This is a genomic window from Pseudomonas morbosilactucae (assembly GCF_023241665.1).
Taxonomy (GTDB): Bacteria; Pseudomonadota; Gammaproteobacteria; order Pseudomonadales; family Pseudomonadaceae; genus Aquipseudomonas; species Aquipseudomonas morbosilactucae.
Genome location: NZ_JALQCX010000063.1, coordinates 1 through 102,317 on the forward strand (window position 1 = coordinate 1; position 102,317 = coordinate 102,317).

Genomic DNA, 102,317 nt, shown 5'->3' on the forward strand with positions numbered 1-102,317 from the left:
TTTTCCATGTTAAGCCAACGCTTACTTTTTCGTAAGTTTTGGGTTTGATTATTCACTTGAGATTGTCGATTTATACTGCGTTAATTTATAACTTGTTGATTTATAAGTTATTTAAATTATGTGTTGCCCTGGAAGACGATTTTTCGGGCAATCGTTCGATTGCTCTCGCCGGGGAACTCTTTAATATCAACCCTGTGTCGACGGATAGACACAGCCATCAAGGATGATGGTCAGGACATCGCAGGAAGCGATTCATCAGGACGATGAAAAGGAACACAGGGACTAGGGAAAAAATGTGGGCGGGTCATACCGCCCCTTTTTTCGTCTGTAGAAAAGTCCCGGTTCCGGAAAAGCAAAAAGGCCCGCAAGGGGCCTTTTAGGGAACGCGGCGGTAATCAGCGTTCGAGATCTTTGATCTTGCCTTTAACACCATCCCACTCTTCGGCATCCGGCAGAGATTCTTTCTTTTCAGTGATGTTGGGCCAGATTTCTGCCAGCTCTACGTTCAACTGAATGAACTCCTGCATCTCTTCCGGGACTTCGTCCTCGGAGAAGATAGCCACAGCGGGGCATTCAGGCTCGCACAGCGCGCAGTCAATGCACTCATCCGGGTGAATCACCAGGAAGTTCGGGCCTTCGTAAAAGCAGTCCACCGGACAGACTTCTACGCAGTCGGTGTACTTGCACTTGATGCAGTTGTCGGTGACGACGAAGGTCATTTCTAATTCTCTCCTCAGACGGCGGCAGCGGAGCCCCTTCAGGATGGGGTCGCCAGGTTTGGGAGCGATAGTCTGCGAACCAGGCTAATAGTTCGCAGCATCCCAAACCGCGCGAGATTCTAACAGCTTGCAAGCGTCTGCGTTAGATGCGTGTCTTTAATGTGTAGAGCATTTCCAGTGCACGACGTGGCGTCATGTCATCCAGATCAAGCTTGGCCAGGTCATCGAGCACTGGGTGAGGCAAGCTGGCGAACATATCGCTTTGCTGTGGAACCGAGGGTTTGCCTGCTGCTGGAGGTGGCGCTTCGTGGGGCAGGCTGGTGGTTTCCAGACGGCTCAGGTGCTCCCGGGCACGCAGGATCACCTGGCTGGGAACCCCGGCCAACTGGGCCACAGCCAGGCCGTAGCTTTGGCTGGCAGGCCCAGGCAGTACGTGGTGCAGGAAAACAATGCGTTCGTTGTGCTCGGTGGCGTTGAGGTGAACGTTGGCCACCAGCGGTTCGTTCTCCGGCAGCACCGTCAGTTCGAAGTAGTGGGTGGCAAACAATGTATAGGCACGCAAATGGGCGAGACGTTCTGCCGCAGCCCAGGCCAGGGACAGGCCATCGAAAGTACTCGTTCCGCGACCCACTTCGTCCATCAGCACCAGGCTACGGTCGGTGGCGTTGTGCAGGATATTGGCGGTTTCGCTCATTTCCACCATAAAGGTCGAACGGCCGCCGGCCAGGTCATCACTGGAACCAATCCGGGTAAAGATACGGTCGACCAGGGATAGTTCGCAGCTGGCCGCCGGTACAAAGCTGCCGATATGGGCCAGCAGGACGATCAACGCTGTTTGCCGCATGTAGGTCGATTTACCGCCCATGTTCGGGCCGGTGATTACCAGCATGCGGGTGTTGTCATCCAGGCTCAGGTCGTTGGCGACGAAGGGCGTGGTCAAGACTTGCTCGACCACTGGGTGACGACCCTGGGTAATGCGCATGCAGGGTTCGCTGACAAACCGTGGGCAGTTCAGGTCCAGGTTCAGCGCGCGTTCTGCCAGGTTGCTGAGTACGTCCAGCTCGGCGAGGGCGCTGGCGGTGTCTTGCAGCGGCGCCAAGTGGCTGATCATCTCCTCCAGCAGGGCGTCGTACAGCATCTTCTCCCGCGCCAGGGCCCGGCTCTTGGCGGACAGGGCCTTGTCTTCAAAGGCCTTCAGCTCTGGAGTGATAAAACGCTCGGCCCCTTTGAGGGTCTGGCGCCGAATGTAGTCCGCTGGTGCCTGCTCGGCCTGTTTGCTGGGCAGCTCGATAAAGTAGCCGTGGATACGGTTGTAGCCGACCTTGAGGTTGGCCAGGCCGGTGCGGGCCTTCTCCCGGGCTTCGAGATCAATGAGGAACTGCCCGGCGTTTTCGCTCAGGGATTGCAGCTCATCCAACTCGGCGTCGTAACCGGTCTTTAGTACACCACCGTCGCGGATCACCGCCGGAGGGTTGTCGATCACCGCCTTGGCCAACAACGCGGCCAGTTCCGGGTAGGTGCTGGTGGTCACGGCCAGTTGGGTGAGGTGCGTGGCTTCCAGTTCGGTCATGGCCACTTGCAGTTCCGGCAGGGCGGCCAAGGCATCCCGCAGGCGGGCCAAGTCCCGAGGACGGGCGTTGCGCAAGCCGATACGGGCGAGAATCCGCTCGATATCACCGATTTCCTTGAGCTGGGGCTGCAGCTTTTCGAAGCGATAGCCATCCAGCATGCAGGTGATCGAGGTTTGCCGTGCCTGAAGGACCGCCAAATCCCGCAGCGGGCGGTTCAGCCAGCGAGTCAGCAAACGGCTGCCCATGGCGGTCTGGCAGCGATCGACCACCGATTGCAACGTGTTGTCGCGGCCACCCGCCAGGTTGGTGTCCAGCTCCAGGTTGCGGCGGCTGGCACCGTCGAGAACCACGGTGTCGTCCAGGCGTTCGTGACGCAGGCTGCGCAAGTGGGGCAGGGCGGTGCGCTGGGTTTCCTTGGCGTAGCTCAACAGGCAACCGGCGGCGCCGATGGCCAGGGTCAGGTTTTCGCAGCCAAAACCCTTGAGGTCCTGGGTCGAAAACTGCTGGCACAGACTCTTGTGTGCCGAGTCTCGTTCAAAATCCCAGGGCGCACGACGGCGCACACCGCGGCGTTTCTCCGCCGGCAGGCCTTGTGGCCAGTCGTCCGGGATCAGCAGTTCCACCGGGTTGATACGCTCCAGCTCGGCCAGCAGGTTTTCCCAGCCCTTGATTTCCAGGACGCTGAAATTGCCGCTGGTGATGTCCAGTACCGCCAGGCCAAACAGTCGTTCGTCACCCAGCACTGCTGCGATCAGGTTGTCGCGGCGCTCGTCGAGCAGGGCTTCGTCACTCACTGTGCCCGGGGTGATGATGCGCACCACTTGGCGCTCCACTGGCCCTTTGCTGGTGGCCGGATCGCCCACTTGCTCACAGATCACCACCGATTCGCCAAGCTTCACCAGCTTGGCCAGGTAGCCTTCGGCCGCGTGGTAAGGAATCCCGCACATGGGAATCGCCTGGCCAGCCGACTGTCCGCGCGCCGTCAGGGTGATGTCCAGCAATTTGGCGGCCTTCTTCGCGTCTTCATAGAAGATCTCGTAGAAGTCGCCCATGCGGTAGAACATCAACTGATCAGGGTGCTGGTTCTTGAGGCGCCAGTACTGCTGCATCATCGGCGTGTGTGAGGACAGATCGGAGGTATTTTTACTCATTAGGTATTTAGGCGGATTCGTTGAAAGTGGTGAGGCGTAAGGGGCTCAAGGCCCGGCTTTTGCGATGGCGGCAAGGTTACCACGGGGGCGGCGGCCTTCGCAGGCACCGCGAAGTGGGTGGGTATTCAGGTTATGCATTATATATGCAATTCAGCATTTGTATTCAGGCAAAATAACCCGCAATATGCGCATTATGCAAAAACGCAACGTTTCTACCGTCTTAAGAGAGCTGCTGGATCGTCACGGGATCTCCCCCACGGAGCTTCACCGTCGTACCGGTGTGCCTCAATCCACCCTCTCGCGGATTCTCAGCGGCAAGATCGTCGATCCGTCGGACAAACACGTCTCGCGGATCGCCGAATACTTCCAGGTGAGCACCGATCAACTGCGTGGGCGCGCCGATGTAGCGCCGGCCCGCGCCGTGGACCGCGATGAGGTTCATTCCGAACTCAAGGACATAAGCCTGTGGGATGACGACACCCCCGTCGACGACGACGAGGTCTCGGTTCCCTTTCTTCGCGAGGTTGAATTGGCTGCTGGATCAGGAAGATTCGTCATCGAGGAGAGCGAGCGCGCCAGCCTGCGGTTCGGCAAGCGCAGCCTGCGCCATAACGGTGTGCAGTTCGATCAGGCCAAGTGCGTCACCGTGCGCGGCAACAGTATGTTGCCGGTGCTGCGTGATGGCGCCACGGTCGGGGTCAATGCGGGCAAGTGCGCGATTGGCGACATCATCGATGGCGACCTCTACGCCATTAACCACAACGGCCAGTTGCGGGTGAAGCAGCTCTATCGCCTGCCCACGGGCATTCGCCTGCGCAGCTTCAACCGTGATGAGCATCCGGATGAAGACTACAGCTTCCAGGACATCCAGGAAGAGCAGATCAGCATCCTCGGCCACGTCTTCTGGTGGGGCATGTACGCCCGCTGATTCTTCCCTTTCCTTCAAAACCCGCCACTGAGCGGGTTTTTTTTCGCCCTGACGAAATCCCCTCAAGCCTTGATTTGCGCGGCCTCCATGCGTTTGTGCATTTTCAGTGCATAAATAAATGCATTTATGCATTGACTGTATATGCATCCATGCATATTCTTTGTCCCAAGCCGCTCAACAACGGCGAGCAACACCGCTCTTTAGTGGCAAAGCAAAGGCAGCGATGAACCGGCCTCAACGGTTCAGAGGGTTGGCAACTGACCCGGGTGTGCAGCGTAAAGCACCAGAAGCAGTTATCCGGCGGACAGGGTCGCGGTCGGAGGAACAATTTGAATGGATCCGTACCGCGCCAGTAGCGCCGAAAGATCAGAGGACCGCATTACTGAAAAGCCCGGGCGACCGGGCTTTTTGGAATGCCTACCGAAGCCGCGGGGGCTTGCCCCGCCAGGCGCTCTGCAGCGCAGGTTACACACATCTATTGTCCGGCCTGTTCGCAGGCCTTTTTTCAGCCCGGGAGACATGAATGACGAACGAGCAACAAGCGTTGCTGGATATGCCGATCTGGCTGGTCATCTTGCTGGCGCTGGTCGGCGGGGTGTCCGGCGAAATGTGGCGCGCCGACAAGGAGGGCGCTCGCGGCTGGTCGCTGATCCGGCGCCTGGCCTTGCGCTCCGGAGCCTGCGTGGTCTGCGGCGTCTCGGCCATCATGCTGCTGTACGCCGCCGGGGTCTCGATCTGGGCCGCCTGCGCCTTTGGTTGCCTGACCGCCATGGCCGGCGCCGATGTGGCGATCGGCCTTTACGAACGCTGGGCCGCCAAGCGCATCGGCGTGTGCGAACCCCCTTCACGGGACTCGCACTCGGATCGGCCCTGAGCCCCCGATCAACCGCCGCCGCCCGCCAGGCTGGTCGGCCCAAGCCCCCTGTACGTCGCAGTGTCGACACGATTCTGGAACCGGACAATGAGCGAACTGACGAACTTGCATGACGCCATTCTCTCGACCATCAAGGCGGCGATGCCGCACGTCCAAACGGTCGAGGAATTCCCCGCGTCACTGGATAGCCCTTTTGCCCCCACCATTTATTGTGCAATCAGCGCCATGGACCTGGGAACCGACCCGGGTGACGGGCGTAGCGGCATCCGGGCCACTGTTGAGGCCCGGGTGCTGGTGGACGCCAGCCTGCCGCAGGCACCGTTGCAGGCGGCCACGCTGGCTGCGCAACTGATCAACCTGCTGCGTTGCCAGTACTGGAATCTCGACTTTGTCGACGCCGCCACAGCGGTTCGGGCGTTGCCGGTGAGTTCGGCAACTGAGCCGCTACAGAGCGCGGTGTGGACGGTGCAGTGGCAGCAGGTGATTTACCTCGGGGAAGAACAGTGGCTGTGGCCCGATCAACCCCCGGGAACACTGATGTTGTCCATCAGCCCCGATGCCAGCCCGGGTCACGAGGCGGGTTACCAGTCACCGGAGCAAATGGAATGAGCTTCGTGTCTGCGACCCATGACCGGATGATCGCCGGGCTGATCATTCCTTGCAGCGTGGTCGGCGTGGATCTGGCGGCAGGCACTGTGCGTGTTTCCGATGGCGCCGGCTGGACCAGCGCCTGGGTTCGCTGGCACAGCCAGGCCGCGGGCAAGGCTCGCCACTGGCGAGCGCCGAGCCTCGGCGAGCAGGGCGCCTTGATCAGCCCCAGCGGTGAACCAGCCCAAGGTACGTTTGTGCCCGGGTTGTACGGCAATGCCGGCCCCCAGCCGGACAACCGCGACCATGTCGAGGTCTGGCGTTTCGATGATGGCGGCTCGCTGGTCTACGACTGGCAGGCCAAGAGTTACAGCATCAGCCTGCCCAGCGGCACGGTGACCGTTCAGGTCGGCGGCAGCTCATGGGTGGTGACGCCCAGTTCGATCACTGGCCAGGCCAGCACCCTTAGCCTGACCGGGGACATCACCTTGAATGGTGATGTGCTCATCAACGGTTCGAGCTTGAAGCACAACGGGGTGAACGTCGGTTCGACCCACACCCATTCCGCTGTGATGCCGGGGCCCGGCTCAACCGCAGCCCCTCAGTGACGCGTTGCGAATCATCGCCGACGCCACAGCCATCACCTCTCACATCAACCCATAAACCCGCCGCGTGCGGTTTTTTTGTACCCGGAGAACAGCATGGCCACCCCTAGAAAAAGTGTCGTCCGCTCGGCAGATAAAGGCGCTGCGGTGTTTCGCGACACCCGCTTCACCTCCCGCGTTCTGATCTTGCCGGACGGCCGTCCGTTGCCGGTGGTTCAGGGGCGAGTGTCGGCGCCGGCCGGCGACAGCGTCGCCCGTGACTACCTGAACAAACACCCGGATCTGCAGCTACAGGAGTAACACGATGATTGGAATGGATCGCCGTACCGGCTTGCCGCTGTCCGGCATCGAGCATTTGCGGCAGTCCATCGAGGACATCCTGACCACCCCCCTTGGCAGTCGGCGGATGCGACCGGAGTACGGCAGCAACTTGCGCCGTTATGTCGACTTGCCGGTGACCGGCGGGTGGAAAAGCGCGGTGCAGGCTGATGTGGCCCGGGCGCTATTGCGCTGGGAACCACGGCTGAAACTGGAGCGGGTGCAGGTGGTCGCGGTGGTGGAGGGCCAGATCAGCTTTCAGCTAACGGGTCAGTACCTGGGCAATAACGCGGTTTTGGAGGTGACGGCATGAGCATGCTGGATTTGTCGGCATTGCCGGCGCCGCAGGTGCTGGAAAGCCTCGATTTCGAGGCGCTGTATCAAGGCAAACTGACGACCTTTCGTCAGCACATGGGCGACAACTGGACCGCCAACCTGGAGAGCGACCCGGTCACCAAACAGCTGGAGCTGGCCGCCTACGGGGACATGCTGCTCCGGGCCCGGGTCAACGACGCGGCCAAGGCGCTGCTGTTGGCCCATGCCCAGGGCTCCGACCTGGATCACTTGGCGGCCAACGTCAATCTGCAGCGTTTGGTGATCCAGGTCGAGGACCTGCAGGCGGTGCCACCTGTTGCTGAGGTCAAGGAATCGGACGACGCTCTGCGTGAACGCATCCAACTGGCCTACGAAGGGCTGACCACGGCAGGGCCGCGCAACAGTTACATCCTGCATGCACGCAACGCCTCTGCCCTGGTTGCCGATGCCGAGGCGCAAAGTCCGTCGCCAGCCCGGGTGACCGTCACGGTGCTGAGCCTGGAGGGCGATGGCACGGCGAGCCCCGAGCTGCTGGCGAATGTCGCGGCGGCCCTTAACGACGAAGATGTGCGGCCGCTGGGGGATCGGGTCACGGTACAGAGTGCCCAGGTACTGCCCTATCGCATCGATGCGGTGCTGCACATGAAGGGGCCTGGGCCGGAAAGTGACGCGGCCCAGGCCGAAGCCGAACGCAAGCTGGCGGCCTGGATCAACCCGCGACGACGGCTCGGCATCGAGGTGGCGCGATCGGCCATCGACGCCCAGTTGCACGTCGCCGGTGTGGCCCGGGTTGAGCTGACGGATTGGCAGGACCTCGCTCCCACACCGGCCCAGGCGGCTTACTGCATCGGCTACAGCGTCACGTTGGGGGGCTGATATGACCAGCCTACTGCCGATCAACAGCACGCCGCTGGAGCGCGCCCTTGAGGCCGCGAACACCGGCGACACCAGCATCCTGCTGCGCACCCTCTACAACCCCACGACCTGCCCGGTGCACCTGTTGCCCCAGCTGGCCTGGGCCTGGTCGGTGGACCGTTGGGACCCGCGCTGGTCCGAGTCGGTCAAGCGCAACGCCATCCGCGCCTCGTTCTTCATCCATGAGCGCAAGGGCACCATCGGTGCCTTGCGCCGGGCAGTCGAGCCCCTGGGCTACCTGATCGACGTGGTCGAGTGGTGGCAGACGGTGCCCGAAGGCGATCCTGCCACCTTCGCTCTCAAGGTCGGGGTACTGGACACCGGCATCAGCGAGGAAATGTACCAGGAGCTGACCCGGCTGATCGACGACGCCAAGCCGCTCAGTCGGCAAATGAGCGGCCTGGCGATCAGCCTGGAAACCACCGGCGTGATCGGCTTTGGCGCCTATGTGGGAGAGGGGGAAGTGATCGACGTTTACCCGCCCAGCTCCCGCGATATCGAAGTGACCGGCCGCTATGGCCAGGTCATGTGCATTGATGAAATTGACACCCTGGACGTGTACTTATGATTGATTCAAACAGTCAGTTCTTTGCCATTCTCACGGCCGTGGGCGAGGCGAAACAGGCCAATGCCACGGCCTTGGGCCTTCCCTGGACCTTTACGGAAATGGCGGTCGGCGATGCCAATGGCACCGATCCGATTCCGCTGCGCAGCCAAACCAGGCTCATCAACGAATGGCGCCGCGCACCGGTCAACCAGGTGCGTACCGACCCGGCCAACCCGAACGTGGTGGTCACCGAGCAAGTGATTCCGGCCGATGCCGGTGGTCGCTGGATCCGTGAAATCGCGCTCTACGATGCCGACGGCGACATGGTGGCGGTGGCCAACTGCGCACCGAGCTTCAAGCCCTTGCTGGCCCAGGGCACGGGCAAGACCCAAGTGATCCGCATGAACTTCATCGTGTCCAACACGGCGCAGATCGTGCTGAAAATCGATCCGGCGGTGGTGCTGGCGACCCGGGATTACGTCGATAACGCGGTGATCGAAGCCCTGGCCAAACTGGACTTCAAACACTCGGCGCTGGTGGCCACCACGGCCAATATCGCCTTGAGCGGCTTGTTGACCGTCGACGGTGTGCTGCTGCCGGTCGATGCCCGGGTGCTGGTGAAAAACCAGACCCAAGCCAAGGACAACGGGCTGTATGTGGCGTCGGCCGGTGCCTGGAAGCGCGCGACGGACGCCGACAGCAGCCTGGAAGTGACCCCCGGGCTGTTTGTCAGCATCGAGAAGGGCACGGTCAACGGCGACAGCGTCTGGCAGTTGGTCACCGATGGGCCAATTGTCCTCGGCACCACGGCCCTGGCTTTTGAAATGGCCGTGGGCCGGACGGGCATCAGCGCCGGTTCCTATGCCAATGTCACCGTCGACAAGTACGGCCGGGTGATCGCCGGGACCAACCCCACAACGCTCGCCGGGCATGGCATCAACGACACCTACACCAAGGCCGAGATCGAGGCGCTGGTGGCTCAGTCCTCGTCATTGCCAGTGGGTTCGATGGTGGCGTTTCCCAAGGGGCCCGTTCCTGTGGGCTTCTTTGAGGCCAATGGCGGTTTGCTGAGCATTGCAGCCTATCCCGATCTTGCCGCGTACCTGGGTACTACCTTCAACACGGGCACTGAGGGTGCCGGCAACTTCCGCTTGCCGGATTCGCGGGGCGAGTTCCTGCGTGGCTGGGACAATGGGCGTGGGGTCGATGCGGGGCGGGCGCTTGGAAGCTCCCAGGCAGATGCACTCAAGGAGCACAGGCACTTGGGCGGGGTTGGCTCTGTTTGGGGTGGCAGTGTTGATCCCTTTGTCTACGGTCGTACCGATGTCGATACACCGGGCCAGGCCAATAGCTTTGTGACTGAAACCGCATCGACTGGGGTCAACTCTCAGGGCTATACATCGAAAGTTGGTGAGTCCGAGACTCGCCCTCGCAACCTGGCTGTGATGTGGTGCATCAAAGCCTGGAACGCTCCAATCAATCAGGGCCAAATCGACGTGGCGGCGCTGGCCAATGAAGTGGCTGCGCTGAAGTCAGCCACACCGGTGGGCGCCATTATTCCGTTCCCAATGGGCGCCGTTCCCGCTGGGTACCTTGAGTTGGATGGACGGGTGCTGAGCATCGCCACCTATCCTGATCTGGCGTCCTATCTAGGCAGCACGTTCAACACGGGCAGCGAAGGTGCTGGCAACTTCCGCTTGCCGGATTCGCGTGGCGAGTTTCTGCGGGGCTGGGACCATGGACGCGGTGTGGATGCTGGGCGGTCGATTGGCAGCAATCAGTTGGGATCTGTTGAAAGCCATACGCACGAGTTTTGGAACGACAACGGAAATGCCACCACGCCTTTGGATGGGCACCTTATTTACGCTGAGTCGGGTAGTTCCCGGCCTGATACCGACAAGGTCAAGACGCTGCCGTATGGGGGTAGCGAAACCCGTCCCCGCAACCTGGCCGTCATGTGGTGCATCAAGGCCTGGAGTGCGCCGATCAATCAGGGAAACATCGACGTTGCTACATTGGCGACGCTGTCTGCCCAGGCCACTGAAATCAATCAGGGCACAGCAAAAATCGCGACTCAATCCGCGGTGGATGCCGGCACTGACGATAGTGGCTTTGTAACGCCGATGAAGCTGCGCCATGGTTTCTCAGCCGAGTTTGCTAGCACCGGTTACATCGCGCTGCCGAGTTGGCTGGGCGGTTGGATTCTGCAGTGGGTCAGCACCGGAGCGATAACCAATCTCGCGTCAGGGGGCACAGCCACTCGGCCGGTTGTCTGGCCGCTGATATTCCCAACTGAGGTTCTTGCCCAGTGGGGGATCGCTGTAGGGGCAACCGTGGGTGATGTGGGGATGGTCCCCACTGCCAGCATTCCTACAAAAGTGGGTATGACGCTAGGCATCTACAACGCGGCAGTCGCCGCTAAAAACATGTCGAATACCATCGGCTTTGGCCTTGGCCGCTAAAGGGGGAACATCCATTGATTTACTACAACCCTGCCTCGGGCGGTTTTCTTGACACCGTGATTCACGGGAAAAATCTGCCCAGCGGCCTTATTGAAGTCAGCAATGAGCGGCGGACCGAGATTATTGCAGCTCGTGCGAATCATCAGGTCGTGGTCTGTGAGGGGGCGTTATCTCGTTCCAAGATCCGCCGCCCCCAACCTTGGCTGAACTCGCGGACCAGGAGCGGACATGGCGTAACGCCGAGTTGGCGCTGGGTATGCGACTGCGTGATCGCCACCGCGACCAGTTGGAGATCGAGGTACAGCCCGCGCTCAGCGGCGATCAGTTCAAAGAGCTGTTGCTGCACATGCAGGCCTTGCGCGACTGGCCTCAGTCCTCGGCATTTCCCAATCCCGAGCAAAGGCCGCCTTCGCCGACCTGGCTCGCCAACTCAACTGAATAAACGCCCCGCACCGACGGGGCGTTTTCTTTTCCCCTTCACCCACACCCTCACAGCCCCCTTTACCCGGGGCTTTTTCATGTCTGGAGTTTATCCATGAGTGGTTTTTTCCACGGCGTTACCGTTACCAACGTGGACACCGGCGCACGCACCATTTCGCTGCCGACGTCTTCGATCATTGGCCTGGTGGATACCTTCACCGAAGGCCCGACCTTCAGTGCCAAGTTCAACGACCTGCTGCTGATCACCAACGAGCGTGAGGCGATTGCCGCCTGGGGCCCGGATGCGGCGATCACCAAGGCCTGCCAGGCCATCTATCAACGTGCCAAGGCGGTGATCGTCGCCTGTGGCGTGGAGAAGGTCGAGGACGCGGCCCAGCAGACCTCGGCGATCATCGGCGGCGTGCTGGCCGACGGCAAGCGCACCGGTCTGCAGGCGCTGCTGGACGGCAAGAGCCGCTTCAATGCGCAGCCACGTCTGCTGGTCACCCCCAAGCACAGTTCGACCCTGGCGGTCGGCACCGCGCTGGTGGCATTGGCCGACAAGCTGCGCGGCCTGGCGATTCTCGATGGCCCCAACACTACCGATGAAGCAGCCATGGCGTACGCCAAGAACTTCGGCGCCAAGCGCGCGTTCATGGTGGACCCGGGTGTTCAGTACTGGGACGCCGGTGACAGCGCCACCGTCGATGCGCCGGCCTCGGCCTGGGTCGCGGGCCTGTTTGCCTGGACCGACAACGAGTACGGCTTCTGGGCCTCGCCGTCGAACAAAGAGTTTGTCGGCATCACCGGCACCACTCGTTCCATCGAGTTCCTGGACGGTGATGAAACCTGCCGCGCCAACCTGCTGAACAACGCCAACATCACCACCATCATTCGTGATGCGGGCTTCCGCCTGTGGGGCAACCGCACGCTGTCGAGCGATCCGAAGTGGGCGTTTGTCACCCGCGTGCGGACCCTGGACATCGTGATGGACGCGATCCTCTACGGCCACAAATGGGCGGTCGACCGCTCCATCACCGCGACCTACGTCAAGGACGTGACCGAAGGCCTGCAGGCGTTTATGCGCGACCTGAAGAACCAGGGCGCGATCATCAATTTCGAGGTCTACGCCGACACCGAGTTGAACACCGCCAGCCAGCTGGAGCAGGGCAAGGTGTACTGGAACATTCGTTTCACCGACGTACCGCCTGCCGAAAACCCGAACTTCCGCGTCGAGGTCACCAACCAGTGGCTGACCGAAGTCATCGAACAAACCGCTTAAGGAGCAGTAGCAATGGCAATGATTCCCGAAACCCTGGCGAACATGAACCTGTTCGTCGATGGCATCAGCTTTCAAGGCGACGTGCCGAGCCTGACCCTGCCCAAGTTGACCCTCAAGACCGAGGAGCATCGTGTCGGCGGCATGGACGTGGCGGTGGAACTGGACATGGGCATGGAGAAACAAGAGGCCGCGTTCAGCACCACCGGTGTGCGCCGTGAGTCGCTGAAACTCTTCGGCCTGGCAGACAGCACCGGCTTCAACGGCGTGTTCCGTGGCGCCTTCAAGGGGCTCAAGGGCAAGGTCACCCCGGTGATCGTGACCCTGCGCGGGCTGCTCAAGGAGGTCGACATGGGCGACTGGAAATCCGGCGACAAGGCCGAGATCAAGCACAACGTGGCCCTGACGTACTACAAGCTCGAAGTGGACGGTCGCCTGATCTATGAGATCGATGCACTGGGTATGAAGCGCGTGATCAACGGCGTCGACCAACTCGCCACTCAACGCTCGGCCCTGGGCCTGTAAGGAAAACTTCCGATGTCTCAAGCACTGAAAAAAGTCCCGGACTGGATGATCCTCGGCAGCGACAGCGTCGCTGTCAGCCTCAGCAAACCGGTGGAGATGAATGGCGTGGTCTGCGACAAGGTCACGCTGCGAGCCCCGACCGTGCGCGATGTGCGTGCGGCCAATGCGGCGGCCGCTGGCGACGATGAGCAGCGCGAGCTGATCCTGTTTGCCAGCCTGGCCGAGATCAGCGCCAAGGACCTGGAGGGCATGGCCCTCAAGGACTACCAGCGCCTGCAGGCCGGTTATTTTCGCCTGGTGCAAGACGACGAGCTTTGACCCGGCGGTGATGAAGATGGCGGCGAAGCGGCTCGCCAGCGAGCTGCATTTTTCCGCCGAGGAGATCATGACCATGCGCTTTAGCGACATGGTCTGGTGGCTCACGGATTGAGCCCTTCACCGCAGGATCAGGAGTAGCAGATGGCGAGCAAACTGGTATCAGGGCTGGTGGTGATTGGTGCTGCCGTCAGTTCGACGTTGGACGCCGCCTTCAAGACGGTGGAAGACCGGATCAAAAAACTGGAAGCGCAAGGCAACAATGCCAGGGTGTTGGAAAAAACCATTGGTGAAACCTTGCGTCTGCAGGACGCATGGCAAAAGGCTCACGATCGTGGCGCTGCTTCCGCCGCCGGGTTGTGGCGCAGTCTGGAAAACAACCGGAATGGGCTGCGCAAGCAGGGTGTCCTGGTCCATCAACTGCGTGAGGAGTATCAGGCCCTGGGCGCAGTGGCTCGTGGTTCAGAGCTTAAGGCCCGTGGGCAGCAGCAGATCGATCAGGGCAAGACCGACCTCAAGGCGGCTTATGGTTGGGCCAAGATCGGTGTCGACACACTGAAAGCTCCGGTCAAGGTCAGTGCCGATTATCAGGCGCTTATCCGTGACATGGCGATCAAGGCCAATGTTGCCAACACGCCCCGGGAAGCGCAGTTGAGTCAATCCGTCATGCAGGCGGCGAAAGACACGGGAATGGGCCGCAACGAGGTGGCCGGGCTGGTGAGCAAGATGCTCGTCAATGGTATGTCGCTGGACAAGGCCCAGGGCTATGCCCCGCTGGCGGCGAAGTTTGCGGTGGGCCAGGGCGCAAGTGCCGAAAACACCGCGAATCTGATGCGGGCCCTGGAGTTGCAAGCCAAGATCGACGACCCCAAGGTCATGGAGAGCGCCCTGGAGGCCATCGCCCTGCAGGGGCAGGAGGGCAACTTCGAGGCGGCCGATATGGCCCGTCTGCTGCCGGCGCTGCTCAAGAGCGCGAGCGCGGGAGGGCTTACCGGCATGCAGGCGGTGAGCCAGTTGGGGTCGATGCTGCAAGTGCAGATGAGTACGGGTGGTAGTCCCGATGAGGCCGCCAGCCAGTTGAATAACTGGATAGAAAAACTCGGCACTGGCGATGCGCTCAAGGCCGCTGCTCTGACTGACTCGCAGAGCCGGGAGCGTTATGAGGCGTTGAGCAAGCGTTCGTTGAGTGCTTCGGGCGCTCTCGACGAGAACCTCGCCCAGCGCCGGCAACTCTCCAAGCAGTTGTGGGCTGAAACCGAGCAAGCGGTCGACAACGGCATGCTGGCCATTGGAGAGGCCTTGCGCCCCGCCACGGATCAGGTGGCCAAAGGCATCACCCTGGTGGTCGGCAAACTGACTGAACTGGCGGGGGCGGCTCCTCCGTTAGTGCTAGGGCTGGCGGCCGTGGGTGTTGGCTTTGTCGCGATAAAAAACCTGATGGCCGCGTACACCCTTGGCAAGGGCCTGCTCAATGTCCTCCGGGGGTCTTTGAAGATCGACCCCGAGGTGGCAAAGCGGGTGTCAGCGAGCAAGGCGGGGGGGCTGGGCTGTGTTCAGTCAACGGTTGGTTGCTGTGCAGACAACAAGCGCCGTAGGAGCCGTGGGGGGCGCAGAAGTCCCCGAGGTGGCGCTCGTGGCCAGTCTGGCAACTCTGGCAACAGCCGTTCGAAGGGGGCAGGTGGATTGAAGAACCCTCTGACGCCCAGTGGCTTGGAGAAACTGCCCAAGGGTGCCACTGCGCCCGGAGTGCCGGGCACTGCGCTGAAAGACGCCGCATCCGTGGCGAAGGGATTCAGGGGGGGCTCGCTGCTCTCGGTGATCAGCGCCGGTTTCCAGGTGGCGGATGTTTACCAGAACGCCAAGACCCAGGATGAAAAAGCTGAGGGCTATGGCGAGGCGGCAGGCAATCTCGCCGGGACCCTGGCCGGTGCCGCTGCGGGTGCCGCCATTGGCTCCGCGGTGCCGGTGATTGGAACAGTGATTGGTGGTTTGATCGGGGGGGCGTTCGGTGCCTGGGGCGGTTCTGCCTTGGGCGGTGCCTTGGGTAAAAAGATGTTCGGCTCTGATGAGTCGCTCAAGAGGCTGCCCGCAGCCGGCCCGCTGATGATGGCCAATGCTGGGCAGACTATCCCGCCGGTCATGGGCGACATCGCCAAATCGTTCAAGCCACGCGAGACACCCTTGATGATGGGGCAGGTGGTGCGTTCGATGGAGAGTCCGTCGCCCTCTGCATCGACACTGGCCACGATCAACCCGCCGCAGTCGTTCGCGTCACAGGCATCGCCGGTGCTTGAGCAGCAATTCAGCTTCGCGCCCTACCTGTCGATCTCGGTCCAGGAGGATGTCAAAGACCCCGCCCAACTGGCCCGTGAGCTGGAGCCCTATTTGCGCTTTCAGTTCGACGAATACAGCCGGCAGGCGACCGCCCGCCAGTTGTTCGACCCCCCACACGTTTAAGGAGGTGGCATGGCCTATATGGAACAGTTGCACTCGGGGCTTGAGTCCCTGGTGGCGGCGGCAGAAGCGGGGCGGCGCAGTGCAGATGAGATGCTGGGGCCGATGAATGGCGCCATCAGCGACATCGCTGGCGCTGCCTCGGAGCTGGAGAACATGCCCTTCGTCGGGCCTGTGTTGGGCGCCAAGTTGCAGCGCACGATGCGCAGCATCAGCGCCGCACAGTCCGTGGTCGGTGAGGTGGCGGCCAAGTACAGCCAGGTCGTGACCGCCGCCGCACAGATCCAGCAGCGCCTTGGTGCCCTGCAGGAGCAGACCGCCAAGGCGGGCGCAGCGATCAACCGGATCGGCGGGCAGATCAGCCCGGCCCTGGGCAATATTTTCCCGAGTGAGGCGTTTGCCGAGCCGAGCACTCCGGCGGCCGAGGCGGTGAAGCCCTTTCCACACTTGCTGATCTTGCAGCCGCTGGGGGGCGTTTCTCAGCCTTACTACTTCAACGTCGACACCGCGGCCTTTGACGAGCTGCACCGCCAGACCGGGTTTCGCTGGTCTGGCCAGGAGCGTCTGAGCCGCAGTGTCGCCCAGCAGGCGGTGGGCCAGGGCACTGAGAGCATCACCCTCAAGGGCGCGATCTTTCCGGGGTTCAAGGGCGGGCTCGGGCAGTTGCAGGCGCTGCGTAGCATTGGGAGTCGCTTGCTGCCGTTGAGCCTGACCACTGGCTACGGTGAAGTGCTGGGCACCTGGTGCCTGACCCGCATTGACGAAGATCAGAGCCACCTGCTGGCCGGTGGTATTCCCCGTAAACAAGGCTTTTCACTGGAGTTTGTAAGTTATGGCGACGACCTGCAGAACGTCTGACGGGGACCTGCTCGATACGCTGTGCCAGCAGTACTACGGGCACCTCAATGGCAGTGTCGAGGCGGTGTTGGATGCCAACCAGGGCTTGGCCGACGAAGCACAGCCGTTTCGGGCAGGGGTATTGATCGTGCTGCCCGTCTTGCCGATCCAGGCACAGGCCCTGGTTCAACTGTGGGACTGATTGCCAGCCCCACCCACAGACCCCACCGCGTGTGGGGTTTTCTTTTTCTGGAGCGTGGGCCATGACCCCAGAGTTTCGAATCGTTGCCGACGGCCGGGACATCACCGCCCTGATCAACGACCGGCTGCTGACGCTGCGCACGACGGACAAGCCCGGGATGGAGTCGGATGAATTCGAGCTGCGTATCGATGACCGCGACGGCGCCGTGGCGTTGCCTAAGCGTGGCGCCATCATTGAGGTGTTCATGGGCTACGCCGGCCTGCCGCTGACCCGCCTCGGGCGCTACACGGTGGATGAGGTGGTGGTGACGGGGCCGCCGGACTCTATCGAGATCCGCGGCAAGGCCAGCGACATGCGCGGCAGTGGCAAGACCACCCGCAGTGGCAGTTGGGAAAACGTCCCGTTGCAGCAGATTGTCCATGACCTGGCGGTTCGCAACGGCTGGACGCCCTTGTGCCCGGTCGCCACCAAGGTGCCGCGGGTCGATCAACTCAATGAGTCCGACTTCAACTTCATCACCCGCCTGGCCCGGCAATACGACTGCACCGCCAAGGTGGCTGAAGGCAAGTTGCTGGTGTTGCCCCGCCAGGCCGGGTTGAGTGCCAGCGGCAAGGTGTTGGGGGTGGTTACAGTCACCCGCCGCGACGTGAACCGCTATCAATTCCGCCTGAGCGACGGCAGCACGCAAAAGGCGGTGCAGACCAAGCACCAGGACAAAAAGACCGGAGAACTCAAGGTCGTCGACCTGCGTAACAGCCAGTCGCCCGCCGGTGTGCCGTCCGTGCATACCGATCGGCACCTCTACCCGAACAAGGCCGCCGCCGAGCAGGCGGCCAGTGCGCGCCTGGCGGCTTTCAACCGCAGCACCGCCAGCCTGCGCCTGGACATGCCCGGGCGTACCGACCTGTTTGCGGAACGCATGATCAACGCCCTGGGCTTCAAGGGCGGGCTCGATGGCCAGTACCTGCTGGACTCGGTCGAGCAGTTGTTCAACCCGTCCGGGTGGAGCACCACGGTCGAGTGCAACGCCGGCAAGCAAGGCAAGGCCAAGGCCGCGGGCAAGAAAAAACCCGCCAGCAAGCCGCTCAAAGTGGTGCCGCGGTAAGCCTGCTCGTCGGGCGCTTATTCGGCTTGGCCTAGAGCCCGCGCGTTATTCCCCCTTGTGATGCGGCCAACCCGCAGGAGTCTCTCGATGAAACTCAGCGCTGTTTTCGATCAGCTGCAAAATCACTGCCCCAGCCTCGCTGGGCGCATCCTGGCCGGCGTCGACCTCGACAGCCTGACCAGTCACACCACGCAACCGGTACCGGCGGCGTACATCGCCCCGAGCAACGACCTGGCCACTGCCAACAGTGCCCAAAACGCCCATCGGCAGAGCATCCGCGACCGCTTCGAAGTGCTCCTGCTGCTGGACGCCGGCAACCCGCAGCAGGCCCTGGACCAGCTCCACGACCTGCGCGCCGAACTCTGGCTGGCCCTGGTCGGTTTCAAACCGGGTGCCGAGTACAACCCCATCCAATACGACGGCGGTGAGCGGGTGTCCCTCAACGCCACCCGCTTGCTGTATCGCCTGGTTTTTTTCGCCGAGTTCCAACTGGGACGCAACCTGTCCAGCCAACCGGCGGAAACCTGGCACGAGCGCGAACTGGACGGCTTGCCGTCTTTTACCGGGGTCACGGTGCGGGTCGATGCCATCGACCCGGCCGACCCCAACTTGAAACGTCCAGGGCCTGACGGGCGCCTGGAACTGAGTTTTTCAGGAGAGCTAACGCAATGAGCAAACGCATCACTGTGCTGCCGGTCGCCGGCCGTGCCGTACCGGACCCGGAGGCCGGCGACCTGCTGCCGGCCTCGGGCCGTGAAGTGTCGGACAGCGCCTGGTGGCGCCGACGTCTGGCCGATGGCGATATCACCACCAAAGCCGTGAAGACGGCGAAATCTCAAGGAGCCAAATAATGGCGATCGGTTTCAGCAATATCCCGGCGGACATCCGTGTACCGCTGTTCTACGCCGAGATGGACAACTCGGCAGCCAATAGCGCCTCGTCGGCCATGCGCCGCTTGCTGGTCGCCCAGGTCAATGACAATCAAGCCGGTGACGACCTCGGCAAGCTGGTGCTGGTGTCCAGCGTGGCGCTGGCCAAGAGCATCGGTGGGCAGGGTTCGATGCTTGCCTCGATGTACGAAACCTGGCGCAAGACCGACCCGGTGGGCGAGATCTGGTGCCTGCCGCTGCACAGCACTGAAGGCAGCGTGGCCAAGGCCGAGGTGAAGATCACCGGCGCCGCCAGCGAAAGCGGCCTGCTCAATCTGTACGTCGGTGGCGTGCGGGTGCAGGCGTCCATCGTCAGTGGCGCCACCGCCGCCCAGGCCGCCAGCGCCCTGGCCCTGAAAATCAATGCGGCCGTGGATCTACCGGTGACCGCGGCTGTCGTGGACGCCACCGTGACCCTGAGCGCCAAATGGACCGGCGACAGCGGTAACGACATCAGCCTGCAGTTCAATCGCCTGGGCAAGAGCAATGGCGAAGAGACGCCCGCCGGCCTGACCCTGGTGGTCGGCAAGATGGCCGGTGGCACCGGCGTGCCGGATCAGGTCGCGGCCCTGGCGGCCCTGGGTGACGAGCCCTTCGAGTTCATCTGCATGCCCTGGACCGACACCGCCAGCCTGAACGCCTGGCAAGGTGCGATGGACGACAGCACCGGCCGCTGGTCCTGGGCCAAGCAACTGTTCGGCCACGTCTACAGCGCCAAGCGCGGCACCGTCGGCACCCTGGTGACTGCTGGCCAGGCACGCAACGACCAGCACGTCACCCTCCAGGCCCTGGAAATCGGCGTTCCGCAACCGGTGTGGGTCCAGGCGGCAGCCTTGGCGGCGCGCACCGCGGTGTTTATTTCCGCAGACGCCAGCCGTCCGACCCAAAGCGGCAGCCTGCCCGGTGTCGATCCGGCCCCCGCCAGCGAGCGTTTCACCCTGACCGAGCGCCAGTCGCTGCTCAACTACGGCATCGCTACGGCCTATTACGAAGGCGGTTACGTGCGCATCCAGCGTTCGATCACCACCTACCAGAAGAACGCCTACGGCCAGGCCGACAACTCCTACCTGGACAGCGAAACCATGCACCAGTCGGCGTTTATCGTGCGCCGCCTGCAAAGCGTGATCACCAGCAAGTACGGGCGCCACAAGTTGGCTGCCGACGGCACCCGTTTCGGCGCCGGCCAGCCCATCGTCACCCCGAGCACCATTCGCGGTGAACTGATCGCCCAGTACGCCAAGCTGGAACTGGAAGGCCACGTGGAGAACGCCGAGCTGTTCGCCGAGCACCTGATCGTCGAGCGCGACGTGCAGGACCCGAGCCGAGTCAACGTGCTGTTCCCGCCGGACTACATCAATGGCCTGCGGGTCTTCGCGCTGCTCAACCAGTTCCGTCTGCAGTACGACGCTGCGGCCTGAACCGCCGACCGCACTGCGTCTTTTCAGCCCGCCTTGAGCGGGCTTATTTTTTGGGAGAAACATCATGGGTCAACTGATTGCGGGCACCTGCTACGTCAAAGTGGACGGCGCTCAACTGACCATCAACGGCGGCTGCGAGGCTCCGCTGATGGCCGTCAAACGGGAAACCGTGGTTCCGGGTTTCTACAAGGAAACCGACCTCACCCCGTCCTTCAAGGTCACGGCGTTGCACACCCCGGACTTTCCACTCAAACAGCTGATCGCCGGTTCCGACATGACCGTCACCTGCGAATTCGCCAACGGCAAAGTCTATGTGCTGGCCGGCGCCTACCTGGTGGACGAGCCGGTGGCCAAGGGCGATGACGCCACCATCGAACTGAATTTCGAAGGGCAGAAGGGGACCTGGCAATGAGCAACATCGTGAAGCTGCACGTGCCCATCGACGCCCACGGCGAGCCCTTGAGCGAACTCGCCCTGCGCCGCCCTACGGTGCAGGAAGTGCGCGCGATCAAGGCGCTGCCGTACAAGATCGACAAGAGCGAAGAAGTCAGCCTGGACATGGACATCGCCGCCAAATACATCGCGGTGTGCGCCGGCATTCCACCGTCTTCGGTCAACCAACTGGACCTGGCCGACCTCAACGCCCTGAGCTGGGCGGTGGCGAGTTTTTTCATGAGTGCGGCATCGCAGCCATCGCCGACCTGATCGCTGTCGCCTATGACCTGGCCTGGTTCTGGAAGGTTGACCCCGAACAGATGATGGCCAGGCCACTGGATGTGCTCCGGGAATCCCTGGAGCACGCGCAACGGATCAATGCGATGCAGCAGGTGCAGTGATGGCGAACAAATCAAAGAAAACGAGTGGGAGTAAAACCAGTCAACCGGTGGCCGCCATCGCGGCCGCTGCGGCGGCTGACGCCAAGACGCTGGATTACGAACTGACCGGGGTACGTCTACAGGTCAGCAAGTTCAGGGAACACATGGACGATAACGGACTAGGCGACCTGAATTTTTCGTCGCTGGTTTCGGGTACAGGGTTGATTGCGCCCTTTGTAACGGGCGTGCAGGCGGCGATCAAGGCCGAGAATGAGCTGGCCGTGGCCCATGCCAAGTCTTTGGGGCAGAAAAACTCCAAGGGTGCGCTCGGGGATACGGCGAAGAACCTTAAACAGTTCGATGAGGCCGTCGAGGGCATCTCCAAGAATATCGGTAGCGCCTTGTTGCCAGCCATTAACAACATGGTGACGGGCCTGCAGCCGATGCTGACCAGCATCGGCGAATTTGTAGCGAACAACCCGTCACTGGTTGAAGGCTTGGCTGCCGCCGCCGTGGCGTTTGTGGTGGTGACTGCCGCTGCAATGGGAGCTGCTACGGTGTTTGGTGTGCTGGCGTCTCCCTTGGGGATCGCTGCGGCGGTGGTAGCGGTTGTGGCAGGGCTGATAGTCGCGAATTGGGACCGGATCAAAAGCGCGCTCGAGTGGAGCCCGGTTGAAACGCTGGTCAGCGGGTGGGCTTCTGTGACGGAGTTTTTTTCCGGTCTATGGGCGTCTATTGGCGCTGCAGTGGATAAGGGCTGGGCTGAATTCAAGGCCCTGTTTAATTGGTCGCCGAAAGCGGTGCTTGCAGGGCTTTGGGGCGACCTCAGTGGTTTTCTGATCGGCATCCTGAAGCGGATTCCTGCCGCTGCCGTGCAGGTCAAGGAAACGCTTAAGGAGTTTTTCAGCTGGACGCCGACGATGTTGCTGATCAACAACTGGGCAACGGTTACGGGCTTTTTCAGTGAGACGTGGCAGCAGATCAAGACCCAGGCGTTGGGTCTCTTCGATGAGTTGAAGACAAGGTTCTCCTGGAATCCGATGGTCCTGATCACGGACATCTGGGACTCGCTGGGTGCTTACTTTACCGGGCTCTGGGAGTCCCTGAAGGGAATGGCCTCAGCGTTCATGGACACCTTCAAGTCGGTGTTCGACTGGTCACCTGTGGAAATGGTGAGCCCCTATTGGGACGCGCTGATCGCATGGTTTGTCGGTTGGGGAGAGCAGCTCGAGGTGGTGCTGGCGCCTATCAGGGAGGCCATCAGCGGCATAGGCGGCTTGATGGAGAAGGCCGGCAGCAGTGTACGAGGCTTCTTTGGTTCCCAGGGTTCCGATGCCGAAGGCGGTGCTCAAGTGCCTGGTTTTTTCCGCAAGGATGCCGATCAGGCCTCCAGCGGTTTGGCCCTGTCCAGTTCGTTGCCACAAAGCTCCAGCTCGTTGCTGCAACAGCTGGCGGTGAATAACCGTGCGCAGTTGGAGGGCGGGTTGACCCTGCGCTTTGAAAACGCACCGGCAGGCCTGCGCGCCGAACAGGCCAAGACCAATCAACCCGGCCTGAGCGTGGCCTCGACCATTGGTTATCGCTCACTTTCCCTGGGAGGTTCCTATGCCTGATAACTGGCGTGATCGTTTGTTGCCGGCGTCCTTTCGCGGTGTGGCCTTTTGGGTCGACACGGCGAAAACCCCGGTGGGCCGCAAAGGCCAGTTGCACGAGTATCCCCAGCGCGACCAGGCGTTTTTCGAAGGCTTGGGCCAGCAGACAAAAATCCACGACCTGACGGCCTTTGTTGTCGGCGCCAATTGCCTGGAGCAGCGTGACCAGTTGCTCCAGGCGCTGGAGCAGGGCAGTGGTGAGCTGGTTCACCCCTGGTTGGGGCGGATGCAGGTCAAGGTCGGTGAATGCGAAATGACCCAGACCCGCCAGGACGGCGGGCTGGTGACCTTCAGCCTGAAGTTCTACCCCGCACCGCCGCTGCCGTTCCCGGTGGCGGCGGTCAACACCCAGCAGCAGTTGCTGGTGGCCAGCGACCGCCTGTTGGGCGCGGCGGTGCTGCGCTTTGAGCAGGCGATGGCCTTGATCAAACTGGCGCGGGTCGGGATCGAGGAACTGCGCAAGGGCCTGACCCAGGTCTTCGAAGTGATCCAGAAGGAGTTCAAGCCGCTGATCGAGTTGTATGGGGACGTCACGGCCCTGGTCAAGGCGGTCAAGGCGTTGCCCAAGGAGTTGAGCACGGCGTTCAACGGGCTGCTGGAAGACGTCCGCGGGCTTGAGGATTTTGCCCGCGATGGCTACCGCAAAATGCTCGCCGACCTGTCCCAGCAAGTGGAGTCGGCCAAGCAGGTCGACGTGCCGAAACTGACCACCGGCAAGGACAGCACCGCCACCGCCCAGGCCGTGGCCAACCTGGTCCAGGACGTGCTGCTGGTGCAGATGGCTCGGTTGGCGGCAGCGATGCCGGTGGCCACGCCGGTGGTGAAACTGACCACCACGCCGTCTGTGGCGCAGCAGGCGGCCCAGCCGGTGCAGCGTTTGCAAGTGCCGGTGGCCGACGATGTACTGGCCCTGCGCGAGCGGGTCAACGAGGTGATCTGGCAAGCCGCGCTCAAGGCCGACGCGGTGCATTACCAAGTGCTCAACACCCTGCGCCAGCAATTGCAGTCGCACCTCAATGCCGTGGCTTCGTCGGGGGTGCGGCTGATCAGCCTCAGCCCCAAGCAGAGCATGCCGGCCCTGGTCCTGGCCTATCAGCGCTTTGCCGATGCCACCCGGGTGGGTGAAGTAGTACAGCGCAATCGGGTGGCCCATCCGGGCTTTCTGCCACCGGCTGACGTGCAAGTGGCGCGGGAGTAAGTCATGGATGAATTGGCAAATATCGTCACCCTGACCGTGGACGGCCTGGAGTACAGCGGCTGGAAAAGTGTCGAGATCAGCGCCGACCTGGAGCGGCAATTTCGCACCTTCAGCCTGACCATCACCTGGCAGTGGCCGGGGCAGGACCAGCCGGTGCGGATCCTGCCCGGGGCGCGTTGCCAGGTGCGCATTGGTTGCGACCTGGTGCTCAACGGCTATGTGTTCAAGGCGCCCATCAGCTATGACGACAAGCAGATCAGCCTGAGCATCCAGGGCAGTTCGCTGACCCAGGACCTGGTGGACTGCGCGGCGCTCAACCAGCCCGGGCAGTGGCGCCAGCAAGACCTGCTGAGCATCGTGCGGGCCCTGGCCGGCACTTACGGGGTGGGCGTGCGCAGCGAAATTGCGCCCACTAGCAAGTTGCACACCCACAGCATTGTCCCGGGGGAGACGGTGTTCGCGTCCATCGATCGCTTGCTGACCCTGTACCGGGTGTTCTCCACCGACGATGCCGAAGGCAATTTGCTGCTGGCGGCGCCGGGCAGTGGCGGGCGCGCCAGCGACGTGCTGGAGCTGGGCAAGAACATTCTCTCGGCCCAGGCAGCGATGGATTTCAGCAGCCAGTTCTCCGAGTACCGGGTGATTGGCCAGCACAAGGGCAGCGACCAGAAAAGCGGCGCGGCGGTCAGCGAGGTGTTTGGCCAGGCCAAGGACCCCAAGGTCTTGCGCAAACGCATCACGGTGATCAGCGAAGCCGCCCAGTTGAGCCCGGAACTGGCCCAGCAACGGGCCAACTGGGAAAGCGTGAGCCGCGCCGGCAAGGCCCTGAGCACGGTCTACCGGGTCCAGGGTTGGCGCCAGGCCAACGGTGATTTGTGGCGGCACAACACCCTGGTGCGAGTGATCGACCCGGTGCTGGGTTTCGATCAGGACCTGCTGATTTCCAAGGTCACCTACACGCTGTCCGAGCAGGGGTCGGTCACCACCTTGGCGGTGGCGCCACCCCATACCTTTGACGCCAACCCCACCCCGGCGAAAACCCAGAAGCCGGCTTCTGCGTAACCTCGCGGGCCTGAAGGAATTCAACATGAGCTTACTGACACGCCTGTTGGCGCGCGGCACCGTCGTGCTCGTCAATTCGGCCAATAAACTGCAATCGCTACAGATGCGCCTGACCGCCGGGGAAGTGAACGACGACATGGAGCATTTCGAGCCCTATGGCTTCACCAGCAACCCGCTGGCGGGCGCCGAGGGCATTGCCACCTTTCTCGGGGGCGACCGTTCCCATGCTGTGGTGCTGGTGGTCGCTGACCGCCGCTACCGCCTCAAGGCCCTGGCGCCGGGGGAAGTGGCGATCTACACCGACGAGGGCGACAAGGTTCACTTCAAGCGTGGGCGGGTCATCGAGATTGAAACCGACACCTTGAACATCCGCGCGCCACGGCGGTGAACATCGATACGCCGACCCTGACCCAGAGCGGCCGAATCGTTTCCCAGGGCGACCAGGTCGCCGCCGGCATCAGCCAGATCAACCACCTGCACTCGGGCGTTCAGCCGGGCCCGGGCCAGACCGGCGCGCGGTGGGAGGTTGAAGATGTTTGCCAGTGACAACCTGAAACAGGCCCTGACCCGTTCGGTGCTGATCAGCCTCTATACCTGGCGCCGCGCCGCCGATGACGATGCCCTCGACGATGAGGAGCGTTTCGGCTGGTGGGGCGACAGTTTTCCCAGTGTTGCCGACGACCGCATCGGCTCGCGCCTGTGGCTGCTGCGCCGGGTCAAGCTGACCCGGCAAACCCAGCTCGACGCCGAGTTCTATGCCCGTGAAGCCCTGCAATGGCTGGTTGAAGACGGCCATTGCAGCGCGGTCGAAATCCTCAGCGAGCGCCTCGACGCCCAGCGTTTGAATCTGCGCACGGTGCTGGTGCTGGCGGATGGCGAGCGCCTGGACATCAACCCCAATCACAGTTGGCAGGTGACCTATGCCGTTTGAAACCCCTTCGCTGCCGGTGCTGATCAAGCGCACCCAAAGCGACCTGGCCAGCGATGCGCTGCGCCAGTCCGATGCGCAAGTGCTGGCGCGCACCCTCAGTGGTGCCGCCTTTGGCCTGTACGGTTATCTGGATTGGATCGCCGAGCAGATCCTGCCGGACACCGCCGATGAGCCGACCCTGGAGCGCATGGCGATCCTGCGCCTCAACCAACCGCGCAAAGCCGCCCAGGGCGCCACCGGCAGTGTCAGCTTTACGGCCGCTGCCGGTGCGGTGCTGGATGTCGACACCTTGCTGCAGAGCAGCGACGGTCGCAGCTACAAAGTGACCGCCGCGGTCACCACCCGTGCCGGTCTTAACAGTGCCTCGATCGCTGCGGTGGACGCCGGTGTTTTGGGCAACGCCGACGCCGGGCTGGAGCTGATTCCGGTGCAGCCGGTGCAGGGGGTGGGCAACCTGTTCACGGTGCTGGCGCCGGGCCTGACCGGCGGGCTGGCCGAGGAAAGCCTCGAGTCCCTGCGGGCCCGGGTGATTCGTTCCTACCGAATCATTCCCCACGGCGGCTCGGCGGATGACTACGAAACCTGGGCTCTGGAATGCGCGGGGATTACCCGTGCCTGGTGTCGCCCGCGTTACCTGGCGCCAGACGATAAAACCGGCCCGGTGGCGGTCACGGTCTTTGTCATGCGTGATGACGATCCGCAACCGGTTCCCAATGACCAGCAACTGGCACTGGTCAAGGCCTACATCGACGGCCTGCGCCCGGTGACGGCCGAGGTGGATGTGCAGCGCCCCGACATCACGCCGGTGCACTACAACCTGCGTTTGAGCCCCGACACCAGTGCGGTGCGTGCTGCCGTCGAGGCCCAGCTGCGGGACCTGCATGAGCGTGAAGGTGGCCTTGGGGAAACCCTGCTGCTGACCCATATCGCCGAAGCCATCAGCAGCGCCGCCGGTGAGCACGACCACCGTTTGTTGGCACCCACGGCGGATGTGCTGGCGGGCGGCAACAAGTTGCTGGTGTTTGGAGAATGCCAATGGCAGGACTAAGAAACGCCGCCCAGTACCTGAGCCAACTGCGCAGCTTGCTGCCCAGCGGCCCGGCCTGGGAGCCCGAGCACGTCCCGCAGTTGCAGCAGGTGCTGCAAGGCATTGCCCAGGAACTGGCGCGCATCGACGCGCGGGCCGTCGACCTGCAAAACGAGATGGACCCGGCCAGCGTCAGCGAGTTGGTGGCGGATTGGGAACAGGTCATGAACTTGCCCGACCCCTGCCTGGGGGCAACGCCGCTGTTCGATGATCGTCGCCTGGCGGTGCGCCGACGCTTGCTTGCCGTGGGCAGCCAGCGCGCCGCCTACTTCGTCGAAATCGCCCGCAGCCAGGGTTACCCCAATGCCAGCGTCACCGAACTGCGCACCCCGCGCATGGGGCGCTCGCGTTTCGGTGATGCGCATTTCGGCACCTGGCAGGCGCAATTCATGTGGACCCTCAACACCGGTGGCCGCCTGCAACTGGGGCGGCGATTTGGCGCCAGCTATTGGGGGGAACGTTTTGGCATGAGTCCGGGGAGTGCCCTGGAATGCATGATTCATCGCAGTGCACCGGCGCATACCCGGGTGCACATCAATTATGACTAGGGGATAGAAGCGTGGATTATCCAAAGAGTGTGCCCAGTGTTGGGCTGAAGGACGGCAAGTTCATCGACGAAAACCCGGTGACCGGGCAGGTCGGTTCGCTGATTTCCTCCGAGTGGGGCAATGCGGTCACCGACGAGTTGCTGAACGTGATTCGGGCCGGTGGCGAGGAGCCTGCCGAGGCCGAGCACGACCAGTTGCTGGCGGCGATCAAGGTCATTGTCAAAGACAACATTCCACCGGAACAAGTCAGGACCACCCTGGCCCAATACGGCATCACCGATGCGTACACCAAGTCGGTGACCTACACCAAGGCCGAGATCGAGGCCTTGCTGAAGAACATGTCGGCATTGCCGGTGGGCGCCATGGTGCCGTTCCCCACAGGCACGGTGCCGGCGGGGTTCCTGGAAGTGAATGGCAGCGTGCAGAGTGCCGCGGAATATCCGGATCTGGCGGCGTACCTGGGGACCACCTTCAATACCGGTGGGGAAGCGGCGGGCGTCTTCCGTTTGCCTGAGTCGCGGGGGGAGTTCCTGCGGGGTTGGGATCATGGGCGAGGGGTGGATGCGGGTCGGGCGATTGGTAGCTTGCAAGCTGCAGAAATGGCTGCCCACTCGCACTACAACAGTCTGCGGGCATCAGCTGAAGGTAACATTTTGGCGCTGACGGTCTTTGGGGCGCCTTCGTCTGTTGGGAGTAGTCGAGTATTTCAAACGAGCACGGGCAACTACGCGGATGCGGGCAACTATCCGGTCTCAACCACCGGCGGCGCTGAAACCCGTCCCCGCAACCTGGCGGTGATGTGGTGCATCAAGGCTTGGAATGCGCCGATCAATCAGGGAAATATCGATATTGCGGCGTTGGCGGCGCTGTTGGTTTCTGCAACAGCTACACGGAGTGGTCTTGTCAGGCTTGCCACTTCGGTGGAGCTTGTAGCAGGCACGGACATGGAGCGGGTTGTTACGCCTGCAGTGCTCGAGTCTGCTCGTCCGAAAAAAGGAGACTGTACCGGTTGGGTCAATTTCAACGGAACAGGCACCGTTTCAATTCGTGACTCTTATAACTGCCTTTCCATTACGGACAACGGAACTGGCGATTTCACATGTAACTGGATTAACCAGGCCGTTGCTAGTTATTCCTTTTCGTCCGGAGCTTCGCTCGCTCAAAACTCGGGCGCTGTGTCGTTGCGAGTGCCTGAGTCCGGGGCAATCTACAGCGCTACGCAGTTGCGATTGTTATGCTCTGCCGGCGCTGGTTCTGTTTTCGATCCTATCTATGGCTCGGTTCAAATTTTCGGGGGTAAGTCATGAGTCACGTGATTATTTTCCAGCCTGTGGATATGCCGGTTGCAATTATGAGGGCTGCCCCTGAGGCGGCAGTCTTTCCACTTGAACGTGTTGGCCAGCATGGCGTGCCCGACGGCCTGCCGTTTTGGATCGTTGCCGAGTCCAGTATCCCTGTAGATGGGCCTCTGCGTAATGCTTGGGAAATTGACGTGACCACTATGGGGGATCCGTTTGGCGTTGGAGACATAGTTGCTTTTAACGCCTGGTGGAGCGAAGAAACTCAGCGTGCGGCAGCCATTGAAGGGGGTGAGGCATGATTGTTGTAAATCGAGAAAAGGCTGAGGTATTGACGTTTGATCGTTTGCGTCTGGAGCGTGAGCCTTTGTGGGCTGACTTGGATTTACAGGTTATGCGGGCCCTTGAGGATGGCCAGGATACGGCCGAGATCGTAGCGAAGAAAAAGGCTCTACGCGATGTAACGGAAATCGATCTTTCCGTGTTGAGCATCGAGCAATTGGCGGTTCTTACCGTTGCGCAGGCCATCGCACTTTACCCCGTGGTGCCACCCCGTATCGCCGAACACATCGAATAAACGCCCCGCACCGTCGGGGCGTTTTCTTTCCTGGCTTCCGAGTCCCAACCTATGCAGATCACTGAGCAACACCTGCAACAGATCATGCCCAACGCCCGCCGCCAAGCGGGCGTTTTTGTTTCCGTGCTGAATGCGGCCATGGCTCATCGACAGATCACCACGCCAAAACGCCAGGCGGCGTTTCTGGCGCAGATCGGTCATGAGTCCGGTCAGTTGCAATACGTACGCGAATTGGGCAGTGAACAGTATCTGAGCAAATACGACACCGGCACCTTGGCCGCACGCCTGGGCAATACTCCGGAGGCCGATGGCGATGGCCAGCGCTTCCGCGGCCGCGGCCTGATCCAGATCACCGGGCGCAGCAATTACCGCCAATGCAGCCTCGGGCTGTTTGGCGATGAGCGCCTGCTGGAACTGCCGGAGCTGTTGGAGCAAGCACAATGGGCCGCCGAGTCGGCGGCCTGGTTCTGGGAGCGCGGCGGGCTCAATGCCCTGGCCGATCGCGATGAGTTCAACAGCATTACCCGTCGGATCAATGGCGGGTTGAACGGGTTGCAGGATCGCCTGCAGCTCTGGGCCAGGGCGAGGGCGGTGCTATGCCAGCCTTCGGCCTGATCCCGGGTTCCTGGCGAGTGGTTGCGGTCGTGGTGTTGCTGGCCTTGGTGGCGGGCGGCGCTTCGACCCTGACCTGGCAGATTCTCGATGGGCGCTACGCTCGCCGGCTGTCAGAGCAGGCCTGGTTGCACAGTGAAGCCTTGAACCAAGCCACCCTGGCGGCCGCTGCCCAGCAGCGTGCCGAGCAGGCCAAACACCTGGCGCTGGAGCAACAGCTTCAAGCCAATGACCATGCTTATTACCGAGCCTTGAGCGATGCACAACGTGATCAAGGTCGCCTGCGCGACCGCCTTGCCACTGCTGATCTGCGCTTGTCAGTCCTCCTCGATAGCACCGATGCCGCCGTCGCTGGTCCAGTGCCTGCCGCCTCCGCCGGCACCGGCCTGGTTCATGGAGGCGCACGAGCCCGACTTGACCCGGCGCATGCTCAACGAATTGTCGCCATCACCGACGCCGGTGACCGCGGATTGATTGCGTTGCAGGCATGCCAGGCGTATGTCAGGGCCATCACGCGTTAATCTTTTGACCCGATCGCTGCCTTGCAAGCCTCGGCTGCTCGTGTACGGTAAGCCTCACGCCCGTCCCATCAGGAGAGCACCGTGAAAGAAATTACCCAGCTTGCCGCTGAACTTGGCCGGCGTTTGCAGGTTCTGAATGCCCACGTCACCACGGCGGAGTCCTGCACCGGAGGCGGTATTGCCGAGGCGATCACCCGGATTCCGGGAAGCTCGGCCTGGTTTGAGGCTGGCTACGTTACCTATTCCAACCGCCAGAAAACCCAGCAGTTGAATGTACCGAGCGAGTTCTTCACGTCAGTGGGGGCGGTCAGTCGTGAGGTGGTGGAGGCGATGGTGCGCGGCGCCCAGGAGAAAAGCCTGGCGCATTTCGCCGTGGCGGTCAGTGGCGTGGCCGGGCCGGACGGTGGTTCACCACAGAAACCGGTGGGTACGGTGTGGCTCGCCTGGGGCGCTGGCGAGACGCTGGTCAGTGAGTGCCGGTTCTTCCCGGGGAATCGGGATGAAGTCCGCCGACAAACGGTGAAGGCCGCCCTAGAGGGCTTGCTGCAACATGCAGCGGCAGAAATCGCAAATCAGGGGTAGGCGATCTTCGAGCGCTGTGGAATAATACTGGCTACTTATACAGGTGTTGGCCGTCAGGCCTTATTGATTACGTGAGGACTTTAATGGACGACAACAAGAAGAAAGCCTTGGCTGCGGCCCTGGGTCAGATCGAACGTCAATTCGGCAAGGGTGCCGTAATGCGTATGGGCGATCAGGACCGTCAGGCGATCCCGGCTATTTCCACTGGCTCTCTGGGTCTGGACATCGCGCTCGGCATTGGCGGTCTGCCAAAAGGCCGTATCGTTGAAATCTACGGTCCTGAATCTTCCGGTAAAACCACCCTGACCTTGTCGGTCATTGCCCAGGCACAAAAAGCCGGCGCTACCTGCGCCTTCGTTGACGCCGAGCACGCACTGGACCCGGAATACGCCGGCAAGCTGGGGGTCAACGTTGATGACCTGCTGGTTTCGCAGCCAGACACTGGCGAACAAGCCCTGGAAATCACCGACATGCTGGTGCGCTCCAACGCGGTCGACGTGATCATCGTCGACTCCGTGGCAGCCCTGGTGCCAAAGGCCGAGATCGAAGGCGAGATGGGCGACATGCACGTGGGCCTGCAAGCCCGTCTGATGTCCCAGGCGCTGCGTAAAATCACCGGTAACATCAAGAACGCCAATTGCCTGGTGATCTTCATCAACCAGATCCGGATGAAGATCGGCGTGATGTTCGGCAGCCCGGAAACCACCACCGGTGGTAACGCGCTGAAGTTCTACGCTTCGGTCCGCCTGGACATCCGTCGTACTGGTGCGGTGAAAGATGGCGATGAAGTCGTAGGCAGTGAAACCCGCGTCAAGGTTGTGAAGAACAAAGTAGCTTCGCCGTTCCGTCAGGCCGAGTTCCAGATTCTTTACGGCAAGGGCATCTACCTCAATGGCGAAATGATCGACTTGGGCGTGTTGCACGGTTTCGTCGAGAAGTCCGGTGCCTGGTATGCCTACAACGGCAACAAGATCGGTCAGGGCAAGGCCAACTCGGCCAAGTTCCTGCAAGACAATCCGGACATCGCAGCGGCTCTTGAGAAGCAGATCCGCGACAAGCTGCTGACTCCGACTCCGGATGTCAAAGCTTCGCTGGCCAAAGAAAGCGTTGATGACCTGGCCGACGCTGATATCTGATTGATCCGATGACCGCCGTACTCGATACCCTCGTCGCTGTGCGGCGAACCGCAATGGACCTGCTCGCGCGACGCGAGCATGGTCGAGTCGAGCTGACGCGTAAACTGCGTCAGCGCGGCGCCCCTCCTGAAATGATCGAAACAGCGCTCGACCGCTTGACGGAAGACGGGCTGTTGTCCGAATCGCGTTACCTCGAAAGCTTTGTTTCCTACCGTGCCCGATCCGGCTACGGCCCTATGCGCATTCGTGAAGAGCTGAGTCAGCGTGGCTTGCAGCGTGGCGATATTGACCTCGCCCTGCGTGAGTGCGGTATTGACTGGCAGGAGCAATTGCAGGATGTCTGGCAGCGCAAGTTCGCCGGGCACTTGCCGATCGACGCTCGTGAGCGTGCCAAGCAAGGTCGCTTCCTGAGTTATCGGGGTTATTCCATGGACATGATCGGCCGCTTGTTGAGCGGCCGAAGTGTGGACGATTGATGGGCTGACAGGCCCGCAGTCTGAATGGCGGGCCGGTGTCTGTTGATCAAGTGGCCTTGATCGGTTCTCGTGCCGGTTGTTGGGCCCGGGTCTGAGTTTTAGCCCAGTTTTCCGGCAGGTTGATGAAGTCGATCAGTTCACGCAGACGGCCGTTGTTGCGGGCGTTGAAGGTGAACGACAGTCGTGGCAGGTGACTGAACTGCACGTCGTCCTGTTCCTCGCCACTGTAGGCATGTTGATGAAAGTGATCGCTCAGGCATAGGTCGGCGAAGGCCGCTTGCATGTGTTGCAGCGCCTGCTCGCTCAACGTGTGATTCATGCGAATCACGAACTGATGCTTCAGCCAGCGGCTGGAGTGGAAGTTGCTGTAGAACTGGTTGATTTCTGCCACGGCCTCTTCGGTGCTGTGCACCAGGCGCACCAGTTTCATGTCGGCCGGCAGGATGTAGTGGTTGGCTTCCAGTTGGTTCTGGATAAAGTCCAGGGCGCCTTGCCAGAACTGGCCGCCCGGGGCGTCCAGTAGCACCACCGGCACCAAAGGGCTCTTGCCCGTCTGAATCAACGTCAGTACTTCCAGCGCTTCGTCCAGGGTGCCAAAGCCACCGGGGCAGAGCACCAGAGCGTCGGCTTCTTTGACGAAGAACAGCTTGCGGGTAAAAAAGAAGTGGAACGACAGCAAATTGTCCGTGCCGTCTACCGTGGAGTTCGCGTGCTGCTCAAAGGGTAGGGTGATGTTGAACCCCAGGCTATGCCCAAGACCGGCACCTTCATGGGCTGCGGCCATGATGCCGCCACCGGCGCCAGTGATCACCATCAGGTCGGAGCGAGCCAGGGCGGCCCCCAGTTCCCGTGCCATGCCATAGAGCGGGTGTTCAATCGGTGTGCGCGCCGAGCCGAAGACCGTCACTTTGCGTCGGCCCTTGAATTGCTCAAGCACGCGAAAGGCGTGTTCCAGCTCGCGCAGGGCCTGCAGGGTGATTTTTGCGTTCCAGCGGTTGAGGTCATCCTGGGCCATGCGCAGGACGGTGAGGATCATGTCGCGATAAAGAGGAATATTAGGGCTGTTAGGAGCAATCAGGTTGAGTTGCTCTTCGACCTTGTTTGTCAGGTCGCCACCGTTGTTCTGAAAATGATGACTGAGGAGGTCATTCGGTTGGTAAGGCATTCAGCTTCTCCTTCTGCATAGAACCCCAGGCCCGGCCGAGAAATTCGGCCGCTCCACGACACGGCTTGTGTCGCTGCCAGCTCAGGCGTGAGCCCGGCTGGTTCACCTGACTCGATGGGGCCATGAAACATCGGCGCCGCTGATCGAGTCACTCATACAGGTCCTATTTTTCCTTGATGTTAGAAGATATTCGCATCGCAAGACTCGGATGGGCGATCCCTCCTGATCGGCCTGGAGCGTTAGTGTGATGACTGGGAAACCCGAGCAGTGATGCCCCTGCACTGAGTCGATCATGTGCCCATAAAGTCTTGCCTGGCAACCGCTTGTTGCTGATTTGCCAGGGGCTTTTGCCGCTGGTCAGAAGGCACTCTAACCGCTCACGGCTCTGATTTACTAAGGTACAACGCCAACAAGACATCTCGGCGTCAGGAGCAGGCGCAAGGGGGCTGATGATGCTGATCGGCGTGCACGAGCGAGGGCAAGGAGGCGGAGAATGAATCGGATCATTCTGGAAATCGATACGCAGCTGTATCAGCTATTGCAAGCGGCGGCGGCCAACAATCACTTGAGTTTCGAGGATGAATGCCGGCGCCGGCTGGAAGGGGAGGAGCGTCGCTCGCGATACTTGCAAGCCTTGTTGGCCGAGCTGCGGGCCGAGGACCTGCAGCGGCGCGCAGCCCAGGAGTGATTACTTCTTCTTGGTGCTGCTCGGGGCCGGGCAATCGGACTCCTTGAAGCTTGCCGAGGCCACCGGGCGATTGGTGCGGTTCTCGGTGAATTCGTAACGCATGATCGCGCCCTTGGCCATCAGCTTGCGGTAGTTCGGGTTACGGCAAACGCTGGCGCCCAATTGCAGGTAAACGGCCTTGGGGTTGGCGCGCATTTTCTCGGCATGTTCGGCCTGGACGCTGAGGTGGTTGATCAGCTCTTTACCTTCAACGGTGTAACCCTGGTCAAGGATGTTTTCGTTGACCTCTCGGGGTGTACCGACGTTACTTTCCGCCGCGACCTTTTCCAGCATTTTGCTGAGTTCGAAATCTTGCAAAGACGCAGCCTGGGCGCTGAAGGGCAACGCCAGCAGAAGGGCGACGGTAGGAACGATAAAGCGCAGCATGAAACTCTCCTGGTGCAGTGACTGATGCTTCGACCAGCCACTCCTCTGTGCGTTCAGTGGCGGCGAATTATAGGGGAGTGGGAGTCCGGCGGTACAGGTTTGCTCAGATAGCTCTGATAAACTTGCGCGACTTTTTACCCTGCTGAGTGCCCTTCGTGTCGAATTCCCTCCTTTGTCGGTGCCGCGTGCGATGAGCCACGCTGTTTCCCGTTTGCGCGCCCAGCGCCTGGCCCGCGCCGTCAAACCCTTTGTGGCTCGTGGTTCGCGGGCAGAACGTTGCCCGGGGTGCCGGGTCATTCCCAGCCATTGCATGTGCGCCTGGCGGCCCCAAGTCGCGGCCCGATCCGCGATGTGCCTGGTGATGCATGATGTCGAGCCGTTGAAACCCAGTAATACGGGCTGGCTGATTGCCGATGTGATCAGCGACACCAGCGCTTTTCCCTGGTCGCGGACGGAGGTCGATCCAGCGCTTTTGGCCTTGATTGCCGATCCGCAGTGGCAGCCTTACATCGTCTTTCCGGGGGAGTTCGTGGCACCGGAGCGGGTAGTCACCGAGGTGCGTCTGGAGGAGGGCAAACGTCCGCTGTTTATCCTGCTGGACGCCACCTGGAGTGAAGCCCGCAAGATGTTTCGCAAGAGCCCTTATCTGGAGCACTTGCCGGTGTTGAGCCTGGAGCCTGAGCAGTTATCGCGCTACAAACTGCGTCGTTCCAAGCGTGACGATCATTTCTGCACCGCCGAGGTGGCGGCGCTGTGCCTGGAGCTGGCGGACGATCAGCCGGCCAGCCAAGTGCTGGATGCGTACCTGGATGTCTTTAGTACCCATTACCTGTCGGCCAAGTTCCAACGCTCGATTGACCCGGATGACGAGGCCCACGAGCGCCTCAAGCCCTTTCTGTAGCCGGCGCGGAATACGGCTCTGGTTTTCTTGGCCAGAGCTGGGCCACCAGCATGCTGCTTAGCATCAGCGCGCAGCCAATGTAACCGCGCATTTGCAGTGACTCACCCAGAAGCCAGGCGCCGGCGATTGCGGCGAACACGGCCTCCAAGGACAGAATGATTGCTGCGTGAGAGGCGATCGCATGTTTTTGCGCGACGACTTGCAAGGTGTAGCCGATGCCGACGGCGACGATGCCACCGTAGAGAATGGCCGGACCTGCGGCGATGATTGCGGACCATTGGATCGGCTCCAGGCACAGTGCCAACAGCAGGCTGATCACCGAACAGGTGATGAATTGCAGGAACGCCAGGCGAATCGCATCGTGACGGCTGGCGAAAATCCCCACCAGCACCACATGCCCGCCCCAGACGAAGGCGCCAATCAGTTGCAGCCAATCACCGGAAGCCACGTGGAAGCTGTCGCTGACGCTGAGCAGGAACATACCGACCACGGCCAGCACGGCGCCGAACCAAGTGCCCAGGCCGGTCTTTTGCCCGATCAGCAGTCCCAGCAGGGGCACTACAATGACGTAGAGCCCGGTGATGAATCCGGCATTGGTGACGCTGGTGAACATCAGTCCGACTTGTTGCAGGTTGATCCCCAGGGCCAGCGCGAGCCCCATGAGGCCGCCGCCCAACAGCAAGCCCCGGGTCATGAAGGGTTCTGCGGCCGCTCCCGAATCATGGCGTCGTAGCACCAAGGGCAACAGGCACAGCGAGCCGAGCGCAAAGCGCAAGCCGGAGTAAAGGAAGGGGCCGATATGGTCCATGCCGGAGGCTTGTGCCACAAACCCTGAGCCCCAGATCATGGCGGTGATCAGCATCAGAACATCGGCACGCAGGGCTTGGCTTCGCATGATGGCACTCTTATTAGTTAGCCGGCTAAGATGCCGCAAAGCATCGAACTTGACCACCCCGGCTACGCTGGGCATGCTTGGCGCCGGTTAGGGCGCGACCGAAGTTTGAAACGCCGCTGTACCGGACTCTTTGGCGTTGATCGTGCTCTTTAAGGTGCCGCACATTGCCGGTTACCTGTGTTGCTTGGGTGAGGACTGAATGCATCGGTCCCGCCATAAAAACAGGATCATTTGAAAAATGGCCACATACGAAATCCTGATTGCCGATGACCACCCTCTGTTTCGCAGTGCATTGCATCAGGCTGTCACGTTGGGCCTGGGGCCGGATGTACGTCTGGTGGAAGTGGCGAGCATCGCCGAGTTGGAAACCCGTCTCGATGAGAAAGCCGACTGGGACCTGGTGCTGCTGGATCTGAACATGCCAGGTGCTTACGGTTTTTCCGGGTTGGTGCTGCTACGGGGTCAATACCCGCAGATCCCGGTGGTGATGGTCTCGGCTCAGGAAGAAGCGTCGGTCATGGTGCGTTCCCGTGAGTTCGGTGCCAGTGGCTTCATCCCCAAGTCCAGCTCCCTGGAAGTCATTCAGAAAGCAGTGCGCAGTGTGTTGGATGGCGATGTCTGGTGGCCGCCGCAAGCCTTCGAGCAGGTCAGTGTGTCCGCCGAAGCCAAGGCCGCCAGTGAAGGCCTCGCCAGCCTGACGCCCCAGCAGTTCAGGGTGCTGACCATGGTTTGTGAGGGCTTGCTCAATAAGCAGATCGCTTACGAATTGAGTGTCTCGGAAGCGACCATCAAGGCTCATGTGACGGCCATCTTTCGCAAACTCGGGGTGCGTACCCGCACGCAGGCGGCATTGTTGCTGCAACAACTTGAGTCAATTTCCAGCCATTAACGGGCTGTTTCTTCACGCTTTTTTGACTTTAGTTGAACTAGTTTTCTTACCTCTTTTTTCAGTTGCCTACTTATTATGTCGCCTTTCAAGGGTCAAACCGGTCTTAAACGTATCCTCAATGCTTCGGGCTACTCGTTCGATGGTTTGCGCGCCGCCTTCACGGGCGAGGCGGCTTTCCGTCAATTGGTGCTGCTCAACGTGATCCTGATTCCGGTGGCGTTCTGGCTCAATGTCAGCCGCGTCGAGCGGGCCCTACTGATTGCCGTGTGCCTGCTGGCGCTGATCGTCGAGTTGTTGAACTCGGCGGTGGAAGCGGCCATCGACCGGATTTCCCTGGATCGCCACCCGCTGTCCAAGAACGCCAAGGACATGGGCAGCGCCGCGCAGTTCGTGGCCTTGAGCATGATCGCCCTGGTCTGGGCGGTGATTCTGATCTAGGGAATGCTCGGCAGGACGATCTCGTCACTGCGTTGCACCCCGGCGGTGAATGACCGGCAGAGTTCGAGAAACTCGCGCATCGCTGATGTCTGGTACTTCTGTTTGTGCCAGATGAAGTAGAACTGCCGGGCCAGGTCCAGGTCCGGGGTTTCCACCGCCACCAGGCTGCCGCGACGGAACGCGTCGCGCAGCGCCAGTCTTGAAATACAGCCAATCCCCAATCCCGACTCCACCGCGCGCTTGATGGCCTCGGTGTGTTCCAGTTCCAGGCGAATATTCAGCGCGCTGCGGTGATGACGCATGGCCTGGTCGAAGGTCAGGCGGGTGCCCGAGCCTTGCTCGCGCAGGATCCAGGCTTCGTGGGTCAACTCTTCCATGCTGGCCTGGCCGCGTTGGGCCAGGGGATGCTGGGGCGCGCAGAACACCACCAGTTCATCCTCGACCCAGGTCTGCACTTCGATGTCCGGGTGGCTGCAGTCGCCTTCGATCAGACCCAGATCAATTTCGTAATGGGCTACCTGCTGCACGATGTGCGCGGTGTTTTGCACATGGAGCTTCACCTGGCTTTCCGGATGGCGCTGCATGAAGCTGCCGATCAGCAAGGTGGCCAGGTAGTTGCCGATGGTCAGGGTGGCACCGACCGACAGCGAACCAAAACCGGATTTGCCGTTGAGCAGGTCTTCGATTTCCTTGGCCTGGTCCAGCAGCGCCACCGCCTGGGGCAACAACTGTTTGCCCAGGGCGTTGAGGCTCAGGCGTTTGCCGGCACGATCGAACAATTGGCAACTGGATTGCCGTTCGAGTTCGGTGATCGAGGTGCTCGCCGCCGATTGGGAAAGGGCCAGCAGGCCGGCAGCACGAGAGACACTCTCTTGCTGGGCGACGGCGACGAAGACTTGCAGTTGACGGAGAGTAAATCGCATATCGATATAACCGATAACCCTTATCTTAATAATCCAGTTAACAGATATTGTCGCCGCCATTAGAATGCTGTGCAATTGCGCTCATGGTCAGCGCAGGCAATTTCTAGGAGCCCCCGTACATGAGCAACATGAACCACGAGCGTGTCCTCAGTGTTCATCACTGGAACGACACTCTGTTCAGCTTCAAGTGCACCCGCGATCCGGGTCTGCGCTTCGAGAACGGTCAGTTCGTGATGATCGGCCTGCAACAGCCTAACGGCCGCCCGCTTATGCGCGCTTACTCCATTGCCAGCCCGAACTGGGAAGAGCATCTGGAGTTCTTCAGCATCAAGGTTCCTGATGGTCCGCTGACGTCGCAATTGCAGCACCTCAAGGAAGGCGACGAGATCATCATCAGCAAAAAGCCTACCGGCACCCTGGTGCTGGATGACTTGAAGCCGGGTAAACACTTGTACCTGCTCAGCACCGGCACTGGCCTGGCGCCGTTTATGAGCGTGATCCAGGATCCTGAAACCTACGAGCGTTTCGAGAAAGTGATCCTGTGCCACGGCGTGCGTTACGTCAACGAAGTCGCTTACCGCGAGTTCATCACCGAGCACCTGCCGCAGAACGAGTTCTTCGGCGAAGCGCTGCGTGAGAAGTTGATCTACTACCCAACCGTGACCCGGGAGCCGTTCGAAAACGAAGGCCGCCTGACCGACCTGATGCGCAGCGGCAAGCTGTTCAGCGACATCGGCCTGCCGCCGATCAATCCGCAGGACGACCGCGCCATGCTGTGCGGCAGCCCGAGCATGCTCGATGAGACTAGCGAAGTGCTCAACAGCTTCGGCCTGAAAGTTTCGCCGCGTATGCGCGAGCCGGGTGACTACCTGATCGAGCGTGCGTTCGTCGAGAAGTAAGCGCCCCAGCAGTACTGAAAAGCCCGCGTTGCCTGAGAAGGCAGCGCGGGCTTTTTCGTTTCTGCCGGTTACTGCGCTGGAACCACTTCCAATACGCAAATCATCCCGGGTTCCGGGTAGTGCCAACGCACATCCACGTCCCAGAACTGCGCACCGTATTCCCGTTCGGGTGTCGGTGTCTGGTACGCCGGACGCGGGTCTTGTGCCAGGCACTGCTCGATCAACGCCACCAATGGCTCGTCAAGGCGCTGAGCGTGGCCTTGTGCCTGTTGCAGGGCCGTCTTCAGCCACTGCACGCCAATCAGCTGCGGCGCAGCGCTGGCGATGCTGTTGGTGGCGGTATCAATGATGTCGGCGTAAGGCACGTAGGGTTTGATGTCGAGGATCGGTGTGCCGTCCAGCAGGTCGATGCCGGAGATCCACAGGCGGTTGGCCTCGACCTTGTCCAGCTTGACCACCGACTGGCCGATGCCATTGGGACGATGGGTGGCGCGGGTGGCGAACACCCCCATGGATTTGTTGCCCCCCAGGCGGGGTGGACGAACCTTGAGTCGCGGCTTGTCTTCCAGGGCTTGGTGAAACAGAAACAGCAGCCACACATGGCTGACCTGCTCCAGCCCTTGCACGGCATCGCCCTGATCGAAGGGGGCCACCAGCTCCAATACACCACGGGCTGCCGGCGCCAGTTGCGGCTGGCGCGGGATGGCGAACTTCTCCTTGAAGCAGGAACGAACGAAACCGATAGGAGAAACGCTGTAGGTCATGATCTGAGGTCGAGGCCGGAAGGGAGGCGCATGATAACCCGTTCGTCCCCGCAGGATCCGGCTTGCCGGCGAAGCCGAAGCTTCCTTAGAGGCTGAACCCACCGTCCAATGGAATGATGTTGCCGGTCATGTAAGCCCCAGCTGTGCTCGCCAGGCTGATGGCCAGGGCGGCCATTTCTTCTTCCCGGCCCCAGCGCTTCATCGGGATCAGCGCCGTGTCCTCGGCCAGTGCCTGCTCGTCGTTGCCGATGTGCTGGGTCATTTTGCTGGGGAAGCGCCCGGGGGCGATCACGTTGACGTTGATGTGCTGGCTGACCAGCTCGCGGGCGAGAATTCGCGACAACTGATGCAAGGCCGCCTTGCTTGGGCCGTAGGCGTACGCCTGTTCGCCAAAGGAGGCGATGCCCGCCACCGAGCCGATATTGATGATCCGCGCCGGGTTCTGTTCTGAGCCGGCTTTGCGCAGCAGCGGCAGGCATTGCTGGATGCAGGTGAAGACCGAGGTCACGTTCAGTTGCATGACCTTTTCCCAACCCTTGGCCGGGTAGCTTTCCAGCGGGGCTCCCCAGGTGGTGCCGGCGTTGTTCACCAGAATATCCAGCTGGCCGATCTGCTGCTCCAGGCCTGCGACCAACTGTTGCACGCCGTCCTCAGTGGCCAGGTTGGCGGCCAGGCCCTGGCACTGCCCCAAGGCGCTGAGTTCTTCGGCGGTTTGCCGGCAGGCTTCGGCATCCCGGGCACAGACATAGACGCTGGCGCCGGCTTCAACAAAGGCCTTGGCAATCATTTTGCCGATGCCACGGGTGCCGCCGGTCACCAGGGCGGTGCGGCCTTGTAGGGAGAAATAAGGGTGCATGGCGAGTCCTGAGAGCTTGGGGTGAGTGCATACCCTAGTCGTCAGGCGGGTGCAGCGAAGCCACTATTTTTGCAGGGAATACAGCGTCATGCGCAGAGGCGGTGACCGCAGTCGGCCGCCTCTGGAGGAGGTTTCAGAGCAGGTTCTCAGGGGCGAACGCGCAGGGTCAGACCCTTGAGGAAGTTGCGCAGCAACTGGTCGCCGCAAGGGCGGTAGTTGGTGTGGCCGAACTTGCGGAACAGGGCGCTCAACTCAGGCTTAGACACCGGGAACTCGGCCGCCTTGAGGATGGCGTGCATGTCGTCTTCCTTGAGTTCGAAGGCCACCCGCAGCTTCTTGAGGATGATGTTGTTGGTCACCGGAATTTCGATCGGCTGCGGCGGACGGCTATCGTCCTTGCCGCGCTTGAAAATCACCAGGCCATCGAGGAAGTGCGCCATGACTTCGTCGGGGCAGCGTACGAAGCCTTCCTCGTCTTCCTCTTTCTTGTCGAGGTAGGTCACGAGGTCGGCCAGGGTGACGTTCATACCGCCGAGCTTGATGATCTCGACCACTTTCTTGTCGCTGATGTCGAGCATGTAGCGCACGCTGCGCAGTACGTCGTTATGAATCATGGCTTGTGTCCTGATCAATGCGTCTGGAGCGCCGCGCAAGGGGCGCGGCGTCGGAATGGGGGGCTTAGAACTTTTCTTTGGCCGACAGGTAGCGCCACTGGCCCAACGGCACCTTGCCGATGGACACACCGCCGATACGGATCCGGCGAATGGCCACCACTTTCAGGCCCACGGCTTCGCAGAGTTGGGCGATCACGCCCGGTTGCGGGTTCTTCATGGCGAAGCGCAGGCGATTTTCGTTCTGCCAGCTGGCTTTGACGGCCGGCAACTCCCGGCCCTTGTAGCTCAGGCCGTGGTTCAGGCGATTGAGGCCGTGGGCTACCATCTCGCCGGAAACCTCGATCACGTATTCCTGCTCGATCTTCGCCGAGTCGGCGGTGAGCTTGCGCAGGATCTTCCAGTCCTGGGTGAACACCAGCAGACCGCTGGCATTGGCCTGCAGGTCGGCGCTGGCGGTCAGGCGCAGGAAGTGACCCTTGAGCGGGCGTTTGCCGTAGCGGTGCTCTTCGGACAGGGAGGCAGCGCCGAGGGATTGCATGGCGCTGTCCAGGTCCTGGCCGGCGGGTACGTTGAGCAGCAGGGTCACGGGCTCCGGCGCGGTGGCCTTGGCCTCCGGGTCGAGCTCGACCTTCTGGTTCTCGACCTTGAATTGCGGCTCGTCGATGACCTCGCCGTCCACGGTGACCCAGCCGCCCTCAATGAACAGCTCAGCCTCCCGGCGGGAACAGCCGACGAGTTCGATGAGGCGTTTGGAGAGACGAATCGGGTCAGTCATGACAGGGGCCGTAACAAAAGTGGGTACGCATTGTACCTGCCTGGCGCCGGTTAATCGCGGGTCCATTTGCAGGCTGTGGCTTTTAGCCGCGTAACGCGCGCAGCGACTGTTGCTTCAAACGCAGGTGCAGTAACGGATAGGGTTGCCCCATGCCGTCGTGCTCGGTGCGGCCGATGATCTCGAAGCCCTGCTTGAAGTAGAAGCCCACGGCTTGGGGGTTCTGTTCGTTGACGTCAAGTTGGTCGGCATTCAGGTGCTCGATGGCGTACCACAGCAGTTGCCTGCCCAGGCCCTGGCCACGGTGCACCGGATCGATAAACAGCATCTCCACCTTGCCCGCGGCCACCCCGGCAAAACCGGTGATGTGCTGGCGAGAATCCCGCGTGCAGATCAACATCACCGCGTCCAGGTAGCGGGTCAGCACCAGCTTTTTCAAAACCTGGATGTAGCTCTCTGGGAGGAAGTCATGGGTGGCGCGCACCGAGTCTTCCCAGACCTGGGTCAGTTCCGGATAGTCGGTGTGTCGTGGGGTGTGGATGACCGAATGTGGGCGCATGCCGCCTGCTCCTGATAAAGGGATCGACGTCGATCCCAGAGCAAACGATAGACCTAAAAAAGCCCCGCATCTCGTCAGAGGGCGGGGCTTTTCAGTTTTTACGCCTTACAGGGTTTCGGCCCAGAGGTCGTACTCGTCGGCGTCGGTGACTCGGCACCAGACCTTGTCACCCGGCTTCAGGTCGCCGGCGCCGTCGATAAATACGTTGCCGTCGATTTCCGGGGCGTCGAAGAAGCAGCGGCCTACAGCACCTTGCTCGTCGACTTCGTCGATCAGCACTTCGATCTCTTTACCGATGCGCTGTTGCAGGCGGGCCGAGCTGATGGCCTGCTGGTGCGCCATGAAGCGCTCCCAACGGTCCTGTTTGACCTCGTCCGGCACCACGTCCAGGTCCAGGTCGTTGGCGGGTGCGCCTTCTACCGGCGAGTACTGGAAGCAGCCGACGCGGTCCAGCTGGGCTTCGGTCAGCCAGTTCAGCAGGTACTGGAAGTCTTCTTCGGTTTCGCCGGGGAAGCCGACGATAAAGGTCGAGCGGATGATCAGATCGGGGCAGATTTCGCGCCAGTTCTTGATCCGCGCCAGGGTCTTGTCTTCGAAGGCCGGGCGTTTCATCGACTTCAGCACTTTCGGGCTGGCGTGCTGGAACGGGATATCCAGGTACGGCAGGATCTTCCCGGCGGCCATCAGCGGGATCAGTTCGTCAACGTGCGGGTACGGGTACACATAGTGCAGGCGGACCCAGACGCCCAGGGTGCTCAGCGCCTCGCAGAGTTCGGTCATGCGGGTTTTCACCGGCGCGCCGTTCCAGAAACCGGTGCGGTACTTGACGTCGACGCCGTAGGCGCTGGTGTCCTGGGAGATCACCAGCAGCTCTTTCACGCCGGACTTGACCAGGCGCTGGGCTTCGTCGAGCACGTCGCCCACCGGGCGGCTGACCAGTTTGCCGCGCATCGACGGGATGATGCAGAAGCTGCAGCTGTGGTTGCAGCCTTCGGAAATCTTCAGGTACGCGTAGTGGCGCGGGGTCAGCTTGATGCCTTGTGGCGGCACCAGGTCGATCAGCGGGTTGTGGTCCTGGCGCGGCGGCACCACTTCGTGCACGGCATTGACCACCTGCTCGTACTGCTGTGGGCCGGTCACCGCCAGCACGCTAGGGTGCACGTTACGGATGTTGCCTTCTTCCACGCCCATGCAGCCGGTGACGATGACCTTGCCGTTTTCCTTGATGGCTTCGCCAATCACTTCCAGGGATTCGGCCTTGGCCGAGTCGATGAAGCCGCAGGTGTTGACCACCACGACGTCGGCATCCTGGTAGGTGGACACCACGTCATAGCCTTCCATGCGCAGTTGAGTGAGGATGCGCTCGGAATCGACCAGGGCTTTTGGGCAACCCAGGGATACAAAACCGACTTTCGGGTTGGCCGGCGCGGTGGTGGTGGACATGTCTAACCTCGGTATTGGGTGTCGCGTCACTTGGGGGGCAAGTGCGACGGTTGGGCGCTGGCTGCGCCTCTGATCAAAAAGTGCGCAATTCTAGCGATGGTCGACCGACTTGACCAGCTTTATGCAGGGGAAATACGACGAGCGCTGCGCTATGCTTCGCGCCGTTGCGCCATTACAAATCTCGCAGTCAACAGTTCGTCTGTAACCGCAAGTAAAACAGCGCATGCTGCAGGGCGCCTGGCGCGGGTTGAACGACCCGACGCGTGGTCGGCGTCATGCTTTTCATATCAAGCCCCAGTCTGGGCAGTAGGAGTGGTTGATGGGTCAGGCAAGTAGTCAGGCGGTGGGCGGCGAGCATTCCGCGGCCAAGCCGTTGGGGATGCTGATAGCCGCGGTCGGGGTGGTGTATGGCGACATCGGTACCAGCCCGCTCTACACCCTCAAAGAAGTGTTTTCCGGCGGCTATGGGGTGCAGGTCAACCATGACGGCGTGCTGGGGATCCTGGCGCTGATCTTCTGGTCGCTGATCTGGGTGGTGTCGTTCAAATACATGATGTTCGTGCTGCGAGCCGACAACCAGGGCGAGGGCGGAATCATGGCTTTGACCGCCCTGGCGCGGCGGGCGGCGGCGGGGCATCCGAAGCTGCGTAGCTTGTTGGTGGTGTGCGGGTTGATTGGTGCGGCGCTGTTTTATGGCGACAGCATGATCACCCCGGCAATCTCCGTACTTTCGGCTGTTGAAGGCCTGGGGTTGGCCTTCGAGGGCATCGACCATTGGGTGGTGCCGCTGTCGCTGATCGTGCTGGTGGCGCTGTTCCTGATCCAGCGTCACGGCACCGCGCGCATCGGCATTCTGTTCGGCCCGATCATGGTGACCTGGTTTGTGGTGCTCGGTGCCCTCGGGGTGTACGGCATCCTCCAGCACCCGGAAGTCTTGAACGCGATGAACCCGGTGTGGGGCGTGCGTTTCTTTATCGTTCACCCAGGTATCGGCGTCGCCATCCTCGGCGCGGTGGTCCTGGCCCTGACCGGTGCCGAAGCGCTGTACGCCGACATGGGCCATTTCGGCCGCAAGCCGATTGCCCGCGCCTGGTTCATCCTGGTGCTGCCGGCGCTGGTGCTGAACTACTTCGGCCAAGGCGCTTTGCTGTTGGGTGACCCGGAAGCTGCGCGCAACCCGTTCTACCTGCTGGCGCCAAGCTGGGCGTTGATTCCCCTGGTCGGCCTGTCGACCCTGGCCACGGTGATTGCCTCGCAAGCGGTGATTTCCGGCGCCTTCTCCCTGACCCGGCAGGCAATCCAGTTGGGCTACATTCCGCGGATGCACATCCAGCACACGTCCAGTGACGAACAGGGCCAGATCTACATCGGCGCCGTGAACTGGTCGTTGATGGTGGGCGTGATCCTGCTGGTACTGGGCTTCGAGTCCTCCGGCGCACTGGCCTCGGCTTATGGCGTGGCGGTGACCGGGACCATGCTGATGACCACCATCCTGGTGTCGGCGGTGATGCTGTTGCTGTGGAAGTGGCCTCCGGTCTTGGCCGTGCCACTGTCGATCGGTTTCCTGTTGGTGGATGGCCTGTATTTCGCGGCCAACGTGCCGAAAATCGTTCAGGGCGGCGCATTCCCGGTCATCGCTGGGATCGTGCTGTTTGTGCTGATGACCACCTGGAAGCGCGGCAAGCAGTTACTGGTGGACCGCCTGGACGAAGGCGGCCTGCCACTGCCGATCTTTATCGGCAGCATTCGCGTACAGCCACCCCATCGGGTGCAGGGCACCGCTGTGTTCCTCACTGCACGCCCGGACGCAGTGCCCCACGCCTTGCTGCATAACTTGCTGCACAACCAGGTGCTGCACGAGCAAGTGGTACTGCTAACGGTGGTCTACGAGGATATTCCGCGGGTGCCGGCGCAACGGCGCTTTGAGGTGGATTCGTACGGCGAGGGTTTCTTCCGGGTCATCCTGCACTTCGGCTTTACCGATGAGCCTGACGTGCCGGAAGCCTTGAAGCTGTGTCATCTGGATGATTTGGACTTCAGCCCGATGCGCACTACTTACTTCCTCAGCCGCGAGACGGTTATCGCTTCCAAGCTGGTGGGCATGGCCCGTTGGCGCGAGGCGCTGTTCGCCTTCATGCTGAAAAACGCTAACGGTAACCTGCGCTTCTTCAACCTGCCGGTGAACCGGGTGATCGAGCTGGGGACCCAGGTCGAGATGTAGACCCTTGGGGGGAGCTGCAAGCTTCAAGCTACAAGCGGCAAGCTGTTCTGCTTGCCGCTTGCTACTGCTTCTGCGCACCAGGCTGTAGGAGCTGGCTTGCCAGCGATCGGCCTACCGCGATCGCCGGCGAGCCGGCTCCTACTGCGCGCGGGGTTATTCGGCTTTGGCCTGGCGCTTCTCGATGATCTCCACCAATCGCTTGGCCAGGGCCGGGTAGTTCTCGTCGAAGTGGTGGCCGCCAGGCAGTTTCATTGCTTCGCCTACGGCAGTTTTGTCGGTGCAGCCGCTTTCGTCGGTCTCTTCTTCGCCGTAGATGCACACCACCTTGGCTGGCGGCAGCTTGGCCATTTCCGGTCCGGTGGCGGCTTCTTTGCCGGCGTTGCCGAGCCAGCCTTCCACTTCGATCTCGAAGCTGCCGGTGCGAGCGAAAGCCAGCAGGATGATTGCGTCGACGCGTTGCTGCTCGGTTTCGGCCAGGCGGTTGTAGATCGCCGGCAATACGTCGGCACCAAACGAGTAACCGGTCAGGATGAAGCGTTTGGTGCCCCATTTCTGCCGGTAGTGCTGCATCAGTTCGGCGAGGTCGAGAGCGCTCTGCTCCGGGCTCTTGTGCTGCCAGTAATAGCGCAGGGTGTCGATGCCCACCACCGGGTAACCGATCTTGGCCATTTCGCCGGCCACATCACGGTCGAGGTCGCGCCAGCCACCGTCACCGGAAAGGAACAGGGTCACGGTGTCTTTGGCTTGGCCTGCCGGAACTTCCACCACTGGAATCTGCAGACCGCCATTGGCCTTGTCGCCGCCGACGAGGATCTTGCGCAGTTCGTTGTTCAGTACTTGCGGCAGATTGATGTCGTAGTCGCTGATGCTGGTTTCGGCGTTCGGTTGATCGCGCACGAAACCTGCGCTGGCGTCGTCCGGGTTGTCGTTCCATGCCACCAGCCAGTGGCCGTGGGCGGCGGATTTTGGCAGCAGGTGGGTGCAGCCGGGTTTTTCCAGGGCGAGGTCGACGGAGATGGCTTGAGCCTTGTCGTCCTTCTGCTCGGCCAACCAGCGCCAGGCCAGCACCGCGCCGGGGCCGATACCGCTGACCAGCGTTGCCGGGCCGTTCAGTTCACGCAATCCGGTTTGCAGGGCGCGGCTTTGCAGCAGGCAGTCACTGGGCAGAATCACCTGAACGATCTGCGCCGAGGCGCTGCGGCTCAGGGTGCTCAGTTGTTTGTCGCTGAGTTTTTGCTCTTCGGTGACGGCCACCAGCACTTGAGCCTTGGGCTTGGTGCCAGGGATGACGCGGGTCATGGCGGTGCCATCGGCCGGCTTCAGCTGTTCGAGGGTCGGTTCAGGTACCGGGCGTTTGAGGTACCAGAAACCGCCGCCGGCAATCACGGCCAGCACGATCAGTGCGGCCAGGATGTACTTGAGGGAGCGTCGAATCATCAGCGTTTCACCAATCCAGTCAGGCCGCCCGCAATCAGGGCAGCGGTGTCAGCCAGCGCCACCAGCGGATCCAGTCCGGCGGGCACAGCCATGTAACGGGGTTCCCAGTCGGGCTGGAACTTGTCTTTGAAGCGGCGCAACCCTTGGAAGTTGTACAACTGCTCGCCACGACGGAACACCATCGAGCCCAGGCGCTGGGTCAGCGGCGCGCCACGGCGTGGTTGCAGGCCCGACAGGGGCACCATGCCCAGGCTGAAGCGAGCGTAGTCATGGCTCTTATAGTGCTGGATCAGGCCGACCATCATGAATTCCATGGTCAGCTTCGGCGCGTCCGGGTGGGCGCGCATCAGGTCAAGGCTGGCCAGGTCATGACTGTAAGTCTCAAGCAGGTTGGCAAAGGCCACCGGGCGCCCTTCGAAGCGGATGATGGCGATACGGAAGTGCTTGAGGTAGTCATCGCTGAAGCGGCCCAAGGAGAAGCCTTTTTCCCGCACGTTCTTGCCGGTCAGCCAAGCATCGGAAATGACCTTCAGCTCGTCCATCGGCGCCTGGCCGGGCTCGTGGATTTCCAGGGACAGGCCATCGCGGGTACCGCGGTTCCAGGTGTAGCGCAGGTCCTTCATCTCTTTGCCCTTGGCTTCGAGATCAAAGCGTTTCAAGTCCACCCGGGCTTCTTCACCCAGCTTGATGGCGGTCAGGCCGATGTCCATGTAGTACGGCAGGTTCTCCGCACGGACTTGGTAGAACACCGGGCGCGCGTGGTGCAGGTCGCACAGGTCCCGGAACTGCCAGATCATCTCGGCGCGCTGCTGGGTCGGCCCGATGGGGTCGTACAGCGCCACCAGGCTGCGGCCGCGACGGGCATACATGAGGAAGGCGTCGTCGTTGGGATGGAACAGCAGTGCCTTGTCGCCGGTGAGGGCCAGGCCGCCGTCGGGTTGCGACGAGGCCATCAGGATCTTCGCAGCGCGATCCAGTTCTTCGGTGTTGGGTAGGTGGATGACCGGGCGGGCAGTACGCAGCAACCAGGTCAGGGACACCACCACCAGCAGCACCGCAGCACCCAGCAGCGAGCGCAGGCCGCGAGGGGCGTCGGCGTCGAGGGTGAATTGCCACCAGAGTTGGTGGCTGTAGGGCACGTCCTGATAGGCGAACAACAGCAGCCAGATCGAGGCACCGAGCACGCAGACGCTGGCCACCAGGTACAGCGGCGAGAAGGGCAGTTCGGTCAGTCGGCTCGGGCGATAGAATGAGCGGCGGAACACAGCCAGCAGGCTGGCGGTGAGGGTCATCAGGCTGGCTTCTTCCCAGTCGAAACCCTTGAGCAGAGAGAGCAGGGCGCCCACCAGCAGCAGAATGGTGGTCAGCATCCAGGCCGCCGACAGGCGTCGACGCAACCCCTGGGCCAGCAGCAGGCAGAGCACGCCGATCAGGCTGGCGCCGAAGTGCGAAGCGTCCACCAGGCGGTGCGGAATCAGAAAGCCGATATGTTGCAGGCGGGTATCGATCTCCGGGGTTGCACCAGAGAACAGCAGGACCACACCGGAGAGGAACACTAATACCGCGAGAATCGGCGCTGCCAGGCCTGAGGCCACTCGTAGTGACTGGCGGGATTGGAACAGGCGCTGGGCTTCATTGATCAGCAGCAGCACACAGGCCACCAGCATCGGCAGCACCACGTAGATCAGGCGGTACAGCAGCAAGGCGGCGGCCAATGGGGCGGCGCCCAGTTGGTCGGCGAAGGCGGCCAGCAGAATCGCCTCGAACACCCCGACACCGCCGGGCACGTGGCTGAGTACGCCTGCGGCCAGGGCCAGCAGGTAAATCAGCAGGAATGCACCGAAAGGCGGGGCTTCGGGCAGCAGCAGGTACAGCACGGTGGCGGCTGCGGCGACGTCGAGGGCTGTGATGATCAGTTGCAGGAACGTCAGGCGTCGCCCCGGCAGGCGCAAGGTGCGGCGCCCCGCCTTGACCAGCAGGTTGTCGGCGTATGGCTGTTCCGGCAGGCGGCGGCGATAAATGCCAATGGCCAGGACCGTGCCCAACAACAGCACGGCGATGGCAATGCCACCCAGCAGGCCTTCCGATAGATGCAGCGCTGCCGAAGCCGCAGGCAGATTGCTCAGTGTGGCGAGGGCTGCCAAGGGTGGCAAGGCACAACCCAGGGACAGACTGGCGAACAGGGTCATGTGGGCGACGTCCGAGGCCCCCAGGCCGTGGCGCGCATACAGCCGGTAACGCACTGAGCCGCCCGAGAGCAGCGACAGGCCGATGGCATTGCCAATGGCGAAGGCGGTGAAGCCGCCTAGGGCCAGGGTGCGGGCTGGCAGATTTACCCCGGCATACCGGCTGGCGGACCATTCATAGCCCAGCAGGATAATAAAGCCGGCAATGGTCGCTCCCAGTGCGCCGAGCAAGGCTGGTTTCGGCACCTCAAGAATCGAGTCGTGCAGGGCATATAGGTCGAGTTCGCTGAGCAAGTGGCGGCAGGCGATCAAGGCGATCGCGAACAGCAGCAGCGTCACAGCCAGGCCGATCGGCTGGCGGTATTTACTCAACAGGTCCAGCCAGCGCAAGCGAGTGACTGTGATCGGTGGGGTTGTCGTGACGGTATCGGTGTCTTGTGAATCAGACGAGTTGGCGCGCATCAATCACCTCTTGGATTGTGCGCGACAGGATGGGGGTATCCAGCCAAGTTACCAATCCCTGTAGAAAAAATAATTTCAAATATTAACGCGTCTCACCGTCGTCCGGCGACCCTGCTTGAGCAAGGTTGAAAGGGGTGTTTGACACTGAGCATAGCCGTTATGGGCATGCAGTCACGGACGCGCTGACGGTTCGCTGCAGACTGACAGATCATTGTTGCGAAAGGACTTTTTCAACAGATACAAAAAAGGCCACTCTTTCGAGTAGCCTTTTTTGATGTTTGGTTGCGGGAGCCGGATTTGAACCGACGACCTTCGGGTTATGAGCCCGACGAGCTACCAGACTGCTCCATCCCGCGTCTGTGTGGCGGCATTCTACAGAGGAACGCTGGGGTGTCAATCGCTAAATTTTAAAAAGTGCTTGAGGTTCAATCGCTTAGCGCGCTGAGCAAGGTTGCTGAAGAGGCATTGGAGTAGGCGGGGCGGGGCTTGTAGCCCGATTGACCATTTTTGAACGCAGGGTCAAATAAATGTGTTGGCGGGCTGGCGCTGATTGCTCGGTCACTCAAGGCACTGGTGCTATATACAGTTGCCAGTGCGATACTGGCGCCCCACTTTGCTGTCAGCGTTTTGTCCGTCCATGAACACTGCCTTTAAATGATGCAGCGAAAAATCATCCATATCGATTGCGACTGCTTCTACGCCGCCATCGAAATGCGCGATGACCCGCAACTGGCCGGCAAGCCGCTGGCAGTGGGCGGCTCGGCGGAGCGGCGCGGTGTGATTGCGACCTGCAATTATGAAGCGCGCGCCTATGGCGTGCGTTCGGCCATGTCTTCTCGGCATGCTCTGTCCCTGTGCCCGGACTTGGTGATCGTCAAGCCGCGCATGGACGCCTATCGCGAGGCATCGAAGGAAATCCACACGATCTTTCGCGACTACACCGACCTGATCGAGCCCCTGTCCCTGGACGAGGCCTATCTGGATGTCTCCGACAGCCCGAGCTTTGCCGGCAGCGCCACGCGCATTGCCCAAGACATTCGTCGGCGCGTGTCCAATCAGTTGCACATCACGGTGTCGGCGGGCGTGGCGCCGAACAAATTCCTGGCCAAGATCGCCAGTGACTGGAAGAAACCCAACGGGCTGTTTGTGATCACTCCCGACCAAGTCGAGGATTTTGTCTCGGCATTGCCAGTGAAAAAGCTGCACGGTGTCGGCAAGGTCACGGCGGACAAGCTGGGGCGCCTGGGCATCGTCGACTGCCTGCAGTTGCGCGATTGGAGCAAGCTGGCCCTGGTGCGTGAGTTCGGCAGTTTTGGCGAGCGCCTGTGGAGTCTGGCGCGGGGGATTGACGAGCGGGCGGTGCAGAACGACAGCCGCCGACAATCCATCAGCGTCGAAAACACCTACGACGTCGACCTGCCGGACCTCGACAGTTGCCTGGAGAAACTCCCCGAGCTGATGGAAACCCTGGCGGGCCGCATCGAACGGATCGACAGCAGCTATCGCCCGGGCAAGCCGTTCGTCAAAGTGAAATTCCACGACTTCACCCAGACCACCCTGGAGCAGGCGGGGGCAGGTCGGGACTTGGAGAGTTATCGGCAGTTGCTGACGCAGGCGTTCAAGCGTGGTGACAAGCCGGTGCGGTTGCTGGGGATTGGGGTGCGTCTGCAGGATCTGCGTGGCGGTCACGAACAGCTGGAGCTGTTTCGGGGCGTGTTGTAGGGGCCGGCAAAGCGGCCCATACAGGGATCAGTGGTTGCCGGGGTCGGCGACCAGTCGACCGGCATTTTTGGTCAGGGACTTGAGAAACTCGCTCTGCAGTTCCGGATCGTTGCGGGTCAGCTCGATCAGGCTCTGCTCCAGCTCGCTGGCTTCCTCTTCCAGGCCCAGCTCCGACAGGCGTTTGACCCGGTGTACCCACTGGCTCACTTCGTCGTCTTCCAAGTCGTCGTAAATCAACCCGTGGGCTTCCACCAGTTTGCCGCGCAGGGTGCTGCTCAGGCTCAGGGACGAATCGGAGTGCACTTCGTCCTGGGCATCTTCAACACTGATCTGCAGGGTGCTGATGCGGTTCAGGTCCTGTTCGGAGAAGGGGCTGTCCAGCAGGTTCAGGCGCAGTACGCCGTTGCGATCGGTGCTCAGCTCGTGGGTTAGCTTGCCGGCCTTGACCTCCACCGGGCGCTCGCTCCACGGCAGGCTCGAATACTCCAGGCGCTTGTCGCGCTGGACTTCATCGATGCCCGCCAGGTTCTGCTGCGCGCGACCGTGGGATTGCACGTTCATGAACGGGTTGAGCCCCGACACGCCGTAGCTGATCCAGTCCTTGGTGACGCTGTCCGGCAGGCTGCCCAACGCAAACACGTTGACGATGTTGGCGCCGACCCCGGCGACCACCGCTACCGCGCCCATCGGCACCTCGTAGAGTTCTCGCCAGGGTTGGTAGGGCGTGTAGCGATCGTAGCGACGTGTGACTTCGAACTCAGTGACTTCGAAGGTCTTTTGCTCGTGGATCCGCACCCGACGCTGCGGCAGCTCAAGCACCTTAGGCTCACCGACATCGATCTGCAGGCTATGGTCGAGCAATTTGCGCTCGACCCGCTCCTCGTGCTCGCTGCGTTGTGACATGTGGTTGGCACAGCCGCTGACCAGCAGGGCGCCGCACAAGGCGGCACCACCGAGGCCTAAGGTGTTTCGCTTGAACATGACTTCTCTTGATCTGGTTTCAGCGACGGATACGGGCTTGGAGGAAGGACAGGACGTCAGCCACCGGCAACGCTTGTGCCTCGGCTTCGGTACGGCTCTTGTATTCCAGGTTGCCTTCGGCGAGGCCGCGGTCACTGACCACGATCCGGTGAGGAATGCCGATCAGCTCCATGTCCGCGAACTTGATGCCGGGGCTGGTTTTCTTGTCACGGTCATCCAGCAGCACTTCGAAGCCGGCGGCGGTGAGTTCCGCGTAGAGCTTGTCGGTGGCTTCGCGAACCTGCTCGGTTTCATAGCGCAGGGGCACGAGGGCAATCTGGAATGGCGCCAGGGTGTCGCTCCAGATGATGCCGTTGGCGTCGTTGTTCTGCTCGATGGCGGCAGCTACCACGCGGGAAACACCGATGCCGTAGCAGCCCATTTCCAGGGTGACCGGCTTGCCGTTATCGCCCAGCACTTCGCACTTCATCGCCTTGCTGTACTTGTTGCCCAGCTGGAAGATGTGCCCGACTTCGATGCCGCGTTTGATTTCCAGGGTGCCTTTGCCGTCTGGGCTCGGGTCGCCGGCCACCACGTTGCGCAGGTCGGCAACGGTCGGTACGGGCAGGTCGCGCTCCCAGTTGACGCCGAAGTAGTGCTTGTCGTCGATGTTGGCACCGATGCCGAAGTCGCTCATCAGCTCGACCGAGCGGTCGATGATGATCGGCAATGGCAGGTTCAGTGGACCCAGGGAGCCAGCGCCAGCGCCAATGGCGTCGCGCAGTTCGGAGTCCGTGGCCATGACCAGCGGGCTGGCTACGCCAGGCTGCTGGGCGGCTTTGATTTCATTGAGCTCGTGGTCGCCGCGGATTACCAGGGCGATCAGCTTGCCTTCTTCCTCGGCGCGCACGATCAGGGTCTTGATGGTCTTTTCAATCGGCAGATTGAATTTCTCTACCAGGGCCGCGATGGTCTTGGTTTCGGGCGTGTCCACCAGGCGCAGCTCTTCAGCCGGCGCTGGACGGGAGGTTTCCCGTGGCACGGCTTCGGCTTTCTCGATGTTCGCCGCGTAGTCGGAACCGTTGCTGAAGACGATATCGTCTTCGCCGGATTCGGCCAGTACGTGGAATTCGTGGGAGCCGGCACCACCGATGGAGCCGTTGTCCGCTTCAACCGGGCGGAAGTTCAGGCCCAGGCGGCTGAACACGTTGCAGTAGGCCTGGTGCATGCGGTCGTAGGTGACCTGCAGCGACGCCTGGTCGGCGTGGAAGGAGTACGCGTCCTTCATGATGAATTCGCGGCCGCGCATCAAACCGAAGCGTGGGCGGATCTCATCACGGAATTTGGTCTGGATCTGGTACAGGTTGAGCGGCAGTTGCTTGTAGCTGCTCAGCTCGTTGCGGGCCAGGTCGGTGATCACTTCTTCGTGGGTCGGGCCGGCGCAGAAATCGCGACCGTGACGGTCTTTGAAGCGCAGCAGCTCAGGGCCGTATTCTTCCCAGCGACCGGATTCCTGCCACAGCTCAGCCGGTTGAGTGCTCGGCATCAACACTTCGAGCGAGCCGGCGGCGTTCATTTCTTCGCGAACGATGGCTTCAACCTTGCGCATCACCCGCAGGCCCATGGGGAGCCAGGTGTACAGGCCGGAGGCCAGTTTGCGGATCATGCCGGCGCGCAGCATCAGCTGATGGCTGATCACGACCGCATCGGAAGGCGTTTCTTTCTGTGTGGCGAGCAAAAATTGACTGGTGCGCATGGTAGGCCGTTGTCGGTTGCTGAAGACTAGAAATGACGGAGCATTGTACGGGCGAGTTCCGCTGGCGTACAGGATTGCGGCCGGAGGGCGCCAGGGGCTCGGGCAAAAGCGCGCAAGCCCCTGGGTTTCCTACGATTCTTCTCTGTTTACTGCGTTGTTCGGTGCGGGTTCTACCGCATCTGCCGGCGCTGCGCGGCGACTTTCCTGGAACCAGTGCAGGGCGATCAGGATCAGGGTCGGCACGCCCAGCAAGGCGGTGATCATGAAGAAGTCGTGGTAGCCGAACTTCTCCACCATCACTCCCGAGTAGCCGCCGATCAGCCGTGGCAGGAGCAGCATGATGGAGCTGAGCAGGGCGTATTGGGTGGCGGAGAACTTGAGGTTGGTCAGGCTCGACAGGTAGGCGACGAAGGCTGAGGTGGCCAGGCCGGAACTGAAGTTATCAAGGGATATGGTCACCACCAGCATCTGCAGGTTGGGACCCATGTCCGCGAGCATCAGGAACAGTAGGTTGGTGCCGGCCGAGGCAGCGCCGCCGATGAACAGGATCGGCAGAATGCCGAAGCGCACGATCAACAGGCCGCCCATGCCGGCGCCGACCAGCGTCATGATCAGGCCGAAGATCTTGCTGACGCTGGCGATCTGGTCCTTGGTGAAGCCCTGGTCAATATAGAAGACGTTGGCCATCACCCCCATGACCGTATCGGACATGCGGTAGGTGGCGATCAGCCCCAGCAGCAGGAAGGCCTGCCAGCGGTAGCGCAGGATGAAGTCGTTGACCGGCGTCAGCACCGGCGCCAGGCCGCGGCGGCCCATGGCCGACAGGCACAACGCAGTCAGGGTGGTGTAGAGGATGGCCCGCAGGAAGGCGCGGTCTTCCAGCAGCAGGTCCAGCGGGCTGACCCCATTGAACAGCACGCTGGCGAAGTCGGTGTTGTACAGCTGGGTGCACATGGCCGGCACCGAGACCAGCAACACGATCAGCACGAACACCGAGACCAGCTGGTGCACGAAGCTGTAGCGCCCAGCTGAGAGTTGGGTGCGCAGCGGCACGGGCGGTTCACGCATAAACAGGGTGGTCAGCAAGGCGGGAATCATCAGTACGCCGAACAGCACGTAGGTGCCGGCCCAGGCTGAGTGCTTGTAGCTGAAACCGGTGGAGCCAAAACCTTCGGCAAAGAACAGGGCGCCGGCAGTGGCCAGCAGGGCGGCCACCCGATAGCCGGACATATAGCTGGCTGCCAAGGCTGCCTGGCGGCTTTCATCGGCGATTTCCAGGCGGTAGGCGTCGACCGCGATGTCTTGGGTGGCGGAGGCAAAGGCCACAAGCACAGCAATGGCGATCAGCCAGGACAGGTGCTTTTGCGGGTCGCAAAAACCCATGCCGACCAGCCCGAGAATCACCAGGGTTTGCGACAGGACCAGCCACGAGCGGCGGCGTCCGAGCTTGCCCAGCAAGGGCAGGCGCCATTGGTCGAGCAGTGGCGACCAGACCCATTTGAAGGCGTAGGCAAGGCCGATCAGGCTGGCGTAACCGATGGTTTCGCGGGCCACACCGGCCTCGCGCAGCCAGACGGAGAGAGTCGAGAACACCAGCATGTAGGGCAAGCCGGCGGCGAAACCAAGCAGCAACAGCACGAGCGTCGAGGGGCTGGCATAGGCGGCGAGCGCGGCGCGCCAGGTTTTACGGGGCATGGGCTGGAATCTGCCTCAAGAAGTACGGAAACAAAGCGCGCACTCTAACCGCTGTGCTCTACCGGGCGCCAGCCATGGTGCTGAATATCCACGCGATTGTTGCGGATGAATACGCCTTCGCTGCGCAAGCGGGCGCGCTGTTCGTCGCCTGAGGGGCTGCCCAGTGGCAGGCTGATGCGTCCACCCGCGCCCAGAACTCGATGCCAAGGCAGGCTGGTCTCGGCGGGCAATTGGCTGAGGGTGCGCCCAACCCAGCGCGCCGCGCGGCCCAGGCCGGCCATTTCGGCCAGTTGGCCATAACTCACGACCTTGCCCGCGGGTACTTGGGCCAGGGTCAGGTAGAGCGCGGTACGGCGAATGTCGGCGGGGCTTTGAGCGTCCTCGATGGGGTCGGTCACGGGCGCGTTTCCTGATGGGCGGTCGGTCGTTGGTCGGTGGTGCTGCTGAATACGAAATGCGTATTGAACTCGGTTGCAATACCCGGGTCAGTCCAGACTGAGGTTTTTATCCTGCGGGATAATGACGTTTTTTTCCGCAAAATCGAGCCCTGTGTCCGCTTATGTTGCCCAGAACCCTGTTGTGCCTAGCTGTTTTCAGTGCCTCCACGCCCTTGCTGGCTGACACCGTGTGGTTGAAAAACGGTGACCGGTTGAGCGGCAAGATCCGGGTATTCGACGGTGGCAAGCTGTTGATCCAGACCGATTACGGTGGCTCCATCAGTATTGACTGGAAGCAGGTCAAGACCCTGGAGAGTGATCAGGAATTGCTGGTTAAGCAGGATGCTTACAGTGGCGAGAAGGCCAAGTCACTCAAGGCTTCGGACGATGGCAAAGTGGTGTTGGCCAATGGCGAGCCGAAGACCGTGGAGTTGGCCAGTATTCAACAGATCATGAAGCCCAAACCCGTGGTTGAAGACCTGGTGTGGAAGGGCAACGTGGATGTCGCCATGGATTACCAGCGGGCGGAAAAAGACACGGACGACTACGACGTCAACTTCAAGACCACGGCGCGTCATGGCCGCTGGCGGCACACCGCCGAGGGCGAATACAACCGTGAGTTCCAGGATGACGTGGTGACCACCGATAACTGGGGCGCTGAATATGCGCTGGACCGCTTCCTGACTGAGAAATGGTTCTGGCAGGGGCGTTTGAGCTATAAGCGTGACAAGGTCGAAGACCTGGCGCAGCAACGAGTGGTGGGTACCGGTCCGGGTTACCAGTTCTGGGATGACGAGCTGGGCGCTTTCTCCCTGGGCTCGCTGCTTAACCGCACTGACTATGAATATGCCGATGGTGGCAAAGACAACTTCTATTCCCTGGCTATGAAGTGGAATTACAACCGTTACCTGATCGGCAAGCGGGTTGAGTTTTTCACCAATGGCGAGGTGGGGCGGCCGTTGTCGAATGTGGCTGACTACGCGCTGGATGCCGAAATGGGCTTGCGTTACAAGGTTACCGACTGGGCTTCGCTCAATCTCAAGGCCGAGAAGGACGTGATCAGCGGGACCCAAGACAGCGATTTGAGCAAGACCCGCTACACCGCAGGTTTCGGCGTGACCTGGTAAATACAGGCGCGCTTTTGGCAGTGCTGGCTTGAGGGATCAGGCCGGCGAGCAAGAGAAAAACCATTGGGCACAAACCTACGGGCACAAAAAAGCCCCGCTGTTGAGGGCGGGGCTTTTTACTGGATCAGTACAAGTTAGATAACTTGAACTTCTTCAGCTTGCATGCCTTTCTGACCGCGGGTAGCGATGAAAGAAACCTGTTGGCCTTCTTTCAGGCTTTTGAAGCCGTCGGATTGGATTGCTTTGAAGTGTACGAACAGGTCGTCACCGGATTGTGGAGTGATGAAGCCGAAGCCTTTTTCATCGTTGAACCACTTAACGGTACCGGTTTGGCGATTAGACATGGTGTATCTCCTTGGACAAAGTTAACTGCGACTCAGGAAAAGCCCTGGCCGAGACTGAGTGCAAAGAGCAGGAAAAATTCTTGGAGATGGTTGGATCGAAATTCAACATCGTGTAGAGATTCTCAGTGACACAAGCAACACAGTGGCGCCACCTTAACCCTTTTTCCCTAACGTGCCAATGATCTTTGCGAAGGTTTCTCAGTTTTCGTGACTGACGGTGATCTTGTCGCTCGCAAGGCCTTGTGGATTGTGGGTATCGGCGAGAAAAACCGCCCAGACTTTGAACCCGGCGACGCGCCCCGGTAAGATGCCGGACAGAATTTTTCCACCTCGCTATTCAGGACACCCGCCATGAGCATCAAATCGGACAAGTGGATTCGCCGCATGGCGCAAGAGCACGGCATGATCGAACCCTTTGTCGAGCGCCAGATGCGGGGCGAAGGCGCTGACCGGCTGATCTCCTTCGGTGTGTCGAGCTATGGTTACGACGTGCGTTGCGCCGACGAATTCAAGGTATTCACCAACATCAACTCGGCCACCGTCGATCCGAAAAACTTCGATGAAAAGAGCTTTGTCGATATCAAGAGCGACGTGTGCATCATCCCGCCGAACTCCTTCGCCCTGGCCCGCACCGTCGAGTACTTCCGAATTCCACGCAATGTGCTGACCATCTGCCTGGGCAAGAGCACCTACGCCCGTTGCGGCATCATCGTCAACGTGACGCCGCTCGAACCCGAGTGGGAAGGCCACGTGACCCTGGAGTTCTCCAACACCACCACCTTGCCGGCGAAAATCTACGCCAACGAGGGCGTGGCGCAGATGTTGTTCCTGGAGTCGGACGAAGAGTGTGAAGTGTCCTACAAGGACCGTGGCGGCAAGTACCAGGGCCAGCGTGGCGTCACTCTGCCGCGTACCTGAGTTCGTCCTCCTGACGAACCGTGGGAATTCCTGAGCGGGCAGGCACTCTATTGGGTGTACTGCTCCGGTTCGCGCAAGGCGTACCGGGCACAGCTCAGGAGTGCCCTATGAAGATCGATCCGCGAATAAGTGCAGCACTGGCCAAGCTTGAGCCCAATCAGGTGGGCGTATTGGCCTGGTCCTTGTTGGCCCATCCTCCCATAAGTCTGGCAGGCGGCATTCCCGGTCAGCCCGATCCTGACTACCCACAACCCACTGAACCGACCGAACCTGGCGAGCCCACCTTGCCGGACGAACCGCCTCCCGCGCCTGTGGCGTGAGCCTTGAGCGTGATGCGCCCCGCCCGTCGAGAATCCTGGGAGTCCGTCTGGCGGGGCCACTCAGCGCTTATTTAAGGTTGCCGCTGAGAAACTGCTGCAAGCGCTCGCTTTTTGGATGCCCCAGTACTTCCTCGGGTGTGCCTTCTTCTTCTACCAGGCCTTTGTGCAGAAACAGCACCTGGCTGGATACCTTTCGGGCGAAGCTCATTTCATGGGTGACCATAATCATGGTCCGGCCTTCTTCGGCCAGGCCTTGGATCACCTTGAGCACTTCGCCCACCAGTTCCGGGTCCAGGGCCGAGGTGGGTTCGTCGAACAGCATGACTTCCGGTTCCATGGCCAGGGCCCGGGCAATCGCCACCCGTTGTTGCTGGCCGCCGGAGAGGAACGCCGGGTATTGGTCGGCGACGCGCGCCGGCAGGCCGACCTTGTCCAGGTAGCGCCGTGCCCGCTCTTCCGCCTCCTGCTTGCCGACGCCCAGCACTCGGCGCGGAGCCATGGTGATGTTCTCCAGTACGGTCATGTGGCTCCACAGGTTGAAGTGCTGGAAGACCATGGCCAGGCGAGTGCGGATTCGTTGCAGTTCGGCGTCGTCGGCCACGCGCATGCCGTGGCGGTCGCTAACCATGCGGATCTGTTGGCCGTCCAGGCTCATGGCGCCGTCGTCAGGGGTTTCCAGGAAGTTGATGCAACGCAGAAAGGTGCTTTTGCCCGAGCCGCTGGCGCCGATCAGGCTGATCACATCACCGGTCTTGGCCTTGAGCGAAACGCCTTTGAGCACTTGGTTGTCGCCATAGCATTTGTGCAGGCCTTCGATGGTCAGTTTGTACATGGGGCGTGCATCCTCAAGGCGAAAGTAGGTAGCCGGTGCGATAGGCCTGTTGGCCGGCAATGTGAGCAACCACCATGCCGGCAGTGGCCATGCGTCGCAGCGAGCGGGCGTAGAGCAGCCCGGCGTTCTGGCAGTGCACCGGGGTTACCCGATCGGTGATCGGATCGATGATTTGCGCCACCTCCTGGCCGGCTTCCAGGTACTCCCCCGGCAGCACGCTGAACACCAGCAGGCCGCCCTGCGGAGTGGCGACCGGCTCCACCGCCGCCAGGGGCGTGGCCGGGTAGGGCAGCTCTGGCAGCGGCGGCGCCTGGCCGTCGATGGCGCCGAAGTGGGTCAGGTAATCCAGCAGGGCCTGGCAGTCGAGGCTGGCCAGACCGTGATTGACGTCGCCCTGGCCGCGCAGCTCCAGGGTCACGGAGACGCTGCCTTGGGGGATGGCATAGCGATCGCCGAAGCGTTGCTGCAATTGCCACCACAGCAGGGTGAAGCATTCGTCGAACGACTGACCGCCCGAATCAGTGGCCAGCAGGCTGGCTTCCGAACCGATGTAGCGCGCCAACGGCTCCACCTCGGGCCAGGCTTGCGGGGTGGTGTACAGGTGGGCCACGGCTTCGAAATCGCAATGCAGGTCCAGCACCATGTCCGCATCGCAGGCCAGGCGTTGCAGGGCCAGGCGTTGGGATTGCAATTGGGTGGCGGGTGCCTGGCGAGCCAGGGCTTCGCGCAAACTGCCGCGGATCTGCTCGAGGTTGTGTTGCGGGTCGTCGCTCAGCAGCCCCTCGACCCGGTCGCCGACCTCGTCACTGAGGTCGACGAACCAGCGATTGAAGTTCTGCCCGCTCTCCAGTTCGTAGCGCCCCAATGGAACGTCCATCAGCACCTGCTCCAGGCCCACCGGGTTGGCCACAGGGACCAGGACGATTTCGCTGCGCAGGCGCCCGGCGGCTTCCAGCTCGCTCAGGCGTTGCTTGAGGTGCCAGGCCACCAGCATGCCGGGCAATTCATCGGCATGCAGGGACGACTGGATGTAGATCTTGCCCGGCCCCTCGGTGGGCCCGAAGTGAAAACTGTGGATCTGCCGCGCAGTGCCCGGCACCGGGGCAAGCAGGTCATGAGTCTGGTGGCGCATGGGTGGTTCGATTCTCGCAGCAGGTTCTAGTGAGTCGGTCCGAGGAAGGCCAGCCAGCGACGCTCGGCGAGGCGAAACAGCCCCACCAGGGCAAAGGTCACGCCCAGATAGATCAGCGCGGCAATGCCGAAGGACTGGAAGGTCAGGAAAGTCGCCGAGTTGGCATCACGGGCGACTTTCAGCACATCCGGAATGGTTGCGGTGAAGGCCACGGTGGTGGAGTGCAGCATCAGGATCACTTCGTTGCTGTAGTAAGGCAGCGAGCGCCGCAGCGCCGAGGGCATGATCACGTAGGCGTACAGTTTCCAGCCGCTCAGCCCATAGGCTTTGGCGGCTTCCACTTCGCCGTGGGCCATGCTGCGGATCGCCCCGGCAAAAATCTCCGTGGTGTAGGCGCAGGTGTTGAGGGCGAAGGCCAGGATGGTGCAGTTCATGGCGTCGCGAAAAAATGCATCCAGCACCGGCTGGGCGCGGATCGCCGCGATGCTGTAGATCCCCGTGTAGCAAATCAGCAACTGGATATACAGCGGCGTGCCCCGGAACAGGTAGGTGTAGAACTGCACTGGCCAGCGGACATAGCGCTTGGGCGAGACACGGGCGATGGACAGCGGGATCGACACCAGGAAACCGATGCAGATCGAGGCGCTGAGCAGCCACAGGGTCATGGCCAGGCCGGTGATGTTGTAGCCGTCGCTATAAAGGAAGGGGCGCCAGTATTCCTGCAAGAGCTCGATCATCGCACGGCCTCCCGGGAACCTGCGGCGTAGCGGCGTTCAAGCCAGCGCAGGACGACGTTGGACGCGCTGGTGATCAGCAGGTAGATCAGCGCCGCGATGACCAGGAAATAAAACAGTTGATACGTGCTTTTGCCCGCGTCCTGGGCCGCCTTGACCAAGTCCGCCAGGCCGATGATCGACACCAGGGCCGTGGCCTTGAGCATGACCATCCAGTTGTTGCCGATGCCCGGCAGGGCAAAACGCATCATTTGCGGGAAGACCACGAAGCGAAAGCGCTGGGCGCGTTTCAGGCCGTAGGCCGTCGCTGCTTCCACCTGGCCGCGGGGCACGGCGAGGATGGCGCCGCGGAAGGTTTCCGTGAAATAGGCACCATAGATAAAGCCCAGGGTGATGACCCCGGCGCTGAATGGGTTGATTTCGATGTATTCCCATTCCATGAAGTCGGTAAAGGAGGTCAGCCAGGTTTGTAGGCTGTAGAAAATCAGCAGCATCAGCACCAGGTCCGGCACTCCGCGAATCAGCGTGGTGTAGAGCTGGGCCGGGACCCGCAGCAGTTTCAGGCGGGACAATTTGGCGCTGGCGCCGATCAGGCCGAGCAGGACGCTCACCAGCAGCGACAGTACCGAGAGCTTGATGGTCATCCAGGTGCCTTCCAGCAACAAGGGGCCGAAGCCCTTCAGGCTGAATGCTGAAAGCCCTAGGCTTTGCAGGAGTTCTTCGAACATAAATCGGGGACCTGTGGCGATAAAAAAAGCGCCCATCGGGAGATGGGCGCCAGGGCATTATTTACCGCTGTAGAGGTTCAGATCGCCGAAGTGCTTTTTCTGGATAGTGGCGTAGGTGCCATCATCGTGTAACGCTTTGATACCTTTATCCAGAAGGGCTTTCAGCTCTTTGTTACCTTTCGAGATGCCGACGGCGGTCTTGGAAGGGAGCAATGGATCATCCACCGGCTTGCTGACCTCGTAGTCAGCCCCTTGTGGCGACTTCAGGAAGCCCAGCTCGGCTTGCAGCATGTCTTGGATCGAGGCGTCCAGGCGGCCGGAAATCAGGTCGGAGTAAACCTGGTCCTGGTTCTGGTAGGCCTGGGTCTTGACCCCGGCCTTGTCCAGCACGGCCTTGGCGTAGGCTTCCTGGATGGTGCCTTGCTCGTAACCCACGGTCTTGCCTTTCAGGGAGGCGGTTTCTTCGGTCAGCCCCGAGCCTTTCTTGAACACGAAGGACGTCGGGCCGGAGAACAGTTCGTTGGAGAAGTCGATGACCTTTTCCCGCGCCGGGGTCACGGTCATGGACGAGATCACGCCGTCGAATTTGTTGGCCTTGAGGCCGGGGATCATGCCGTCGAAGTCGCTTTCAACCCACTTGCACTTGACCTTCAGCTCCGCGCAGATGGCGTTGCCCAGGTCGATGTCGAAGCCCACCAGGCTGCCGTCGGCTGCTTTGGACTCAAATGGGGCGTACGACGGGTCCACGCCAAAGCGCAGTTCCTTGTAGTCCTTGGCCAGGGCGGAGCCGGCGGCCATGCAGAGTGCCAGTGCAGAAAGGGTCAGCAATGCTTTTTTCATTATTCAATCCCTAAAAACCAATATGAGCGCTTGTGGCGCATGAGTACTGTTACTGGAACGCATCAGACTCAATGAAAGTAGCAATTTCCGAACCAGAGTCCCGAACAAGCGTTTTAAAAGGTGGGGAGAGAGGTGCTTGAGCATCGCTGCCGCCCTGAAATCGGGCGCGACGAAATGCCTGCCTCAATACAGGGCGAAGGGGTAAGCAAGGGGGAGGTCGCGGGCAAGCCCGCTCCTGCACCAGTGCAGGGCGGGCTTGGGCGAGGTTACTTGCCGGGCACCAGGGTCAGGCGGGTTTTGCCGTAGCTGCGCTCGAAGTTCTGCGGTTGCAGCGGCAGGCTCAGGTACTGGCCCTTGAGCCAGCCGTCGATGCCGTTGGCGTAGAAAGGGCTGGCCGGATTGCCCGACTGGCCCGTGCTGTTCATGGCGGTCAGCGGTTCGAGCTGGCCGAAGTCGACGATAAAGCGCAGGGCCGGGGTATCGCTGACAGCGAAGTCCTGGCCCCAACGATAGGCCGCACCATTCAGGGTGCTGTGGTCGCCACCCGCTTGCAACGGCGCGCGCAGGGCTTGGCCATTGGCGGCGTTCCATTGGTAGCTGTGCAGCTTGCCCCATTGCCAGGCCTTGCGGTCGGCGCCCATCAGGCTTTCTCCGGCACTGATGCTGGCCGCCAGGCTGCGGGCGAGGATCGCCGGCTTGTCTTCCTTCTGCGGGGTCCGCGAGTCGTCCCAGAACGGGCTGTCTTCGCGGCCCAGCAGGTGGTCGGCCTGGGCCGAGTAGGACAGTTGGGCGTTGCTGACGAAGGCTTTCCAGGTGGCGCTGGATTCCGGGCCCAGTTTGTCGAGGAAGATCTGCTTCGCGCTTTCCTGCAGGAACAGTTCATAAATAGCCGCGTCCGCCGAGCTGGCGCTGACCCGGCCATCGAATGCCATCAGTCGGCTGTAGGCTTCGCGAGCCTTGCTGCGTTCTGCGTCCGGCAGGGCATCGATGGCCTTTTTCAGCGGCTGTGCCATGCCCGGTGCTTCAAACATGGCCTTCAGTTTGGCAGCGAAGGTGCTGCCCTGGTCGTACTGCAGGGCCACCAGGGCGCGGTTGTCGAGTTTGCCCCGGCCCGCCAGTTCAGCCTGGCGCTCGGCCCGCTCCGGGTAGTACCAGGAGTTGGACAGTTGCATGCCGTAACCCTGGGTGATCACCCGTTGGTTAGCCGTGCCCAGCCAGCCCTTGGTGGGGTCCTGGTCGTAAGGGTGGAGCATCGGGTCGGCGTAACCGTCCCAATCGTAGCGCCCGTCCCAGCCCGGCGATGGCAGCAGGCCCTGGCCTTCACGGCGATTGGGGAAGCGGCCGGTGACTTGCCAGCCGATGTTGCTGGCGTCGGCGAACACCATGTTCAGGGCAATGGCGCGGATCTCGCGGCTGGCGTCCGACGCCTTCTCGACGTTCTGCGCCCGGGACAGGTCGAAGAACGCGTCGAGGCTCTTGTCGTCCTTGAAGTCGGGCATTTGCAGGGCCAGGCCGTAGCCACTGGTCAGCGCATTGGCACCGCCCAGGGCACTGTTGAGCAGCGGGCCGTGACGGGTTTCATAGACGGCTTCGCGGATCGGCCGCTGGCCTTTGACGAAGTAGGTTTCATTGCGCACGGTGACCGGCTGCCATTTGCCGCCGGCTTCGTAGTACAGGGCGTTGCCCTGGCGCTTGAGTTTCTCCAGGAACAGGTCCTGGTTGTCACCGTTCACCGAACTCAGGCTCCAGGCCACCTTGCCATTGAACCCCTGGAGAATGGCTGGCAGGCCGGCGATCGAGGCGCCTGCGGCCTGGTATTTCGGCGCGCGGATCTGCACGTAGTGCCAGGCCGGCAGATAGCTGTCCACAGCCAGCAGGCTTTTGCCACTGCGGCTGCGCTGGGGAGCGACGGCCAGGTTGCTGCCAGTGGCGATGCCCAGGGTGTTGAGGCGGGCCAGTCGTTCGGTGGCGGCGCTGACCTCGGCCAGGCCGGCGACCCTGAGCGGCAGGCCTTTGAGTTTTTCGCTTTCGCCCAAGGGCAGCGGCTCATCCGGGTAGCTCGGGGTCAGCCAGGGCAGCTTGTCGCTGCCCACTTGCTGAGCCAGCACCAGAGCGTTGATCTCCTCCTGCAGATTGGCCGACTGGCCGAAATTCAGCAGGCAGAAGATCAGGGCCGAGTCTTCAGGCTTCCAGTACTCGGGCTTGTAGCCGGTGGCGGCCAGGTCTGGCGGCAGCTTGTCGCGGTAGCGGAACAGGTAGGCATTGACGCCCCGGGCATAGACTTCGAAGAAGCGCTTGATGCGCGGCGACGAGGCTTTGTACAGCTCGTCGGCGTTCTTGCGCAGGTTCACCGCACGCATCAGGCGGTCGACTTCCAGGGCGTCGGCCCCGGACATTTCTGCCAGGCGGCCCTGGGCCAGCAGGCGCAGGGTGACCATCTGGCTGATGCGGTCGCTGGCCTGGACATAACCCAGGGTGAACAGGGCGTCGTGGAAGCTATTGCTTTCGATCAGCGGCACGCCTGTGGCATTGCGGCGTACCGAGACGTTTTGCGCCAGGCCTTTGAGTGGCTGCACGCCAGAGGTGGGTGGCAGGCTGTCCTGGGTGTTCCATGACTGGCAACCGGCCAGGCTGAGAACGCCGGCCACTGCCGCGGCCACGCCGAGCCGGGGAAGAGAAAGTGAGAGGGCTGGCGAGGCCATGGCAAAGCTCCTGCGGGGGTTGCGTCGATAAAGGCGCTACGTTAGTGAGCGCAACAGTGCCGCGCAAGCAGGGTTTGCGGGTATTTGCAGGTTGCAAGACAAATAGCCGGCTCCGGCCGCCGTTTGCCGGAGCCAGCCGGCTTTATGCCTTGGGCGGATTGACCTGGGCCACCAGTGCGTAGGCTCGCTCGGTGGCGGGTCGTGCCTTGATCCGATTGAACCAGCGCTGCACGTTGGGGAAGTCCTCCAGGTGCTGGCCCTGCCATTGATGGGAGACGATCCACGGGTAGATCGCCATGTCAGCGATGCTGTAGTCCTGGCCGGCGACGAACTCGCGATCCGCCAGGCGACGGTCCAGCACCCCGTACAGGCGGGCGGTTTCATCGACATAACGCTTGATCGCGTAGGGGATTTTCTCGGGGGCGAAGCGACTGAAGTGGTGGTTCTGCCCGGCCATTGGTCCCAGGCCCCCCATCTGCCAGAACAGCCATTGCAGGGCTTCCTGGCGACCGCGTAGGTCAGTGGGCAAAAATTTCCCGGTTTTTTCCGCCAGGTACAGCAGGATGGCCCCGGACTCGAACAGCGACAGCGGCGCACCGCCATCGTCGGGTTGCTGATCGACAATGGCCGGGATGCGGTTGTTGGGCGCGATCTTGAGGAATTCGGGTTTGAACTGCTCGCCCTGGCTGATGTTCACCGGGTGCAGGTTGTAGGGCAGGCCGGCCTCTTCAAGAAACAGGGAAATCTTGTGGCCGTTGGGGGTGGTCCAGTAATACAGGTCGATCATGCAGCTCTCCAGAAGGGATGGGTCTTTATGGAAGGACAGCAAATGCCGGCATTAGGTCGTCCTGTCTGCTGTGTATCGCTTGCCTGTGGGTGAAAGGTGATGTTGAAGTGCGGGAAATTCAACGACTCGCAAGAGAAAAGCCGCCATGGAGTTCAAAGGCAACGCCACCCTGATCCTTATCGACCAGCAACAGGGCATTCATCACCCCAAGCTGGGGCGTCGCAACAATCCGCAGGCCGAAGATTGCATGGCCGAGTTGCTGGCCCTGTGGCGGGAAAGCCTGCGCCCGGTGATTCACGTGCAGCACCTGTCACGCTCGCCGGACTCGGTGTTCTGGCCGGGGCAATCGGGTGTGGAGTTTCAGCCGCGCTTTGTGCCGATGGTGCATGAGGCGGTGATTCAGAAGCAGGTGCCGGATGCTTTCAGTGGCACGACCCTGGAAGCGGATTTGCGGCGGGCGGGGGTGGAGCAATTGGTGATCGTCGGGGTGGCCACCAATAACTCGGTGGAGTCGACGGCACGCACGGCGGGCAACCTGGGGTTTGTCACCTGGGTGGTGGAAGACGCTTGCTACACCTTCGACAAGCCGGACTTCTATGGCCGAGCCCGTTCAGCCGAAGAGGTGCATGCCATGTCCCTGGCCAACCTGCACGGTGAATATGCCACCGTGGTCCGGCTGGCGGACATGCTGTAAGAGCCGCCGGGGCGGCTCTTACAAGGGCATCATGCGCCGTGGCACTTCTTGAATTTCTTGGCGCTGCCGCATGGGCAAGGGTCGTTGCGGCCGACGTCTTTCAAGGTATTGCGCACAGGCTCCTGAGGGGCGTGGTTGCAATGCGGGCCGTGAACATGGCCATGGTCGTGATCATGATGGTCGTGATGGTCATGATCGTGGTTGCAATCTGGGCCATGGACATGGGGTTGCTGGGTCATCGAGGTCACTCCGGAAAATAATCGGCGGGAATTATCTCGCCATTGCGCTTCAGGTGCACGTCCTTGCCGATGAATAATCCGGTTTCCAGTTCACCTTCCAGGCGATAAGGGATAGGGCGCTGGGGTTTGCGCAGCAATTTCACCACGTCGCGGATCTGCGGCCAGAGGTTGGTGCGCACCGGTACCTTGAAATAGCCGCTGCGGTGAGGGCCGACGGTGAACCAGTGTTCGTGCTCGCCCTCGGCCAGCAGGAAGCGCTCCAAATGGATGCGGTAACTCAGGTGGCGCACCGTCAAATCGTCGTCATTGGGGTTGTCGACGCGAAAGTGCAGGTTGAAGCGCTGCTCCAGCAGGTTGGCCTTGACCACCTCTACCTTGACCAGATGCACCGCCGGGTCTCGGTCCTGGTCGCCCCACCAGGACATGCAGCCCGACAAGCTCAAGGCCCAGAGCAGACTGACAGTCCTTAGTACGTGCCGCCGAGTGAGCATGCCGTTACTCCGTTTGAACTCCCAATCAGGCAACCGTGGGTGCGGGGTAAGGGGATGGCGTTATTGGCCGAAGTAACCGGCGCAGCATTTCTTGAACTTCTGGCCGCTGGCGCAGGGGCAAGCGTCGTTGCGCCCGGCCTTGACCGCGACCGTGGGGTCGATGAAATACCAGCGCCCGTCATTCTGCACGAAGGAGGAGCGTTCGCGGTGGCTGTGTTCGCCCTGGCTGTCGTGCCAGCGCGCGGTGAAGGTGACGAAGGCGTGCTCTGGCTGGCCGCCGAAAACCTCCGAGCTTTCCACCTCAAGGCCCAGCCAGGTGCTTTGCAGGCTCCAGTCCTTGATGGACGTGCGATCCAGCCCGTCCTGCTGGGCCGGCAATGTGGTCTGCACCAGGTAATCCACCAGGCCCAGGACATAGGCGCTGTAGCGCGAACGCATCAGCGCCTCGGCGCAGGGCGCAGGATGGCCCGAATGATAGTGGCCGCAGCAGGCATCCAGCAGGTTGCCGCTGCCGCAGGGACAAATAGAAGCACTCATTGCATTACCACCAGTACTTGCCGAAGTTTTCCGGGTTTGCCCAGAACCTTGAGTTGAGCCAGTCGGGCACCTGTTTGTAGTCAAGCAGATCGTAGGTAAACAGGGTCAGTTCCTGCGCTTCACGCTGGAAACGCTCGCTGGCTTGCAGGGCCAGGGAGAAGAAGTCGGTGTCCAGCCAGCCGCAGGCGTCCAGGTCGGCCAGCACCGCGATGCGGCTGGCGTTGAGGTTACGGATCCCGCCCAGCAGGTTCAGGCCGTCGCGCTTGGGCAAGTGCTCCAGGCAATCCACCGCCAGGGCCAGGTCGAAGCGGCGTGCAGCCAGCTCCGGCGGCAAAGGGCCAGGGGCCGCCTGGGCCACGCAGGTGTCGGGGTGGGCTTGCTTGAATGCCTCAAGGGCCGGGAAGTCACTGGCGCCGATCAGCAACAGCTGTTGCGGTGCATAACGGTCCAGTAAAGCCGCCAGAGCTTGCTGGGGCGTGCGCGAAGAAATGCCAGCGGTCATCGTCGATCCTCAATCAGAACTGCAAAGACTAGCGCGCCGGCCCCTGCTGGCCTAGAGCGGTTTTTCACTTAAACCCCGGGGCGCCCGTAATTGTTGGGCCAAAGCCGAGATGGCCTATTGCTGGCGGAGATTAAAAGCGCGGTCTTTACTCCGATGATCGGCTTCGGGCCGATCCCCTCAGGAGAAACTAGATGAGCATCATTCGGACAGCATTACCCTTGGTTCTGCTAACCAGTGTGTTGACTGGTTGTGCAGGCTTGCAGAAAACCGACTGGCCGACCTGCGCCGCAGTCGGCGGCGTGACCGGTGCCGCCCTCGGCGCCACCGAGAGTGCATCGTGGGCCGGCGGTGGGGCCTTGGTGGTGGGTGGCTTGGCCGGTGCCTATTGCTGGGTGCACGGCGATGGCGACGAAGACGGTGATGGCGTCCCGGACAGCCGCGACAAGTGCCCGCATACGCCCAAGGGTGTGCAGGTCGATGCCAATGGCTGCCCGCCACCGGTGCCGGTCGCCGTGGTCGAAGAAGTGGTGGTGGTCAAGGAAGAAACCATCGTCATTCGTGATGTGCACTTCCAGTTCGACTCGGCCAAGCTGACCGCCGCCGACCAGAACAAGCTCGGCACCATCGTCACCCGCCTGAAACAAGAAGCGCCGACTGCACAGCTTCGAGTGACTGGCCACACCGACAGCGTCGGCAGTGACGTCTACAACCAGAAACTCTCGGAGAAACGTGCCCATTCGGTGGTGGAGTACCTGATCAACAACGGCATTCCACGGGCCAGTTTCGTCTCGGTCTCCGGTGCCGGTGAAAGTCAGCCGGTGGCCGACAATAAAACCGCTGACGGGCGCGCCTTGAACCGCCGCACGGAAATTCAGATCAATCGCTGAAGCCCTTTGTCTACGCGGCTTGTGTAGCTGCCGATGGCGGTCTTTACTCCAGTGTTACCGGTCTCTCCGGTGACACTGGAGCATTCTTGATGAACGTTCTCTCTCGGACCGTGTTGCCGGTCCTGCTGTTCGGCAGCCTGCTCACAGGTTGCGCAACCCACAGCGATGGCACTGCCCCCCTCAATCAACGGACCTGGCCGATCTGCAGCCTGCTTGGCGGGCTGGTGGGCGGTGGGCTGGGCGCGATCGAAAGCGCGGGCTGGGCCGCCGGCGGTGCGGCCCTGGGTGTGATCGGTGGTGGCCTCATCTGCTACGCCCAGGACGGTGATGAAGACGGTGATGGTGTCTTCGATCGCCGCGACCGTTGCGCTGACACCCCCGCCAATACCCCGGTGGACAATCGCGGTTGCCCGTTGCCTCAGTACCCGGCGGCCAAGGCTCCTGCGCCCGAGCCTGCACCGGCCACCGAGGTGATCACCCTCAGCGATCAGGGCCATGTGCTGTTTGCCTTTGACTCTGCGGAACTGACCGCCGAGGCCCGTAACCAGTTGCAGGGGCTGATGGCCAAGTTGGCTCATGCCGATGTGGTGAGCATCAAGGTGATTGGCCATACCGACAGCCAGGGGTCGGACGCCTATAACCAGGCGCTCTCCGAGCGTCGCGCCAGCAGTGTCGCGGCCTTTCTGCTCAGCCAGGGCCTGGCGCCGAACAAGCTCACCAGCCAGGGCCTGGGGGAAAGCCAGCCGGTCGCGGATAACGCCACCGAACAAGGGCGGGCATTGAACCGCAGGGTCGAACTGCATCTGCAGCGCTGATGCCTGGCGCCGGGTCGGCGATCCTCGTCGATCCGGCGGCTAAAGCGTGGTCTTGAGAAGAATTTTCATCCCCCACTGGCTTATCGCCGAGATAAGTCGTTACTGTGCGTCCAAAGAAAAAAGCGCGAGGGGGGCATATGAAAATCGTGTGGGGGTTGGGTAAGTTTCTGACCTTGGTGTTTTGGCTGGTGGTCCTGATCAATCTGGCCAGGCCCTTGATCAACCCGTTTCACCTATTGGTCAACCTGGCGGGCAGCTTGTTGCTGCTGACCCATGTGCTGGAGTTGCTGCTGTTCAATGGCAGCCTCAAAGGACGTGTCCACCCTTGGCGTGACCGCCTGCACATTTTGCTGGTGGGGATTTTCCATGTGCAAACCCTTCCGGCCCCTGTTTCGGTGGAGGCCGATCATGCATAAGTATTGCCTGCTGGCGTTGTTCTGCAGTCCCTTGGCCCTGGCTCAAGCCGTGACGGTGGAAACCAACTCCCTGATGCGTTTGCCCAATACCACCAGCACCTTGCAACTGGAGCGGTTGAGCGTCGCCGATTACGGCACCCTGCTGATTCCTGCCAACGTCACCCAAGTGCAGATCGGCGAGTTGCACTTGGGCCGCGAAGCACGCATTGCCATCGTTCCCGCCGAGCAGGCGTTGCAATTGAGTGTGCAGCACGCCGAACTGGAGCCGGGCAGCCAGATCACCTCGCGAGGGGCGCCGGGCACCTATCAGAAGGCGGCCAAGCCAGGGCGTAATTTGAGCCTGCGGATTGAGTCGCTGACGGCCGATGAATTGTCGGTGGATGCCCGTGGCGGTGCTGGGGCTCCGGGGTATGTCGGGCTCGACGGGGCCAATGGCAAGGAACCAGGGTGTACCTGGGGTCAGGCCGGGCGGGGTGCCGATGGCGACAGTGGTGGTGATGGCCGGCCAGGCGCGCCGGGCGCTCAGGTGCGGGTGGAATTGCCGCGGGACTATCCGGACGCGCAGATCAAGGTCTGGGTCGATGGCGGTGCCGGTGGTGTTGCCGGTGCGGGCGGCAAGCCGGGGACCGGTGGCAAATCCAAGGGCTGCTTCGTGTACCGCACCGATGGCGGCAAGAGCGGACGGGCCGGTGCCGAAGGCTTGCCGGGCGCCGCCGGGGCTCCGGGCTCGCTGACGGTGCAGCGTTTGTAAGCGCGTCGACTATTGCGCCGCAGTCAGGCAAGCCCTATGCAAGCCCGCCCCTATTAAAGGGGGCGGGCTTGTTGCATTCAGGGCCGTTGAAAATCCATCACCTCTAGAACATCGGGCGAGCGGCGGCCAGCGCCACCAACAGCAGGCCGATGATCAGGTTACAGCCCACCAGCCTGCGAATCCGTCCCAGGGCCGCTGCGCCCGCCGGCCAGTCTTCGGCCGCCACGGCCAGGCGCAGTTCCGGCAGTTGCAAGGACTGGATACGGATAAACAGCGCGGTCATCACCAGGTACACGCCCATCATGATCTGTACGTAGCGCGGTGCCGTTTCAAAGCCGTTGAAGCGCAGGTGCAGCAGGCCCATGCCACTGATCGGCAAGATCGCCACCGCAACCCAGACCCAGACAAAAAAAACGTTGAAACACTTCCACCCACAGCTTCAGTCGCGCCGGGCCCTCCAGTGCCGCGCCAGCCGCCGGGCGCAGCACCATCCAAGCGAAAAACATACCGCCGACCCAGACGAGGGCGGCCAGTACATGCAGGGCGTAAGCAAGGGCAAAGGCGGTCATTCGGGTACTCCGTTCTGCGCAGGATGAATTAGCGCGTTATGATAGCGGCCGATCCGAACCACTGAAAATTTATCCAGCGTTTTCCGCGCCCGAAGAACCATGATCAGCAACGAACTCAAAACCACGATCCAGGGAGCCTACTCGCGTTTCCTCGAGGCCAAGAGCCTCAAGCCGCGTTACGGCCAGCGCCTGATGATCGCCGAAGTGGCCAAGGTCCTGGGCGATATCGACACCGATGACGAAGGCCGCCGCAGCGGCGACCCTGCCATCGTGGCAGTGGAAGCCGGCACCGGTACCGGGAAAACCGTGGCCTACAGCCTGGCTGCGATCCCCACGGCCAAGGCCGCCGGCAAGCGCCTGGTGATTGCCACCGCCACCGTCGCCCTGCAGGAGCAGATCGTCTACAAAGACCTGCCCGACCTGATGCGCAACAGCGGTCTGAACTTCACCTTCTCCCTGGCCAAGGGGCGTGGGCGCTACATGTGCCTGTCCAAGCTCGACATGCTGCTGCAGGAAGGCCACGCACAAACCGCCACTGCCCAGCTGTTCGAGGAAGAAGGCTTCAAGATCGAAGTGGATGAGGCCAGCCAGAAGCTGTTCACCAGCATGATCGAGAAGCTCGCCGGGAATAAATGGGACGGCGACCGCGACAGCTGGCCCAATGCCCTGGAAGACGCCGATTGGGCGCGCCTGACCACCGATCACAGCCAGTGCACCAACCGTCATTGCCCGAACTTCGGCCAGTGCGCCTTCTATAAGGCCCGCGAAGGCATGGGCAAGGTCGATGTGATCGTCACCAACCATGACATGGTCCTGGCTGACCTGGCCCTGGGCGGCGGCGCCGTGCTGCCGGACCCGCGCGACACCCTGTATGTGTTCGACGAAGGCCATCACCTGCCGGACAAGGCCATCGGCCACTTCGCCCACTACACCCGCCTGCGTTCCACCGCCGACTGGCTGGAGCAAACGGCCAAGAACCTCACCAAGCTCCTGGCCCAGCACCCGCTGCCGGGCGACTTGGGCAAGCTGATCGAGCAGGTGCCGGAGCTGGCGCGGGAGATCAAGACCCAGCAGCAGTTCATGTTCACCGCCTGCGAGCAGATTGCCGACTTCAAGACTGGCGAAGACATGGAAGGCCGCGAGCGGCCGCGCCATCGCTTTGTCGGCGGGTTGATTCCCGAGCACATGCGGGAAATGGGCATCGAGCTGAAAAAAGGCTTTTCCCGGCTCACCGACCTGTTCACCCGCCTGACCGAGTTGCTCAAGGAAGGCATGGATGGCGAGGTCAACATCGGCATCGCCAGCAACCAGGCCGAGGAGTGGTATCCGCTGTTCGGCAGCCTGCTGGCCCGGGCGTCGGGCAACTGGGAGTTGTGGACTGCGTTCACCGTCGAGGACCCGGAAGACAACCCGCCCATGGCGCGCTGGCTGACCCTGGCGGAAAGCGGTTCGCTGTTCGATATCGAGGTCAATGCCAGCCCGATCCTCGCGGCGGAGATGCTCCGGCGTAACCTGTGGAACGTGGCCTACGGGGCCCTGGTGACTTCCGCGACGCTCACCGCCCTGGGCACCTTCGACCGCTTCCGCATGCGCGCTGGGCTGCCGAAAAAGGCCGTGACCGCCGTGGTGCCCAGTCCTTTCCACCATGCCGATGCCGGCGTGTTGCGGGTCCCCGACCTGCGTGCCGACCCCCGGGATGCGCCTGCACATACCGCAGCAATCATCCGCGACCTGCCGGAACTGGTGGAAGGCTCCCGGGGCACCCTGGTGCTGTTTTCGTCGCGCAAGCAGATGCAGGACGTGTTCGACGGCCTGGATCGCGACTGGCGCAAACAGGTGTTTATCCAGGGCAACCTGTCGAAGCAGGAAACCCTTAACAAGCACAAGGCGCGGGTCGACGGAGGGGACTCCAGCGTGCTCTTCGGCCTGGCCAGTTTTGCCGAAGGCGTGGACTTGCCCGGCGCCTATTGTGAACACGTGGTGATCGCCAAGATTCCATTCTCTGTGCCCGACGACCCCGTGGAAGCGGCGCTGGCAGAGTGGATCGAGGCGCGAGGAGGCAATCCGTTTATGGAGATTTCGGTGCCGGATGCCTCCCTCAAGCTGGTCCAGGCCTGTGGTCGCCTGCTGCGGACCGAACAGGACCGCGGCACCATCACCCTGCTGGATCGACGCCTGGTCACCCAGCGTTATGGCAAGGCGATCCTCAATGCCTTGCCGCCGTTTCGCCGGGAAATATCTTAAGCGCGGCCCGCATATTGCTCCGCCGCGCTGTCTATTGCCTGTCACCGAATCAATACCGGCCGATTGATCGGCCGCAAGGGAGAATTTGCTTTTTATGATGCGCCGCTCGTTGCCTGCCATTTTTGCTCTGTTGTGCTCTACGCCGCTGCTCGCAGCGCCGGCGGGCCAGCAGACGCTGTTCAACTTTGTCCGGCCCGCCGATGTGGTGCGGGTGGCGACACAAGATGCCAGCCTGCCGCAATCCAACGCGGAGCAAACGGCCGAAGGCGAGGTGTTGCGTCGCGTGACCTTTAACCCCGTTACCGAGCCCAGCCTGCGCCTGACCCCGCAGACCGGCGCCTGGGACTGGTCGCAGTCGGGGATGATGAGCTTGCGCATCCAGAGCGCGATGAACTGGGCGCTGACTCTCTACGTCAAGATCCAGAGCAACGACGGCAAGACCCTGGTCAGTCGCATCGACTTGCCGGCTGGCCCGGCGCAGACCTTGCTGGTGCCGCTGGTGCCCAGCTCTTCGTTGAGCCAGGGCATGAAAGCCGGCCCGCCGATGCCGATGACCGTGGACGGCCAACGCATCCTGCTGGCCAGCAGCGAGGGTGAACTGGACCGCAGCCAAGTGGTGTCGGTGACTTTGTCGCTGGATAAACCCAACGCTGCCCAGAGCATCCTGCTGGAGCGCTTTGGCGTACAGGACGGCGAGGGCGTGGTGCAGGCGGTCTATGGATCGCTGGTGGATGCCTATGGCCAGTCGACCCGGGCCAAATGGCCAGAAAAGATCAGCAGCGACGAGCAGCTCAAGGCCGCAGATGCCAAGGAACAACAGCAACTCAAGGCCTGGCTGGCGGAACGCGAAAAGGCGTCCCTGGACAAGTTCGGTGGCTGGACCCAGGGCCCATCGTTCAAGGCCAGTGGTTTTTTCCACACCGAGAAGCGCGACGGTCGCTGGTACCTGGTGACCCCCGAAGGCCATCCGTTCTACTCCTTGGGGGTTAATACCGTCACCCCCGACAACAGCCAGACCTACATTGCCGGGCGTGAGTGGATGTTCGGCGGCCTGCCGACGGCTGATGAGCCCCTGGCGGCCTTCTACGGCGAGGGCGACAACCGCGGCGGCAACGGTGCCGACAAGGGCCGCGCCTACAGCAATGGGCGCTGGTACGACTTCTATGGCGCCAACTTGCGGCGCACCTACGGCACAACCTGTGTTCCGGGCAGCAAGTCCCCGGCCGGTGTGGCCGTAGCTGCCAAGACCGAATCCGAGGTCAGCACGGACCAGACCGAGGCCGCCGCAGTCGCCCCTTGCGTGGCCGCGCGCCTCGATGAAAAACGCTGGGTTGGCCACACCCTGGACCGCTTGCAGGCCTGGGGCTTCAACACCATCGGTAACTGGAGCGCACCGGCCCTGGACTTGAATGCCCGGGTGCCCTACACCTTGCCGCTGTCGATCGTCGGTGATTACGCCAGCATCAGCACCGGCAGCGATTGGTGGGGCGGCATGCCCGACCCCTTCGACCCGCGCTTCGCCATGGCCACCGAGAGAGCCGTGGCGATTGCCGCTCGCGATCACCGCGACGATCCCTGGCTGATCGGTTACTTCGCCGACAACGAACTGGCCTGGGCCGGCCCCGGCGACGATGCCAAGGCCCGTTATGCCCTGGCCTATGGCACGCTGCGCCTGACCACCGACGTGCCGGCCAAGCGCGCATTTCTCAAGCAACTGCGGGACAAGTACCGCAACCAGGCGGGCCTGTCGAAGGCCTGGGGCATCGACCTGCCGGCCTGGGAATTGATGGAAGACCCAGGTTTCGTGCCGCCGCTGCCAAGCCCGGAACATCCGGAGATCGAAGCCGACTTCAAGTACTTCCAGAAGGTCTTCGCCGACACCTATTTCAAGACCATCTCTGATTCGTTGAAGTGGCATGCGCCGAACCAGCTGTTGCTGGGCGGTCGTTATGCCGTCAGCACACCGGAGGCGGTGGCTTCCTGTGCCCAGTACTGCGACGTGCTGAGCTTCAATATGTACACCCTCAAGCCCCAGGACGGTTACGACTTCGAACAGCTGCGCGGCCTGGACAAACCGGTGCTGATCACCGAGTTCAACTTCGGCTCCCGCGATCGCGGCCCGCTGTGGGGCGGGGCGACCGAGTTGGCCCGGGAAGAAGACCGTGGCCCGGCCTACGCCAACTTCCTCAAGCAGGCGTTGAGCGAGCCGTCGATTGTTGGCGTGCACTGGTTCCAATACCTCGATCAACCGGTGACCGGTCGTTTGCTGGATGGCGAAAATGGCCACTTCGGTCTGGTGGGGATCACCGATGTGCCGTTCCAGGGCTTTGTCGACAGCGTGCGCAAAAGCAACCTGCAGGCTGTCGACCAACTTAGCAAGGAGGCCGCAAAGGCCCAGGCAGCCGGCGAGAGCCATGGCGGCGACGGTGCTCAGAAGGGCCATGACGGCAAGGGCCAGGGGCCCGGCGCCGGTCACGCGGGTGGCCATTCGGGCAACGGTCACTAAGGGGCATCTTTTTCAGGCGCTGGCGCTGAGGTTTCGGGTCATCTCATCGGCCGCTCGGCGCCTGCCGGGGTTGTTTCCAAAAACCTTCAGGGCTGGAACAATGCCGGCCACTTTTCAATGCGGGTTCCGGGGGCATCAAGGTGCAGATTCAGGGTCATTACGAACTTAAATTCGAAGCCGTGCGCGAAGCGTTCGCGGCACTCTTCGAGGATCCCCAGGAGCGCGGTGCCGCGCTGTGCATCCAGATCGGCGGGGAAACCGTGATCGACCTGTGGGCCGGTACGGCCGACAAGGACGGCGCCGAGGCCTGGCACAGCGACACCATCGCCAACCTGTTCTCTTGCACCAAGACCTTCACCGCGGTGACCGCCCTGCAATTGGTGGCCGAAGGCAAGCTCAAGCTGGATGCACCGGTTGCCCAGTACTGGCCCGAGTTTGCTGCGGCCGGCAAGGAACGCATCACCCTGCGCCAGTTGTTGTGCCATCAGGCGGGCCTGCCGGCCTTGCATGAGCTGCTGCCGGCCGAGGCGCTTTACGACTGGTCCACGATGGTCGCGGCCCTCGCGGCCGAGCAGCCTTGGTGGACGCCGGGTGAAGGCCATGGCTACGCCGCCATCACCTACGGCTGGCTGGTCGGGGAGTTGCTGCGTCGCGCCGATGGGCGCGGGCCGGGGGAGTCCATCGTGGCGCGAGTGGCCAAGCCGCTGGGCCTGGATTTTCATGTCGGGCTGGCGGATGAGGAGTTCTACCGAGTGGCGCACATCGCCCGAGGCAAGGGCAATGTCGGCGACGCCGCCGCCCAGCGTCTGTTGCAGGTCACGATGCGTGAGCCAGCAGCCATGACCACGCGGGCCTTCACCAACCCTCCGTCGATCATGACCAGCACCAACAAGCCGGAATGGCGGCGCATGCAGCAGCCGGCGGCCAATGGCCATGGCAACGCCCGCAGCCTGGCAGGCTTCTACAGTGGCCTGCTCGATGGCAGCCTGCTGGAAGCCGACATGCTGGAAGAATTGACCCGGGAACACAGCCTCGGCATGGATAAAACCCTGCTGACCCAGACGCGCTTCGGCCTGGGCTGTATGCTCGATCAGCCCACGGTGCCCAATGCCACCTTCGGCCTCGGTGCACGGGCCTTTGGCCATCCTGGAGCCGGCGGTTCCGTTGGTTTTGCCGACCCGGAACATGATGTGGCCTTTGGTTTTGTCACCAATACCTTGGGGCCCTATGTATTGATGGATCCCCGGGCACAGAAGCTGGTGAGGGTTCTGTCGGATTGTCTGTAAAAAGGTTGCTGTTAAGAACTTTTTTGCTTAAACATGCTTGGAAATCTGCGGGATGGAACCCTGTGGCTTTTATAATTTCCAAGCGTCTGTTGTACGGGTCGCATAGACCGTAATTTTTACCTCATTTCGTGGATATCCCATGTCGTCGAACAAGTCTTTAGCCTTGGCCATCTGCCTGACCGTCACCGGTTGCGCACAAACACCACAAAATGATGCAGACGGTGGCCACTGGTGGTCGTTCGGTTCCGATAAGGCGACCAGCAAGGACGTGGCGCCCGCCGCAGAAAAACCGGCCACCGTGGCAGCGCAACCGCCGCCAAGCCTGCTGCCCCGGTCGCTCCAGCCGCCGGCGAACAAATCCACTGCCGCCGCCAAGCCTGCGGCTACGCCGGCCAGCAAAGCCGCTGCGGCACCGGCGCCAGCCGCCAAACCCGCCGCCGTTGCTGAAGCGCCAGCCCCGGCAGCGGCCGCTGTTGCCGAACCCGTTGCCAAAGCCGAGAGCGGTGGCAGTTGGTGGTGGCCGTTCTCTTCCAAGGATTCGGACGCTGACAAGCCTGTAGCCGAGACCAAGAAAGTCGAAGCCGCACCGGCTCCGGTTGCCGTCGCTGCAAAAGCCGACAGCGAGACCCATTGGTGGTGGCCGTTCGCTAAAAGCGAGCCCAAGCCGCTGAGCAAGGTGGACGTGGCGGACATCCCGATGCCTGATCCGAAAATCACCCAGGCCTGGCTGGACACCTACGAGCCGCGCCTGCGTGAAGCGATCAAGGACAGCAAGCTGCAACTGGAACGCCGTGAAAACGTACTGGTGGTGATTGCCCCGGTAGACGGCTCGTTCAACCCGGATCGTCCAGCCATGCTGCTGCCCGTGACCCTGGGTCCGTTCACCCGCGTGGCCAAGGCGTCGAGGGCGACACCAAGACCGCCGTGCTGGTCTTGGGCCATGCCGACACCACCGGCGCCGCAGGCGTCAATCAGAAGCTGAGCCGTGATCGTGCCCAGTCCGTGGCTGCGATCTTCAGCCTCAGCGGCCTGAAGCAAGACCGCCTGATGCTGCGTGGCATGGGTTCAGTGATGCCGCGTGCAGCCAATGACAGCGCTCCGGGCCGTGCCTTGAACCGCCGCGTTGAAATCATGCTGACTCAGCGCAGCACCATGCTCGGCCTGCTGAGCAAGTACAACCAACCGACGCCTTCCGAAGCCGAACTGGTGGCTGTACAGGACGTTAAGCCAGCCGTGGCTCCAGCCGCCGGGAAGAAGTCCGCTGCGCCGGCGAAAAAAGCCGCTGCTGCGAAGAAACCAGTGGCCAAGAAGACCCCGGCGAAGAAAGCGGCTGCTCCGGCAAAAAAAGCCGCGACCGGTACCGCCCAGGTTAAAAACTGATAACCAAGGGAAAGGAAGCTGCCATGACTGCCTTGGCTGATATGCGCCGCGACTACACGCGTGATGGCTTGACCGAGGCTCAGGCCCCGGTTGAGCCATTCGGCTTGTTCCATCAGTGGTTCGCGGATGCGGTGAAGACCGAGCAAGCCCCGGTTGAAGCCAACGCCATGACCCTGGCGACCGTCGATGAAGACGGCCGCCCCCATTGCCGGATCCTGCTGCTCAAGGGCCTGGATGAACAAGGTTTTACCTTTTTCACCAACTACGAGAGCGATAAGGGCCGGCAATTGGCCGCGCGCCCCTTTGCGGCCATGACGTTTTTCTGGCCCACGCTGGAACGCCAGGTGCGTATCGAAGGCCGCGTGGTCAAGGTCAGTGCACAAGAGTCCGATGCCTATTACCAGGTGCGGCCGCTGGGCAGCCGCCTGGGGGCCTGGGCTTCGCCGCAAAGCCGGGTAATTGCCGACCGGGCCGAGTTGGAGGGGTTGCTCAAGGCGACGGAGGCGCGCTTCAGCGACAGCCAGCCCGATTGCCCGGAGCACTGGGGCGGTTACCGTCTGCTGCCGGAGCGCATCGAGTTCTGGCAAGGGCGGGCAAGCCGTCTGCACGATCGCTTGAACTACCGTCTGCAGGGCGCCGACTGGCTGCGTGAGCGCCTGGCCCCTTAAAGCCGTTGCAGTGTCATTCGCCGGGATAACCGGCCGCAGCGGCCTTGAGCCACTGCGGCAGGTCCCGGCGTTTTACTTTCTGCCGATGGGCCGAGGCCAGTTGTTGCAGCATGAACTGCTTCTTCCCCTCGTCGGCGCCGGCCAGCGACAAGGCCAGGTCGCGATCCATCCAGCGCTTGATGCGGACATACAGCCAGCCGTGAAAATACAGGCCGGCCAGGGTAGTGGCGACGATGATGAAGTAGTCCATGGAAATCCTTTCGGCGGAGTGCAGCCTTGTAAATTAGCGCTAAGGTTTTGAGCGTTCTTGGCGTTTGTGCAGTCTGTACTTAGGCTGAATGAAAACAATTTTATCCGGGCCATGCCGTGACAGGTATCAAGCTGCGGAGTTTAATGTTCGTCTGTCCTTTGGAGTTGATCCTATGCGTAAGTCTGTTCTGCTGGTTGCGTCCTTCACCACGATGGCGATGTTGCTCGGTGGCTGTGCCTCGAACCTGACCGGTGACTCTTACTCCCGTGATGAAGCGCGTCGGGTTCAGAGCGTCCGCCTGGGTACCATCGAATCCTTGCGTCCGGTGAAAATCGAAGGCACCAAGACCCCAATCGGTGGCGCTGCGGGTGCCGTGATTGGTGGCGTGGGCGGCAGCGCTATCGGCGGCGGCCGTGGCAGCATCGTTACCGCGGTGATCGGCGCGGTGGCCGGCGGCCTGCTGGGCTCGGCCACGGAAGAAGGCCTGACCCGCACCCAAGGCGTGGAAATCACCGTCCGTGAAGACGACGGCGGTATTCGTGCCTATGTGCAACAGGTCCAGGAAAACGAAGTGTTCCGCGTCGGTGAGCGTGTGCGCATCATGACCGTGGATGGCACCAGTCGCGTTTCCCACTAAGCCTTCAGCGCTTAAAACAAAACCCCGACCAGGCAACTGGTCGGGGTTTTGTGTTTTCAGGCCTGGATCAGGAAGCCAGGCTGTTGTTCTTGCGGCTGGCGGCGGCGGTCACCGCATAACCGATCAAGGCGGCGAACAAGGAGCCGGTGAGGATCCCCATGCGGTCCATGCCCGCGTAATCGCTGCTGCCCGGGACAAAGGCCAGGGAGCCGACGAACAGGCTCATGGTGAAGCCGATCCCGCAGAGGATCGCCACCCCCAGCACCTGACCCCAATTGGCGCCGCTGGGCAGGGCCGAGAGGCCGCTCTTGACTGCCAGCCAGGTCAAGCCGAAGACCCCCACGGTCTTGCCCAGCAGCAGGCCGATGGCGATGCCCATCGGCACGGCGTGGGTGAAGCTTTCGAGGGTTACGCCGCTCAGGGACAGCCCGGCGTTGGCGAAGGCGAACAAGGGCAGGATGCCGTAAGACACCCAAGGGTGCAGGGCGTGTTCCAGGCTACGCAGTGGCGAGGGCTCGGCGTTTTTGGTGCGCAGCGGAATGCAGAAGGCCAGGGTCACGCCGGCCAGCGTCGCATGCACCCCACTCTTGAGTACGCAGACCCAGAGAATCAGGCCGATGATCATGTAAGGCCCGAGCTTCACCACCCCCAGGCGATTCATCGCCACCAGGGCCGCCAGGCACGCGGCCGCCAGCATCAGCGACAAGGTCGACAGGGCACCGGAATAGAAGATCGCGATGATCACGATGGCCCCCAGGTCATCAATGATCGCCAGGGTCATCAGGAACAGCTTCAGCGACACCGGCACCCGCTTGCCGAGCAAGGCCAGCACACCAAGGGCGAAGGCAATGTCCGTGGCGGTGGGAATGGCCCAGCCGTTCAGGGCGGGCGGGTTGTCGCGGTTGAGGAACCAATAGATCAGCGCCGGCACCAGCATGCCGCCGATGGCCGCCGCGCCGGGCAGGACAATCTGCGAAGGCTTGGACAGGTGGCCTTCCAGGACCTCCCGCTTGACCTCCAGGCCGATCAGCAGGAAGAACAGGGCCATCAGGCCGTCGTTGATCCACAGCAACAGCGGCTTGGCGATTTTCAGGGCGCCGATCTGGGCCACTACTGGGGTTTCTAGCAAGCCGTTATAGAGCCAGGACAGCGGCGAGTTATTGATGATCAGGGCCAGCACAGCGGCGGCAATCAATAGCAGGCCGCTGGCAGCTTCCATGGCAAAGAAACGAGTGAAAGTGCTACGCAGAGGCAAGGTCGCTCTCCCCAAAAGCTAAAAAGATGGCACACCCTAACCCGTACTCTTAGTTGTTAAAACAAAAATTATATTCTTTTTTGTTATAAGCAGGGTCCAGAGGGTCTGTTGAAAAAGCCCGTCGGCAGTTGTGTTGCCAATTGCTTCGTAGCTGTACCTGTGAGGGGCTGAAGATATTTCCTAAGATGTCCGCCCACAGCCTTTTCGGCCACGTTTTACGGGATGTTGCAGGCATTGTGGACGGTCCATTTTTGCGCGCCTGTGTGGCGCCCAGCCAAATGAGTAATGAGCATGAGTGATTCGCGTCAATGGGCCCGCGAGGCTATCCGTATCATCGAGGCCGACTTCCAGCGCAGCGCCGACACTCACCTGATTCCGTTGCCATTGCCGGGCCTGCCGGGCATCGAGCTGTACTTCAAGGACGAGTCGAGTCACCCCACCGGCAGCCTCAAGCACCGTCTGGCGCGGTCGTTGTTTCTCTATGCCTTGTGCAACGGCTGGCTCAAGCCCGGCGCGCCGGTGATCGAGGCGTCCAGCGGTTCGACGGCGATTTCCGAAGCCTATTTTGCGCGCCTGCTGGGCTTGCCCTTTATTGCGGTGATGCCGGCCAGCACCTCCCAGGAAAAGATCGCCCAAATCGCTTTTTACGGTGGGCAAAGTCACCTGGTGCAGGACCCGACGCAGATCTACGCCGAGTCCGAGCGTTTGGCCCGTGAAAGCGGCGGCCACTTTATGGACCAGTTCACCTACGCCGAACGGGCCACCGACTGGCGGGCCAACAACAACATCGCCGAGTCGATTTTCCAGCAGTTGCGCTGCGAGCGTTATCCAGAGCCCAGCTGGCTGATTTCCAGCCCGGGCACCGGTGGCACCACCGCCACCCTGGGCCGTTATGTACGTTATCGCCAGCATCGCACTCGCGTCCTGTGCGCCGATGCCGAGCGTTCGGTGTTCTTCGATTACTACCAGAGTGGGGACGCCAGCCTGCGCCTGGACTGCGGGTCGCGCATCGAGGGGATCGGCCGGCCGCGGGTGGAAGCGTCGTTCCTGCCCAAAGTGATCGATGCCATGGTCAAGGTGCCGGACGCCCTGTCGCTGGCGGCCATGCATTACCTGGCACAACGCCTGGGACGCCGGGTCGGCGGCTCCAGCGGGACCAACCTGATTGGCGCGCTGATGGCCGCGCAACAGATGGCGGCGGCGGGGGAGTCGGGGTCGATCGTGGCGATCCTATGTGACGGCGGCGAGCGCTATGCGACCACCTACTACGATGAGCAGTGGCTGGCGGGGCAGGGCTATGAGTTGAGCGGGTTGATCGCCGAGGTGGCAGCCAGTGTGGAGCGGGGCGCGGTATTGCCGGCCAGCGTATTGCGCGCTGGCCTCTGAATACAACTGTAGGAGCCGGCCTTGCCGGCGATTCAGCCTTGAGCCATGTATCGCTCTGGGGGGCGCTATGGCCGGCGAGCCGGCTCCTACACAAGCCAGGTTTAGGCTTCGATGCCGAGGATGCTGCGGGCCACGGCTTCGGCGATCCGAATTCCGTCCACACCGGCAGAGAGAATCCCTCCAGCGTAACCAGCGCCTTCTCCGGCCGGGAACAGGCCTTTGACGTTGAGGCTCTGCATCGTTTCGTCACGGGTGATGCGCAGTGGCGATGAGGTGCGGGTCTCGATGCCGGTCAGCACCGCGTCGTGCAAGGAGTAGCCCTTGATCTGACGCTCGAAGGCCGGCAGTGCCTCACGAATGGCCTCAATGGCGAAGTCCGGCAAGGCCAGGGCCAAATCGCCCAGGGCCACGCCCGGCTTGTAGGATGGCTCGACGCTGCCCAGTGCCGTCGACGGCTTGCCGGCGATAAAGTCGCCCACCAGTTGTGCCGGGGCCTCGTAGTTGCTGCCGCCGAGGACAAAGGCGTGGGATTCCAGGCGCTCTTGCAACTCGATCCCCGCCAGCGGGCCACCCGGGTAATCCACTTCAGGGGTAATGCCAACCACGATGCCTGAGTTGGCATTGCGCTCGTTGCGTGAGTACTGGCTCATGCCGTTGGTCACTACCCGATTCGGCTCGGACGTGGCCGCTACCACCGTGCCACCTGGGCACATGCAGAAGCTGTAGACCGAACGGCCGTTTTTCGCGTGGTGCACCAGTTTGTAATCGGCGGCCCCGAGTTTCGGGTGGCCGGCGTACTTGCCCAGGCGCGCGCTGTCGATCAGCGATTGCGGGTGCTCGATACGGAACCCCACCGAGAACGGCTTGGCCTCCATGAACACGCCCCGGCCGTGGAGCATGCGGAAGGTGTCCCGAGCGCTGTGGCCGAGGGCCAGGATCACGTGCCGGGAGAGCAGTTGTTCGCCGCTGTTGAGGGTCACGCCGCACAGTTGGCCGTCTTCGATCAGCACGTCGGTGACCCGCTGTTCGAAGCGCACTTCACCGCCCAGGGCAATGATCTGCTGGCGCATGTTCTCGACCACGCCGGTGAGGCGGAAGGTGCCGATGTGCGGTTTGCTGACGTAGAGGATTTCTTCCGGCGCGCCGGCTTTGACGAACTCGTGGAGGACTTTGCGGCCGTGGTGTTTCGGGTCCTTGATCTGGCTGTAGAGCTTGCCGTCGGAGAAGGTCCCGGCACCGCCTTCGCCGAACTGCACGTTGGACTCGGGGTTGAGCACGCTTTTGCGCCACAGGCCCCAGGTGTCTTTGGTGCGCTGGCGCACTTCCTTGCCACGCTCGAGGATGATCGGTTTGAAGCCCATCTGCGCCAGCAGCAGGCCGGCGAAAATCCCGCACGGGCCAAAGCCGACGACGATCGGGCGCTGCGCCAGGTCGGCCGGGGCCTGGCCCACGACTTTGTAGCTGACATCCGGTGCCGGGTTGACGTTGCGGTCGTCGGCGAAGGTTTTCAGCAGCTTGGCCTCGTCGCGCACGTCGAGGTCGATGGTGTAGATAAAGCACAGCTCCGAGGACTTCTTGCGGGCATCGTAGCTGCGCTTGAACAAGGTGAAATCGAGCAGGTCATCACTGGCGATGCCCAGGCGCTGCAGGATCGCAGGGCGCAGGTCTTCTTCGGGATGGTCGATCGGCAACTTGAGTTCGGTGATTCGTAACATGACAGGATCCGGTTCGCGGGACGCACCAATGCGCCAGGGCGTTTTTCGAACCGGCGATTATAAGCCGCAATCCTGAGTTGCCGTGAGGTTAAAACGGTTGCCCGTCGACTCAGTCGTTGCGTGAGCCGCCGAAATAGCCGCAGCCCCGCTGTACCTGGCCGTTGACCCGCAGTTCGGCGGTCAGGTGCTGCACGCTGCCGGTCTTACTGTCGATGCAGCGTTGCGGGGCGACCCAGAGTTCGACGTGCTGGTTGTTGGCTTCGCTGCTGAGGTTGAAACGGCCATCGCCCAGTTGTTCTTCCAGATAGGGCAGGGCCAGGGCCGGCTGGCCGGTACGCTCGATCACCATGCCTTTGGTGCTGACGTCGACGCTCCACTCTGGCTCATGTCCGCTGGCGCGCAGGATCAGGCGTTGGAAGGTCGGGTCGTTGCAGGCGTTGCTGGTGCGTTCGATGCGATACAGCTGGCTCACTTGCAACTGGCCATCGCTGCCAGCGAGCGGTTTGGCGTCGAGCTTGCCGCGCAGGTCGGCGAACAGCGTGCCCTGTTCATCAGCCAAGGCCGCGGCTTGCTGCAGCACGCTGGTGTCGCCGCTGTCCTTGAGGGCATAGCGCCGCTGTTCACCGCAGGGCTTGAAGAGCAGTTGGCCGTCGGCGGCGCTGAGTTCGCCTTGCAGACGCGTCATGCCGGCGAGCGACGGCGCCTGGGCCTGGTTATTCAACAACGGCAGCATCTGGCAACCGGCAAACAGGGGCAGCAGGGCAACACACAGCAGGGAACGGACGGCGCGCATCAGGGGGTCTCCAGGCAAGTGCCGCCACGTTACGCAGCCTGGACGCGCATCACAACCCCACGGACGACCCGTGTGGGCGCCGGAGGCCGGCGCCATGCCGATCAGCCGACGTGATAGGTCTGGCCGGTCTGCAACCCTTCCACGCTTTTGGCGTAAGCCAGGGCCACGTCTGCCGCCAGCACCGGCTTGAAGCCGCGAAAGTACGGGGCATAGCTGCCCATGGCTTCTTCCAGCACTGTGGGGCTGACGCTGTTGACCCGCAGGCCACGGGGCAACTCGATGGCCGCCGCGCGGACGAAGCTGTCCAGCGCGCCGTTGACCAGGGCCGCCGAGGCGCCGCTGCGGATCGGATCATGGCTGAGCACGCCGCTGGTGAAGGTGAATGAGGCGCCATCGTTGGCGAACTCGCGGCCGATCAGCAGCAGGTTGACCTGGCCCATCAGCTTGTCCTGCAAGCCCAGGGCGAAGTGCTGTTCGGTCATGTCCCCCAGCGGAGCGAAGGTCACGTTGCCGGCGGCGCAGACCAGGGCATCAAAGCGGCCGGTCTGCTCGAAGAGGCGGCGGATCGAGGCGCTGTCGCTGATGTCCACCTGGAACTCGCCGCTGCTGCGGCCGATACGGATGACGTCGTGACGCTGGGAAAGCGCTTGGTCCACCGCTGAACCAATGGTGCCGGCCGCGCCGATCAATAGAATCTTCATGCTGTTGTCCTCAGACGGGGGAATGAGGTTGCAGTCTAGGGTGGTTTTTTTTGTTGATTAACGCGCTAATGGGCAACCTTTGGTTTTCAAATGGAAACAATCCATGAGCGAAATGGATGACTTGGCGGCCTTTGCCGTGCTGATGGACGCCGGCAGCTTCACCCTGGCGGCCCAGCAATTGGGCTGCAGCAAGGGCCAGTTGTCCAAGCGCATCAGCGCCCTGGAAGCGCGGTTCACGGTGCGGCTGTTGCAGCGCACCACCCGCAAGCTGAGCCTGACCGCCGCCGGTGCGGCCTTGCTGCCTCAGGCCCAGGCATTGGTGGTGCAGGTGCAGCGAGCCCATCAGGCCCTGGCACGGCTCAAGGAGGAGATGGTCGGCCCGGTGCGTCTGACGGTGCCGGTGTCACTGGGGGAGACGTTTTTCGATGGCCTGCTGCTGGAATTTTCCCGGCATTACCCCGAGGTGCAGATCGAGCTGGAGCTCAACAACAGCTACCGCGACCTGTCCCGGGATGGCTTTGACCTGGCGATTCGTTCCGAGGTGGCCAATGACGAGCGCCTGGTGGCCAAGCCGCTGCTGGCCTGGCACGAGATGACCTGCGCCAGCCCGGCGTACCTGGAGCAATACGGCGAGCCGCTGGCGCCCAAGGCCCTGGCCGAGCACCGTTGCCTGCTCAACAGTCACTACAGCGGGCGCGAAGAGTGGCTGTACCACCAGCAGCACGAATTGCACCGGGTGCGGGTGTCCGGCCCCTTTGCCAGCAACCACTACAACCTGTTGAAAAAGGCCGCGCTGGTGGGCGCCGGCATCGCGCGCCTGCCGTCCTACATGGTCCATGCCGAGTTGGCTGATGGCCGCCTGCGCTGGTTGTTGCGCGACTATCAGACCCGCAGCATGCCGATGTACCTGGTGCACCCGTACCAGGGCGGTTTGCCCAGGCGCACCCAGGTGCTGGCGGATTACCTGATCGGCTGGTTCAAGCGCAGTGGCGAGGCCCTGGATCGCCTCTAGGGCTGTGTGGCTCTGGCGCATTTGCCACGAGCCAGTGGAATCGAGAGCAAAAAAAACGGCCCGCAGGCCGTTTTTTCGTGTCACCCGTGCTTAGCCGCCCAGATAGGCTTCGCGCACTTTTGGATCGGTCAGCAAGGCTTCACCAGTGCCCTGCATCACCACCCGGCCGTTTTCCAGCACGTAGGCGCGGTCAGCGATTTTCAACGCCTGGTTGGCGTTTTGCTCCACCAGGAACACCGTCACACCGTCCTTGCGCAGCTGTTCGATGATGTCGAAGATCTGCTGGATGATGATCGGCGCCAAGCCCAGGGAGGGCTCGTCGAGCAGCAACAGCTTGGGCTTGCTCATCAGCGCGCGGCCGATGGCGAGCATTTGCTGTTCGCCACCGGACATGGTGCCGCCGCGCTGGCTGAAGCGTTCCTTGAGCCTTGGAAACAGGTGCAGCACCTTGTCCATCTGCTCCTGGTAGTCGCCTTTTTCAGTGAAGAACCCGCCCATGGCCAGGTTCTCCTCCACGGTCAGGCGAGCGAACACTCGACGGCCTTCCGGTACCACGGCAATGCTCTTGCGCATGATCTGCGCCGAGCTTTGCCCCACCAGTTCCTCGCCAAGGTAGCGGATGCTGCCGCTGTGGGCTTGCGGCGAACCGCAGAGGGTCATCAGCAGGGTGGATTTGCCGGCGCCGTTGGCCCCGATCAGGGTGACGATTTCGCCCTGGCGGATCTCCACGTTGACGCTGTGCAGGGCCTGGATCTTGCCGTAGAAGGTGGAAACGTTTTCGAATTGCAGCATTTACGCTTCCCCCAGGTAGGCTTTGATCACTTCAGGATTGTCGCGGATCTGCTCCGGCGTGCCGTCGGCCAGGGGCGTGCCCTGGTTGATCACGACGATGTGGTCGGAAATGCTCATGACCAGTTTCATGTCGTGTTCGATCAGCAGCACGGTGACGTTGTGCTCTTCGCGCAGCACGCTGATCAGCGCCTTGAGGTCTTCGGTTTCCTTGGGGTTGAGGCCGGCTGCGGGTTCGTCGAGCATGAGGATCCGTGGGCGGGTCATCATGCAGCGGGCGATTTCCAGGCGACGTTGCTGGCCGTAAGCCAGGGTGCCGGCAGGGCGGTTGGCGAATTCCCGCAGGTTGACCTTGTCCAGCCAGTACTCGGCGTACTCCATGGCTTCGCGCTCGCTCTTGCGGAACGCAGGGGTCTTGAACAGACCGGCCAGGAAGTTGGTGTTGAGGTGCCGATGCTGGGCGATCAAAAGGTTCTCGACCGCCGTCATGTCCTTGAACAGGCGCACGTTCTGGAAGGTCCGCACCACGCCTTTGCGGGCGATTTCATGCCCGGCCAGGCCTTCGATGGCTTGGCCATCGAGGAGGATGCTGCCCGCGCTGGGCTTGTAGAAACCGGTCAGGCAGTTGAACACCGTGGTCTTGCCGGCGCCGTTCGGGCCGATCAGCGCCACCACTTGTTTTTCCTTGACGGTCAGGGCCACGCCGTTGACCGCCAGCAGGCCACCAAAGCGCATGCTCAGGCCCGTTACTTTGAGGATCTCACGGCTCATTTGCGCAGCTCCATGTGAGGACGTTGCATGGGCAGTAAGCCTTGAGGACGCCAAATCATCATCAGCACCATCATGGCGCCGAACATCAACATGCGGTATTCGCTGAATTCACGCATCAGTTCCGGCAACAGGATCATCACGATCGCCGCCAGGATCACACCCAACTGCGAACCCATGCCGCCCAGTACAACGATGGCGAGGATAATCGCCGACTCGATGAAGGTGAAGGATTCCGGGGTCACCAGGCCTTGGCGCGCGGCAAAGAAGCTACCGGCAAAACCGGCGAACGCGGCGCCCAGGGTAAAGGCCGAGAGCTTGATGACCGTGGGGTTCAGGCCCAGGGCACGGCAGGCGATCTCGTCTTCACGCAGGGCTTCCCAGGCACGGCCGATGGGCATGCGCAGCAGGCGGTTGATGACGAACAACGCCGCCAGCGCCAGCAGCAGGGCCACCAGGTAAAGGAAGATCACCTTGTTGATCGAGTTGTACTGCAGGCCGAAGAACTCGTGGAAGGTCTGCATGCCTTCGGCGGCCTTGCGCTCGAACGTCAGGCCGAAGAAGGTCGGCTTTTCGATGTTGCTGATGCCGTTGGGGCCGCCGGTGAGATCGGTCATGTTGCGCAGCAGCAGACGGATGATTTCACCAAAGCCCAGGGTCACGATCGCCAGGTAGTCACCGCGCAGCCGCAATACCGGGAAACCCAGCAAGAAGCCGAAGGTGGCCGCCATCAAGCCGGCAATCGGCAGGCAGATCCAGAAGCTCAGGCCGAAGTAGTGCGACAGCAGCGCATAGCTGTAGGCGCCCACGGCGTAGAAGCCGACGTAACCCAGGTCCAGCAGGCCTGCCAGACCGACGACGATGTTCAGGCCCAGGCCGAGCATCACGTAGATCAGGATCAGCGTGGCAATGTCCACCGCACCGCGGGAGCCGAAGAACGGCCAGATCAGTGCCGCGACGATCAACGCGAGGATGATCCAGCGCTGGGTCGTTGGCAGGGTCAGGAAGTTGCTGGCCTTGGCCGGGATCAACGGCATGCTTGGCGAGGATTTCCAGGCCGCGCTGATCTGCTGGTTGAACAGCACCCGCAGGAACATCAGCACCGAGCAGATCGCGATGATCGCCAGGGTGGTGTTGCTGGTGTTGTGGACTTCCAGGTTGATGCCGACGATGGTCAGTTTCAGGCCCAGTACCGGGTAGGCAACTGCCCAGACCAACAAGGCGCTGAACAGCGCCGATTTAAGATTCCTAGTCATACTTTCTCAACCTCCGGACGGCCCAGAATGCCGGTCGGCCGGAACAACAGCACCAGAACCAACAAGCCGAACGCCACGACGTCCTTGTACTGGTCGCCGAAGATATCGGCGCCAAAGGCTTCGGCTACCCCCAGCACCAGCCCGCCGAGCATGGCGCCCGGAATGCTGCCGATGCCGCCCAAGACCGCTGCGGTGAAGGCCTTGAGGCCCACCAGGAAACCGGCGTTGGGGTTGATCACGCCGTACTGCATGCTCAGCAGCACCGCTGCTACAGCGGCCAGCGCGGCACCGACGACGAAGGTCAGGGCGATGATGTTGTTGGTGTTGATGCCTAGCAGGTTGGCCATCTTGATGTCTTCGGCGCAGGCGCGGCAGGCACGGCCCAGGCGAGAACGGGAGATGAACAGGGTGAGGCCGAGCATGGCGACCAGGGTCACCACGAACACCACGATTTGCATGTAGGAAATCAGCACTTCATGTGCCCCGCCTGGCCCGATGGAGATGTTGCCCGGGATCAGGTTGGGGATGGACTTGTCCTTGGAGTCTTGCGCCAGCAAAACCGTGTTTTGCAGGAATATCGACATGCCGATGGCAGAGATCAGCGGGATCAGACGGTTACTGCCACGCAAGGGGCGGTAGGCGATCCGTTCGATGCTGTAGCCGTAGGCACTGGTGACGACGATGCTGGCGATAAAGGCGGCGGTCATCAACAGCGGCACACTGTCGAGTCCCATCATGGCCAGCCCGGCAATGGCGATGAACGCCACGTAGGAGCCGATCATGTACACCTCGCCGTGGGCGAAGTTGATCATTCCAATGATGCCGTAAACCATCGTATAGCCGATGGCGATCAGGGCATACGTGCTGCCAACGGTCAGACCGTTAACCAGCTGTTGGAAAAAGTGATAGATGTCAGGCATTACAAGCTCCTAAAAACCTGATACGCATTTCACTGGTGGAGTCATTTTCCCGCTCAGGCCCCGTGGATCTGCACCCACTTCGAGCTGAGTTTTGCCAGCGAACCGCTGATGACGGTTTTGAGATTTTCAGGTGGGAAGGCCCCGGATCACGGAAGCACGGCCCAGTACATTCGTAAAACAAAGCCCACGGCACGCCGTGGGCTTTATTGGCAGTCGGTCAGGACCGAACCTTACTGAGGCGAGGCTTCGGTTTTAGGTTTGCCGAAGTGCCACTCGTAGACCACGAATTTGAAGTCTTTCAAGTCACCCTTGGCGTCGAAGCTCAGGTCGCCAGTAGGTGTCTTGAAGGTACCGGCGTGGATGGCTTCAGCCACTTTGCCAGCGTCTTCGCTCTTGGCCGCAGTGATGCCGCCAGCGATGACTTCAACGGCCGAGTAGGCCGGGAATACGAACGGACCGCTCGGGTCTTCCTTCTTGGCCTTGAAGGCATCCGCCAGGGCGACGTTAGCCGGGTCTTGGTCGAAGGATTTCGGCAGGGTCACCAGCAGGCCTTCGGACGCGTCCTTGGCGATCTGCGAGATGGAGTCGTTACCCACGCCTTCCGGCCCCATGAACTTGGCTTTCAGGCCTTTTTCCTGGGCTTGGCGCAGGATCAGGCCCAGCTCTGGGTGGTAGCCGCCGTAGTAGACGAAGTCGACGTTGGCTTGCTTGAGCTTGGCGATCATCGAGGAGAAGTCTTTGTCGCCGGCGTTGATGCCTTCGAACACGGCAACCTTGGTGCCTTTCTTCTCAAGGGTCTGCTTCACGGCGGTGGCGATGCCTTCACCGTATTGCTGTTTGTCGTGCAGGACAGCAACGATTTTCGGCTTCACGTGGTCGGCGATGTAGTTGCCGGCGGCTGGGCCTTGGGCGCTGTCCAGGCCGATGGTGCGGAACACCATTTTGTAACCACGGGCGGTGATGTCCGGGCTGGTGGCAGCCGGGGTGATCATGATCACGCCTTCATCTTCGTAGATGTCGGAGGCCGGCTGAGTGGAGCTGGAGCACAGGTGGCCGACCACGAACTTGACGCCGTCGTTGACCACTTTGTTGGCCACGGCTACGGCTTGTTTCGGATCACAGGCGTCGTCGTATTCAACAGCTTCGAGTTTCTTACCGTTGACGCCGCCCTTGGCGTTGATTTGTTCGATGGCCATTTTTGCGCCACTGAATTGCATGTCGCCGTATTGGGCTACAGGGCCGGTCTTAGGGCCGGCAATGCCGATCTTGATGGTGTCAGCTGCGAACGAATGGCTGGCAACCCCGGCCAGAACCATAGCGGCAAACAGTTTGGAAATCTGCTTAGTAGCCTTATTCATAGTGCTCCACTCTTACTGTTGTATTTTTTATAGTCCTGGCGGCCAAAGTCGCAGAACCGGGTCAGATAGTTCTTTATTAACCCCGGAAATGCCCCTGGCAACTGTACCGGTACAGTGTAGAGCGCCGGTCGTTCGCTTGAAAAGCTGGCTGCTGGGGGCAAAAACGTGGGGTGTCGCTTTATTGAAAGAAAAAGTCAGAATTGCGGCGGGATTTTGCTGGGCATAACGGCCTGTTCAACGGCAATCCTTGGCTTTCCTACGCTTCTCTATCGATGACGCCATTGCATCTGGGTTTTTCTGCCAGAACCGCGACGTTATGATTGCGCCGATTTCTTTTCTGGACAGACCCATGAACCAAGAACCTAGCACCCTCTATGCCAAGCTGCTTGGTGAAACCGCATCAATTTCCTGGAAGGAGTTGGAGCCGTTCTTCGCCAAGGGTGCCCTATTGTGGGTCGATCCCACGCTGGATCTGATCGAAGCGGCGCAGGCCGTGGCCGAGAACGAAGCCGAGAAAGTGGCGGCCTGGCTGGCCGACGGGAAGTTGGAGAAGCTGTCTGCGACGCGGGCGCTGGATCTGCTGGAGCGTGATCCACAGTTGTGGGCGGTGGTGGTTTCGCCGTGGATTATGGTCCATGAGCGGGCGTCTGCCTGATCGGTTGCGCCTTTTTGGTGCGTGATTTTCGCCGTTAAAAGTGTGTAGCCGAGTAACCGCCGCGAGCATGATGGCAACTTGCCGTGGAGAAAGGCCCCATCAGATTTTTCCGCCTGTGTGACGTTTGCGGAAGGGGAACAGTTGAGTGGCCCGCCCCGGGCGGTCCAATTGTTTCGTGATGTGAGCAAACGCCCTGGATGTGCCTACCCATTGGCCAGGCGATAGGGCTCTTCGTTTTTGCGGACGTCATCGCTGGCAAGCCAGCTCCTACAGGTGTGTTAGCGATGTACCCGTGTAGGAGCCGGCTTGCCGGCGATCCGCGCAGCGGCCCGGCGATGGGCTTAGAAGGCGGTTTTGCCGGTGTGGTTGTTGAGCGAGATGACTTTGGTCTTACCGATGCGGTGACGGTAAATCTCGCGCAGGTACTTGATGGCCTTCTTCACGCAATCCCGGGATAGGCGGATGTCGTTGATCGAGACGAACTTGTCCTTGTCGTTGATCAGCTCGCGGTACTTCTTCTCGTACATTGGCTTGATCGCGTACCAGTTGGTGTCGAGGATCTTCGCCGGATTCTCGAACTCGTTGAGCAGGTCGTCGATCAGGCTTTCGTCGAATTCGTCGCTGACGATGAAGTCGAGGATCGAGTTGTCCAGGGTTTCGTCGAAGCGATACGGGTTGCGGGCGAAGCAACGCTTGATAAAGGCCACGATCAGCGTCAGGAAGTCGTCCGACAGGCACGGGCTCTTGGCGATCAGGGTGGTCAGCGAGAGGTTGGCCGAGGCACCGATCACCAGCGCATAGCGTTTGAGGGTGGTGTTGGGGAACAGGCTGTTGAGGTGGGTCTTGAGCCGGTTCAGGTCCATGTAGGACAGCTTGTAGTCCTTGGGCAAGGAAACGATGGACACCACCGACGAGCAGTTCTTGAAGAAGTGCAGGTCATGCAGGGCCGCCGCGTCGTAACCCGAGGCCTTGTACTGCTCAAGCGCTGCGCGGTAGCGCTTGGACTCGATGGGCAGCAGGCTGATGCCTTCGATGGCCTGGGTTACTTTGTTGAAGTGCGGCAGGTCGATGGAGCGGAAGAACAGGTCATCGATGTTCAGGCGCTGCGGCTCTTTCTCGAACACCTTGAACTTGTCGCCGGTAGGCGTCGGTTGTTCCGGCACCACGGATTCGGCATAGCAATCGCCACCGGGCCGGCCAGACTCATGAACAGGTCGTTGGCGTCCAGGCGGATGGTTTCGCCGATATCGATGCCGGCGCGACGGAAGTAGTTCTGGTCGTAGTCGGTGGTCACCGCCTGGGCAGTGAGGATGTTGAAGATCTGCTGGGAGATGTACTGGTTGGCGTGCTTCTCCATGGCGTTGACGTCGATGTTCTGGATGTTGCCGTCATCGCTTTCTTCGGCATAACGCATGATGTCGTTGGAGATCAGCATCATCGCGTTCCATGGGCGGATGCGGCCCATGACGCTGGCTTCGCTGCTGTCTTCATTGTCGAAGTTGTAGGAGAAGTCCCACTCTTCCGAGAGGTATTTGCACAGCAGGCGGCCGGCGTTGATGTGCAGCGCTTCGGACATTTCGCTGCGGTGGTCCGAGATGTTCGGCAGCACGCAGATGCCGCTGGTGAAGATCGGCTCGAAGACGAAGGAGTGACCGCTTTTGCTGTCGTGCTCGTCCATCGGCTTGGTGTCGAAGGTTTTGTTCATGTACGAGTATTGCTGGGCCAGGCCGAATTCGGAGGCCATGCCCGAACCCGTACCGCCGCCGGCGCTGAAGATCGAGAAGTACAGGCGCGACTGGTTGGCCTTGATCCCGCAGGAGTCGATCAGGTACGAGTGGATCATTTTCCACTCGGGGCTGGAGAAACGCTGGGTGTCCTTGTTGAGGATGATCTTCGCCAGGTACTGGCCGAGGATCGGCGCGTTACCGGCGCCGCCGGCATGGACTTCGGATAGGTCCATGATCTTCATTTTGCTGTAGTCGCGAATAAAGCCGCTCTTCTCGCCCTTGCGTGAGAAGCGAATGCGCCCGGCAATGTCTTTGTCCAGGTCGCCAAGCATCACCAGCGGCTCTACCAGGAACACCGGCTTGGTGGCCTTGTTCTGCACCAGGCGCAGGTTGTTGCGGATCCACTGGCCCGGGCTGTAGCCCTTCTCGGCGTAGGATTTGTCTTCGTTGTTGAATTCGTTGAGGTAGAACTTGCGGGCGTTGTACACCAACTCCGCCACATCCAGGGCAATGTTGGAGCCGCAACGGCCGAGGCCGATCAGGCAGACCGAGGGGAATTCCTGGTCACGACGGATCTCGTTGTCGCCTTCCAGGTGCAGCGGCCGGGGGAACACGCTGTCACGCAGACCGTCGAGGTTGTCGAGGATGCGGTCGGTATTGGTTTCGGTGAAGTACAGGTATTGCTGGGTAGCCAGCGGGCGTGAGCTGGACAATGGCTTCGGCGCTGAGGGGCTGGGTTCGGGAGCGTTCAGCGTCAGTTCGTTGGCCGCATTGGCCGCGTTATTTTTAGAAGTCATTGTTCGCCATATGCCTGGACAGGTTGGCCCGCTGACAAATGTCTTCGAGCCATCACGATAGGGGGTCTCGTCGCTTCATGGAGCGCGAATTTAGCCTGAGCGTCAGGAACTTAGCCTGCGGGTCGCTCTGGGAATCCTTTCCCGGATTCTGTTGAATCGGCCAATATTCGGCGATCTTTAATCAAAAGGAGGCAATGTGATGGCAGAGTTACCTTCCCTGGGGTTTGCCGGAATCGGCTTGATGGGCCTGCCCATGTGCCAGCGTTTGCTGGCCGCCGGCTATCCGTTAACGGTGTGGAACCGCAACCCGGACAAGTGTGCGCCGCTGGTGGCCGCCGGGGCCCGGCAAGTGGCCACGCCGGCGCAGTTGTGCGAGGGCAACACCTTGGTATTGCTGTGCCTGGCCAACACCGAGGTGGTCCGTGAGGTGGTGTTCGGCGCCGACGGCATTGCGCAGGGCGCTCGGGCCGGCCAGTTACTGGTGGACTTTTCCAGCCTGGAACCCACGGCCACTCAGGACATGGCGGCCGAACTGGCCGCCTGCAGCGGCATGGCCTGGGTCGACGCCCCGGTTTCCGGCGGTACGGCCGGGGCCGAAGCCGGTAGCCTGGCGATTATGGTGGGCGGGGCGGCAGCGGACATTGAGCGGGTCCGCCCGGTGCTGTTGCAACTGGGGCAGCGGGTGACGCACATGGGCGCGGTGGGCGCGGGGCAGGTGACCAAGGCCTGCAACCAGATGATCGTTGCTTGCAATGCACTGGTAATCGCCGAAGTGGTGGCCCTGGCCGAACGCGCCGGGGTCGATGCCGGGTTGATCGCCGAGGCCCTGGCCGGTGGTTTTGCCGACTCCAAGCCCTTGCAGATACTGGCGCCACAAATGGCCGGCAGCCAGTTCGAGCCGATCAAATGGCATGTGCGTACGTTGCTCAAGGACCTGGACGGTGCCGTGAAGTTTGCCCGCGAGCAGGGCTCGGCAACCCCGGTCAGCGGGCTAGCAGCCCAGTTGATGCGCCTGCATGGCAGCCAAGGCTATCTGGAAAAAGATCCCGCGACTCTGGTGCAGCTGTATCGCGAGCCTGGAACGGCGCATTGACCCCACTGGCCGGCTGCTCGCGTCGCGCATCAAGTTCCTCCAGCACTCCCGGTAGCTCGCTCAAGGGCACGGGGCGGCTGAGCAGGTAGCCCTGCAAATAGTCGCAGCCATGGTATTGCAGGAATTGGTACTGCTGCTCGGTCTCGACCCCCTCGGTCACCACCTGCAAATGCAGGGTATGGGCCATGACGATAATGGCCTGGACGATTTCCCGGTCCTGGGTCGACTGGGGGATGTCCTGGATAAACGAGCGATCGATCTTCAGGGTATTGAGGGGCAGGCGCCGGAGGTAGGCCAGGGACGAGTAGCCGGTGCCGAAGTCGTCGATGGACAGCGAGACGCCGAGGGTACGAATTTGCTGCAACAGCACCAGGGTTTTGTCGATGTTGCCCATCAGGGCGTTTTCCGTGACCTCCAGTTCCAGCCGTTGCGGCGCGATCCCGGCGTCGTGCAGGGCGGTTTCGATTTCCCCTGGCAGTTCCTCCCGTACCAGGTTCAAGGCCGAGCAGTTGACCGCTACCTTAAGCTGGTCGAACCCACTCTGGGACAGCCGGGCCAGATCCTCACAGGCCTTGCGCAGGACCCAGTTGTCCAGGGCCTCGATCAGGCCGTTGGCCTCGGCAATGCCGATGAAACGGTCCGGCGCCAGCAGGCCGTGTAGCGGATGCTGCCAGCGGACCAGGGCTTCGAGCTTGCTGACCTTGGCGGTTTTCAAGTCATAGATGGGTTGGTAATAGAGTCGCAGTTCGCTGTCGCTGCGCAGGGCGTGGCGCAGTTCTTCTTCGAGCTGCAATTCCAGGGTGGCCCGGGCTTTCAGGTTGCTGCTGAAAAAATGCAGGTTGTTGCGGCCACCGGCTTTGGATTGATACAGCGCCAGGTCGGCATTCTTCAGCAGTTCTTCGCAGGTGGTGCCGTCGTCCGGGAACAGGCTGATGCCGATGCTGGTGGTCATCACCATGCGCCGGCCCGCCAGTTCGATGGGTTCCTTCATTTTTTGCATGATGCGCTGGGCCATGTGCCGAGCCTCGTCGCACTCCTTGAGGCTGGTGAGGATGCAGAACTCGTCGCCGCCAAAGCGCGCCACCACGTCCTCATGGGTGCGGGTGGAGTGCTTGATGTGGCCGGCGATGACTTTCAGCAACTCGTCGCCCGCGTCGTGGCCCAGGCTGTCGTTGATCCGCTTGAAGTGGTCGATGTCGAGGAACATCACCGCCAGCTTGCCGCCGTAGGTGGTTTTTTCCAGAAGCTTTTCGGCGAACAACTGGTTGAAGCCGCGGCGGTTGATCAGGTTGGTCAGGGCATCGTAGTGGGCCACTTGTTGCAGAGAGACCCGGGCCTGGTCCAGTTGCGAGAGCAGGGCGTTGACCCGGCGCAGGTCGTGCTCCTTGTGTTGCAGTTTCTTGTCGGCCAGGGCCGCACTGATGGCGCTGCCGATCACCAGCAGAGCAATCACCGCGATGGTCAGCCCCAGTTGCATGCTGTTGTTGTCCACGGGGGCACGGGCCGGGCTGTCCAGGGGCAGCACCAGGGTCAAGGCGGCCATGCCGGTGAAGTGGCTGCTGATGATCCCGGCCCCCAGCAGCAGGCTGCTGGCGTACTTGAGCAATTGGTGAAACATGCCGCTGCCGTTGTACAGATGGCGCGACAGCAGCAGGGCGGCGAGGCTGGTACCGATCGCCACGACCATCGAAAGCAGCATCAGCGGCGTCTGGTAGTACTGCACAGCGTTGGAACGCATGGCCGCCATGCCGACGTAATGCATGGTGCAGATGCCCAGGCCGATCCACACCGCTGCGCAGACGTAGCGCCATAGCGGCAGTTGCGGGTGACTGAGGGTCTGCATAGCCAGCCACGCGGCGATCAGGGCAATCAGCAGTGACAGCAGGGTCAAGGGCAGTTGGTAGTGCACTTCGATGGGCACTTGCAGGGCGAGCATGCTGATGAAATGCATGGCCCAGATGCCCCCAGCCAGGCAGCAGGCCCCGATCCAGCGCCAGAGCCGTTGGGTGGACGGGCGTTCGACGTGTCCGACGCGCTCGGCCATATCCAGGGTGGCGAAGCTGGCGGCGCAGGCCACCAGATAGGCCAGCAGCACCAGAAAGGGGCTATGACTGCAACCGAGTACTGTCTGCCCGCGCTCTGGAAGCTCGGTAAAGAAATGCACACCCAGCCATTCCATAGCATGCCTCGTCTCAGCGTCATCTCAACTCGGTGCCTTGGGGCGCCGACGAATGCCTGGAGTATAGAGGCCGTCCGGCGACCGGGAACGGTGCTGGCAGTTTGCTCCCAACGATTTCGATATGGGCGTAATCGCCAAAGATGCTAAGCACTTCCGGTGATGACTGTTTCTGTTACCAGGGTTTTCAGAGGCGCCAGCCTGAACGCCGCTCGCAGCGGTGGGCGAACAGGCTGTGATCCACGCCACTGGGGCGCTCTCGTCAGGGGGCGTGTGTTGTTCATGCATTGAGGAGGGGCAGGCCAGGGGCCATGGCTTGATATCAGACTGGCGAATGATCACAGACAGCACGTAGCCGCCTGACTAGATTGCAGCTTCCAGGCTCGGTTGCGTCTGGCCGAATAACAATAAAGAGACCAACCCATGCAGAACTCGACCCAAGCGGCGAATGCCTGGCGCATTCTGTTCCTGTTGTTCCTGGCTAATCTGTTCAATTTTTT

At 61.7% G+C, this 102,317-nt stretch carries 101 protein-coding genes, 1 tRNA gene and 4 pseudogenes; 62 read left to right on the top strand and 44 right to left on the bottom strand.

Annotated elements, in window-relative coordinates; all coding sequences use genetic code 11:
• Positions 1 to 395: 395 nt before the first annotated feature.
• Both fdxA and mutS read right to left on the bottom strand, forming a co-directional pair.
• Positions 396 to 719: a ferredoxin FdxA gene (fdxA, locus tag M1B35_RS27485; protein WP_007908827.1), complete on the bottom strand. Its 324-nt coding sequence runs from the start codon at positions 717 to 719 to the stop codon at positions 396 to 398.
• Between the two features lie 142 nt (positions 720 to 861).
• Positions 862 to 3,441 carry a DNA mismatch repair protein MutS gene (gene mutS, locus M1B35_RS27490; RefSeq protein WP_268263630.1) on the bottom strand — a complete coding sequence of 860 codons (2,580 nt, stop codon included), beginning with the start codon at positions 3,439 to 3,441 and terminating at the stop codon, positions 862 to 864.
• Between the two features lie 184 nt (positions 3,442 to 3,625).
• On the opposite strand from mutS, the gene M1B35_RS27495 reads away from it, so the two are divergent.
• The 37 genes and pseudogenes from M1B35_RS27495 (at position 3,626) to recX (ending at position 32,972) form a co-directional block, all read left to right on the top strand.
• On the top strand, positions 3,626 to 4,369 hold the full coding sequence (locus M1B35_RS27495) for an XRE family transcriptional regulator (RefSeq protein ID WP_123336647.1): 744 nt from the start codon (positions 3,626 to 3,628) through the stop codon (positions 4,367 to 4,369).
• 523 nt (positions 4,370 to 4,892) lie between these two features.
• A complete protein-coding gene (locus tag M1B35_RS27500) occupies positions 4,893 to 5,243 on the top strand; it encodes a phage holin family protein (RefSeq protein WP_123336646.1) in 351 nt (116 codons plus the stop codon).
• A gap of 87 nt (positions 5,244 to 5,330) precedes the next feature.
• Entirely contained in the window at positions 5,331 to 5,852 is a 522-nt protein-coding gene (locus M1B35_RS27505; RefSeq protein WP_123336645.1) for a hypothetical protein, read from the top strand.
• Positions 5,849 to 6,439 carry a phage baseplate assembly protein V gene (locus tag M1B35_RS27510; RefSeq protein ID WP_123336643.1) on the top strand — a complete coding sequence of 197 codons (591 nt, stop codon included), beginning with the start codon at positions 5,849 to 5,851 and terminating at the stop codon, positions 6,437 to 6,439. Before M1B35_RS27505 ends, M1B35_RS27510 begins: the two co-directional genes overlap by 4 nt.
• Before the next feature lie 93 nt (positions 6,440 to 6,532).
• Entirely contained in the window at positions 6,533 to 6,736 is a 204-nt protein-coding gene (locus tag M1B35_RS27515) for a hypothetical protein (RefSeq protein ID WP_268263631.1), read from the top strand.
• A gap of 4 nt (positions 6,737 to 6,740) precedes the next feature.
• Positions 6,741 to 7,067: a GPW/gp25 family protein gene (locus M1B35_RS27520; protein ID WP_268263632.1), complete on the top strand. Its 327-nt coding sequence runs from the start codon at positions 6,741 to 6,743 to the stop codon at positions 7,065 to 7,067.
• Positions 7,064 to 7,945: a baseplate assembly protein gene (locus M1B35_RS27525; RefSeq protein ID WP_123336638.1), complete on the top strand. Its 882-nt coding sequence runs from the start codon at positions 7,064 to 7,066 to the stop codon at positions 7,943 to 7,945. The genes M1B35_RS27520 and M1B35_RS27525 overlap by 4 nt, the downstream gene beginning before the upstream one ends.
• Position 7,946: 1 nt before the next feature.
• The gene (locus M1B35_RS27530) at positions 7,947 to 8,552 is read left to right on the top strand and encodes a phage tail protein I (RefSeq protein ID WP_268263633.1); all 606 of its coding nucleotides are present in this window, start codon (positions 7,947 to 7,949) and stop codon (positions 8,550 to 8,552) included.
• Positions 8,549 to 10,993, top strand: coding sequence for a phage tail-collar fiber domain-containing protein (locus M1B35_RS27535; protein WP_268263634.1), 2,445 nt, complete (start codon positions 8,549 to 8,551; stop codon positions 10,991 to 10,993). Before M1B35_RS27530 ends, M1B35_RS27535 begins: the two co-directional genes overlap by 4 nt.
• 256 nt (positions 10,994 to 11,249) lie before the next feature.
• Entirely contained in the window at positions 11,250 to 11,435 is a 186-nt protein-coding gene (locus M1B35_RS27540) for a hypothetical protein (protein ID WP_268263635.1), read from the top strand.
• Between the two features lie 93 nt (positions 11,436 to 11,528).
• Positions 11,529 to 12,695, top strand: a complete 1,167-nt coding sequence (locus M1B35_RS27545) for a phage tail sheath subtilisin-like domain-containing protein (RefSeq protein WP_123336632.1) — start codon at positions 11,529 to 11,531, stop codon at positions 12,693 to 12,695.
• Between the two features lie 12 nt (positions 12,696 to 12,707).
• A complete protein-coding gene (locus tag M1B35_RS27550; protein WP_123336630.1) occupies positions 12,708 to 13,217 on the top strand; it encodes a phage major tail tube protein in 510 nt (169 codons plus the stop codon).
• Between the two features lie 12 nt (positions 13,218 to 13,229).
• Positions 13,230 to 13,535, top strand: a complete 306-nt coding sequence (locus M1B35_RS27555) for a phage tail assembly protein (RefSeq protein ID WP_123336629.1) — start codon at positions 13,230 to 13,232, stop codon at positions 13,533 to 13,535.
• Between the two features lie 141 nt (positions 13,536 to 13,676).
• Positions 13,677 to 15,989 (top strand): phage tail tape measure protein, encoded by a 2,313-nt coding sequence (locus tag M1B35_RS27560; protein WP_268263636.1) that lies wholly within the window; start codon positions 13,677 to 13,679, stop codon positions 15,987 to 15,989.
• 9 nt (positions 15,990 to 15,998) lie between these two features.
• Complete coding sequence (locus tag M1B35_RS27565; RefSeq protein ID WP_123336625.1) at positions 15,999 to 16,844, top strand: phage tail protein; 846 nt, start codon at positions 15,999 to 16,001, stop codon at positions 16,842 to 16,844.
• Positions 16,819 to 17,025: a tail protein X gene (locus tag M1B35_RS27570; RefSeq protein WP_268263637.1), complete on the top strand. Its 207-nt coding sequence runs from the start codon at positions 16,819 to 16,821 to the stop codon at positions 17,023 to 17,025. The genes M1B35_RS27565 and M1B35_RS27570 overlap by 26 nt, the downstream gene beginning before the upstream one ends.
• Positions 17,026 to 17,086: 61 nt before the next feature.
• Entirely contained in the window at positions 17,087 to 18,130 is a 1,044-nt protein-coding gene (locus tag M1B35_RS27575) for a phage late control D family protein (RefSeq protein ID WP_268263638.1), read from the top strand.
• A gap of 87 nt (positions 18,131 to 18,217) precedes the next feature.
• Positions 18,218 to 18,802, top strand: coding sequence for a phage tail terminator protein (locus M1B35_RS27580; RefSeq protein WP_268263639.1), 585 nt, complete (start codon positions 18,218 to 18,220; stop codon positions 18,800 to 18,802).
• Positions 18,799 to 18,981 carry a DUF2635 domain-containing protein gene (locus tag M1B35_RS27585; RefSeq protein WP_123336617.1) on the top strand — a complete coding sequence of 61 codons (183 nt, stop codon included), beginning with the start codon at positions 18,799 to 18,801 and terminating at the stop codon, positions 18,979 to 18,981. The genes M1B35_RS27580 and M1B35_RS27585 overlap by 4 nt, the downstream gene beginning before the upstream one ends.
• Positions 18,981 to 20,477, top strand: a complete 1,497-nt coding sequence (locus M1B35_RS27590) for a phage tail sheath subtilisin-like domain-containing protein (RefSeq protein WP_123336615.1) — start codon at positions 18,981 to 18,983, stop codon at positions 20,475 to 20,477. Before M1B35_RS27585 ends, M1B35_RS27590 begins: the two co-directional genes overlap by 1 nt.
• Positions 20,478 to 20,541: 64 nt before the next feature.
• Positions 20,542 to 20,889, top strand: coding sequence for a phage tail tube protein (locus M1B35_RS27595; RefSeq protein ID WP_123336613.1), 348 nt, complete (start codon positions 20,542 to 20,544; stop codon positions 20,887 to 20,889).
• The gene (locus M1B35_RS27600; protein ID WP_123336612.1) at positions 20,886 to 21,182 is read left to right on the top strand and encodes a phage tail assembly protein; all 297 of its coding nucleotides are present in this window, start codon (positions 20,886 to 20,888) and stop codon (positions 21,180 to 21,182) included. Before M1B35_RS27595 ends, M1B35_RS27600 begins: the two co-directional genes overlap by 4 nt.
• 130 nt (positions 21,183 to 21,312) lie before the next feature.
• Positions 21,313 to 22,905 carry a phage tail tape measure protein gene (locus tag M1B35_RS27605; protein ID WP_268263640.1) on the top strand — a complete coding sequence of 531 codons (1,593 nt, stop codon included), beginning with the start codon at positions 21,313 to 21,315 and terminating at the stop codon, positions 22,903 to 22,905.
• Positions 22,898 to 24,142, top strand: coding sequence for a DNA circularization protein (locus M1B35_RS27610; protein WP_123336606.1), 1,245 nt, complete (start codon positions 22,898 to 22,900; stop codon positions 24,140 to 24,142). The genes M1B35_RS27605 and M1B35_RS27610 overlap by 8 nt, the downstream gene beginning before the upstream one ends.
• A gap of 3 nt (positions 24,143 to 24,145) precedes the next feature.
• On the top strand, positions 24,146 to 25,204 hold the full coding sequence (locus M1B35_RS27615) for a phage baseplate assembly protein (protein ID WP_123336604.1): 1,059 nt from the start codon (positions 24,146 to 24,148) through the stop codon (positions 25,202 to 25,204).
• A 25-nt stretch (positions 25,205 to 25,229) separates the two neighbouring features.
• A pseudogene (locus M1B35_RS27620) lies at positions 25,230 to 25,750 on the top strand (phage baseplate assembly protein V).
• Positions 25,737 to 26,135 (top strand): phage GP46 family protein, encoded by a 399-nt coding sequence (locus tag M1B35_RS27625; protein WP_123336600.1) that lies wholly within the window; start codon positions 25,737 to 25,739, stop codon positions 26,133 to 26,135. The pseudogene M1B35_RS27620 and the gene M1B35_RS27625 overlap by 14 nt, the downstream one beginning before the upstream one ends.
• Complete coding sequence (locus M1B35_RS27630) at positions 26,125 to 27,183, top strand: baseplate J/gp47 family protein (protein WP_123336598.1); 1,059 nt, start codon at positions 26,125 to 26,127, stop codon at positions 27,181 to 27,183. Before M1B35_RS27625 ends, M1B35_RS27630 begins: the two co-directional genes overlap by 11 nt.
• Positions 27,171 to 27,770 (top strand): YmfQ family protein, encoded by a 600-nt coding sequence (locus M1B35_RS27635; protein WP_123336596.1) that lies wholly within the window; start codon positions 27,171 to 27,173, stop codon positions 27,768 to 27,770. Before M1B35_RS27630 ends, M1B35_RS27635 begins: the two co-directional genes overlap by 13 nt.
• Before the next feature lie 11 nt (positions 27,771 to 27,781).
• On the top strand, positions 27,782 to 29,077 hold the full coding sequence (locus M1B35_RS32070) for a phage tail protein (protein WP_341870165.1): 1,296 nt from the start codon (positions 27,782 to 27,784) through the stop codon (positions 29,075 to 29,077).
• Positions 29,074 to 29,370 (top strand): hypothetical protein, encoded by a 297-nt coding sequence (locus M1B35_RS27645; RefSeq protein WP_148053491.1) that lies wholly within the window; start codon positions 29,074 to 29,076, stop codon positions 29,368 to 29,370. Before M1B35_RS32070 ends, M1B35_RS27645 begins: the two co-directional genes overlap by 4 nt.
• Complete coding sequence (locus M1B35_RS27650; protein WP_123336592.1) at positions 29,367 to 29,645, top strand: hypothetical protein; 279 nt, start codon at positions 29,367 to 29,369, stop codon at positions 29,643 to 29,645. The genes M1B35_RS27645 and M1B35_RS27650 overlap by 4 nt, the downstream gene beginning before the upstream one ends.
• Positions 29,646 to 29,696: 51 nt before the next feature.
• Positions 29,697 to 30,260, top strand: a complete 564-nt coding sequence (locus M1B35_RS27655; protein WP_123336589.1) for a glycoside hydrolase family 19 protein — start codon at positions 29,697 to 29,699, stop codon at positions 30,258 to 30,260.
• Positions 30,242 to 30,778 (top strand): lysis system spanin subunit, encoded by a 537-nt coding sequence (locus M1B35_RS27660; protein WP_123336587.1) that lies wholly within the window; start codon positions 30,242 to 30,244, stop codon positions 30,776 to 30,778. The genes M1B35_RS27655 and M1B35_RS27660 overlap by 19 nt, the downstream gene beginning before the upstream one ends.
• 81 nt (positions 30,779 to 30,859) lie before the next feature.
• Positions 30,860 to 31,360: a CinA family protein gene (locus tag M1B35_RS27665; protein ID WP_123336585.1), complete on the top strand. Its 501-nt coding sequence runs from the start codon at positions 30,860 to 30,862 to the stop codon at positions 31,358 to 31,360.
• A gap of 83 nt (positions 31,361 to 31,443) precedes the next feature.
• Positions 31,444 to 32,496 (top strand): recombinase RecA, encoded by a 1,053-nt coding sequence (recA, locus tag M1B35_RS27670; RefSeq protein ID WP_123336583.1) that lies wholly within the window; start codon positions 31,444 to 31,446, stop codon positions 32,494 to 32,496.
• A gap of 8 nt (positions 32,497 to 32,504) precedes the next feature.
• Positions 32,505 to 32,972: a recombination regulator RecX gene (gene recX / locus M1B35_RS27675; RefSeq protein WP_268263641.1), complete on the top strand. Its 468-nt coding sequence runs from the start codon at positions 32,505 to 32,507 to the stop codon at positions 32,970 to 32,972.
• A 46-nt stretch (positions 32,973 to 33,018) separates the two neighbouring features.
• Here recX and M1B35_RS27680 read toward each other — a convergent pair whose 3' ends face one another.
• Positions 33,019 to 34,137, bottom strand: coding sequence for an LOG family protein (locus tag M1B35_RS27680; RefSeq protein ID WP_268263642.1), 1,119 nt, complete (start codon positions 34,135 to 34,137; stop codon positions 33,019 to 33,021).
• 493 nt (positions 34,138 to 34,630) lie between these two features.
• Between M1B35_RS27680 and M1B35_RS27685 the strand changes: the two genes are divergently transcribed.
• Positions 34,631 to 34,825, top strand: coding sequence for a hypothetical protein (locus tag M1B35_RS27685; RefSeq protein ID WP_268263643.1), 195 nt, complete (start codon positions 34,631 to 34,633; stop codon positions 34,823 to 34,825).
• Here M1B35_RS27685 and M1B35_RS27690 read toward each other — a convergent pair whose 3' ends face one another.
• Positions 34,826 to 35,251: a quorum-sensing-regulated virulence factor family protein gene (locus tag M1B35_RS27690; RefSeq protein ID WP_268263644.1), complete on the bottom strand. Its 426-nt coding sequence runs from the start codon at positions 35,249 to 35,251 to the stop codon at positions 34,826 to 34,828.
• A 190-nt stretch (positions 35,252 to 35,441) separates the two neighbouring features.
• Between M1B35_RS27690 and M1B35_RS27695 the strand changes: the two genes are divergently transcribed.
• On the top strand, positions 35,442 to 36,152 hold the full coding sequence (locus M1B35_RS27695; protein WP_268263645.1) for a tRNA-uridine aminocarboxypropyltransferase: 711 nt from the start codon (positions 35,442 to 35,444) through the stop codon (positions 36,150 to 36,152).
• Here the strand turns inward: M1B35_RS27695 and M1B35_RS27700 are convergent.
• Entirely contained in the window at positions 36,136 to 37,047 is a 912-nt protein-coding gene (locus M1B35_RS27700; RefSeq protein WP_268263646.1) for a DMT family transporter, read from the bottom strand. The genes M1B35_RS27695 and M1B35_RS27700 overlap by 17 nt on opposite strands.
• Before the next feature lie 238 nt (positions 37,048 to 37,285).
• Here M1B35_RS27700 and erdR point away from each other — a divergent pair, with 238 nt between their 5' ends.
• Positions 37,286 to 37,936, top strand: a complete 651-nt coding sequence (gene erdR, locus M1B35_RS27705) for a response regulator transcription factor ErdR (RefSeq protein ID WP_123336576.1) — start codon at positions 37,286 to 37,288, stop codon at positions 37,934 to 37,936.
• A 75-nt stretch (positions 37,937 to 38,011) separates the two neighbouring features.
• Positions 38,012 to 38,374: a diacylglycerol kinase gene (locus M1B35_RS27710; RefSeq protein ID WP_123336575.1), complete on the top strand. Its 363-nt coding sequence runs from the start codon at positions 38,012 to 38,014 to the stop codon at positions 38,372 to 38,374.
• Here the strand turns inward: M1B35_RS27710 and M1B35_RS27715 are convergent.
• Positions 38,371 to 39,297: a LysR family transcriptional regulator gene (locus M1B35_RS27715; RefSeq protein ID WP_123336574.1), complete on the bottom strand. Its 927-nt coding sequence runs from the start codon at positions 39,295 to 39,297 to the stop codon at positions 38,371 to 38,373. The genes M1B35_RS27710 and M1B35_RS27715 overlap by 4 nt on opposite strands.
• 119 nt (positions 39,298 to 39,416) lie before the next feature.
• Here M1B35_RS27715 and fpr point away from each other — a divergent pair, with 119 nt between their 5' ends.
• Positions 39,417 to 40,196, top strand: coding sequence for a ferredoxin-NADP reductase (fpr, locus tag M1B35_RS27720; protein ID WP_019827846.1), 780 nt, complete (start codon positions 39,417 to 39,419; stop codon positions 40,194 to 40,196).
• 68 nt (positions 40,197 to 40,264) lie between these two features.
• On the opposite strand, the gene tsaA is transcribed toward fpr, so the two are convergent.
• From tsaA to rimO, 6 genes are all read right to left on the bottom strand, one after another.
• Positions 40,265 to 40,960, bottom strand: a complete 696-nt coding sequence (tsaA, locus tag M1B35_RS27725) for a tRNA (N6-threonylcarbamoyladenosine(37)-N6)-methyltransferase TrmO (protein WP_268263647.1) — start codon at positions 40,958 to 40,960, stop codon at positions 40,265 to 40,267.
• An 85-nt stretch (positions 40,961 to 41,045) separates the two neighbouring features.
• Positions 41,046 to 41,816 (bottom strand): SDR family oxidoreductase, encoded by a 771-nt coding sequence (locus tag M1B35_RS27730; RefSeq protein ID WP_123336572.1) that lies wholly within the window; start codon positions 41,814 to 41,816, stop codon positions 41,046 to 41,048.
• Between the two features lie 146 nt (positions 41,817 to 41,962).
• Positions 41,963 to 42,430, bottom strand: a complete 468-nt coding sequence (locus M1B35_RS27735) for a YehS family protein (RefSeq protein ID WP_268263648.1) — start codon at positions 42,428 to 42,430, stop codon at positions 41,963 to 41,965.
• Positions 42,431 to 42,494: 64 nt separating this feature from the next.
• On the bottom strand, positions 42,495 to 43,205 hold the full coding sequence (locus M1B35_RS27740) for an rRNA pseudouridine synthase (protein WP_123336570.1): 711 nt from the start codon (positions 43,203 to 43,205) through the stop codon (positions 42,495 to 42,497).
• A gap of 82 nt (positions 43,206 to 43,287) precedes the next feature.
• Positions 43,288 to 43,761, bottom strand: coding sequence for a GNAT family N-acetyltransferase (locus M1B35_RS27745; protein WP_123336568.1), 474 nt, complete (start codon positions 43,759 to 43,761; stop codon positions 43,288 to 43,290).
• A 105-nt stretch (positions 43,762 to 43,866) separates the two neighbouring features.
• Entirely contained in the window at positions 43,867 to 45,204 is a 1,338-nt protein-coding gene (rimO, locus tag M1B35_RS27750) for a 30S ribosomal protein S12 methylthiotransferase RimO (RefSeq protein WP_123336566.1), read from the bottom strand.
• A 379-nt stretch (positions 45,205 to 45,583) separates the two neighbouring features.
• On the opposite strand from rimO, the gene M1B35_RS27755 reads away from it, so the two are divergent.
• The gene (locus tag M1B35_RS27755) at positions 45,584 to 47,425 is read left to right on the top strand and encodes a potassium transporter Kup (protein WP_425273457.1); all 1,842 of its coding nucleotides are present in this window, start codon (positions 45,584 to 45,586) and stop codon (positions 47,423 to 47,425) included.
• 153 nt (positions 47,426 to 47,578) lie between these two features.
• On the opposite strand, the gene M1B35_RS27760 is transcribed toward M1B35_RS27755, so the two are convergent.
• The 3 genes from M1B35_RS27760 to M1B35_RS27770 all read right to left on the bottom strand — a co-directional run bounded on the left by M1B35_RS27760 (position 47,579) and on the right by M1B35_RS27770 (position 51,866).
• A complete protein-coding gene (locus M1B35_RS27760) occupies positions 47,579 to 48,862 on the bottom strand; it encodes a virulence factor family protein (RefSeq protein ID WP_123336562.1) in 1,284 nt (427 codons plus the stop codon).
• Positions 48,862 to 51,510 (bottom strand): bifunctional lysylphosphatidylglycerol flippase/synthetase MprF, encoded by a 2,649-nt coding sequence (gene mprF / locus M1B35_RS27765; RefSeq protein WP_268263650.1) that lies wholly within the window; start codon positions 51,508 to 51,510, stop codon positions 48,862 to 48,864. Before mprF ends, M1B35_RS27760 begins: the two co-directional genes overlap by 1 nt.
• A 279-nt stretch (positions 51,511 to 51,789) precedes the next feature.
• Positions 51,790 to 51,866, bottom strand: a tRNA-Met gene (locus M1B35_RS27770).
• A gap of 298 nt (positions 51,867 to 52,164) precedes the next feature.
• On the opposite strand from M1B35_RS27770, the gene dinB reads away from it, so the two are divergent.
• A complete protein-coding gene (dinB, locus tag M1B35_RS27775) occupies positions 52,165 to 53,232 on the top strand; it encodes a DNA polymerase IV (RefSeq protein ID WP_268263651.1) in 1,068 nt (355 codons plus the stop codon).
• A gap of 27 nt (positions 53,233 to 53,259) precedes the next feature.
• Here dinB and M1B35_RS27780 read toward each other — a convergent pair whose 3' ends face one another.
• The 4 genes from M1B35_RS27780 to M1B35_RS27795 all read right to left on the bottom strand — a co-directional run bounded on the left by M1B35_RS27780 (position 53,260) and on the right by M1B35_RS27795 (position 58,041).
• Positions 53,260 to 54,213 carry a hypothetical protein gene (locus M1B35_RS27780; protein ID WP_268263652.1) on the bottom strand — a complete coding sequence of 318 codons (954 nt, stop codon included), beginning with the start codon at positions 54,211 to 54,213 and terminating at the stop codon, positions 53,260 to 53,262.
• Between the two features lie 19 nt (positions 54,214 to 54,232).
• On the bottom strand, positions 54,233 to 55,948 hold the full coding sequence (locus M1B35_RS27785; RefSeq protein WP_123336554.1) for a proline--tRNA ligase: 1,716 nt from the start codon (positions 55,946 to 55,948) through the stop codon (positions 54,233 to 54,235).
• 129 nt (positions 55,949 to 56,077) lie between these two features.
• Entirely contained in the window at positions 56,078 to 57,643 is a 1,566-nt protein-coding gene (locus M1B35_RS27790; protein ID WP_268263653.1) for an AmpG family muropeptide MFS transporter, read from the bottom strand.
• Between the two features lie 44 nt (positions 57,644 to 57,687).
• Positions 57,688 to 58,041 carry an MGMT family protein gene (locus tag M1B35_RS27795; protein ID WP_268263654.1) on the bottom strand — a complete coding sequence of 118 codons (354 nt, stop codon included), beginning with the start codon at positions 58,039 to 58,041 and terminating at the stop codon, positions 57,688 to 57,690.
• A gap of 161 nt (positions 58,042 to 58,202) precedes the next feature.
• Between M1B35_RS27795 and M1B35_RS27800 the strand changes: the two genes are divergently transcribed.
• Positions 58,203 to 59,207, top strand: a complete 1,005-nt coding sequence (locus M1B35_RS27800) for a DUF481 domain-containing protein (RefSeq protein WP_123336548.1) — start codon at positions 58,203 to 58,205, stop codon at positions 59,205 to 59,207.
• Positions 59,208 to 59,341: 134 nt separating this feature from the next.
• Here the strand turns inward: M1B35_RS27800 and M1B35_RS27805 are convergent, their stop codons facing one another.
• A complete protein-coding gene (locus tag M1B35_RS27805) occupies positions 59,342 to 59,551 on the bottom strand; it encodes a cold-shock protein (protein ID WP_002554837.1) in 210 nt (69 codons plus the stop codon).
• Between the two features lie 351 nt (positions 59,552 to 59,902).
• Here M1B35_RS27805 and dcd point away from each other — a divergent pair, with 351 nt between their 5' ends.
• Positions 59,903 to 60,469 carry a dCTP deaminase gene (dcd, locus tag M1B35_RS27810; RefSeq protein ID WP_017126297.1) on the top strand — a complete coding sequence of 189 codons (567 nt, stop codon included), beginning with the start codon at positions 59,903 to 59,905 and terminating at the stop codon, positions 60,467 to 60,469.
• Between the two features lie 107 nt (positions 60,470 to 60,576).
• Entirely contained in the window at positions 60,577 to 60,789 is a 213-nt protein-coding gene (locus M1B35_RS27815; RefSeq protein WP_123336546.1) for a hypothetical protein, read from the top strand.
• A 67-nt stretch (positions 60,790 to 60,856) separates the two neighbouring features.
• Here the strand turns inward: M1B35_RS27815 and M1B35_RS27820 are convergent, their stop codons facing one another.
• The 7 genes from M1B35_RS27820 to M1B35_RS27850 all read right to left on the bottom strand — a co-directional run bounded on the left by M1B35_RS27820 (position 60,857) and on the right by M1B35_RS27850 (position 68,544).
• Positions 60,857 to 61,621 carry an ABC transporter ATP-binding protein gene (locus M1B35_RS27820; RefSeq protein ID WP_123336544.1) on the bottom strand — a complete coding sequence of 255 codons (765 nt, stop codon included), beginning with the start codon at positions 61,619 to 61,621 and terminating at the stop codon, positions 60,857 to 60,859.
• 13 nt (positions 61,622 to 61,634) lie between these two features.
• Positions 61,635 to 62,753 (bottom strand): succinylglutamate desuccinylase/aspartoacylase family protein, encoded by a 1,119-nt coding sequence (locus M1B35_RS27825; RefSeq protein WP_268263655.1) that lies wholly within the window; start codon positions 62,751 to 62,753, stop codon positions 61,635 to 61,637.
• Positions 62,754 to 62,779: 26 nt separating this feature from the next.
• Entirely contained in the window at positions 62,780 to 63,490 is a 711-nt protein-coding gene (locus M1B35_RS27830; protein ID WP_123336540.1) for an ABC transporter permease, read from the bottom strand.
• Positions 63,487 to 64,215 carry an ABC transporter permease gene (locus tag M1B35_RS27835; protein ID WP_123336538.1) on the bottom strand — a complete coding sequence of 243 codons (729 nt, stop codon included), beginning with the start codon at positions 64,213 to 64,215 and terminating at the stop codon, positions 63,487 to 63,489. The genes M1B35_RS27830 and M1B35_RS27835 overlap by 4 nt, the downstream gene beginning before the upstream one ends.
• 57 nt (positions 64,216 to 64,272) lie before the next feature.
• A complete protein-coding gene (locus M1B35_RS27840; protein WP_123336536.1) occupies positions 64,273 to 65,055 on the bottom strand; it encodes a transporter substrate-binding domain-containing protein in 783 nt (260 codons plus the stop codon).
• Between the two features lie 266 nt (positions 65,056 to 65,321).
• Positions 65,322 to 67,757 (bottom strand): penicillin acylase family protein, encoded by a 2,436-nt coding sequence (locus tag M1B35_RS27845; RefSeq protein ID WP_268263656.1) that lies wholly within the window; start codon positions 67,755 to 67,757, stop codon positions 65,322 to 65,324.
• Between the two features lie 142 nt (positions 67,758 to 67,899).
• Positions 67,900 to 68,544, bottom strand: coding sequence for a glutathione binding-like protein (locus tag M1B35_RS27850; protein ID WP_268263657.1), 645 nt, complete (start codon positions 68,542 to 68,544; stop codon positions 67,900 to 67,902).
• 145 nt (positions 68,545 to 68,689) lie between these two features.
• On the opposite strand from M1B35_RS27850, the gene M1B35_RS27855 reads away from it, so the two are divergent.
• Entirely contained in the window at positions 68,690 to 69,238 is a 549-nt protein-coding gene (locus M1B35_RS27855; protein WP_268263658.1) for a cysteine hydrolase family protein, read from the top strand.
• A gap of 29 nt (positions 69,239 to 69,267) precedes the next feature.
• Here M1B35_RS27855 and M1B35_RS27860 read toward each other — a convergent pair whose 3' ends face one another.
• Genes M1B35_RS27860 through M1B35_RS27875 form a run of 4 tightly spaced genes read right to left on the bottom strand, consistent with a single transcriptional unit; the run spans position 69,268 to position 71,007 of the window.
• Positions 69,268 to 69,477 (bottom strand): SEC-C metal-binding domain-containing protein, encoded by a 210-nt coding sequence (locus M1B35_RS27860; protein ID WP_123336528.1) that lies wholly within the window; start codon positions 69,475 to 69,477, stop codon positions 69,268 to 69,270.
• Positions 69,478 to 69,482: 5 nt separating this feature from the next.
• The gene (locus tag M1B35_RS27865) at positions 69,483 to 69,968 is read right to left on the bottom strand and encodes an LEA/WHy family protein (protein WP_268263659.1); all 486 of its coding nucleotides are present in this window, start codon (positions 69,966 to 69,968) and stop codon (positions 69,483 to 69,485) included.
• Positions 69,969 to 70,028: 60 nt separating this feature from the next.
• Positions 70,029 to 70,505: a YchJ family protein gene (locus M1B35_RS27870; RefSeq protein WP_123336524.1), complete on the bottom strand. Its 477-nt coding sequence runs from the start codon at positions 70,503 to 70,505 to the stop codon at positions 70,029 to 70,031.
• A 4-nt stretch (positions 70,506 to 70,509) separates the two neighbouring features.
• Positions 70,510 to 71,007 (bottom strand): DUF6231 family protein, encoded by a 498-nt coding sequence (locus M1B35_RS27875; protein ID WP_268263660.1) that lies wholly within the window; start codon positions 71,005 to 71,007, stop codon positions 70,510 to 70,512.
• Positions 71,008 to 71,198: 191 nt separating this feature from the next.
• On the opposite strand from M1B35_RS27875, the gene M1B35_RS31990 reads away from it, so the two are divergent.
• The 4 genes from M1B35_RS31990 to M1B35_RS27900 all read left to right on the top strand — a co-directional run bounded on the left by M1B35_RS31990 (position 71,199) and on the right by M1B35_RS27900 (position 73,876).
• Entirely contained in the window at positions 71,199 to 71,894 is a 696-nt protein-coding gene (locus tag M1B35_RS31990; protein WP_123336520.1) for a PA1041 family peptidoglycan-binding anchor lipoprotein, read from the top strand.
• 89 nt (positions 71,895 to 71,983) lie between these two features.
• Entirely contained in the window at positions 71,984 to 72,709 is a 726-nt protein-coding gene (locus M1B35_RS27890) for a PA1041 family peptidoglycan-binding anchor lipoprotein (protein WP_268263661.1), read from the top strand.
• Between the two features lie 137 nt (positions 72,710 to 72,846).
• A complete protein-coding gene (locus tag M1B35_RS27895) occupies positions 72,847 to 73,125 on the top strand; it encodes a DUF1145 domain-containing protein (RefSeq protein ID WP_123336516.1) in 279 nt (92 codons plus the stop codon).
• Positions 73,118 to 73,876 carry a collagen-like protein gene (locus M1B35_RS27900; RefSeq protein WP_268263662.1) on the top strand — a complete coding sequence of 253 codons (759 nt, stop codon included), beginning with the start codon at positions 73,118 to 73,120 and terminating at the stop codon, positions 73,874 to 73,876. The genes M1B35_RS27895 and M1B35_RS27900 overlap by 8 nt, the downstream gene beginning before the upstream one ends.
• A gap of 103 nt (positions 73,877 to 73,979) precedes the next feature.
• Here the strand turns inward: M1B35_RS27900 and M1B35_RS27905 are convergent.
• Positions 73,980 to 74,445: pseudogene (locus M1B35_RS27905) on the bottom strand (CopD family protein).
• 99 nt (positions 74,446 to 74,544) lie between these two features.
• Between M1B35_RS27905 and dinG the strand changes: the two are divergent.
• The 5 genes and pseudogenes from dinG to pdxH all read left to right on the top strand — a co-directional run bounded on the left by dinG (position 74,545) and on the right by pdxH (position 82,529).
• Complete coding sequence (gene dinG / locus M1B35_RS27910) at positions 74,545 to 76,689, top strand: ATP-dependent DNA helicase DinG (RefSeq protein ID WP_123336511.1); 2,145 nt, start codon at positions 74,545 to 74,547, stop codon at positions 76,687 to 76,689.
• Positions 76,690 to 76,783: 94 nt separating this feature from the next.
• Entirely contained in the window at positions 76,784 to 79,195 is a 2,412-nt protein-coding gene (locus tag M1B35_RS27915; RefSeq protein ID WP_268263663.1) for a beta-galactosidase, read from the top strand.
• Positions 79,196 to 79,335: 140 nt separating this feature from the next.
• Complete coding sequence (locus M1B35_RS27920; protein WP_268263664.1) at positions 79,336 to 80,481, top strand: serine hydrolase domain-containing protein; 1,146 nt, start codon at positions 79,336 to 79,338, stop codon at positions 80,479 to 80,481.
• 139 nt (positions 80,482 to 80,620) lie between these two features.
• Positions 80,621 to 81,861 (top strand): annotated as a pseudogene (locus M1B35_RS27925) (OmpA family protein).
• 23 nt (positions 81,862 to 81,884) lie between these two features.
• The gene (pdxH, locus tag M1B35_RS27930) at positions 81,885 to 82,529 is read left to right on the top strand and encodes a pyridoxamine 5'-phosphate oxidase (RefSeq protein ID WP_268263665.1); all 645 of its coding nucleotides are present in this window, start codon (positions 81,885 to 81,887) and stop codon (positions 82,527 to 82,529) included.
• A 13-nt stretch (positions 82,530 to 82,542) separates the two neighbouring features.
• On the opposite strand, the gene M1B35_RS27935 is transcribed toward pdxH, so the two are convergent.
• Positions 82,543 to 82,779, bottom strand: a complete 237-nt coding sequence (locus tag M1B35_RS27935; protein WP_123336501.1) for a hypothetical protein — start codon at positions 82,777 to 82,779, stop codon at positions 82,543 to 82,545.
• Positions 82,780 to 82,951: 172 nt separating this feature from the next.
• Here M1B35_RS27935 and M1B35_RS27940 point away from each other — a divergent pair, with 172 nt between their 5' ends.
• Positions 82,952 to 83,416: an outer membrane lipoprotein gene (locus M1B35_RS27940; protein ID WP_123336499.1), complete on the top strand. Its 465-nt coding sequence runs from the start codon at positions 82,952 to 82,954 to the stop codon at positions 83,414 to 83,416.
• A 67-nt stretch (positions 83,417 to 83,483) separates the two neighbouring features.
• On the opposite strand, the gene nhaA is transcribed toward M1B35_RS27940, so the two are convergent.
• Positions 83,484 to 84,671, bottom strand: a complete 1,188-nt coding sequence (gene nhaA / locus M1B35_RS27945) for a Na+/H+ antiporter NhaA (RefSeq protein ID WP_268263666.1) — start codon at positions 84,669 to 84,671, stop codon at positions 83,484 to 83,486.
• Positions 84,672 to 84,962: 291 nt separating this feature from the next.
• Here nhaA and M1B35_RS27950 point away from each other — a divergent pair, with 291 nt between their 5' ends.
• On the top strand, positions 84,963 to 86,057 hold the full coding sequence (locus tag M1B35_RS27950) for a PLP-dependent cysteine synthase family protein (protein ID WP_268263667.1): 1,095 nt from the start codon (positions 84,963 to 84,965) through the stop codon (positions 86,055 to 86,057).
• A gap of 101 nt (positions 86,058 to 86,158) precedes the next feature.
• Here the strand turns inward: M1B35_RS27950 and M1B35_RS27955 are convergent, their stop codons facing one another.
• The 3 genes from M1B35_RS27955 to M1B35_RS27965 form a co-directional block, all read right to left on the bottom strand.
• A complete protein-coding gene (locus M1B35_RS27955; RefSeq protein ID WP_123336493.1) occupies positions 86,159 to 87,772 on the bottom strand; it encodes an NAD(P)/FAD-dependent oxidoreductase in 1,614 nt (537 codons plus the stop codon).
• 109 nt (positions 87,773 to 87,881) lie between these two features.
• Positions 87,882 to 88,565 (bottom strand): COG3650 family protein, encoded by a 684-nt coding sequence (locus tag M1B35_RS27960; protein WP_123336491.1) that lies wholly within the window; start codon positions 88,563 to 88,565, stop codon positions 87,882 to 87,884.
• A gap of 101 nt (positions 88,566 to 88,666) precedes the next feature.
• Positions 88,667 to 89,266 (bottom strand): short chain dehydrogenase, encoded by a 600-nt coding sequence (locus M1B35_RS27965; protein WP_123336489.1) that lies wholly within the window; start codon positions 89,264 to 89,266, stop codon positions 88,667 to 88,669.
• Between the two features lie 103 nt (positions 89,267 to 89,369).
• Between M1B35_RS27965 and M1B35_RS27970 the strand changes: the two genes are divergently transcribed.
• Complete coding sequence (locus M1B35_RS27970; protein WP_123336487.1) at positions 89,370 to 90,278, top strand: LysR family transcriptional regulator; 909 nt, start codon at positions 89,370 to 89,372, stop codon at positions 90,276 to 90,278.
• 90 nt (positions 90,279 to 90,368) lie between these two features.
• On the opposite strand, the gene M1B35_RS27975 is transcribed toward M1B35_RS27970, so the two are convergent.
• The 5 genes from M1B35_RS27975 to M1B35_RS27995 all read right to left on the bottom strand — a co-directional run bounded on the left by M1B35_RS27975 (position 90,369) and on the right by M1B35_RS27995 (position 95,369).
• Complete coding sequence (locus tag M1B35_RS27975; protein WP_123336485.1) at positions 90,369 to 91,070, bottom strand: ABC transporter ATP-binding protein; 702 nt, start codon at positions 91,068 to 91,070, stop codon at positions 90,369 to 90,371.
• Positions 91,071 to 91,838: a high-affinity branched-chain amino acid ABC transporter ATP-binding protein LivG gene (gene livG, locus M1B35_RS27980; RefSeq protein ID WP_123336483.1), complete on the bottom strand. Its 768-nt coding sequence runs from the start codon at positions 91,836 to 91,838 to the stop codon at positions 91,071 to 91,073.
• Positions 91,835 to 93,091, bottom strand: coding sequence for a high-affinity branched-chain amino acid ABC transporter permease LivM (locus tag M1B35_RS27985; RefSeq protein WP_268263668.1), 1,257 nt, complete (start codon positions 93,089 to 93,091; stop codon positions 91,835 to 91,837). The genes livG and M1B35_RS27985 overlap by 4 nt, the downstream gene beginning before the upstream one ends.
• Complete coding sequence (gene livH / locus M1B35_RS27990; RefSeq protein ID WP_123336478.1) at positions 93,088 to 94,011, bottom strand: high-affinity branched-chain amino acid ABC transporter permease LivH; 924 nt, start codon at positions 94,009 to 94,011, stop codon at positions 93,088 to 93,090. Before livH ends, M1B35_RS27985 begins: the two co-directional genes overlap by 4 nt.
• 230 nt (positions 94,012 to 94,241) lie before the next feature.
• Positions 94,242 to 95,369, bottom strand: coding sequence for a branched-chain amino acid ABC transporter substrate-binding protein (locus tag M1B35_RS27995; RefSeq protein WP_123336476.1), 1,128 nt, complete (start codon positions 95,367 to 95,369; stop codon positions 94,242 to 94,244).
• A gap of 349 nt (positions 95,370 to 95,718) precedes the next feature.
• Here M1B35_RS27995 and M1B35_RS28000 point away from each other — a divergent pair, with 349 nt between their 5' ends.
• The gene (locus M1B35_RS28000; RefSeq protein WP_123336474.1) at positions 95,719 to 96,024 is read left to right on the top strand and encodes a DUF2288 domain-containing protein; all 306 of its coding nucleotides are present in this window, start codon (positions 95,719 to 95,721) and stop codon (positions 96,022 to 96,024) included.
• A 341-nt stretch (positions 96,025 to 96,365) separates the two neighbouring features.
• Here the strand turns inward: M1B35_RS28000 and M1B35_RS28005 are convergent.
• A pseudogene (locus M1B35_RS28005) lies at positions 96,366 to 98,548 on the bottom strand (hypothetical protein).
• A 196-nt stretch (positions 98,549 to 98,744) separates the two neighbouring features.
• Between M1B35_RS28005 and M1B35_RS28010 the strand changes: the two are divergent.
• Positions 98,745 to 99,641, top strand: a complete 897-nt coding sequence (locus M1B35_RS28010; protein ID WP_268263669.1) for an NAD(P)-dependent oxidoreductase — start codon at positions 98,745 to 98,747, stop codon at positions 99,639 to 99,641.
• Here M1B35_RS28010 and M1B35_RS28015 read toward each other — a convergent pair.
• Positions 99,532 to 101,820, bottom strand: a complete 2,289-nt coding sequence (locus M1B35_RS28015; RefSeq protein ID WP_123336468.1) for a putative bifunctional diguanylate cyclase/phosphodiesterase — start codon at positions 101,818 to 101,820, stop codon at positions 99,532 to 99,534. The genes M1B35_RS28010 and M1B35_RS28015 overlap by 110 nt on opposite strands.
• Positions 101,821 to 102,317: the final 497 nt, after the last annotated feature.

Bases quoted from the DNA above. Each gene is read 5' to 3' on its own strand.
- M1B35_RS27660 (WP_123336587.1), top strand. From the start codon at position 30,242: ATGCCAGCCTTCGGCCTGATCCCGGGTTCCTGGCGAGTGGTTGCGGTC.
- M1B35_RS27745 (WP_123336568.1), bottom strand. From the start codon at position 43,761: ATGCGCCCACATTCGGTCATCCACACCCCACGACACACCGACTATCCG.
- M1B35_RS27520 (WP_268263632.1), top strand. From the start codon at position 6,741: ATGATTGGAATGGATCGCCGTACCGGCTTGCCGCTGTCCGGCATCGAG.
- M1B35_RS27635 (WP_123336596.1), top strand. From the start codon at position 27,171: ATGGCAGGACTAAGAAACGCCGCCCAGTACCTGAGCCAACTGCGCAGC.
- M1B35_RS27655 (WP_123336589.1), top strand. From the start codon at position 29,697: ATGCAGATCACTGAGCAACACCTGCAACAGATCATGCCCAACGCCCGC.
- M1B35_RS27530 (WP_268263633.1), top strand. From the start codon at position 7,947: ATGACCAGCCTACTGCCGATCAACAGCACGCCGCTGGAGCGCGCCCTT.
- M1B35_RS27495 (WP_123336647.1), top strand. From the start codon at position 3,626: ATGCGCATTATGCAAAAACGCAACGTTTCTACCGTCTTAAGAGAGCTG.
- livH (WP_123336478.1), bottom strand. From the start codon at position 94,011: ATGCCTGACATCTATCACTTTTTCCAACAGCTGGTTAACGGTCTGACC.
- M1B35_RS27985 (WP_268263668.1), bottom strand. From the start codon at position 93,091: ATGACTAGGAATCTTAAATCGGCGCTGTTCAGCGCCTTGTTGGTCTGG.
- M1B35_RS27515 (WP_268263631.1), top strand. From the start codon at position 6,533: ATGGCCACCCCTAGAAAAAGTGTCGTCCGCTCGGCAGATAAAGGCGCT.
- M1B35_RS27755 (WP_425273457.1), top strand. From the start codon at position 45,584: ATGCTGATAGCCGCGGTCGGGGTGGTGTATGGCGACATCGGTACCAGC.
- M1B35_RS27845 (WP_268263656.1), bottom strand. From the start codon at position 67,757: ATGGCCTCGCCAGCCCTCTCACTTTCTCTTCCCCGGCTCGGCGTGGCC.
- M1B35_RS27700 (WP_268263646.1), bottom strand. From the start codon at position 37,047: ATGCGAAGCCAAGCCCTGCGTGCCGATGTTCTGATGCTGATCACCGCC.
- M1B35_RS27630 (WP_123336598.1), top strand. From the start codon at position 26,125: ATGCCGTTTGAAACCCCTTCGCTGCCGGTGCTGATCAAGCGCACCCAA.
- M1B35_RS27510 (WP_123336643.1), top strand. From the start codon at position 5,849: ATGAGCTTCGTGTCTGCGACCCATGACCGGATGATCGCCGGGCTGATC.
- M1B35_RS27590 (WP_123336615.1), top strand. From the start codon at position 18,981: ATGGCGATCGGTTTCAGCAATATCCCGGCGGACATCCGTGTACCGCTG.
- M1B35_RS27855 (WP_268263658.1), top strand. From the start codon at position 68,690: ATGGAGTTCAAAGGCAACGCCACCCTGATCCTTATCGACCAGCAACAG.
- M1B35_RS27865 (WP_268263659.1), bottom strand. From the start codon at position 69,968: ATGCTCACTCGGCGGCACGTACTAAGGACTGTCAGTCTGCTCTGGGCC.
- mprF (WP_268263650.1), bottom strand. From the start codon at position 51,510: ATGCGCGCCAACTCGTCTGATTCACAAGACACCGATACCGTCACGACA.
- rimO (WP_123336566.1), bottom strand. From the start codon at position 45,204: ATGTCCACCACCACCGCGCCGGCCAACCCGAAAGTCGGTTTTGTATCC.
- M1B35_RS27575 (WP_268263638.1), top strand. From the start codon at position 17,087: ATGACCCCAGAGTTTCGAATCGTTGCCGACGGCCGGGACATCACCGCC.
- M1B35_RS27870 (WP_123336524.1), bottom strand. From the start codon at position 70,505: ATGAGTGCTTCTATTTGTCCCTGCGGCAGCGGCAACCTGCTGGATGCC.
- recX (WP_268263641.1), top strand. From the start codon at position 32,505: ATGACCGCCGTACTCGATACCCTCGTCGCTGTGCGGCGAACCGCAATG.
- dcd (WP_017126297.1), top strand. From the start codon at position 59,903: ATGAGCATCAAATCGGACAAGTGGATTCGCCGCATGGCGCAAGAGCAC.
- fpr (WP_019827846.1), top strand. From the start codon at position 39,417: ATGAGCAACATGAACCACGAGCGTGTCCTCAGTGTTCATCACTGGAAC.
- M1B35_RS27680 (WP_268263642.1), bottom strand. From the start codon at position 34,137: ATGCCTTACCAACCGAATGACCTCCTCAGTCATCATTTTCAGAACAAC.
- M1B35_RS27955 (WP_123336493.1), bottom strand. From the start codon at position 87,772: ATGTTACGAATCACCGAACTCAAGTTGCCGATCGACCATCCCGAAGAA.
- M1B35_RS27900 (WP_268263662.1), top strand. From the start codon at position 73,118: ATGCATAAGTATTGCCTGCTGGCGTTGTTCTGCAGTCCCTTGGCCCTG.
- M1B35_RS27685 (WP_268263643.1), top strand. From the start codon at position 34,631: ATGAATCGGATCATTCTGGAAATCGATACGCAGCTGTATCAGCTATTG.
- M1B35_RS27555 (WP_123336629.1), top strand. From the start codon at position 13,230: ATGTCTCAAGCACTGAAAAAAGTCCCGGACTGGATGATCCTCGGCAGC.
- M1B35_RS27610 (WP_123336606.1), top strand. From the start codon at position 22,898: ATGCCTGATAACTGGCGTGATCGTTTGTTGCCGGCGTCCTTTCGCGGT.
- M1B35_RS27600 (WP_123336612.1), top strand. From the start codon at position 20,886: ATGAGCAACATCGTGAAGCTGCACGTGCCCATCGACGCCCACGGCGAG.
- M1B35_RS27940 (WP_123336499.1), top strand. From the start codon at position 82,952: ATGCGTAAGTCTGTTCTGCTGGTTGCGTCCTTCACCACGATGGCGATG.
- M1B35_RS27800 (WP_123336548.1), top strand. From the start codon at position 58,203: ATGTTGCCCAGAACCCTGTTGTGCCTAGCTGTTTTCAGTGCCTCCACG.
- livG (WP_123336483.1), bottom strand. From the start codon at position 91,838: ATGAGCCGTGAGATCCTCAAAGTAACGGGCCTGAGCATGCGCTTTGGT.
- pdxH (WP_268263665.1), top strand. From the start codon at position 81,885: ATGACTGCCTTGGCTGATATGCGCCGCGACTACACGCGTGATGGCTTG.
- M1B35_RS27840 (WP_123336536.1), bottom strand. From the start codon at position 65,055: ATGAAAAAAGCATTGCTGACCCTTTCTGCACTGGCACTCTGCATGGCC.
- dinB (WP_268263651.1), top strand. From the start codon at position 52,165: ATGATGCAGCGAAAAATCATCCATATCGATTGCGACTGCTTCTACGCC.
- M1B35_RS27585 (WP_123336617.1), top strand. From the start codon at position 18,799: ATGAGCAAACGCATCACTGTGCTGCCGGTCGCCGGCCGTGCCGTACCG.
- M1B35_RS27540 (WP_268263635.1), top strand. From the start codon at position 11,250: ATGCGACTGCGTGATCGCCACCGCGACCAGTTGGAGATCGAGGTACAG.
- M1B35_RS27915 (WP_268263663.1), top strand. From the start codon at position 76,784: ATGATGCGCCGCTCGTTGCCTGCCATTTTTGCTCTGTTGTGCTCTACG.
- M1B35_RS27950 (WP_268263667.1), top strand. From the start codon at position 84,963: ATGAGTGATTCGCGTCAATGGGCCCGCGAGGCTATCCGTATCATCGAG.
- M1B35_RS27785 (WP_123336554.1), bottom strand. From the start codon at position 55,948: ATGCGCACCAGTCAATTTTTGCTCGCCACACAGAAAGAAACGCCTTCC.
- M1B35_RS27570 (WP_268263637.1), top strand. From the start codon at position 16,819: ATGGCGACGACCTGCAGAACGTCTGACGGGGACCTGCTCGATACGCTG.
- M1B35_RS27500 (WP_123336646.1), top strand. From the start codon at position 4,893: ATGACGAACGAGCAACAAGCGTTGCTGGATATGCCGATCTGGCTGGTC.
- M1B35_RS27740 (WP_123336570.1), bottom strand. From the start codon at position 43,205: ATGACTGACCCGATTCGTCTCTCCAAACGCCTCATCGAACTCGTCGGC.
- M1B35_RS27550 (WP_123336630.1), top strand. From the start codon at position 12,708: ATGGCAATGATTCCCGAAACCCTGGCGAACATGAACCTGTTCGTCGAT.
- M1B35_RS27535 (WP_268263634.1), top strand. From the start codon at position 8,549: ATGATTGATTCAAACAGTCAGTTCTTTGCCATTCTCACGGCCGTGGGC.
- erdR (WP_123336576.1), top strand. From the start codon at position 37,286: ATGGCCACATACGAAATCCTGATTGCCGATGACCACCCTCTGTTTCGC.
- M1B35_RS27895 (WP_123336516.1), top strand. From the start codon at position 72,847: ATGAAAATCGTGTGGGGGTTGGGTAAGTTTCTGACCTTGGTGTTTTGG.
- M1B35_RS27650 (WP_123336592.1), top strand. From the start codon at position 29,367: ATGATTGTTGTAAATCGAGAAAAGGCTGAGGTATTGACGTTTGATCGT.
- M1B35_RS27645 (WP_148053491.1), top strand. From the start codon at position 29,074: ATGAGTCACGTGATTATTTTCCAGCCTGTGGATATGCCGGTTGCAATT.
- dinG (WP_123336511.1), top strand. From the start codon at position 74,545: ATGATCAGCAACGAACTCAAAACCACGATCCAGGGAGCCTACTCGCGT.
- M1B35_RS27735 (WP_268263648.1), bottom strand. From the start codon at position 42,430: ATGATTCATAACGACGTACTGCGCAGCGTGCGCTACATGCTCGACATC.
- recA (WP_123336583.1), top strand. From the start codon at position 31,444: ATGGACGACAACAAGAAGAAAGCCTTGGCTGCGGCCCTGGGTCAGATC.
- M1B35_RS27525 (WP_123336638.1), top strand. From the start codon at position 7,064: ATGAGCATGCTGGATTTGTCGGCATTGCCGGCGCCGCAGGTGCTGGAA.
- M1B35_RS27815 (WP_123336546.1), top strand. From the start codon at position 60,577: ATGAAGATCGATCCGCGAATAAGTGCAGCACTGGCCAAGCTTGAGCCC.
- M1B35_RS27730 (WP_123336572.1), bottom strand. From the start codon at position 41,816: ATGCACCCTTATTTCTCCCTACAAGGCCGCACCGCCCTGGTGACCGGC.
- M1B35_RS31990 (WP_123336520.1), top strand. From the start codon at position 71,199: ATGAGCATCATTCGGACAGCATTACCCTTGGTTCTGCTAACCAGTGTG.
- mutS (WP_268263630.1), bottom strand. From the start codon at position 3,441: ATGAGTAAAAATACCTCCGATCTGTCCTCACACACGCCGATGATGCAG.
- M1B35_RS27625 (WP_123336600.1), top strand. From the start codon at position 25,737: ATGTTTGCCAGTGACAACCTGAAACAGGCCCTGACCCGTTCGGTGCTG.
- M1B35_RS27615 (WP_123336604.1), top strand. From the start codon at position 24,146: ATGGATGAATTGGCAAATATCGTCACCCTGACCGTGGACGGCCTGGAG.
- M1B35_RS27830 (WP_123336540.1), bottom strand. From the start codon at position 63,490: ATGATCGAGCTCTTGCAGGAATACTGGCGCCCCTTCCTTTATAGCGAC.
- M1B35_RS27595 (WP_123336613.1), top strand. From the start codon at position 20,542: ATGGGTCAACTGATTGCGGGCACCTGCTACGTCAAAGTGGACGGCGCT.
- tsaA (WP_268263647.1), bottom strand. From the start codon at position 40,960: ATGACCTACAGCGTTTCTCCTATCGGTTTCGTTCGTTCCTGCTTCAAG.
- M1B35_RS27695 (WP_268263645.1), top strand. From the start codon at position 35,442: ATGAGCCACGCTGTTTCCCGTTTGCGCGCCCAGCGCCTGGCCCGCGCC.
- fdxA (WP_007908827.1), bottom strand. From the start codon at position 719: ATGACCTTCGTCGTCACCGACAACTGCATCAAGTGCAAGTACACCGAC.
- M1B35_RS27580 (WP_268263639.1), top strand. From the start codon at position 18,218: ATGAAACTCAGCGCTGTTTTCGATCAGCTGCAAAATCACTGCCCCAGC.
- M1B35_RS28015 (WP_123336468.1), bottom strand. From the start codon at position 101,820: ATGGAATGGCTGGGTGTGCATTTCTTTACCGAGCTTCCAGAGCGCGGG.
- M1B35_RS27935 (WP_123336501.1), bottom strand. From the start codon at position 82,779: ATGGACTACTTCATCATCGTCGCCACTACCCTGGCCGGCCTGTATTTT.
- M1B35_RS27560 (WP_268263636.1), top strand. From the start codon at position 13,677: ATGGCGAGCAAACTGGTATCAGGGCTGGTGGTGATTGGTGCTGCCGTC.
- M1B35_RS27860 (WP_123336528.1), bottom strand. From the start codon at position 69,477: ATGACCCAGCAACCCCATGTCCATGGCCCAGATTGCAACCACGATCAT.
- M1B35_RS27715 (WP_123336574.1), bottom strand. From the start codon at position 39,297: ATGCGATTTACTCTCCGTCAACTGCAAGTCTTCGTCGCCGTCGCCCAG.
- M1B35_RS27835 (WP_123336538.1), bottom strand. From the start codon at position 64,215: ATGTTCGAAGAACTCCTGCAAAGCCTAGGGCTTTCAGCATTCAGCCTG.
- M1B35_RS27710 (WP_123336575.1), top strand. From the start codon at position 38,012: ATGTCGCCTTTCAAGGGTCAAACCGGTCTTAAACGTATCCTCAATGCT.
- M1B35_RS27805 (WP_002554837.1), bottom strand. From the start codon at position 59,551: ATGTCTAATCGCCAAACCGGTACCGTTAAGTGGTTCAACGATGAAAAA.
- M1B35_RS27825 (WP_268263655.1), bottom strand. From the start codon at position 62,753: ATGCGCCACCAGACTCATGACCTGCTTGCCCCGGTGCCGGGCACTGCG.
- M1B35_RS27505 (WP_123336645.1), top strand. From the start codon at position 5,331: ATGAGCGAACTGACGAACTTGCATGACGCCATTCTCTCGACCATCAAG.
- M1B35_RS27965 (WP_123336489.1), bottom strand. From the start codon at position 89,266: ATGAAGATTCTATTGATCGGCGCGGCCGGCACCATTGGTTCAGCGGTG.
- M1B35_RS27890 (WP_268263661.1), top strand. From the start codon at position 71,984: ATGAACGTTCTCTCTCGGACCGTGTTGCCGGTCCTGCTGTTCGGCAGC.
- M1B35_RS27850 (WP_268263657.1), bottom strand. From the start codon at position 68,544: ATGATCGACCTGTATTACTGGACCACCCCCAACGGCCACAAGATTTCC.
- M1B35_RS27875 (WP_268263660.1), bottom strand. From the start codon at position 71,007: ATGACCGCTGGCATTTCTTCGCGCACGCCCCAGCAAGCTCTGGCGGCT.
- M1B35_RS27760 (WP_123336562.1), bottom strand. From the start codon at position 48,862: ATGATTCGACGCTCCCTCAAGTACATCCTGGCCGCACTGATCGTGCTG.
- M1B35_RS27975 (WP_123336485.1), bottom strand. From the start codon at position 91,070: ATGCTGCAATTCGAAAACGTTTCCACCTTCTACGGCAAGATCCAGGCC.
- M1B35_RS27605 (WP_268263640.1), top strand. From the start codon at position 21,313: ATGGCGAACAAATCAAAGAAAACGAGTGGGAGTAAAACCAGTCAACCG.
- M1B35_RS27780 (WP_268263652.1), bottom strand. From the start codon at position 54,213: ATGTTCAAGCGAAACACCTTAGGCCTCGGTGGTGCCGCCTTGTGCGGC.
- M1B35_RS27790 (WP_268263653.1), bottom strand. From the start codon at position 57,643: ATGCCCCGTAAAACCTGGCGCGCCGCGCTCGCCGCCTATGCCAGCCCC.
- M1B35_RS27690 (WP_268263644.1), bottom strand. From the start codon at position 35,251: ATGCTGCGCTTTATCGTTCCTACCGTCGCCCTTCTGCTGGCGTTGCCC.
- M1B35_RS28000 (WP_123336474.1), top strand. From the start codon at position 95,719: ATGAACCAAGAACCTAGCACCCTCTATGCCAAGCTGCTTGGTGAAACC.
- M1B35_RS27820 (WP_123336544.1), bottom strand. From the start codon at position 61,621: ATGTACAAACTGACCATCGAAGGCCTGCACAAATGCTATGGCGACAAC.
- M1B35_RS27960 (WP_123336491.1), bottom strand. From the start codon at position 88,565: ATGCGCGCCGTCCGTTCCCTGCTGTGTGTTGCCCTGCTGCCCCTGTTT.
- M1B35_RS27545 (WP_123336632.1), top strand. From the start codon at position 11,529: ATGAGTGGTTTTTTCCACGGCGTTACCGTTACCAACGTGGACACCGGC.
- M1B35_RS27565 (WP_123336625.1), top strand. From the start codon at position 15,999: ATGGCCTATATGGAACAGTTGCACTCGGGGCTTGAGTCCCTGGTGGCG.
- M1B35_RS27995 (WP_123336476.1), bottom strand. From the start codon at position 95,369: ATGAATAAGGCTACTAAGCAGATTTCCAAACTGTTTGCCGCTATGGTT.
- M1B35_RS27970 (WP_123336487.1), top strand. From the start codon at position 89,370: ATGAGCGAAATGGATGACTTGGCGGCCTTTGCCGTGCTGATGGACGCC.